At 34.9% G+C, this 115,343-nt stretch carries 106 protein-coding genes (1 of these 106 running past the window's edge); 56 read left to right on the top strand and 50 right to left on the bottom strand.

Translation table 11 applies throughout. The features are described from left to right. The 7 genes from BW936_RS16705 to BW936_RS16675 all read right to left on the bottom strand — a co-directional run. Positions 1–477, bottom strand: the start of a protein-coding gene (locus tag BW936_RS16705; RefSeq protein WP_076550448.1) for a hybrid sensor histidine kinase/response regulator. It extends 648 nt beyond the left edge of the window; the window shows 477 of its 1,125 coding nt (coding positions 1–477); the start codon lies at positions 475–477; its stop codon lies beyond the left edge, outside the window. Between the two features lie 6 nt (positions 478–483). Next, on the bottom strand, positions 484–3,816 hold the full coding sequence (locus tag BW936_RS16700) for a sensor histidine kinase (protein ID WP_076550446.1): 3,333 nt from the start codon (positions 3,814–3,816) through the stop codon (positions 484–486). Between the two features lie 359 nt (positions 3,817–4,175). Continuing rightward, positions 4,176–4,829 carry a fructose-6-phosphate aldolase gene (gene fsa, locus BW936_RS16695; protein WP_076550444.1) on the bottom strand — a complete coding sequence of 218 codons (654 nt, stop codon included), beginning with the start codon at positions 4,827–4,829 and terminating at the stop codon, positions 4,176–4,178. Positions 4,830–4,885: 56 nt separating this feature from the next. After that, the gene (locus tag BW936_RS16690) at positions 4,886–6,916 is read right to left on the bottom strand and encodes a transketolase family protein (RefSeq protein ID WP_076550443.1); all 2,031 of its coding nucleotides are present in this window, start codon (positions 6,914–6,916) and stop codon (positions 4,886–4,888) included. 474 nt (positions 6,917–7,390) lie between these two features. Next, on the bottom strand, positions 7,391–8,068 hold the full coding sequence (rpiA, locus tag BW936_RS16685; RefSeq protein ID WP_076550427.1) for a ribose-5-phosphate isomerase RpiA: 678 nt from the start codon (positions 8,066–8,068) through the stop codon (positions 7,391–7,393). A gap of 131 nt (positions 8,069–8,199) precedes the next feature. After that, entirely contained in the window at positions 8,200–9,060 is an 861-nt protein-coding gene (locus BW936_RS16680) for a universal stress protein (RefSeq protein ID WP_159439033.1), read from the bottom strand. Positions 9,061–9,139: 79 nt separating this feature from the next. Beyond that, positions 9,140–9,829: a Crp/Fnr family transcriptional regulator gene (locus BW936_RS16675; protein ID WP_076550421.1), complete on the bottom strand. Its 690-nt coding sequence runs from the start codon at positions 9,827–9,829 to the stop codon at positions 9,140–9,142. Between the two features lie 118 nt (positions 9,830–9,947). Between BW936_RS16675 and BW936_RS16670 the strand changes: the two genes are divergently transcribed. The 11 genes from BW936_RS16670 (at position 9,948) to BW936_RS16620 (ending at position 21,569) form a co-directional block, all read left to right on the top strand. Next, on the top strand, positions 9,948–12,344 hold the full coding sequence (locus BW936_RS16670) for a heavy metal translocating P-type ATPase (protein WP_076550418.1): 2,397 nt from the start codon (positions 9,948–9,950) through the stop codon (positions 12,342–12,344). A 225-nt stretch (positions 12,345–12,569) separates the two neighbouring features. Next, positions 12,570–12,830, top strand: coding sequence for a cbb3-type cytochrome oxidase assembly protein CcoS (gene ccoS / locus BW936_RS16665; RefSeq protein WP_394333595.1), 261 nt, complete (start codon positions 12,570–12,572; stop codon positions 12,828–12,830). Between the two features lie 84 nt (positions 12,831–12,914). Further along, positions 12,915–15,113, top strand: coding sequence for a cytochrome-c oxidase, cbb3-type subunit I (gene ccoN / locus BW936_RS16660; protein WP_076550416.1), 2,199 nt, complete (start codon positions 12,915–12,917; stop codon positions 15,111–15,113). 11 nt (positions 15,114–15,124) lie between these two features. Beyond that, a complete protein-coding gene (locus BW936_RS16655; RefSeq protein WP_076550414.1) occupies positions 15,125–15,316 on the top strand; it encodes a cytochrome C oxidase subunit IV in 192 nt (63 codons plus the stop codon). After that, positions 15,313–16,266 carry a cbb3-type cytochrome c oxidase N-terminal domain-containing protein gene (locus tag BW936_RS16650; protein ID WP_076550412.1) on the top strand — a complete coding sequence of 318 codons (954 nt, stop codon included), beginning with the start codon at positions 15,313–15,315 and terminating at the stop codon, positions 16,264–16,266. Before BW936_RS16655 ends, BW936_RS16650 begins: the two co-directional genes overlap by 4 nt. 49 nt (positions 16,267–16,315) lie before the next feature. Beyond that, a complete protein-coding gene (ccoG, locus tag BW936_RS16645; protein ID WP_076550410.1) occupies positions 16,316–17,734 on the top strand; it encodes a cytochrome c oxidase accessory protein CcoG in 1,419 nt (472 codons plus the stop codon). A 19-nt stretch (positions 17,735–17,753) separates the two neighbouring features. Then, positions 17,754–18,200, top strand: a complete 447-nt coding sequence (locus BW936_RS16640; protein WP_076550408.1) for a FixH family protein — start codon at positions 17,754–17,756, stop codon at positions 18,198–18,200. A 3-nt stretch (positions 18,201–18,203) separates the two neighbouring features. Next, entirely contained in the window at positions 18,204–18,908 is a 705-nt protein-coding gene (locus BW936_RS16635; RefSeq protein WP_076550406.1) for a sulfite exporter TauE/SafE family protein, read from the top strand. Between the two features lie 27 nt (positions 18,909–18,935). Beyond that, on the top strand, positions 18,936–19,427 hold the full coding sequence (locus tag BW936_RS16630; protein WP_076550403.1) for a GTP-binding protein: 492 nt from the start codon (positions 18,936–18,938) through the stop codon (positions 19,425–19,427). 62 nt (positions 19,428–19,489) lie between these two features. Further along, positions 19,490–20,944, top strand: coding sequence for a vanadium-dependent haloperoxidase (locus BW936_RS16625; RefSeq protein WP_076550401.1), 1,455 nt, complete (start codon positions 19,490–19,492; stop codon positions 20,942–20,944). 190 nt (positions 20,945–21,134) lie between these two features. Then, the gene (locus BW936_RS16620; RefSeq protein ID WP_076550399.1) at positions 21,135–21,569 is read left to right on the top strand and encodes an RrF2 family transcriptional regulator; all 435 of its coding nucleotides are present in this window, start codon (positions 21,135–21,137) and stop codon (positions 21,567–21,569) included. Between the two features lie 21 nt (positions 21,570–21,590). Here the strand turns inward: BW936_RS16620 and BW936_RS16615 are convergent, their stop codons facing one another. From BW936_RS16615 to hemN, 10 genes are all read right to left on the bottom strand, one after another. After that, entirely contained in the window at positions 21,591–22,814 is a 1,224-nt protein-coding gene (locus BW936_RS16615; RefSeq protein WP_076550397.1) for a hypothetical protein, read from the bottom strand. A 14-nt stretch (positions 22,815–22,828) separates the two neighbouring features. Beyond that, positions 22,829–23,611 carry an ABC transporter permease gene (locus tag BW936_RS16610; protein WP_076550395.1) on the bottom strand — a complete coding sequence of 261 codons (783 nt, stop codon included), beginning with the start codon at positions 23,609–23,611 and terminating at the stop codon, positions 22,829–22,831. Next, positions 23,604–24,314, bottom strand: a complete 711-nt coding sequence (locus BW936_RS16605; RefSeq protein ID WP_076550393.1) for an ABC transporter ATP-binding protein — start codon at positions 24,312–24,314, stop codon at positions 23,604–23,606. Before BW936_RS16605 ends, BW936_RS16610 begins: the two co-directional genes overlap by 8 nt. Continuing rightward, entirely contained in the window at positions 24,311–25,549 is a 1,239-nt protein-coding gene (locus tag BW936_RS16600) for a nitrous oxide reductase family maturation protein NosD (RefSeq protein WP_076550575.1), read from the bottom strand. The genes BW936_RS16605 and BW936_RS16600 overlap by 4 nt, the downstream gene beginning before the upstream one ends. 112 nt (positions 25,550–25,661) lie before the next feature. After that, positions 25,662–26,108, bottom strand: a complete 447-nt coding sequence (locus BW936_RS16595; RefSeq protein ID WP_076550391.1) for a nitrous oxide reductase accessory protein NosL — start codon at positions 26,106–26,108, stop codon at positions 25,662–25,664. Between the two features lie 20 nt (positions 26,109–26,128). After that, positions 26,129–26,749 (bottom strand): hypothetical protein, encoded by a 621-nt coding sequence (locus tag BW936_RS16590; protein WP_076550389.1) that lies wholly within the window; start codon positions 26,747–26,749, stop codon positions 26,129–26,131. A gap of 111 nt (positions 26,750–26,860) precedes the next feature. Beyond that, on the bottom strand, positions 26,861–28,822 hold the full coding sequence (nosZ, locus tag BW936_RS16585; protein ID WP_076550573.1) for a Sec-dependent nitrous-oxide reductase: 1,962 nt from the start codon (positions 28,820–28,822) through the stop codon (positions 26,861–26,863). A 54-nt stretch (positions 28,823–28,876) separates the two neighbouring features. After that, positions 28,877–29,386 (bottom strand): c-type cytochrome, encoded by a 510-nt coding sequence (locus tag BW936_RS16580; RefSeq protein WP_076550387.1) that lies wholly within the window; start codon positions 29,384–29,386, stop codon positions 28,877–28,879. A 277-nt stretch (positions 29,387–29,663) separates the two neighbouring features. Next, positions 29,664–30,485: a universal stress protein gene (locus BW936_RS16575; protein ID WP_076550385.1), complete on the bottom strand. Its 822-nt coding sequence runs from the start codon at positions 30,483–30,485 to the stop codon at positions 29,664–29,666. 54 nt (positions 30,486–30,539) lie between these two features. Then, positions 30,540–31,901, bottom strand: coding sequence for an oxygen-independent coproporphyrinogen III oxidase (gene hemN / locus BW936_RS16570; RefSeq protein WP_084182121.1), 1,362 nt, complete (start codon positions 31,899–31,901; stop codon positions 30,540–30,542). Between the two features lie 184 nt (positions 31,902–32,085). Here hemN and BW936_RS16565 point away from each other — a divergent pair, with 184 nt between their 5' ends. The 8 genes from BW936_RS16565 (at position 32,086) to BW936_RS16530 (ending at position 38,559) form a co-directional block, all read left to right on the top strand. Continuing rightward, positions 32,086–32,481 carry a DUF983 domain-containing protein gene (locus tag BW936_RS16565; RefSeq protein WP_076550381.1) on the top strand — a complete coding sequence of 132 codons (396 nt, stop codon included), beginning with the start codon at positions 32,086–32,088 and terminating at the stop codon, positions 32,479–32,481. 1 nt (position 32,482) lies between these two features. Continuing rightward, positions 32,483–33,115 (top strand): Crp/Fnr family transcriptional regulator, encoded by a 633-nt coding sequence (locus tag BW936_RS16560; RefSeq protein WP_076550378.1) that lies wholly within the window; start codon positions 32,483–32,485, stop codon positions 33,113–33,115. Positions 33,116–33,185: 70 nt separating this feature from the next. Further along, a complete protein-coding gene (locus BW936_RS16555) occupies positions 33,186–33,983 on the top strand; it encodes a sulfite exporter TauE/SafE family protein (RefSeq protein WP_076550375.1) in 798 nt (265 codons plus the stop codon). 84 nt (positions 33,984–34,067) lie between these two features. Further along, on the top strand, positions 34,068–35,483 hold the full coding sequence (locus tag BW936_RS16550) for an MBL fold metallo-hydrolase (RefSeq protein WP_076550372.1): 1,416 nt from the start codon (positions 34,068–34,070) through the stop codon (positions 35,481–35,483). Positions 35,484–35,708: 225 nt separating this feature from the next. After that, positions 35,709–37,118 carry an MBL fold metallo-hydrolase gene (locus BW936_RS16545; protein ID WP_076550369.1) on the top strand — a complete coding sequence of 470 codons (1,410 nt, stop codon included), beginning with the start codon at positions 35,709–35,711 and terminating at the stop codon, positions 37,116–37,118. An 86-nt stretch (positions 37,119–37,204) separates the two neighbouring features. After that, a complete protein-coding gene (locus BW936_RS16540; protein ID WP_076550367.1) occupies positions 37,205–37,552 on the top strand; it encodes a rhodanese-like domain-containing protein in 348 nt (115 codons plus the stop codon). A 104-nt stretch (positions 37,553–37,656) separates the two neighbouring features. Then, positions 37,657–38,286: a Tll0287-like domain-containing protein gene (locus BW936_RS16535; RefSeq protein ID WP_076550364.1), complete on the top strand. Its 630-nt coding sequence runs from the start codon at positions 37,657–37,659 to the stop codon at positions 38,284–38,286. Positions 38,287–38,289: 3 nt separating this feature from the next. Then, on the top strand, positions 38,290–38,559 hold the full coding sequence (locus BW936_RS16530) for a heavy-metal-associated domain-containing protein (RefSeq protein ID WP_076550361.1): 270 nt from the start codon (positions 38,290–38,292) through the stop codon (positions 38,557–38,559). A gap of 35 nt (positions 38,560–38,594) precedes the next feature. On the opposite strand, the gene BW936_RS16525 is transcribed toward BW936_RS16530, so the two are convergent. After that, on the bottom strand, positions 38,595–39,470 hold the full coding sequence (locus BW936_RS16525; RefSeq protein WP_076550359.1) for a sterol desaturase family protein: 876 nt from the start codon (positions 39,468–39,470) through the stop codon (positions 38,595–38,597). 229 nt (positions 39,471–39,699) lie between these two features. Between BW936_RS16525 and BW936_RS16520 the strand changes: the two genes are divergently transcribed. Together BW936_RS16520 and BW936_RS16515 are read left to right on the top strand one after the other, a co-directional pair. Beyond that, a complete protein-coding gene (locus BW936_RS16520) occupies positions 39,700–39,906 on the top strand; it encodes a YgaP family membrane protein (RefSeq protein ID WP_076550571.1) in 207 nt (68 codons plus the stop codon). Between the two features lie 127 nt (positions 39,907–40,033). Then, complete coding sequence (locus BW936_RS16515) at positions 40,034–41,344, top strand: NAD(P)/FAD-dependent oxidoreductase (protein WP_076550357.1); 1,311 nt, start codon at positions 40,034–40,036, stop codon at positions 41,342–41,344. A 409-nt stretch (positions 41,345–41,753) separates the two neighbouring features. Here the strand turns inward: BW936_RS16515 and BW936_RS16510 are convergent, their stop codons facing one another. The 5 genes from BW936_RS16510 to BW936_RS16490 form a co-directional block, all read right to left on the bottom strand. Beyond that, entirely contained in the window at positions 41,754–43,412 is a 1,659-nt protein-coding gene (locus tag BW936_RS16510) for a bifunctional metallophosphatase/5'-nucleotidase (protein WP_076550355.1), read from the bottom strand. Between the two features lie 2 nt (positions 43,413–43,414). Next, positions 43,415–43,837, bottom strand: coding sequence for a sulfur reduction protein DsrE (locus BW936_RS16505; RefSeq protein WP_076550352.1), 423 nt, complete (start codon positions 43,835–43,837; stop codon positions 43,415–43,417). An 11-nt stretch (positions 43,838–43,848) separates the two neighbouring features. Continuing rightward, positions 43,849–44,241, bottom strand: a complete 393-nt coding sequence (locus tag BW936_RS16500; protein ID WP_076550349.1) for a DoxX family protein — start codon at positions 44,239–44,241, stop codon at positions 43,849–43,851. A gap of 122 nt (positions 44,242–44,363) precedes the next feature. Then, entirely contained in the window at positions 44,364–44,726 is a 363-nt protein-coding gene (locus tag BW936_RS16495) for a hypothetical protein (RefSeq protein WP_244156253.1), read from the bottom strand. A gap of 112 nt (positions 44,727–44,838) precedes the next feature. Next, positions 44,839–45,864 carry a c-type cytochrome gene (locus tag BW936_RS16490; RefSeq protein WP_076550347.1) on the bottom strand — a complete coding sequence of 342 codons (1,026 nt, stop codon included), beginning with the start codon at positions 45,862–45,864 and terminating at the stop codon, positions 44,839–44,841. A gap of 189 nt (positions 45,865–46,053) precedes the next feature. Here BW936_RS16490 and BW936_RS16485 point away from each other — a divergent pair, with 189 nt between their 5' ends. Next, positions 46,054–46,581 carry a DsrE family protein gene (locus tag BW936_RS16485; RefSeq protein WP_076550345.1) on the top strand — a complete coding sequence of 176 codons (528 nt, stop codon included), beginning with the start codon at positions 46,054–46,056 and terminating at the stop codon, positions 46,579–46,581. A gap of 11 nt (positions 46,582–46,592) precedes the next feature. Further along, positions 46,593–47,186 carry a class I SAM-dependent methyltransferase gene (locus tag BW936_RS16480; protein WP_076550343.1) on the top strand — a complete coding sequence of 198 codons (594 nt, stop codon included), beginning with the start codon at positions 46,593–46,595 and terminating at the stop codon, positions 47,184–47,186. 38 nt (positions 47,187–47,224) lie between these two features. On the opposite strand, the gene BW936_RS16475 is transcribed toward BW936_RS16480, so the two are convergent. Both BW936_RS16475 and BW936_RS16470 read right to left on the bottom strand, forming a co-directional pair. After that, complete coding sequence (locus BW936_RS16475) at positions 47,225–49,522, bottom strand: TonB-dependent receptor (RefSeq protein WP_076550340.1); 2,298 nt, start codon at positions 49,520–49,522, stop codon at positions 47,225–47,227. Between the two features lie 81 nt (positions 49,523–49,603). After that, positions 49,604–49,981 carry a hypothetical protein gene (locus BW936_RS16470; RefSeq protein WP_143744205.1) on the bottom strand — a complete coding sequence of 126 codons (378 nt, stop codon included), beginning with the start codon at positions 49,979–49,981 and terminating at the stop codon, positions 49,604–49,606. A gap of 225 nt (positions 49,982–50,206) precedes the next feature. On the opposite strand from BW936_RS16470, the gene BW936_RS16465 reads away from it, so the two are divergent. From BW936_RS16465 to BW936_RS16405, 14 genes are all read left to right on the top strand, one after another. Beyond that, a complete protein-coding gene (locus BW936_RS16465) occupies positions 50,207–50,875 on the top strand; it encodes a peroxiredoxin (protein ID WP_394333596.1) in 669 nt (222 codons plus the stop codon). 67 nt (positions 50,876–50,942) lie between these two features. Then, positions 50,943–52,289: an MBL fold metallo-hydrolase gene (locus BW936_RS16460; protein ID WP_076550331.1), complete on the top strand. Its 1,347-nt coding sequence runs from the start codon at positions 50,943–50,945 to the stop codon at positions 52,287–52,289. Then, the gene (locus tag BW936_RS16455; RefSeq protein WP_076550328.1) at positions 52,286–52,765 is read left to right on the top strand and encodes a Dps family protein; all 480 of its coding nucleotides are present in this window, start codon (positions 52,286–52,288) and stop codon (positions 52,763–52,765) included. Before BW936_RS16460 ends, BW936_RS16455 begins: the two co-directional genes overlap by 4 nt. A gap of 270 nt (positions 52,766–53,035) precedes the next feature. Further along, positions 53,036–54,367: a cytochrome ubiquinol oxidase subunit I gene (locus BW936_RS16450; protein ID WP_076550325.1), complete on the top strand. Its 1,332-nt coding sequence runs from the start codon at positions 53,036–53,038 to the stop codon at positions 54,365–54,367. A gap of 3 nt (positions 54,368–54,370) precedes the next feature. Further along, positions 54,371–55,444 carry a cytochrome d ubiquinol oxidase subunit II gene (gene cydB, locus BW936_RS16445; protein WP_076550322.1) on the top strand — a complete coding sequence of 358 codons (1,074 nt, stop codon included), beginning with the start codon at positions 54,371–54,373 and terminating at the stop codon, positions 55,442–55,444. Positions 55,445–55,459: 15 nt separating this feature from the next. Continuing rightward, entirely contained in the window at positions 55,460–55,759 is a 300-nt protein-coding gene (locus BW936_RS16440; RefSeq protein ID WP_076550319.1) for a hypothetical protein, read from the top strand. A 403-nt stretch (positions 55,760–56,162) separates the two neighbouring features. Then, positions 56,163–57,617 carry an NAD(P)/FAD-dependent oxidoreductase gene (locus tag BW936_RS16435; protein WP_076550316.1) on the top strand — a complete coding sequence of 485 codons (1,455 nt, stop codon included), beginning with the start codon at positions 56,163–56,165 and terminating at the stop codon, positions 57,615–57,617. Positions 57,618–57,671: 54 nt separating this feature from the next. Next, a complete protein-coding gene (locus BW936_RS19755) occupies positions 57,672–57,812 on the top strand; it encodes a hypothetical protein (RefSeq protein WP_167368356.1) in 141 nt (46 codons plus the stop codon). 362 nt (positions 57,813–58,174) lie between these two features. Next, the gene (locus tag BW936_RS16430; RefSeq protein ID WP_076550567.1) at positions 58,175–59,479 is read left to right on the top strand and encodes a TolC family protein; all 1,305 of its coding nucleotides are present in this window, start codon (positions 58,175–58,177) and stop codon (positions 59,477–59,479) included. 32 nt (positions 59,480–59,511) lie between these two features. Beyond that, on the top strand, positions 59,512–60,594 hold the full coding sequence (locus tag BW936_RS16425; protein WP_076550313.1) for an efflux RND transporter periplasmic adaptor subunit: 1,083 nt from the start codon (positions 59,512–59,514) through the stop codon (positions 60,592–60,594). A 123-nt stretch (positions 60,595–60,717) separates the two neighbouring features. Continuing rightward, entirely contained in the window at positions 60,718–63,948 is a 3,231-nt protein-coding gene (locus tag BW936_RS16420) for an efflux RND transporter permease subunit (protein ID WP_076550311.1), read from the top strand. A gap of 24 nt (positions 63,949–63,972) precedes the next feature. Continuing rightward, complete coding sequence (locus BW936_RS16415; protein ID WP_076550309.1) at positions 63,973–64,158, top strand: YgaP family membrane protein; 186 nt, start codon at positions 63,973–63,975, stop codon at positions 64,156–64,158. A 99-nt stretch (positions 64,159–64,257) separates the two neighbouring features. After that, positions 64,258–64,818, top strand: coding sequence for a YeeE/YedE family protein (locus BW936_RS16410; RefSeq protein ID WP_076550307.1), 561 nt, complete (start codon positions 64,258–64,260; stop codon positions 64,816–64,818). A gap of 1 nt (position 64,819) precedes the next feature. Beyond that, complete coding sequence (locus BW936_RS16405; RefSeq protein ID WP_076550305.1) at positions 64,820–65,233, top strand: DUF6691 family protein; 414 nt, start codon at positions 64,820–64,822, stop codon at positions 65,231–65,233. Between the two features lie 7 nt (positions 65,234–65,240). Here BW936_RS16405 and BW936_RS16400 read toward each other — a convergent pair whose 3' ends face one another. From BW936_RS16400 to BW936_RS16330, 14 genes are all read right to left on the bottom strand, one after another. Further along, positions 65,241–66,995: a hypothetical protein gene (locus BW936_RS16400; protein WP_076550303.1), complete on the bottom strand. Its 1,755-nt coding sequence runs from the start codon at positions 66,993–66,995 to the stop codon at positions 65,241–65,243. Next, entirely contained in the window at positions 66,988–69,219 is a 2,232-nt protein-coding gene (locus BW936_RS16395; RefSeq protein ID WP_076550301.1) for a hypothetical protein, read from the bottom strand. The genes BW936_RS16400 and BW936_RS16395 overlap by 8 nt, the downstream gene beginning before the upstream one ends. Beyond that, positions 69,219–70,514, bottom strand: a complete 1,296-nt coding sequence (locus tag BW936_RS16390) for a BatA domain-containing protein (RefSeq protein ID WP_076550299.1) — start codon at positions 70,512–70,514, stop codon at positions 69,219–69,221. The genes BW936_RS16395 and BW936_RS16390 overlap by 1 nt, the downstream gene beginning before the upstream one ends. A 1-nt stretch (position 70,515) precedes the next feature. Beyond that, positions 70,516–71,415, bottom strand: coding sequence for a DUF58 domain-containing protein (locus BW936_RS16385; RefSeq protein ID WP_076550297.1), 900 nt, complete (start codon positions 71,413–71,415; stop codon positions 70,516–70,518). 21 nt (positions 71,416–71,436) lie between these two features. Then, entirely contained in the window at positions 71,437–72,441 is a 1,005-nt protein-coding gene (locus BW936_RS16380; protein ID WP_076550295.1) for an AAA family ATPase, read from the bottom strand. 12 nt (positions 72,442–72,453) lie between these two features. Beyond that, positions 72,454–73,074: a DUF4159 domain-containing protein gene (locus tag BW936_RS16375; RefSeq protein WP_076550565.1), complete on the bottom strand. Its 621-nt coding sequence runs from the start codon at positions 73,072–73,074 to the stop codon at positions 72,454–72,456. 94 nt (positions 73,075–73,168) lie between these two features. Next, positions 73,169–74,485 (bottom strand): TldD/PmbA family protein, encoded by a 1,317-nt coding sequence (locus tag BW936_RS16370; protein ID WP_076550292.1) that lies wholly within the window; start codon positions 74,483–74,485, stop codon positions 73,169–73,171. 24 nt (positions 74,486–74,509) lie between these two features. Then, the gene (locus BW936_RS16365; protein WP_076550289.1) at positions 74,510–76,150 is read right to left on the bottom strand and encodes a TldD/PmbA family protein; all 1,641 of its coding nucleotides are present in this window, start codon (positions 76,148–76,150) and stop codon (positions 74,510–74,512) included. Between the two features lie 933 nt (positions 76,151–77,083). Beyond that, positions 77,084–77,833 (bottom strand): LytR/AlgR family response regulator transcription factor, encoded by a 750-nt coding sequence (locus BW936_RS16355; RefSeq protein ID WP_076550285.1) that lies wholly within the window; start codon positions 77,831–77,833, stop codon positions 77,084–77,086. Between the two features lie 6 nt (positions 77,834–77,839). Beyond that, positions 77,840–80,872, bottom strand: a complete 3,033-nt coding sequence (locus BW936_RS16350) for a sensor histidine kinase (RefSeq protein WP_143744203.1) — start codon at positions 80,870–80,872, stop codon at positions 77,840–77,842. A gap of 40 nt (positions 80,873–80,912) precedes the next feature. Then, positions 80,913–81,944: a hypothetical protein gene (locus BW936_RS16345; protein WP_143744202.1), complete on the bottom strand. Its 1,032-nt coding sequence runs from the start codon at positions 81,942–81,944 to the stop codon at positions 80,913–80,915. 9 nt (positions 81,945–81,953) lie between these two features. After that, entirely contained in the window at positions 81,954–82,847 is an 894-nt protein-coding gene (locus BW936_RS16340; RefSeq protein WP_076550279.1) for an SH3 domain-containing protein, read from the bottom strand. Positions 82,848–82,868: 21 nt separating this feature from the next. Then, positions 82,869–83,429, bottom strand: coding sequence for a hypothetical protein (locus tag BW936_RS16335; RefSeq protein WP_076550276.1), 561 nt, complete (start codon positions 83,427–83,429; stop codon positions 82,869–82,871). A gap of 233 nt (positions 83,430–83,662) precedes the next feature. Beyond that, complete coding sequence (locus BW936_RS16330; protein WP_076550274.1) at positions 83,663–85,810, bottom strand: VIT and vWA domain-containing protein; 2,148 nt, start codon at positions 85,808–85,810, stop codon at positions 83,663–83,665. A gap of 197 nt (positions 85,811–86,007) precedes the next feature. Between BW936_RS16330 and BW936_RS16325 the strand changes: the two genes are divergently transcribed. Beyond that, positions 86,008–86,466: a pyridoxamine 5'-phosphate oxidase family protein gene (locus BW936_RS16325; protein ID WP_076550272.1), complete on the top strand. Its 459-nt coding sequence runs from the start codon at positions 86,008–86,010 to the stop codon at positions 86,464–86,466. 61 nt (positions 86,467–86,527) lie between these two features. Here BW936_RS16325 and BW936_RS16320 read toward each other — a convergent pair whose 3' ends face one another. Then, entirely contained in the window at positions 86,528–87,286 is a 759-nt protein-coding gene (locus BW936_RS16320; RefSeq protein WP_076550270.1) for an RNA polymerase sigma factor, read from the bottom strand. 150 nt (positions 87,287–87,436) lie between these two features. Here BW936_RS16320 and BW936_RS16315 point away from each other — a divergent pair, with 150 nt between their 5' ends. Further along, the gene (locus BW936_RS16315) at positions 87,437–89,944 is read left to right on the top strand and encodes a cation-translocating P-type ATPase (RefSeq protein ID WP_076550268.1); all 2,508 of its coding nucleotides are present in this window, start codon (positions 87,437–87,439) and stop codon (positions 89,942–89,944) included. On the opposite strand, the gene upp is transcribed toward BW936_RS16315, so the two are convergent. The 3 genes from upp to BW936_RS16300 form a co-directional block, all read right to left on the bottom strand. Then, positions 89,945–90,598, bottom strand: a complete 654-nt coding sequence (gene upp, locus BW936_RS16310; protein WP_076550265.1) for a uracil phosphoribosyltransferase — start codon at positions 90,596–90,598, stop codon at positions 89,945–89,947. Between the two features lie 106 nt (positions 90,599–90,704). Further along, positions 90,705–91,466, bottom strand: a complete 762-nt coding sequence (locus BW936_RS16305) for an SDR family NAD(P)-dependent oxidoreductase (RefSeq protein WP_076550262.1) — start codon at positions 91,464–91,466, stop codon at positions 90,705–90,707. A gap of 5 nt (positions 91,467–91,471) precedes the next feature. Then, positions 91,472–92,110, bottom strand: coding sequence for a WG repeat-containing protein (locus tag BW936_RS16300; RefSeq protein ID WP_076550260.1), 639 nt, complete (start codon positions 92,108–92,110; stop codon positions 91,472–91,474). 279 nt (positions 92,111–92,389) lie between these two features. Between BW936_RS16300 and BW936_RS16295 the strand changes: the two genes are divergently transcribed. From BW936_RS16295 to BW936_RS16285, 3 genes are read left to right on the top strand one after another with little or no spacing between them, the layout of a single operon-like run. Further along, positions 92,390–93,235 (top strand): universal stress protein, encoded by an 846-nt coding sequence (locus tag BW936_RS16295; RefSeq protein ID WP_076550257.1) that lies wholly within the window; start codon positions 92,390–92,392, stop codon positions 93,233–93,235. 16 nt (positions 93,236–93,251) lie between these two features. Then, on the top strand, positions 93,252–94,094 hold the full coding sequence (locus BW936_RS16290; protein ID WP_076550562.1) for a universal stress protein: 843 nt from the start codon (positions 93,252–93,254) through the stop codon (positions 94,092–94,094). A gap of 33 nt (positions 94,095–94,127) precedes the next feature. Beyond that, entirely contained in the window at positions 94,128–94,967 is an 840-nt protein-coding gene (locus BW936_RS16285; RefSeq protein WP_076550255.1) for a universal stress protein, read from the top strand. A gap of 27 nt (positions 94,968–94,994) precedes the next feature. On the opposite strand, the gene BW936_RS16280 is transcribed toward BW936_RS16285, so the two are convergent. Next, complete coding sequence (locus BW936_RS16280; RefSeq protein WP_076550252.1) at positions 94,995–95,294, bottom strand: thioredoxin family protein; 300 nt, start codon at positions 95,292–95,294, stop codon at positions 94,995–94,997. 111 nt (positions 95,295–95,405) lie between these two features. On the opposite strand from BW936_RS16280, the gene BW936_RS16275 reads away from it, so the two are divergent. The 8 genes from BW936_RS16275 (at position 95,406) to BW936_RS16240 (ending at position 102,368) form a co-directional block, all read left to right on the top strand. Continuing rightward, entirely contained in the window at positions 95,406–96,239 is an 834-nt protein-coding gene (locus BW936_RS16275) for a universal stress protein (protein WP_076550250.1), read from the top strand. A gap of 5 nt (positions 96,240–96,244) precedes the next feature. Next, positions 96,245–97,093: a universal stress protein gene (locus BW936_RS16270; RefSeq protein ID WP_076550247.1), complete on the top strand. Its 849-nt coding sequence runs from the start codon at positions 96,245–96,247 to the stop codon at positions 97,091–97,093. 64 nt (positions 97,094–97,157) lie between these two features. Further along, positions 97,158–97,997: a universal stress protein gene (locus BW936_RS16265; protein ID WP_076550244.1), complete on the top strand. Its 840-nt coding sequence runs from the start codon at positions 97,158–97,160 to the stop codon at positions 97,995–97,997. 23 nt (positions 97,998–98,020) lie between these two features. Further along, positions 98,021–98,431 (top strand): hypothetical protein, encoded by a 411-nt coding sequence (locus tag BW936_RS16260; RefSeq protein ID WP_076550242.1) that lies wholly within the window; start codon positions 98,021–98,023, stop codon positions 98,429–98,431. A 71-nt stretch (positions 98,432–98,502) separates the two neighbouring features. Beyond that, positions 98,503–99,402, top strand: a complete 900-nt coding sequence (locus tag BW936_RS16255; RefSeq protein ID WP_076550239.1) for a mechanosensitive ion channel family protein — start codon at positions 98,503–98,505, stop codon at positions 99,400–99,402. Between the two features lies 1 nt (position 99,403). After that, positions 99,404–100,246: an ATP cone domain-containing protein gene (locus BW936_RS16250; RefSeq protein ID WP_076550236.1), complete on the top strand. Its 843-nt coding sequence runs from the start codon at positions 99,404–99,406 to the stop codon at positions 100,244–100,246. A gap of 4 nt (positions 100,247–100,250) precedes the next feature. Then, the gene (locus BW936_RS16245) at positions 100,251–101,621 is read left to right on the top strand and encodes an MBL fold metallo-hydrolase RNA specificity domain-containing protein (RefSeq protein WP_076550234.1); all 1,371 of its coding nucleotides are present in this window, start codon (positions 100,251–100,253) and stop codon (positions 101,619–101,621) included. 108 nt (positions 101,622–101,729) lie between these two features. Then, positions 101,730–102,368 carry a hypothetical protein gene (locus BW936_RS16240; RefSeq protein WP_076550231.1) on the top strand — a complete coding sequence of 213 codons (639 nt, stop codon included), beginning with the start codon at positions 101,730–101,732 and terminating at the stop codon, positions 102,366–102,368. Positions 102,369–102,380: 12 nt separating this feature from the next. On the opposite strand, the gene cls is transcribed toward BW936_RS16240, so the two are convergent. The 6 genes from cls to BW936_RS16210 form a co-directional block, all read right to left on the bottom strand. Further along, the gene (cls, locus tag BW936_RS16235) at positions 102,381–103,790 is read right to left on the bottom strand and encodes a cardiolipin synthase (RefSeq protein WP_076550229.1); all 1,410 of its coding nucleotides are present in this window, start codon (positions 103,788–103,790) and stop codon (positions 102,381–102,383) included. 70 nt (positions 103,791–103,860) lie between these two features. Continuing rightward, positions 103,861–104,550 (bottom strand): ABC transporter ATP-binding protein, encoded by a 690-nt coding sequence (locus BW936_RS16230; RefSeq protein WP_076550226.1) that lies wholly within the window; start codon positions 104,548–104,550, stop codon positions 103,861–103,863. Positions 104,551–104,560: 10 nt separating this feature from the next. Further along, the gene (locus BW936_RS16225; RefSeq protein WP_076550224.1) at positions 104,561–105,823 is read right to left on the bottom strand and encodes an ABC transporter permease; all 1,263 of its coding nucleotides are present in this window, start codon (positions 105,821–105,823) and stop codon (positions 104,561–104,563) included. Then, positions 105,820–106,902 (bottom strand): efflux RND transporter periplasmic adaptor subunit, encoded by a 1,083-nt coding sequence (locus BW936_RS16220; RefSeq protein WP_076550221.1) that lies wholly within the window; start codon positions 106,900–106,902, stop codon positions 105,820–105,822. The genes BW936_RS16225 and BW936_RS16220 overlap by 4 nt, the downstream gene beginning before the upstream one ends. 255 nt (positions 106,903–107,157) lie before the next feature. Next, the gene (locus BW936_RS16215; RefSeq protein ID WP_076550218.1) at positions 107,158–107,451 is read right to left on the bottom strand and encodes a hypothetical protein; all 294 of its coding nucleotides are present in this window, start codon (positions 107,449–107,451) and stop codon (positions 107,158–107,160) included. 11 nt (positions 107,452–107,462) lie between these two features. Beyond that, complete coding sequence (locus tag BW936_RS16210; protein WP_076550215.1) at positions 107,463–108,338, bottom strand: universal stress protein; 876 nt, start codon at positions 108,336–108,338, stop codon at positions 107,463–107,465. Between the two features lie 230 nt (positions 108,339–108,568). On the opposite strand from BW936_RS16210, the gene BW936_RS16205 reads away from it, so the two are divergent. The 6 genes from BW936_RS16205 to BW936_RS16180 all read left to right on the top strand — a co-directional run. After that, the gene (locus BW936_RS16205; RefSeq protein WP_076550212.1) at positions 108,569–109,027 is read left to right on the top strand and encodes a hypothetical protein; all 459 of its coding nucleotides are present in this window, start codon (positions 108,569–108,571) and stop codon (positions 109,025–109,027) included. A gap of 63 nt (positions 109,028–109,090) precedes the next feature. Beyond that, positions 109,091–109,900 carry a universal stress protein gene (locus tag BW936_RS16200; RefSeq protein ID WP_076550209.1) on the top strand — a complete coding sequence of 270 codons (810 nt, stop codon included), beginning with the start codon at positions 109,091–109,093 and terminating at the stop codon, positions 109,898–109,900. 13 nt (positions 109,901–109,913) lie between these two features. Further along, complete coding sequence (locus BW936_RS16195) at positions 109,914–110,129, top strand: hypothetical protein (protein WP_076550206.1); 216 nt, start codon at positions 109,914–109,916, stop codon at positions 110,127–110,129. Positions 110,130–110,200: 71 nt separating this feature from the next. Then, on the top strand, positions 110,201–111,883 hold the full coding sequence (locus BW936_RS16190; RefSeq protein ID WP_076550203.1) for an ABC1 kinase family protein: 1,683 nt from the start codon (positions 110,201–110,203) through the stop codon (positions 111,881–111,883). Between the two features lie 11 nt (positions 111,884–111,894). After that, complete coding sequence (locus BW936_RS16185) at positions 111,895–113,163, top strand: MgtC/SapB family protein (protein WP_076550200.1); 1,269 nt, start codon at positions 111,895–111,897, stop codon at positions 113,161–113,163. Positions 113,164–113,843: 680 nt separating this feature from the next. Next, the coding region (locus BW936_RS16180; protein ID WP_143744201.1) for a thrombospondin type 3 repeat-containing protein at positions 113,844–115,343 on the top strand (1,500 nt) is incomplete at its 3' end.

Below are 115,343 nucleotides of genomic sequence, written 5' to 3'. Positions count from 1 at the left end.
AATGATGGCATAAAATTTATCTCTTGTAGCATTTAAAAGTTTAAGCTCGTTAAACTGATCCATAATTTTAGTATTCTTAACTTTTATTTCTGCATATGACGATGCTAATTTATAAGCAGAATTCAGTCTAGCAATAAGTTCAATTGGATCAATGGGTTTCCTAATATAATCAACCGCTCCAGCAGATAATGCCATGTTCAGGTTTTCTGCTGTGGTCATTACACCTGTTGCCATAATTATAGGAATGTCTTTTGTCAAATCATCTTGTTTAAGGATTTTAATGGCATCTATACCATTCATAATCGGCATTTCCCAATCACAGATAATGATATCGGGAATAAATTTTCGTGCAACCATACATCCCATTTCTCCATTAAGCGCCTGTAAAACTTTATAATCAGATGCTTTAAGCGTATTTGTTATAATATCTAAAAATCTTTGCTCATCGTCTATAACAAGAATCGTAGTTTTACCCATTGCCTTTTATTTTAGTAGTTCATTGTATTTTTCTTCATTACAAGCCCTCACTGCATTTTCAATATTCAATTTCCATTTAAAAACTGCATTGCTCTCTTTTGTTTTAATTGTATTCAGAATCATGATGATATCACTAAACTCATATACGGTAAACTTTTTTAAAGATATAATGAACGGAGCCAAGTAAGCCCTATCTGCCTCTGTAAGTTGTTTGTATGTTTCTAATTCTTTATTAGTTGTATTGTCAATTTCAATAATTTTAGCTATTGCTGCCTTTGCCTTTGGTAGTATAAACCAGAATGTAGTTCCCCTCCCAAAATTGGATTCGACCCCAATTTCTCCGCCATGTGCCTCAATAGCCAGTTTACAAAAGGTTAACCCCAAACCTGTTGATGCAACTCCCCCTGACTTTTTAACTGCTACTTGAGAGAACTTATCAAAAACAGATGCTAGTTTATCTTTTGGAATACCTTCTCCGGTATCCGTAATAGAAATTTTTATAAAGTCAGTATCCTTAACAGGATCAGCATTTATTGTAATTGAACCATTGTTTGGAGTATACTTTATGGCATTAGTAAGGAAATTTACGATTACCCGATTTATAATTTCTTTATCTGCTTGCAAATTGGCTTTTGCATTTATGTTTTGCTTAACTTCTATTGATTTTCGTTCGTATAAAGGCTGTACTTGTTTTATTGAATCATTAATAACTTCTGCTGCATGAAATTCTTCCACTTGTAGTTTCACTTGCGCATCTTCAAACTTTTGCACATCTAAAATATTGAGTACCATATTCAACATTTGATTACCAGCCTGTACAATTTCTTGTGATTTAGATAAACCAATTATAGTACTTAAAGGATTCTTTAAATCATGAACAATCATACCAGTCATGCCTTCCTTGAAATGGTCGAGTTCTATAAGTTTGTTATTCTTTGCCAATAACTCTTCCTTTTGTTGTATGATATTAGCAGTGCGTTCTTTTACAGTTTGTTTTAACAATTCATTTTGCCGTTTTAACCGTGCTGAGTTTATTCTAATAAGTAACCATACAAGACTGATCGCTATAATTCCATAAATAGAAAAAGCCCACCAAGTTCGTTGCCATGGAGGTTGTATTTTAAAGGCAAAAGCTGCCTTAACACCTGGTTTTCGATAAATATTTTTAGATTTTACTTCAAAAATATAGTTACCTTCAGGCAAGTTGGTGTATTCTTTTTGCTGCTTATTTGTCCAGGCAGACCATGTGGTATCTGAAGAACCAATAAGACGATAGGAGAATAAATTCTTTTCTGATTCTTCGTAAAAAGTAGCAGAATAATGAAAGAACAGATTATGGTTCCTGTATTTTAAAATTACCGGATCATCTGATATTAAGGTAGAATCAATTTGAGAACCCCCATAAATTAAACTATCAACAATAAATACATCTCTAATTAGTGTATTAAAAGGGATATCGTAATTTGTTTTTTGCTTGGGATGATATTCTAAAATTCCTTTATTTGTACCAAAATAGACTAAGCTATCTGAGTATGGATAAAGAGAGTAATCATTAGAAATAAGTATATCCGTAAATTTGTAAAAAGGGGTTTTAATTATTTCATATTCGCCGTTAATTAACTGCAACACTCCCTTTTCGGTAAAATCGCCTTTTTTATATTCCTCAAACCATATCTTGCCACTTGCATCTTGATTAAGATTATATATGCTTTCTGTAAGCATAGAGAAGTCTGGGTGTGGCTCAAAATAATCTCCATCAGAAATATATCGATAAATACCTTTATCCGAACCAAAAATAATTTCTCCATCATTCAAGCGATATGGCATTAGATAATCTACTGGTAAATGATATTGTTCTATGGGATAATGTTTTGAAAAAATTATGCTATCTAGAGTTTCGTTTAAACGAAGTTGATATAAATTATTGTTTGCATTTACCCAGAGATATCCATTGTTGTCTTCATCAATATTTCGTAAATTTTTATCAAAGCCTTTTATGAAATGTTTGAACACCCACTGCTCATTTTTATATTCAATTAACGCTAAGCCTTTATTCCATACATAGGTTATAATATAATTTGGATATTTATGTAATTCTTTTGCTACAGCAGAACTTATATTCTTAAGACTTTTCGATTGTAAGGCTTGATCATCATTTATAACAAATATCCCTTTAAGGCTATTTCCCAATAATAATTTTTCCTTTGCTTGAAGCATGTAAAAATTTTGTCCTCCTGTACCTTCTATTTTTTCAAAGTTATTCTCTTTATTTTGTATATACAGATTATTGGAAGTACCTGCATACAGTTTATTTTTAAATTTTTGAATAGAATATACTGAACCATCTAATCCATTTTTATCGGTATAATTTAAAAATGGTAAATTATTCATAATAAGGCTAATTCCACTTTCAAGTGACGACCATAATTGCCCGTTTAGATCTGTGAACAAAAAATAAATGCCGTTACTTTGTAACCCGTTTTGCTTATTAAACTGGTTTTGTATTTTCCCTTTTTTGTCGAAAACAAGAATACCCTTCGTATTTGTGCCAATGGCAAAATGTCCGTTGTATAACAATGTTCCGCAGTTGGCTTTATTATTTATAAGGAAATCATCTATGACTTCAAACCCTTTGGGTTTCCGGATAAGTACGGATTTTTTTGGGTTAAAAATAAAAATCCCTTTTTCATATGTGACAATTAATATATTGTCATTCTCGTAAGGCAGCATAGCTCGTACACTAACATCGCTTAAGTGTTCTTTACTCCCCGGTAAAAGACGAAGACTGTCGCCAACTAAACTAAATAAGCTTTCTGCTCTTTTTTGAATATAAATTCGATTTCCAACAACAAAAGGCCTACTAAAATTAACATCGTTTTCTATTACATCAATGCTATCATTTTGTAGTATAAATAATTTATTTGCAGCTACAAAAACAACCTTACTTCCTAAAGTAACTATGTCCCAGACTTCTTTAACATCTTGATGCGCTTTGGGAATCTTATTTCTTAATGATTTAAATTGCAGCCTACCACGACTATCCGGTTGTAAATATCCCAAATCACCGTTCAAACCAACATAAATTACACCTTTACGGTCCATAGAAATAGACCTTGGGTCATAAGGTGTTTTTATTTTCCGCCAATTGGCACCATCATATTCCAATACACCATGGTTATTTGTAAAATACATTACACCACGATGGTCTTGCACTGTTGCAAAATTTTGTGAGTGCGCTTTATACTCTTCTGGTGGAAAATTGCGAATAAAAGGAGTTTGAGCATATAAGCCTCCAGTGAACAAAAGTAGAATGAAAAAGCTTTGTATTTTTTTAATCACAATTTTAATTTTTCAAAGCCTTCTCTAAAAGTACTATTTATTAGAAAACAAACAAATCATATTATCTTTCTTTGTTACAAGTTATTACATAATTTTTTAATGATTAATTTTCATTAGTGGCATTTATAAAATATTTTAAGTTTTAATATGATCATTGATTTATACATTAAGACATTACATTAACTTTTTAGTTTAAAACCAATAGAATTGCCTTCATCAAAAATTATGTTAGGTAAGGCTTATGTTAGGTAATACCTGTATTAGTAAGTATAGCTGTCTTAAACACCTACATATATAAAACAAAAAAACCATCACTTTTCAGTGATGGTTTTCTGCGTCAATAATTTAAATCTTACGACTTAATTTCCTTTTTTATAATCCGCTAAGAACTTCTCTAAACCGCTATCAGTTAACGGGTGTTTCAATAATCCGGTAATTGAACTTAAACCACCTGTCATAACATCAGCACCAATTTTAGCACAGTCAATAATATGCATTACGTGACGTACAGAAGCTGCTAGTATTTCAGTTTGGTAACCGTAATTATCATAGATCATACGAATATCTGCAATTAATCCTAAACCGTCAGTTGAGATATCATCTAAACGACCAATGAAAGGCGATACGTATGTTGCACCTGCCTTAGCTGCCAATAATGCCTGACCAGAAGAGAATACCAATGTACAGTTTGTTCTGTATCCTTTATCAGAAAAATACTTGATCGCTTTTACACCTTCTTTGATCATAGGTACCTTAATTACGATCTGTGGGCTAATTTTAACCAACTTCTCACCTTCTTCGATCATACCTTCATAATCTGTAGAAATTACCTCGGCACTAACATCACCATCAACCAAGTCACATATTTTCTTGTAATGCGCCAAAATGTTTTCTGCACCAGTAATTCCTTCTTTTGCCATTAAAGATGGGTTTGTTGTAACACCATCTAAAATACCCATATCCTGAGCTTCTTTAATCTCGTCTAAATTTGCTGTATCTATAAAAAATTTCATCTTTATCTAATTTTAAATTTATTATCAATGTCTTTTGGGCACGCCCTAAAGATCGTTTACTTTAAAAAATCTACTACTTGTTGGTATACTTGATCACCGGTGAATCCAAATTTTTCATCAAGTACAGTTGCCGGTGCAGAGTAACCGAAATGCTCTAAACCGAATACTTTCCCGTTTGGTCCTGCTAAACCTTCCAAGTTTACAGGTAAACCTGCCGTAAGACCGAATACTGGCTTGTTTGGCGGAATCACTGCTTCTTGGTATGCTTCTGACTGTTGCCTAAATATACCTTCAGATGGTATTGAAGCGATGTTCACTTTCAACCCTTCTTTCTCTTCCAATAATTTTGTTGCAGCTACCAATGTTGCTACTTCAGAACCGTTAGCGATCAAGATTACGTCTGGATCAGCTACTTCTTGTACCAAGTAACCTCCTTTTTCCGCTCCCAATGCTTCTTCATAACGGTTACCGCTCTTAGCAGGAAGATCTTTTATCCCTTGACGAGATAAAATAAGTCCCGTAGGCGTTTTTTGGTTTTCCATTGCCATTTTCCAAGCAACATTTGTTTCTTGAGAATCTGCAGGACGCAATGCTACGAAACTTTGCTCGTGGCTGTGGTTCTTTAATTTCTCTAACAAACGTATTTGAGCTTCTTGCTCTATTGGCTGGTGTGTTGGTCCATCTTCCCCTACTCTAAAAGCATCATGTGTCCAAACAAACTTCACCGGTAATTCTTGAATACAGCTTAAACGAATAGCTGGCTTCATATAATCTGAAAATACAAAGAATGTTGCCACTACCGCCATTACTCCGCCGTGAAGGGCTATACCATTTGCCATAGTTGCCATGGTCAACTCTGCTACACCTGCTTGTAAGAATGCCCCTGAGAAATCACCTTTTTGTAAAACGCTAGTCTTCTTTAAGAAACCATCTGTTTTATCACTATTGGATAAATCTGCAGATGATACGATCATATTCTCTACATTCTGTGCCAAATACGCCAAAACGTTAGATGAAGCGGCACGTGTTGCCTGACCATCTTTCTGAGCTACAGAACTGAAATCCAATTCTGGTAATTTACCTTCTAAGAAACCATCTAGTTTTGCAGAAAGCTCAGCATTTTCTGAACGCCATGCATCGATCTCTCTTTTCTTTGCCTGTGCATCGTCTTTCTTTTTATTGATAATACCTTCGTAGTACTCTTCTACTTTTGAATAAATATCAAAAGGATTCTCAATATCAGCACCTAAATTCGCCAAGGTCTTCTCATAATCCGCACCTGTATCGCCAATTGGCTTTCCGTGTAGTTCCGTATATCCTTCGTACGAAGTACCGTCTGCAGTTACGCAACCTTTCCCCATTATCGTTTGACCGATAATCAATGTTGGCTTTTCTGTTTCTGCGTTGGCATCTGTTAAGGCCTTTCTAATTTGATCGTGATCATGACCATCAATTGTAACCACGTTCCATCCCCATGCTTCATATTTCTTAGCAGTATCTTCTGAAGTTACCTCATCTGTTTTAGATGATAATTGAACATCGTTAGAATCATAGAACATAATAAAGTTGCTTAAGCCTAAGTGACCTGCAATTCTACCCGCACCTTGAGAGATTTCTTCTTGTACACCGCCATCAGAAATAAAACCATAGATTTTATGGTTCATCCAATCTCCAAAACGTGCTTTCAAGAAGTTTGCCGCTACTGCAGCACCAACACCCATAGTATGACCTTGACCCAATGGACCAGATGTATTTTCAATTCCTCTTGCTACATCAACCTCTGGGTGACCCGGAGTTACCGATCCCCATTGTCTAAAATTAGCTACATCATCTTTTGCATAGTTTCCCAATAGGTAATACTGAGCATACATTAAAGTGGATAAGTGCCCTGCATCCATGAAAAAACGATCACGAAACGGCCACTTCATATCAGAAGGATCGTAGTTGAAAAATTCAGAATATAAAATGTGCATGTAGTCTGCGCCTCCCATTGGCCCACCTGGGTGTCCAGAATTTGCCTTTTCTACCATCGCTACAGCTAATGCCCTTATATTATCGGCTGCTAATTGATCTAGTTCCTTGTTCATTATATTATTAGATTATTTTTCAGGTTCGTGTTTATTTTAATATCTACTAAAATCTCCCCCAAAGATACTTTATATAGGGCTTTAATTAAAATATTTCGACGAACATAATTCTATAGTATTCAAGAGATAAACCCTTGATCACTTATAGAATACCATAACAGCCTTCCCGAAAGGGTTTTCGAAAAATACATGCTAAAGAAACACGCAGGTAACACCTATAACATCATGTAAATAAATTAGTTATATAATTTTCTCTGGTTTTCTTAAAACCACCTATACCTCAGCTGTATTAAATTTGAAATACACCTCATAATTATCTACTATAAATTATTAGATGCTATATATAACACTTTCCTTTATTTCTGTACCCAAAATTATAGAGAAACTATACCAAATACAGCTACCGTATCAGAATTTTCTAATAAAACAATAAAATATCCTTCCTTAATCTTTTTGTAATTTAATACCTAAACCTCACTTCTTCCTCACAATAGTCTCCTCGCCTTTACCAATAATTACTACATTGGTTGTAGTCAAAAATAATCCGGTTTCCACTATACCGGGTATAGTTTTTAATTGCTGCTCTAAATCGGTCAATTTTATATGAGTATCCCATATATCAATATCTACAATATCGTTATTCTCATCTGTCTTGTAGTTGGCATCACCGTTCATACGTTGTACGGGACTCAGCCCTAAACTATCTAATTCTTTAACAATCAACTGTGTAGCAAACGGTATGGTTTCTATAGGCAACTTGAATTTACCCAGTTTAGAAACACTTTTAGAGGAATCTGCAATTATAATATTCAAATCAGAATTATGGGCAACGATTTTTTCACGCAATAATGCTCCGCCTCCGCCTTTGATCAATTGAAAATCTTCATCAACTTCATCTGCACCATCTATGGTAACATCCAATCTCTTTGCTTCTGCCAAAGAGATTATTTTTATCCCCAGCTTAGTTGCTAATTTTTCTGTTTCATCAGAGGTTGCAACGGCTTTGATCTGTAATCCGTTTTGCACCATTTCACCTATTGCTTCTATCATAAAAAATGCTGTAGAACCTGTGCCTAGTCCTACTGTCATTCCTGATTCCACATACTTTACCGCTTCTAATGCTGCTACTTTTTTTTCGTTTACCGCGCTCACTTTATGTACTAATTAAGGTTTATCTGAGGCTAAAGATATTTAGAATTAATAGATCATATTACCCTTATTCAAAAGTAATCTTCAAAAAAAATGTGATTTATACGTTCTAAACTACGCTAAAAAGAAAAACGTTAACAATTGATGCTAATGTTATTTTCAATATGTTGTAATGATAATATAGGCACATGACAGCAAAATGTTGATCTACCCACTATATAATCATGGCATAAATTCCTCAAATAACTATTTGCATTATTAGATAGAACAAGTAATTGGCAATTAGTCTGATCAACATAGCTTTTTAAAGAATTTTCAGAATCTAATTTGTAGAAATTATGATAGATCCCTCTTAATCTCTCAGTAATAAACTCATGATTTAACTGCTGTAGTTCCGTTACTTGAGCAGCTGGCTTGTGCATACTGGCAATTTGTATTCCGCTATTAAAATACCTAGCCAAATCTATCATAGGGTTTAATTCGTCTCCCTTAAATAAATGATTATATTCTGATATTAACGAAATGGCTTGCAAATTTTCAAAACGAACCCTTGGCGGAATTACCATTATAGGACATTGGTATCCATGATTTAGTATTCTTACCGTGTTTCTTCCTAAAAATATAGTTTCATCATCAGCACCACCGCTAGTACTCATAATTATATAATCTATACGATGCTCTTCTACCACTTCTTTTACTTCATCTACCAGCATTGAAAATGTAGAAATAGCAGTATACGTATGAAGCGGATTGTTATACTCTTTTTTTATTTGGCCTAGCGTTTTCCGCAATCCTTTTTCTGAAGCAGATTGAGCGGAACAACCTTTGACCGTATCTAATACTTTGCCTGCCATTAAGCGGTTACTGTGCATTTCTGGCGTATAGGCATTTAAAAAGTGAAATATACATTCAGATTCTGCAAACAATTGCAAGGCATACTGTGTAGCATTCCACGCAGCAGATGAAAAATCGGTCGGTATTAGTATATTTTTCATAAATGAACTCTTCATTTGATGCTAAAATTAGCACGCCCAAAGAATGGAAACTATGACATTTATCAATTTCAATAATTATTTAAAAACCGTCAGCAAGTTCTTGTAAGGTATCCTCTTTTAAAACTCCTATCTTTTTGCCTTCTGTTTTTATAAATCCTTTTTTCTTAAATTCAGAAATCATACGAATTAACGACTCTGTAGCAGCACCAACAATGTTTGCATAATCATCCCTACTAAGGGTTAATGACAAAAATCCGTCCTCATCTTCTCCGTAATTTTTCCTTAAATAAATAAAAGCTTCTGCCAAACGTTGCTTCACTGTTTTCTGAGACATGTTTACAATAACATCATCTGCCTCTTTTAAATCATGGGCCATATGACGTAACACTTCTAAAGAAAAATACGGATTTGTATTCAGCGTGTTTGATATTACTTCCTTTGGTATAAAGCACACTTCCATATCATTAATGGCAGTTGCACTTAAATTGGTAAAATCTTCAGCGATGACAGAACGTTGCCCCATTATCTCCCCTTTATTGGTCAATTTTACAATTTGCTCTTTACCATTACTACTCAATTTAGACAACTTGGAAACACCATCTCTAACACAAAAAACACCATCTAACTTTTGTCCCTCTATAAATAAAGTATCTCCCTTTTTTATCTTCTTGGATATTTTAGAGTCCGACACCTTTTTTAATTCATCTTTATTTAATGCACGGAGTGAATTAAACTGTCTAATTATACAATTCTCACATCTATTTTCCATGGCAATATTTTTAAATATATTGCAAAATTAAACAAGCCTAGTTTGTTAAAAACTGACAATTATCATGTTTTAGAAAGTGTTTGATTTTCACCTTTGCCATAACTTTTAGTTAAATATTATGCAGGTAGATACATGTTTTCATTGCGGAGACCCTTGTGACAGACATCATATAACATATGATGAAAAATCGTTTTGTTGTACCGGTTGCAAAACCGTTTATGAAATATTCTCTACCAACGACCTGTCCCATTATTATGAATTACAAGAAGCCGCAGGCTCTACACCTAAGGCTATTGAAGGAAAATATGATTTTCTGGACAATGAAGAAATCATAGCTAAACTAACAGAATTTAATGATGGTCATATTCAAATTATAAACCTATACATACCCACTATTCACTGTAGTTCCTGTATCTGGATTTTAGAGAATTTAAACAAACTGAACAAGCATGTAACAAACTCTCAAGTAGATTTTCCAAAGAAAACGATTAGGGTTACTTATAAAAATGAAGATTTTAGCCTAAAAAGCCTAGTGTTGCTTTTGGCAAAAATTGGGTATGAACCTTACATCTCACTAGAAGATTTTGAAGGAAAAAAGAAAGCATCTGACCGAAGTCTGATCTATAAACTTGGCGTTGCCGGTTTTGCCTTTGGTAATGTAATGTTTCTTTCTTTTCCCGAATATTTTGACCTGGGTACTAGTGCTGACTCTGGCGGAGAATATTGGCTGAACAAATATCAAGAACTATTTAGATGGATGATGTTCGTTTTCTCCCTACCTGTTGTGTTCTATGCAGGGTGGAGTTATTTTGTGTCTGCATATAAAGGTTTACGGGCAAAACTTTTAAATATTGATGTACCCATTGCTCTTGGTATTTTGGTTTTATTTCTAAGAAGTACTTATGATATTGCTTTTAATTTGGGGAGCGGATTTTTTGATTCCCTCACCGGACTCGTATTTTTTCTATTACTGGGCAAGTTCTTTCAACAAAGAACCTACAGTTTTTTATCTTTTGAACGTGACTACAAGTCGTACTTCCCTATTGCCATAACTAGATTGACCACTAGCGGAAAAGAAGAAACCGTACCGGTACAGGAAATTGAAAAGGGAGACCGTATTTTAATCAGAAATGAAGAGATGATTCCCGTTGATGGTACTTTGGTATACGGAAACGCACAAGTAGATTATAGTTTTGTTTCTGGAGAATCTGAACCTGTAGCAAAAGAGATTGGACAGCAGGTTTTTGCCGGTGGAAAACAACTGAACGGTGTTATAGAGGTAATTGCCTTAAAATCTGTTTCTCAAAGTTACCTGACCCAGTTATGGGGCAATGCCGTTTTTAAAACAGATAAGGTAACGTCATTTCAAAACCTAACAGATAGTATTGGAAAACGCTTTACTATCACAGTGCTTTCCATTGCTTTTATTTCAACTGCTTTTTGGCTATACTATGACCCATCTAAAGCCATGAACGTTTTTACCGCTGTGTTAATTATTGCTTGTCCGTGTGCCATAGCTTTGGCCTCTCCATTTACCTTGGGAAACATGTTGCGCATTTTTGGCAAGAAGAAATTCTATATCAAAGACACCCAGACCATTGAGCGGTTGGCAAAAATAGATACCGCCATCTTTGATAAAACAGGCACAATTACTACTTCTCAAAAAAGCACCGCACACTATGAAGGTATGCCCTTATCACCAGAAGAAGAATCTATTTTAAAGAATACCATAAGAGCTTCTAACCATCCTTTAAGTAGATCTTTATATGACCTGCTTAAGGAACAGAATATCATTACTTTAGATGAATACGAAGAACATATTGGAAAAGGGTTAGAAAGCTCAAAAGACGACATAAACATGAAAATTGGCTCTGCTAACTTTGTAGGTAAAAGTAGTTCAGAAAATCTATTGGATACATCTATTTACATCAGCGCTAATAATGCGTATAAAGGAAGGTATGTTTTTCAAAATCAATATCGTGACGGGCTTTCCTCTGTATTCAAAAGTATGTCAGAATCAATTAATCTGGCCATACTATCCGGTGATAATGAAGGAGAAAAAGAACGATTGGAAGCACTGCTGCCAAAAATGACTCCCTTGTACTTTAATCAAAAACCAGAAACCAAACTAGAGTTCATAAAATCTTTACAGGATCAAGGAAAAAAAGTACTTATGGTGGGTGATGGTTTAAATGACGCCGGAGCTCTTGCTCAAAGTAATGTAGGCATTGCCATATCTGAAAACATTAATGTCTTCTCCCCTGCCTGCGATGCCATATTAGATGCTTCTAAATTTCAGCAGCTCTACGGTTACATACTGGCATCTAAAAAAGCAATCCGTATTATTAAAATGAGTTTTATTCTATCATTACTTTATAATTGCGTGGGACTGTATTTTGCAATTACAGGACAATTAGAGCCGGTAATAGCTGCTATTCTAATGCCACTGAGCTCTATAAGCATTGTTATTTTTACTACGGTAATGACCAACCTTATCGGCAGAAAATTATCATAATCAAAGAGCAGTTATCAAACTTCCATATGACATCAATTTTCTAATTAAGTTTGATTCTGCCCTACTCCATTTTTTCCGCTGTACATGAGTATTTAAAGTAATTCTAATTAGCGAAATACACATTTACAAAATTGAAGTTAATTGCTTACTTACAGCTTATTACACCCAACCTTTATAACCTAAACATAATTTTCATTTTAAAAATATTAAGAAAACTTTTAAAGTATGACAATTGTCATTTTCTTTGGTTTACATCCCTCTTATTTTTACAGAATAATTCAAGTAGGTATGAGTGTTATATATGTTTTACTAGCAATTAGTCTAGTTGTGGCAATTATCTTTTTCGTCGCTTTTATCGTATCGGTTAGGCAAGGACAGTATGATGATTCTTATACCCCCTCAGTGCGTATGCTTTTTGAAGATGAACTGGTGAAAACCAGCAAGAATGAAAAGAGTGAAATAAATAAAAAATATGTTGAACATTAGTAATAGCGTCAAGAGTCCCATCTCTATTTTCTCTTTGTTCTTCTTTTAGAAAAATAAAATCCAACTAAATAAACAAGTATAATTATGGAAGTACAGCAGTTTTATTACGATAACAAAATCGTGAAAAATTTCCTTTATGCAACCATGTTCTGGGGTATAGTGGGTATGTCCGTTGGCTTATTGTTAGCCTTCATGTTCATGTTCCCTAACATAACCGATGGTATATCATGGTTAAGTTTTGGTCGCTTACGCCCGTTGCATACCAACGCGGTAATTTTTGCATTTGTAGGTAATGCTATCTATGCGGGTGTCTACTACTCTACACAACGCCTTCTAAAGGCTCGTATGTATAGTGACTTTCTAAGTAAATTCAACTTTTGGGGCTGGCAGTTAATCATTGTGGCTGCGGCCATAACATTACCCTTGGGTTATACAAGTTCTAAAGAATATGCTGAACTTGAATGGCCAATAGACTTAGCAATTGCGGTTGTTTGGGTAGCTTTTGGTGTAAACCTTATAGGTACCATGATAAAAAGAAGACAGCGTCACCTTTATGTGGCTATCTGGTTTTATCTAGCAACGTTTGTAACTGTTGCCGTACTTCATATTTTTAATAGTCTAGAGCTACCGGTTACTGCATTTAAAAGTTACTCTGTTTACGCTGGTGTACAAGATGCATTGGTACAGTGGTGGTACGGACATAATGCAGTTGCGTTCTTCTTGACTACTCCGTTCCTAGGGCTTATGTATTACTTTGTACCTAAAGCCGCAAATAGACCAGTATATTCTTATAGACTATCTATTGTTCATTTCTGGTCATTAATATTTATATATATCTGGGCAGGTCCTCACCACTTATTATATTCCGCTTTGCCAGATTGGGCCCAGAACCTTGGGGTAGCTTTTTCAATTATGTTACTAGCACCATCTTGGGGTGGTATGATCAACGGACTTCTGACACTTCGTGGTGCTTGGGATAAAGTTCGTACCGATCCTGTTTTAAAATTTATGGTCGTTGCTATTACCGGTTATGGTATGGCAACTTTTGAAGGACCTTTACTTTCTCTTAAAAACGTAAACGCAATTGCCCACTTTAGTGACTGGATTATTGCTCACGTTCATGTTGGTGCTTTAGCATGGAACGGATTTTTGACTTTTGGTATGATCTATTGGTTGGTACCTAAAATGACCAAAAACAAATTGTTCTCTGTTGGTTTGGCAAATTTCCACTTCTGGATCGGTACTTTAGGTATTATTCTATATACACTACCTATGTATGTAGCTGGTTTTACACAAGCCTTAATGTGGAAAGAGTTTAATCCAGATGGTACGTTGGTTTACGGTAACTTCTTAGAAACCGTAAATGAAATCATGCCAATGTATTGGATGCGTGCTATAGGTGGTAGCCTTTATATTGTTGGAGCATGTGTTATGATCTATAACGTAGTACGTACCATTAAATCTGGTAGTACTATTGCAGATGAATTAGCTGAAGCCGCAGCACTAACTACCGTATCTAAACGCAGAACTGCCGGTGAAACTTTTCATACTTGGTTAGAGCGTAAGCCTATCCAGTTAACCATTTTAGCTACCGTTGCAATTTTGATCGGTGGTATAATACAGATTGTACCTACTATATTGGTAAAATCTAATATACCAACGATTACCAGTGTAAAACCATATACACCATTAGAACTAGAAGGGCGCGACCTTTACATTCGTGAGGGTTGTGTAAGTTGTCACTCTCAAATGGTTCGTCCTTTTAGAAGTGAGGTGGAGCGTTATGGTGAATATGCCAAAGCCGGTGAATTCGTATATGACCACCCATTCCTTTGGGGTAGTAAGCGTACTGGTCCAGATTTACTACGTGTTGGTGGCAAATACTCTGACAACTGGCACTTAAACCATATGTATGATCCACAAAGCACATCATCTGGTTCTATTATGCCTTCTTACTCTTGGATGATACGCGATAAACATGACCGTAGCGATATTCAAGCTAAAATGGAAGCTATGGTAACCCTAGGTGTTCCTTATACCGAAGAAGATATTGCAAATGCCAAAGCTTCAATGGATGCACAGGCAGAGAAAATTGAAAAGAACCTATACAGTGATCCCGATTTTGCAAAATCATACGAGGCAGATAAAAAATATGCCGCTGAAAATGGAGATGACTTTATAGAAATGAGGGACCGTGAAATTGTATCCTTAATTGCATACCTACAACGATTAGGTACTGATATTAAGATCAAAGAAACTGGCGAATTATTATCTGAAAACTAAAACAAAAAATCATGTTCAAATTTGTAAAAGGTTACATGGAAACTATAGATGGGGTAGCAACCTACCCCATGATATCATTACTAATCTTCTTTGTGTTTTTTACACTATTATTTTGGTGGGTAATTACAGCCTCAAAATCATACATAAAAGAAGTTAGCGAATTGCCTTTAGAAGAAGATAACCAACAAAACAACCAATTATGAAAAACAATACAGCCTGGTGGTTAAGAATAACAGTAGCCTTTTTTCTGGTCATTATTCTTATGGAAGTGTATATTGATAGTGGTGACAAACCTGCTTTCTTAACATACCCAACATTGATGTTTGGCTTTATGGCACTTATTCTATTGCTTTTAATAGCAATAGCATTTATTGTGCAAGCCATTGAAAATGTACTTTACAATACCCTAGATGAAGAAGCAAAGGTACGTTACTTAGCTACTAAAGAGAAAAAATGGGAATGGACATGGGGTAAAAACATGTACAACAAACTGTTGGGCAGTAAACCTATGGAAGCCGAAGGCGAAATTATTCTTGACCATAACTATGACGGAATTCGCGAGTTAGATAATAATTTACCGCCTTGGTGGGTATACCTATTCTATGCTTCTATCGTATTTGGTGTAGTTTATTTACTCCGTTTTCATGTTTTCAATGACTATAACCAAAAAATGGAATATGAACAAGAGGTTGCTGCTGCTCAATTAGAAATTGAAGCATACAAAAAAACAGCAAAAGGTCTTGTTGATGCCAATACGGTAGTTTTTTTAACGGACGCTTCTGATATTAGCGCCGGTAAAGGAATATTTGAAAGTAACTGCGTTGCTTGCCATATGGCAGATGGTGGTGGCGGTATAGGACCTAACCTAACAGATCAAAACTGGATTCTTGGTGGCGGTATCAAAAACGTTTTCCACACCATATCAGAAGGTGGCCGTGACGGTAAAGGTATGATTGCCTGGAAACAAAACTTAAAACCTGTAGAAATTGCACAAGTGGCTAGTTATGTTTTAACTTTTCAGGGCACTACACCGGCAAATCCAAAAGCAGCTGAAGGCGATATCTGGGTTGATCCAAATGCACCGGTACAAGAAGCTCCTGCCGACACAATACCGGCTGTAAAAATAGATTCTGCAGCGGTTACCATGAACTAAGTACAGAGATAGGTTAAAACTGTTCCAAGCGTTTAAAGAGAGAGAGACTATGTCACAAGATCAAGATAATTTTAGAGATTCCATAGGTACCATTAAGGAAGATGGTAAAAGAGCTTGGGTATTCCCCAAAAAGCCCAGTGGTAAGCTTTATGAGTATCGTAAATATGTGAGCTATGTGCTACTTATTTTCTTGATTGCATCTCCTTTCATTAAAATAAACGGCAACCAATTCTTAATGTTCAATGTCCTTGAAAGACGTTTTAACATTTTTGGATTCCCTTTTTACCCGCAAGATTTTCACCTCTTTGTAATTTCCATGATTATTGGAGTGGTTTTTATCGCGCTGTTTACAGTCGCATTTGGGCGTATTTTCTGCGGCTGGATGTGTCCGCAAACAATATTCCTAGAAATGGTTTTCCGTAGAATAGAATATTGGATTGATGGTGACCGAGGTGCCCAAATGCGACTGGACAGACAAGAATGGAATGCAGAAAAAATACGTAAACGTGTTTTAAAATGGATTATATTTTTTATTATTTCGTTTATTATAGCCAATGTATTCCTGGCCTACCTTATTGGTAGTGACCGTTTAATTCAATACGTTACTGACGGTCCATCTCAACACGTAAGTACCATGGTATCGTTATTGATTTTTACAGGTGTGTTCTATTTCGTATTCGCCTGGTTTAGAGAGCAAGTATGTATCATTGCCTGCCCTTACGGACGTATGCAAGGGGTTTTATTAGACAACAAATCTATTGTTGTAGCTTATGACCATAAACGCGGAGAAGCTGAAAACGGTAGAAAAAAATGGCGTAAAAATGAAGATCGTGAAGAACTTGGCCATGGCGATTGTATAGACTGTTTTCAATGTGTAAACGTTTGCCCTACGGGAATAGATATTAGAAACGGAACGCAATTAGAATGTGTAAACTGTACTGCTTGTATTGATGAGTGCGATACTATAATGGAAAAGGTAAATCTACCAAAAGGGTTGATCCGTTATGCCAGTGAAGATGAAATTACCAAAAAGGAAAAGTTTAAGTTTACACCACGCTTAAAAGGGTATACGGCTGTTTTGGTTATTTTAACGGGTATTTTAGTTGGTATGATGTTCTTGAGAAATGATCTAGAAGCAAATATTTTAAGGCTTCCGGGGCAGCTTTATGAACACAAAGAAGGTAATATTATCAGTAACGTATATACGTATAAATTGCTTAATAAAACAACCAAACCTGTTGAAGATGTACATTTTAAACTGATATCGCCAAAAGGTGAGATTAAATTAGTGCGCCATGAGAATTTTGATGTAGCTCCTGAAGCTTTGGCAGAAGGCACCCTGTTCATTGAGATAAACCAATCTGTCTTAAGTGGAGATAAAAACAACCTTAAAATTGGGGTGTACAGTAATGATAAGTTAATTGAGACCACTACGGCTCGCTTTTTAGCTCCACGTAGTTATAAATAGAATTTAAAACAGAAACATCATGAAGATTAATTGGGGTACCGGTATTATTATTGCCATAGCAGCATTTATTAGCTTTATCTTGTTTTTTGTCATTACAATGACTACCAGCCATAATGCTAACCATGATTTGGTTACAAAAGAGTATTACAAGGCTGAACTTGGCTATCAAAAAGAAATAGATGCCGAGAGAAATGCCACTACTGCATCTTCACAAATAGAGATTAAAAAATCTCCAGAGGGTTTACTCGTAATTTTTCCAAAGGGCTATGATGATACCAATGTAAAAGGTACAATTTCCCTATACAGACCATCCAATAAGAATTTGGATTTTAATTTACCCATTAGTTTATCCGATTCTCATTTGCTCATACCTGACAATAAATTATTGGATGGTCGTTGGGATATAAAAGTTTTCTGGGAACACGAAAACAAAGAATTTCTCCATAAAAAGAGTATTACATTTTAAATTATGTTATTATCTGCCCTCATATTAGGTCTCATGGGAAGTTTGCATTGCGTTGGTATGTGCGGTCCCATTGCCTTTATGCTTCCGGTAGATAGAACAAACAACTACAAAAAATTCGGACAGATATTTATCTATCACTTTGGGCGTTTAATGGCTTATGCGATCATAGGTCTACTGTTTGGCCTGTTAGGAAAGGGACTTTCAATATTTGGAATACAACAAAAGTTATCTATTTTTATTGGTATCATCATGATACTGATAGTTTTGATTCCGTATAACACCTTCAATAAATACAATTTATCTAAGCCAATTTACAAAGTCATATCAAAAGTTAAGAATCAGCTAGGAAAAGAATTAAAGAAAAAATCGGCCGACACCTTTTTAACCATTGGATTTTTAAACGGATTTTTACCTTGTGGTTTAGTGTATATGGCTCTTTTTGGATCTATTGCCATGGGCGATGCTCTAAGAGGTAGTTTGTACATGATACTATTTGGCATGGGTACTATACCATTAATGACGGCTGCCATTTATTTTAGCAACTTATTAAAAGGTGGTGTTCGCCAAAAAGTACAAAAAGTCATTCCCGTATTTGTAATAATCATTGGTGCTCTTTTTATACTTAGAGGACTTGGTTTGGGCATACCATACGTATCGCCGGCCCCAGTTACCCAAGTAGCATCAAGTGCTATAGAATGTCATAACTAATGACCATAACCAAATAAACCAGTTCATATGAAACCTTTACCGAACGAGATAGTGCTTCGCCCTAGGTTTCAACTGCATATACCAAAAAACAAAGAAACCGTTCTTAGAAAATTTGAAAAAACGAAAGAAAATTCGTTTTTAGTCAAGCGCTTAGATGAACATATTTTTATAAAATTCAACCATAAAAATCATCACTTTTGGTCGCCACAACTACATTTAGAAATAGATGAAGTAGATGATATTAGCTGTAAATTATATGGTGTTTTTGGTCCCAACCCTACCCTATGGACTTTCTTTATGTTTATCCATTTTGTTATTGCTACCCTTTTTATCATTATAGGGATTTGGGCATATTCAAGTGCATCATTAGGTAAAAATTATCACATTCAAATAGGAATCATGACCATGCTAATTGTCCTATGGTTTGTGCTCTATTTTGCCGGTAGAAGTGGAAAAAGAAAAGGGAGGCCACAAATGCATGAGTTACATGATTTTATGACAAATGTTCTTTCATCCTAAATTTTACAGTTTTACCCACATCGCTATATTTAATATTAAGAACTCTACAAACAACCTAACCTATGAAACGTATTCTATACTTAACATTCACCATTGCTTTTTTAAGTATGGTAAAAACTTTTGCCCAAGATTACGTACCAGAACCAAAGGGAACTGATAATATGGCCTATAAATGGGGGAAAATGGCATTAGATGCTACCGCCTCCGATACCGAAAAGTTTAAACCTAGACCTACCATTACTTCTCGTTACTTGGGGCTGATTTTTATCTCTATTTTCGATGCCTGGTCACGCTATGACGAAAAAGCAATTCCCGTTTTTTTAAAAGCTGCCGAAAGGAGACCTTTAGCTGAGCAAAAGATATCTAACAAGGAAATAGCTATTAGCTATGCCGCTTTTGGAGCTATGAAAGAATACTATTATTCCGACACCGAAATGTTTAGAGAATTTATGATAGAATTAGGGCTTGACCCAGACAATACCTCAATGGACCCTAACACTCCTGAAGGAATTGGAAACTTGGCCGCTAAGGCAACCATTGAAGCCAGAAAAAATGATGGAAGCAATCAATATGGTACAATAGCAGGATCTAAAGGAAAACCGTATTACGATTACACCAATTACAAACCTGTTAATACTGCTGATGAAAATACCGATATTAATCTTTGGCAGCCTAAATATTTCTCTGATGGTAATGGTGGCCAATACGCCCCAGGATGCCTTACTCCCTACTGGCAAAAAGTAACACCGATCACCTTGACATCGGCTGATCAGTTTAGACCGGGACCACCACCAATATATGGTTCTCAACAGTTAAAAAAAGAAGTAAAAGAAGTGGTTGACCTACAAGCTAACTTATCTGATGAGGATAAGGCGCTGGTTGAGTTTATGCGTGACGGTCCGCAATCTGTGCAACAAGCGGGACATTGGTTAAAATTTGCACAAGACGTTTCTCGACGTGATAACCATACCCTTGATCAAGATGTAAAAATGTATTTCTTAACTGAAATAACCGCTATGGATGCCTTTATAGCTTCTTGGGACTCTAAGATGTTCTATGATTATGCAAGGCCTTATGCACTAGTTCACGAATATTACAAAGACCAAACGATTAAAGCTTGGGGCGGACCTGGAGTAGGGATCGTAGAAATGAAAGGACAAGAATGGAGACCATACTCTCCAGATATTTTTCTTTGCCCACCGTTCCCTAGTTACACTTCTGGTCATAGCACTATAAGTGGTAGTTGCGCAGAAGTACTACGCTTATTTACAGGAGATGAATATTTTGGTGAATCAGTAGAATTAACACCCGGAGCTCTAACTGAAATTGATACTGCTTTCTACGGAAAACCTGTTACCATAACTTTTCCCACCTTTACGGAAGCCGCAAACATGGCCGGTATGTCTAGAGTTATGGGCGGTTACCACATCCAAGCCGATAATATTGCAGGTTTGGAGTTAGGTAGGGATGTTGCTACACAAGCTTGGAAATTTTATAATGAGCATTTAGGTAACTAAAAGAAATTTAATTTTATAAAATTAGAAAAGGAGCCCAGTTTAGGCTCCTTTTTTTTGGTTAATAATTTTATTTTATGATATTATTCATATTCTAAAAAATCTTTATTGCTGATATTTACATGATATAAACTAACTCGTATGATTTCATTCAGAAATATCGCTTATATTTTAATCTAACACACATTTGCCTATGTTTTCAAAAGCCTGCGAATACGGAATTAGAGCATCAACTTATATAGCCTTAAAATCGCTAGAAGGTACTCGTGTAAACTTTAAAGAGATTGCGGAGAAGATTGATTCACCTGCAGCCTTTACTGCCAAAGTTTTACAGCAATTAACTAGATGCAATATCATTAGCTCGGTAAAGGGCCCGTCTGGAGGTTTTGAAATTGATAATACCAAAATACCTGAAATAAAACTTAGCCAGATTGTGCATGCCATAGACGGAAACAAAGTTTATGAAGGTTGTGGTCTGGGACTTAAACAATGTAACGCTAATAAACCTTGTCCCGTTCATGATAGATTTGTTCAAGTGAGAAATGATTTGCAAAATATGTTAGAAAATACAAGCCTTTATGATCTAACCATAGGCATAGAAGAGGGACTAACTTTTTTAAGACGTTAAAAACAGTTTTTTAAAAAATCGTTAATGCTTAATTTTAAGTCTATTACTACTTAATAAAATACCTAATACAGCCACTAAAAGAACTAAACTTGCTATTGCCAAAATAACACTATATTCTGGGAATAAAGTACCCTCTTGCCATGACATTATAGCTTTATAAAAAATTAGTGCTTCTGTAAGTAAAAAGCCCAAAACATATAACCAGAGCATTTTTTTATTCAGTGATAGTAATTTAAAATTGTCCAAAAAAAGAAATAAACTTAAAGTTACTACGCCTAAAAACGTCCAATGCAAATAACCGATTGTAAAATCTAAATACACTACTGCCATATTAGCAAAATACGGTAACGAACTTAGTAATTGTAATCCCATTTTAACGGCCCAAAGAATTGCTACTATCTTTAAAATATTTTGATGTAGTGAAGAATACATCCTTCCCTTGTTCACTTTAGCTACCTTTAAGAAAACTACTAAATTATAAAATGCCCAAAGCTGTAAAACTGCCCCTAGCCCTCCAAATACATAGTATAATGCTGAAGGTTGTGTAAATAGAGTAGAAAGACAAAAAGAGAAAATAATACCCAAATTAAATTCTATAAAGATATTATTGAAACTTCTTTTGGCTAAAATATGGTGCTTCTTTTCAAAAGCATATAACAAAACAGTAATAAGAGCCATTATCATCCAACCATTGTAAAGAAAATGGAGATAAAAGTAGATTGCTAAACGATACCATATAGAGGTGGCGCCAAGCGTTTTCATTACAACTCCCAATACCCATGGACCAATACTAGAAAGCAGTAGGTAGAAAATGGCTGCTTTAGCAAATTTTAATGATGGCACATTACTATATTCTAGAGGAACATGCTTAAAAAAGAACCAAGCAAACCAATAAGAGGCAAATAGAAATAAAGTTGAAAAAATAATAGAGAATGCAGCATATCCTTGAAACGGAAAGGAGAACAACATACCCAATAAGGTAATTTGTGTAAACCAAAAGATTCTGCTATACGTTTTATGAACCTTTGCTTTACTTAAGTAAAGCTTGTACAGTAATGCAGTGAGTGCCAAGTATACCCAACCCAACAAAGCTATATGAGAATGAGTATGAACTATAAACTTATAGGTCACAGGGATATCAAACACCTTAAAAAACCTTAAAACGCAGCCCAAAAGTGCTGCTAAAACAAAATACCCAAGAGCAATCTTCGTATGTACCTTAAGATTAATTGTTTGTATCGCCATTTTATGGAACTAAGTTAAAAATCTTTTTTCCTAGATACGAATACCAAACGCCAAATTGGTAATACCGTCCAAAATATAAGCATAAAAATGGACACAAAGAGACCTTGATCCGTACCAAAGAACTTTTTAAAAACAGCACCTGTATATCCCAAAAGTGCAGAGATATCTAACTTTAAAAGTATTAAGGTTCGCGATAAATCTATTGGATTAAAGATGGTTGCACCAAGAGAAAAACTATCTAACGGATACTGTTTAAAAATAATTAAAGACATAAGAAAAAGTCCATCATAAATAACTGCCATAAATAACCATAACAATACAGCATATCCAAAACCTTTAATCTTGTTTTCATTGGAGAGTGCTATGTTAAAAGCCAACACCGTAAAAATCAATGTTAGAAAAGCACCAGTAACCAAGAGTAATGAAAAGTCAAAAATAGCATCACTTTTAAATAGTCCATAGAGCACAAAAGGAATACCAAGACCAAGTACTAAACTTAATGTTAAAGAACCCGCTACGCCCAAATATTGACCTAAAAATATAGAAGAACGTTTTACTGGTTGCGCCAATAATAACTCTGTAAATTCTTTTGAGTTGTAGAAATACATTATTCCAAAAATGGTGCTGATCAAGGGCACTAGAATAATTATAACATTCATTAAGGTAATGATTGCTTTAGAAACATCATTGTTCAAAAACAACAGAACGAAACCTAATAAAAGGTAAAATAGAAAGTACACATAGCTCCAACGGCTACGGATTAGGTCGTAAAAACTATATTTTAATATTTTAAACATGAGCTGGTTCTATTGCTATCGCCGCAATGGCGTGTTCTAAATCTGTTTGTCCTGTTTTGGTTTTCAGTTCTTCAATACTGCCTTTGAAATAGATATTTCCTTCTAACAAATAGACTATTATATCTGACACTTCGGCTACGAACTGCATAATATGAGAAGTAATCAAGACCGTTTTATTCATTTCTTTTTGTTCTCTGATAAGATTTTTAAGATGTATTAAGGATGCAGGATCAAGACCTGTTGTAGGTTCATCTAAAATTAACAGTGGACTATTAAACATAAAAGCCATGACAATGTTTACTTTCTGCTTGGTTCCTCCTGAGAGAGTTGAAAGTTTCTTATCCAAAAAAGGCTCTAGTTTAAAAAGCTGAATAAGCCTTTCCTCATCACTAGGACTTTGCCTTAAATCCTTTATCATTCGGATAAGCTCATATACTTTTAGGTTACCAGGAAAATTGGCTATTTGTGGCAAGTAATCAATTTTTTTACGGTACTTAAAATTTTTTTTAATTGGTTTTCCCATTACGGAAATATTTCCTTTATCTGGTACAACCATACCCAATACACTCTTGATCAAGGTAGTTTTACCCGATCCATTAGGTCCCAGAATAGCAAATACACCAGGTTTTTCTATGATTAGATCTAAATCTGAAAGAACAATATTCTTCCCAAATTTCTTTTGTAAATTTTCTATATGAATCATTCTACTTTTGTCATTAAGGGATTAGCATCCAGTAAATTGTCTGGTGTAAATACTGGTGATACTTTTTCTGAAAAATCGATAATATCCATAAAAAGACTTCGTAGCAAAACAATTGACTCCGGAGTTTTATTGACGATATAAGAAAACAGTTTTACAGGGCGATATGGTACATCCCCAATTCCGTTTTTATCTAAATCATAACCCGTATAATCGCTCCAATAATTTCCGTCAAAAATATTATCGTTCAACTTACCATCATATGATATATCAAAACTATTATACATGAAGTTATTACCCTTAAAAGAATTTGCATAACAGGCTCCCAGCACTTTTACAGCCCAACCGTTATTTATGAAATTATTTCCTATATAATCTATTCTGTTAGATCCTTCTATATTAATACCAATGGTATTTTCCTCAAACGTATTATCACTGATTTCTGCATCATTAATTTCTTTTAACAACACCCCAAAAGAAGCTGTACCCCAGTTTTTTCTAAAGGTATTTCCTTTCATTATAATTCCCTTTGAAAACATAACCGCTACTCCTGCTCCATTGTCTTCAAAAAGATTATTTGTATAAATATCATTATCGGAAAACATAAAGTGAAGCCCATATCTTAAATTTCCCGTACTCTTGTTATTATTTATTGTTATGTTATCCGAGAACTCAAGATAAATACCATCTCGGGCACCCTGCACTATATTACTGCTTACCTCTACGTGGTGCGAATACCAGAGTTGAATTCCATTTCCAGAGTTATACTCATCTTTTGCATCCCCAATTATCTTGTTGTGATAGACTTTACCATAATTAGATTTTTCAAGATATATACCGAAAAATAGTTTTTCAAGTACCACATTCTGAATTAGAAAGTTATCGCTTTTTACAACACGAATTGCAGCATAATCTGTAGTATAACTTGTTCCTACATTGATAATGAAAAAACCATCTACCGTTACATCGTCTGATATGATGCGGATAATTTCACCCTTCTTTTCACCATCTATTATAGGGTAATTATCACCAATTAGGGTCAGCGGTTTATCTATGATAATATTGAATTCTTTATAGGTACCCTTTTTAACCAAAAGAGTATCAAAATCTACTGCACGTTTTACACCCTCAGATATAGATTTTATTTCGCAACTCTCACAGATAGTAATAGGCTTTGCCCATAAACTTGCGGTAGTAAAAAGTAAAAAAGTAAAGTATAATAAGCCTAGGTATCGCATCATTTTATTATGAGAAATTTAAATTCTCTTTAGTAGTTTCCTTAAACTAATTTAACTATCAAAGTATTGATAACGCTGTATAAAAGAATTATAAATCCACGATTCTAAAAGTTTAAAACGCATTTTCATTTTTAAATTTTTCATTGAGTTCTGTCCAAGTATATAAATCTCCTAAATTTTCTGTCTGTGCCTTTTTAGCATCATCTTCCTTAGAAAAACCAGTTAAAAATGCTCCCATGGGACTAGGTATTTTAGTACTAATTAAATAAGTTGCTGTTGTAGCATCAACAAAATTCCCAGGATCTGTATAGTCGTTTACCCGATATAAAGCCACAGTTTCTGGTTCTACATCTCGCAGGTAATTCAACATACATTCGGTAGCATCAAAAGAATAGCTTCTTCCCTTTTTGGTCATGAACTGTGCAGCATGTTGCTTATCTACAATGGTCATACTACAAAAATGGCATCCATCAGACCCATATGCCACTGATCTTGGTTCACTATTACATGCCGTTAATACAAAAAGACAAATTACCCCTATAAATGTTAGATTTTTCATAGTATAATTAAATTTTAAAATTATTGATTTATTTGAGATTTATTACTTTTCCACCCAACCATGAAAGCAACTACTGTTAGCGACATGCCTAAAAACATTAACCAAGCGCCCATTGCCGGCATTGAACTAACATCAAAATTCAATAGCTTTTTATATCCCAAAAGTGGTGGCTTATATGTCATTGGCGTTCCGTCTTCGTTTATTACTTTAATAATAGCATGTGGATCAAGGTTAGAACCATAATCCGTTAACCACAAATTAAAATCATACATACCTAAAACACCTAAAATGGACATTAATATAAACCAACCTAAAAAATAGCGGTAATCAACTTTTTTCATGAACCCTAATATGCCTAGAAACACACCTAAAAATACCATACCGATAATGACCAAGGGAAATACATTAAACTCCCACATTTCATCTGCCTTGGGTATTGTCTTCATACCTATATAGTGGTTTAGTCCATCTATATTCTGTAAATCGAACTCAGAAACTCCCTGTATACCAGAAATATGAATATTCATACCTAATGGGTCAGGATATTGAGGAGCACCTAGCATAATATTCCAAAGTGGAAATGCAAATAATCCCAATAAACATAAAGAGCCAATAATCATTATTATACTTGCCTTTTTCATCTTATCGTATCTTAAAATAATAATTATGAAATCACTTGATATCCAAATAAAAAAGCAGATCGGTCTTGGTACGCGACCTGCTTTTGTTTGAATACTTTATTTACTTTATATCTACTCACCCAAAGACCAAGAAAGATCAATCTTAGAATTAGCAGGAGAGACTCTAATATAACCTTGCATTTCTTGGTGCAAAGCAGAGCAAAAATCTGTACAATAGAATGGCCATACACCCTCTTGTTTAGGCTCCCAAACAGATGTTTTAGTTTGCCCTGGCATTATTAGCAAACCAGAATTCTTTTGACCGATCATCATAAAACCATGAGGCACATCAAAATCTTGCTCGTGGTTGGTAATATGGAAATATACTTTATCACCAACTTTAATACCCTCTATATTATCTGGAGTAAAGTGGCTACGAATCATTGCCATATACACATGAACTTCATTACCCTCACGTACTATTCTCGCTTCTGAGACATTCTTTGTAGCAAATGGATGTTCATTTTCTGCCAGTTTATAGATTTTTTGCGATTTAGGTGCCAAAATAGATGCTGGTATAGCTGCTGCATAATGTGGCTCTCCATGTGTTGGAAAGTCATATATAAGCTCCATTTTATCTCCTGAGATGTCATATAATTGCGCAGAATGCTCTAACTCAGGACCCGTGGGCAAGTATCTATCCTTTGTAATCTTATTCAACGATATTAAATATTTACCAAAAGGCTTTCTGCTATTACCTCCAGGAATCATGCAGTGGCCTACAGAATAAAAAGTTGGTTTTCTATCGATTACCTCCCATGTGCCTAATTTCCATTTTACAACTTCTGATGAAATAAAGAACGTAGTATATGCATTACCCTCACCATCAAACTCTGTATGCAATGGACCTAAGCCACCACTTTTAACCGTTCCGCCAAGAACATCCTCAAATTTTAAAATTGGAAGACCATATGCTTCACCATCAAACTTTTCACCTTCAATTGCTGCAATCATTTTATCAAAAGAGAAAGCTGTAAGATCTGCAGAAAGCTTACCATTACCAATAATGTAATCTCCTGAAGGACTTACATCTACCCCATGTGGAGATTTTGGTGTTGGCATAAAGAATATTGCTCCAGGTACCTTTGTAGGATCAACGGTTAACACTTCTTTTTTCATGGTTGAAGTAGCACTATGCGTTTCATCACTATATACATTATGTGTATAATTTGCAGGTACCATTGTACCTCCACCGTTTTCAACGTACTCTTCTATCTTCTTCCAGTTTACCGCTGCGATAAAATCTTTATCATTTTGAGAAGCGTTAACTTCTAGCAATGAATTGGCTTCTTCTGTATTGTAAGTTGTAAAGAAAAACCATCCGTGAGATTTACCTCTACCAGGGTGCGATAAATCATAATTAAAACCGGGCATGATCAACTGGAATTTTATATCCATTCTACCAGTTTCAGGTTCTACGCTTATAAAAGACAGAGCACCTTTAAAGTTTCCTTTATAATCTTTTATAGGCATGTCTCTTTGCGGAATAGGAACAGAAAAACGTGTTCCTGCTACGACATACTCTGAATTCTCAGTAATATATGATGAGCTATGGTTACCTGCACTATTGGGAACCTCTATAATCTCGGCAGTTTCAAATGTTTTTAAATCTATACGGGCTATACGTGGTGTGTTATTACCATTTATAAAAAGCCATCTACCATCTAATTCTCCATTAGTCTGAGAAATATCTGGGTGGTGAGAATCATCCGCAGGAATAAAACCAAAAGAAGTTTCTAACATTGGCTTAGTCTCTTCTGAATACCCGTATCCATTGGTTGGAAATTGAGAAAAAACCGGGATTTCCTTAAACATACGTCCAGAAGGAAGTCCATAAACGGTTACATTACCGCTATATCCGCCAGACATAAAAGCGTAAAATTCATCGTGCTCGCCAGGTGCTACATATACTTTCTCTGCATTGTTAGAAGCTAGCGCCCCATCTGATGAAGCTTTGCCATTCTGGTTACCGCAACCTGTAAGTAACAGTATGGAGCCTAGAATTGCTGCTAGATAAAATGAATATTTTTTCATAGTACTTATATTTATGGTTATTTTTTTTAAAAAGTGTAAAGACATTTTTCATTGTTAATCCAATGTTCTAAAATACTCAAGTACATTTCGAGCCTGTTCTTCTGTCAACCCTTGGTTTGCCATTGGAGCACCATTAAATTCAGCCATAAGCTCTTTTGCTAAAGGATCTTCTTTAACCATTACCTCTGGATTAAGAATCATGTTCATAACCCACTCTGGACTGCGTCTTTTAAGAATACCTGTTGGTGCTGGACCAATAAATTTTTTATCGACTCTATGACAAGCCATACACATTTGGGAATAAACTTCTTCTCCTTTTTTTGCCATTTCCGCATCAATTTCTGGTGATAGCGTAACAGATTTAATAGGACCAACTCCTTTATTATCAAGATCTACGCGTTCAGATGCAGATACCGCATTAGTAACAGCAGGTGATTCTGTTGTCTTTTCTAAGGTTTTTGCTCTGTCTACACTAAACCCTTCTTTTTTCTTTTCTTCTTTACCGCCACATGCCACTAGCATGAGTGATAACACGACCACGATATTTCTTAAAACTATTTTCATTTTTAATCTATTTATTGGTTTATTAATAGAACAAATGTATGTGGGATAAAAAGGAAAAAATATGACTAAGGTCATATTAAAGACATTTTTATCCTTTAATGTGATTTTAATTGAATTATTGGTTCTTGTTATCTAAAAAACTCCCCATAATCAGATAAATGGAATTATATATTTTTCAAAATTCAAAAAATAAATTGGAGAGTATTTAAATCCATAAAACAAATAAACCCAAGGCAATTACCTTGGGTTTATTTCTATTTATAAATTTGATTGTTACCTATATCTTGAATGTTATAACCGGAATTCTTGAATGGTTTACAACATCTTCCCCAATACTGCCATTAAACAAATGAGATATACCCTTACGCCCGTGAGTAGGTATTGCAATGGCATCGGCCAATATAGTTTTACCATAATTAAGAATACCTTGCACTACGCTATAATCATTATAAATTTCTACCTGCTGTGCTGAATTTGCCTTAGTCAAAAATTTATTTATTTTTTGATAGGCATCTCTATTACTTAAAAATTCATCGTTCGGTGTGTTTATAAATACAACTTCCATACTAGCATCTATCATTTCTGCAAACTCCTTTGCTTTTTGAAAGGCAGATAGATTATCATCATTAAAATCACACGCAAAGACAAAACGATCTAAACTTAAATTAGTTATCTCGCCTTTGATGACCAAGACAGGTACTGTTGCGTTACGCACCACTTTTTCTGCATTAGAACCAATAAGTATTTCTTCTAGACCGCTAGCGCCATTAGACCCCATTACTATTAAATCTGCATCATGCTCTTTAGCTATAGTGTCTAATTCACTGAATACTTTGTAATGCTTTATGACCGGAGTTACAGAAATCCCTTCTAAATAAGGTTTTTCTAAAAATTCTTTTAAATTCTTTTCTGCCAATTTCACTAGAAAAACGGTCTGCTCAATATACATACCGTCCGGTGATGATAGTATTGCCTGATTTAGTTCTAGCATATGAACAACCAATAACTCAACATCATGCTTTATAGCCAAATCGGCAGCTGCTTTTAGTGCTTGCTCTGACTGTTTTGAAAAATCTGTAAGTACGATTATTTTTTTCATGATAATTTTATTTAAACAGTTATTAAGATTAGGTGTCTTATTTTTTAGAAAAAGTTAAACGGTCATGGAAAACAACCTTGTCTCAGGCTTTTTCTTTTGTAATGGTAAGTCAAAAGCCATACATACATTTCTAACAAACGGTCTACCCTTTTCTGTTATTTGAAGACTACCCTTCGTAATTACGACCAAACCATCTGCCTCTATTTCTTTTAACCTTTCTAAAATATTATCCATTTGTGGTAGATGTAATTTAAATTCGCTCCAAGAGGTTTTAAACTGGCACATTAAATTTAAGATATGTCTTCTTATAATTTGATCTTCTTCTGTTAAAATATGACCTCGATAAAGTGGAATAATATCGTTCGCTACCAAATTTTGATACTCTTCAACATTTTTTACATTCTGTGCAAAACCATACCAACTATCACTTATACTAGATGCGCCTAACCCAACCATTAAATGGGTATTAGAACTAGTATAGCCCATAAAATTTCTATGTAGTGATTTATTTTCCATGGCTTTAAACAAACTGTCCGATTCCAATGCAAAGTGATCCATCCCAATTTCATGATAGCCAAATTTCAATAACAATTCTTTACCTACCTCATATTGTCTTCTCTTATCATCTCCCGCAGGTAAATCTGTATCACTATATCCTCGCTGACCATTACCGGCCAACCACGGTACATGTGCATAGCTATAAAATGCAATTCTGTCAGGCTTTAATTCCTTTGTTTTTTCAATCGTATTGATAACATGCTCTAATTTCTGATGCGGAAGTCCAAATATAATATCATGGCTTACAGATTCATAACCTATTTCTCTAGACCAATCTGTTACATTTTTCACGTTTATAAAAGGTTGAACTCTATGAATTGCCTTTTGTACGGTTTCATTATAATCCTGAACTCCAAAACTTACTCTTCTAAAACCAACGTCATATAAAGCTTGTAAGTGTTCTTTGGTAGTATTGTTAGGGTGCCCCTCAAAACTAAACTCCGCACCATCTGCTTTATTTGCATGTCTTAAAATACCGTCAATTAGGTATTTTAAGTTCTCTGGGGTAAAGAATGTTGGTGTACCACCACCTAGGTGCAACTCTTTAATAATTGGCTTTTCATCGAACATTACGCTATATAACTGCCATTCCTTTAAAACAGATTTTATATAAGGCAATTCCACATCGTGCCGTTTTGTAATACGTTTATGGCATCCGCAGAACGTACACATACTTTCACAGAAAGGTAAATGTATGTAAAGACTTATACCGGTTACAGAATTACTAGCGTGAAAACTTTTTTTGACCGTCTCTTCCCATTTCTTACCTGAAAAGGTATTTATATCCCAGAAAGGAACGGTAGGGTAGCTAGTATATCTAGGTCCTGGTACATTGTATTTTTGAACAAGCGAACACATATAAATTTTGTTTGAGACAAACATACACGTCATTGCCAGTAAAAAATATGATTTATATCAGTTGAAGCCAGATTGAAAAAAGATAACTTTCTCGTAAAACTAAAGAGTCATAAACCCGCTTATGTAACTTATGTTACCAAATTCAAAAGTTTGATCCAATAATTTTGATACAAAATCTAAATACATGTTACCACAAGGTTCCAAATTATATAGTATTCTTTTTTTAAAGTGTCCACGTTGTCATAAAGGTGAGTTTTTTACGGCAAATCCTTATAAATTAAGTAATTTCAACAAGGTTAAGGAACGTTGCCCAAAGTGCCATTTAAAATATAGCATTGAACCCAGTTTTTATACTGGATCTATGTATGTTTCCTACGGCGTAGGTATTGCCGTAGCTGTAGCGGCATACGTATTAACTTTGTTATTTGGCTTAGCGCTTTCTATTGGTACTTTGTTTATAATAATAGTTACAGCACTAGTGGTAACAATGCCATGGATCGCAGCCGTATCCAAATCTATTTGGGCAAATATATTTTTTAACTTTGATAAGGAAATAGCACAGAAAATTAATTCAAAATAACATGATCCAAGACCTTACGACCGAATACGGAAAAATCTTTGAAGAAGAACTTATCAATGAAATTGTGCAAGTAGGTACCTTTAAAGAAGTTCCTGAAGGATATAAACTTATGGAAATAGGTGATTACGTTAGGGGTATGCCTTTATTGATTTCTGGTGTTATTAAGATTTTAAGGGAAGATGAAGATGGCGATGAATTACTGTTGTACTATTTGGAAAAAGGAGATACCTGTTCTATGACCATGGCCTGTTGTATGGGCGATAATAAAAGTGAAATTAGAGCTATTGCAGAAACTGATGCAAAATTGATTATGGTGCCCATTCAAAAAATGGAAGAATGGACTGCCAAATATAAATCCTGGAGAAACTTTGTATTTAATAGCTACCACGTTAGGTTAAACGAACTGTTAAGCACCTTAGATAATATTGCTTTCCAAAAAATGGATGAACGTCTAATTGGCTACCTAAAAGAAAAGGCCAGGGTTACAAAAGACGATATTATTCATAGCACCCATCAAGAAATTGCATATGACCTTCACAGCTCTAGGGTAGTGATTTCTAGACTATTAAAAAAACTGGAAGAAATGAAAAAAATAAAACTTCACCGAAATTATTTAGAAATTCTGGATTTATAATACTTCTGTAACCATTGTTACTGCACAGGTTTATACCCCACTTTACATTTGTAATATATAAATATATTACATGGAAATCTTGCATATTTTTGGTTACATCAGTGCCCTAATTATAGGTATATCCTTAGGTCTCATTGGCGGCGGCGGCTCCATTCTTGCCGTACCCGTTTTAGCTTATCTTTTTTCTATCAATGAAAAAGCCGCTACGGCCTATTCCCTTTTTATAGTTGGCGCCAGTGCCTTGGTAGGTGGCTGGAAACAACACTTAAAAGGTTATGTAGATTGGCGTACCGCAATCGTTTTTGGTATTCCTGCAATACTAGGTGTAACGTTGGTAAGATATTATGTTGTACCGGCAATGCCGGATGTTTTATTCGAAATAGATAATTTTCAATTTACACGTAGAATGGCCATGTTTGGGCTTTTTGCCATTTTAATGATTCCTGCGGCATACGCTATGCTAAAAAAAGAAAAGGATACTGCAAATACCGGAGTAGTGGTATATAACTACCCCTTAATTTTATTGGAAGGATTATTGGTTGGTAGTATTACGGGACTAATTGGTGCAGGAGGCGGATTCTTAATTATCCCCGCATTGGTCATTTTAGCAAATGTTGAAATGAAAGTTGCCGTAGGTACTTCTTTAATAATAATTGCCATAAAATCCTTAATGGGCTTTTTCTTGGGTGATGCTATGACCATGCTGATCGATTGGAAGTTTTTAGCCATTTTTACCAGCCTATCTTTTGTAGGTATTTTTATGGGTAGCTACCTCAGCAACTTCATAGATGGTAAAAAACTAAAAAAAGGTTTCGGGTATTTTATACTCGTAATGGCCGCCTTTATTTTTTATATGGAATTCTTTTAAGAAATTTCCCTTATGTGACTAATGTCACTGTACAGCCGCTTCACAAAAGGTAATTTTATAGTATTAACTAAAACTTACAGCAACATGAAAGTAGAACAAATTTATACCGGATGTTTGGCTCACGCAGCCTATTATATAGAGAGTAACGGAGTAGCCGCAGTATTTGACCCCTTACGCGAGGTACAACCTTATATAGACCGTGCCCATAAAGACAATGCTAAAATAAAATATGTTTTTGAAACGCATTTTCATGCAGATTTTGTGAGCGGGCATTTAGACTTACAGAAAAAGGTAGGATCAGAAATTGTATTTGGTCCGGGTGCAAAACCTGCATATGAAGCTACGACGGCTAAAGACAATCAGATATTTGAAGTAGGTGATTATAAGGTAAAAGTAATTCACACACCAGGACATACTATGGAGAGTACCACCTATCTGTTAATTGATGAACACGGAAAAGAACATGGTATTATTACCGGTGATACTTTGTTCATTGGTGATGTGGGCAGACCTGATCTTGCCCAACATGTGGTTGCGGATCTAACCGAAGAAAAACTAGCTGGTTATTTATACGATTCGCTTCGAAACCGAATTATGCCCTTAAACGATGATTTGATCGTATATCCAAATCATGGTGCAGGCTCTGCTTGCGGTAAAATGATGAGTAAAGAAACTACCGATACTTTAGGACATCAAAAGAAAGTGAATTATGCGTTACGGGCAGATATGACCAAAGAAGAATTTATTAAAGAACTATTGACAGGATTGACCACTCCCCCAGGTTATTTCCCTAAAAATGTTCTAATGAATATTAAGGGTTATGAACCTTTAGATAAAATTATGGATAGGGCCACTACCCCATTTTCACCAGAAGCTTTTGAAACTGTTGCCAATGAAACAGGTGCCTTGGTCTTAGATACAAGAAATGCCGAAGATTTCGCAAAAGGTTTTATTCCCAACAGTATTAATATAGGTCTAGAAGGTAGTTTTGCCCAATGGGTAGGTGAAATGATACCCGATATTCAACAAGAAATTTTACTGGTCACCTATAAGGATAAACAAGAAGAAGCCATTACCCGATTGGCAAGGGTTGGCTATGACAAAACCGTAGGTTTCTTGGATGGCGGGTTTGATACTTGGAAAAATTCAGGGAAAGATTTTGAGGTAAGCAAAAGAATTCATGCCGATGAATTAGAAACTGAATATAAAACCGATAAACCTTTAATCATTGATGTTAGAAAAAAGAGCGAATTTGATTCTGAACATGTGGTTGGGGCCATCAACGTTCCATTGAATGAAATCAACCAGCATCTATCTCAGTTTCCAAAAGACAAACCTTTTGTTTTACATTGTGCGGGCGGTTATAGAAGTATGATAGCCGCATCTATCTTAAAACAAAGAGGTTGGAAAGATTTTACCGATGTTAAAAGAGGTTTTGAAGCTATTTCAAAAACAACGGTACCAAAATCAGAATATGTTTGCCCATCAACGCTGTTATAAACAATAAATTACCTTGGGACCAGCCTGCGAAGCTTTGGTTTTAAAATTTCATTTAGATTTCAACACGGGCAATCGAGTATATTAATTTCCATTACCGAGTAGTTCAGGTTCAATAAAGGCCTTGCGTTCAACAAGGCTTTTTATGTATAAAAAGGGAGTGTAACCAAAGTTACTGTGCAATAGCATATGTACATGTAATTTTGTACCAATATTAAACATTAAATTATGAAAGTAGAACAAATATATACTGGTTGTCTTGCACAAGGGGCTTATTACATTGAAAGTAATGGAGAAGTTGCCATAATTGACCCCCTACGCGAAGTACAGCCCTATATAAAGAAGGCTGCTGCAGATAATGCGAAGATCAAGTATATTTTTGAGACGCATTTTCATGCCGATTTTGTAAGCGGCCATGTAACCTTAGCCAAGGAAACGGGTGCCCAAATTATATACGGCCCTAAAGCTAATCCATCTTTTGATGCCATTATTGCTACTGATAACCAAGAGTTTAAAATAGGCAACGTTACTATTACAGCCTTGCACACTCCTGGTCATACTATGGAAAGTACTACATATCTTTTAAAAGATAGTAAAGGAAAAGACTATGCTATTTTCAGTGGAGACACTTTGTTCTTAGGTGATGTTGGCAGACCTGATCTTGCTCAAAAAATGGGCGTATTGACAGAGCGGGACCTTGCAGGATTCTTATTTGATAGTCTTCGTGAAAAAATTATGCCTTTGGCAGATGACGTCATCGTTTATCCTGCTCATGGTGCCGGTTCTGCTTGTGGAAAGAATATGATGAAAGAAACGGTAGATACTTTGGGCAACCAAAAGAAAATGAATTATGCCTTACGTGCAGATATGACGAAAGACGAATTTATTGACGAAGTAATTGACGGATTACTACCGCCACCACAATATTTCCCTTTAAATGTAAAACTAAATAAAGAGGGTTATGAAGATATTAAAGAGGTATTAGAACGTGGTACTAGGGCACTTTTGCCGAATGCTTTTGAAGCTGCCGCTAATGAAACCGGTGCTATAGTTCTAGATGTTCGTCATCAAGATGATTTTGCCAAAGGCCATATTCCTCGTTCCATTTTTATTGGATTGGATGGTAGTTTTGCTCCATGGGTAGGTGCTTTAATTGCAGATGTACAACAACCTTTACTTTTAGTAGCTCCCGTTGGTATGGAAGAAGAAACCGTAACTAGACTTTCTAGAGTAGGTTTTGACGGTACTTTAGGATACCTAAAAGGCGGATTCGATGCTTGGAAAAAAGCGGCCATGGAGTATGACACCGTCAGTCAGGTTGATGCAGACGGACTTAAAAAAGCAATTGAAACTGAAAATGCTCCTGTTTTTGATGTGAGAAAAGAATCTGAATTTTTATCTGAACATATTATAGATGCAACGAATACTCCGCTAGACTTCTTAAACGATCATCTAGCTGAATTTCCTAGTAATAAACTTTTCTACGTGCATTGCGCGGGCGGATACAGAAGCATGATTGCTTCTTCTATTTTAAAAAGTAGAGGAATACATAATCTAATAGATGTAAAAGGCGGATTTAAAGCAATTAAAGAAGCTGGTGTTTCCGTTTCTGAATTTGTTTGCCCTACTACCTTATAATTTTTTTATTGGTTGGTTACTGAAAGAAACGGTCAAATATCAAGACTGTTTCGATCTTTTATTAAATTTTAATTAAACTAAAAACTATGTCATTTTTAAGCGCACTCTTTGGTAAAAAAGCTCAAGAAGCTACAGGTACTATCACCGTACTGAACAAGAAGGAATATGCAACGCAAATTGTAACTAACAACATTGAACCTTTTGATGTTAGAACACCATCTGAATACAATAGCGGTCACATTAAAAAAGCAATAAACGTTGATATTTTCAATGCTGGAAATTTCAATAGTTATTTTGAAAAATTAGATAGAGAGAAACCAGTTTATGTCTACTGTAGATCTGGAGCAAGAAGCCAAAAGGCTGCTCACAAATTATTAAAAATGGGCTTTGCACAAGTATATGATTTAAAAGGGGGATATAATTCTTGGAATTAAACCAAGTACATACTTCGTATTTATTAATCAACTGATTATAAGTAGATTACAATAAAACAACATGGATCTTAAAAACCTTTTAATTAACTATTAATCTTATACTCATGAAAAAGATATTTTTATTACTAGCGGTTGTTTTGGTGCTAAGCTGTAAAGATTCGCCAAAAGTAAAAGATGGAAATAAAGTAGAGACCACAAATACTATAGAAACTAGCAAAATTGCTACTATTAATGATAGTGTTCTTCTCGAAAAAGGAAAATCATATGCCCAGAGTACCCAAAAAGTTTTAGGCAAAAACCTAATGGCCAGTTTACAAAAAAGCGGTGCTGTAGGTGCTGTAGAATTTTGTAATGAAAAGGCGTACCCACTTACAGATAGCATGGCTGTTGAGCACAATGCAAAAATTAGAAGGGTAAGTGACAAACCTAGAAATACCAACAACCAGGCAAACAAAGAAGAGCTTGAGTATATTGAATTTTTTAAATCAAAAATTAATAACAACGAGTCTTACCAACCTATATTAATGAATGAAAACGGAACTACTAAATTCTATACCCCTATTATTACCAATACCATGTGCTTAAATTGTCATGGAGTCCCAGAGACGAATATAGATCCAAAAGTTACCCTTCTATTGAATGACAAATACCCGTATGATCAGGCTACTGGTTATAAAGAGAATGAAGTTAGAGGTATATGGAGTATAACTTTTAACCAGGAACAAAATAAATAAGATATGACATCAATAATTCCTATTCAAAATTTAAAATGTGGTGGCTGTGCCAAAACAATTATATCAAAACTAGAAGAAATTTCCAATGTTACCAATGTATCGGTAAATGTTGAAACATCTTCGGTTTCTTTTAATGCTATAAACCAAGAAGATATTACTACAGTAAAAACCAAATTAAAATCTATTGGCTATCCTAGTATTGATGAAGATAATTCCGTTTTTTCAAAAGCGAAGTCTTTTGTAAGCTGCGCCACGGGTAAACTATCTGACTAAATTATAATGAAACTTTAAGAAGAAGTGATTAACCGTTACTTCTTCTTTGTTTTAAAACCATGCGATAACTGCCCTAAAAACCCTTGTGGTAAATCCTCATCTCCTGGATAACCTAATCTTACATCACCACTTTCTTCTGGTATGTAATTGGTTTTAAAAATATAATCCCACAAGCTTAAGCTAATACCAAAATTAACACCATAGGTACCTGGTGGTAAGTCATACGCGTGATGGTATAAATGCATTACAGGGTTGTTTAAAATATATTTTAATGGTCCCCAAGTAATCTTTATGTTAGAATGATTAAAATGTCCTATGGCAATTGCTGCAAAATGTACTATGTAAGCTTGTTCTGGCTCAAACCCGCCTAGTATCATTACACCAAAAGTTTTTAAAGGTTTATAAAGAATGTTCTCCATCCAGTGGTAACGTAAATGAGCTGCAAAACCCATTTCTTTTACACTATGATGCACTTGATGAAACTTCCATAGAAAAGCATATTTGTGCAATAACGTGTGGGTAAACCATTGTACAAAATCCAACACCACAAAAAATAACAATAGTTGACCCCACATTGGCCCGCTAGAGGTATCTATAATGGCTAAACTATCAGCCTTTACACCTATATCTTCAAAAAACACTTGCAACAATTTATATATGCCACTTATGGCTATGGCAAATAGAAAGAAGTTGAAAAACATATAGAAGCCATCTAACCAAAAATCTTTTCTAAAAACACCCTGCTGTTTTCTCCAGGGGAAAAAGATTTCAAGTGCCCAAACAATAAGTGATATTAAAATGAGTCCCCAGAAATAGTTAAGATACCAGGGTACATCGAAAATGATGGATTTCCATGTCCAACTTAATGTTCCCGTTATCGCTTTAAAAAATGCTTCTACATATGCTTCCATTCCTCTATTGCTTTTTGCAAAAATACTGTAATAATAATAATGGTCTCGTTGTAACCAAAGTTACTTTAGAAACCATGTTTCACCATTAATTTTAAGCTGACCAATGTCATATGCCACGTACTTAGATTATAGTACTTTGGTAAAGGCTAAGATTTATCAACTAGATCTTCTGTTTAATATGTCTACTAAAGATTGCCAACATTACAGAAACCTATTAAAAACAAGTGTTATGAAAAAAAATATGGGAACTACAGATAAATTCATAAGATATATTATTGCAGCGGTGCTTCTAATTGCATTTTTTACAGGTGCCGTAACCGGTGCTTTAGGTTATATTGTATTAGCCGTTGCCGGTATTTTTATATTGACTTCTTTCGTAAGTTTTTGCCCATTGTACACTTTAATAGGTGCAAATACTTGTAAAATAAAAAAGTAAGGTTACCGCTAGAATACTACTACTCAATCCGTAGGTATCTTGTTGATATTTTTATGTAACATTAGTTACGTATTATATATTTTATATCCGTTATATTTATAGTATTGATATAAACAATAATAACAAAATGAGTTCACATCATCAGGTATTGATTATTGGAGGTGGTACGGCAGGTATTATGGTGGCTGCGCAGCTAATCTCTCAAAAAAAAGCAAAAGATGTCGCAATTATTGAACCGGCAGATACACATTATTACCAACCGGCATGGACTTTAGTAGGTGCCGGTACGTATGATTTTGAAAAAACGGCTAGGCCTATGTCATCGGTTATGCCCAAAAATGCTACTTGGATAAAAGATAAAGCTACTGGTTTTGACCCCGATAATAATATTGTACACACTGCATCTAAAGGAGATATTACCTACGATTATTTAGTAGTTGCACCAGGTCTTGCATATGATTTTAGCTTAGTACCCGGCTTAGGTGAAGCTATAGATAAAGGAGTGGTTTGTAGTAATTATACAGACCCTAATCATACTTGGAACGTTATTAAAAACTTTAAAGGTGGTACCGCCTTGTTCACCCAACCCACAACACCTATTAAATGTGGTGGAGCTCCACAAAAAATAATGTATTTGGCAGAGAACCACTTTAGAAAAAGTGGGGTTAGAAAGAAAACCGATGTCATTTTTGCTACGGGTGGAACTGTCATTTTCGGAGTAAAGAAAATTGCCAAGACCTTAATGGAGGTTGTAGATAGAAAGGATATCAACCTAAGATTTCACCATAAATTGGTTGCGGTAGATGGTGATAAAAAAATTGCTTGGTATGAAATGGGGCAAGAAATTACTGCTGGTGGTTGTGTTGTAATTTCAAGCAATAAAATGGATGAATTAAAGTTAGATGAGAAATTTCAATACAATTATAAAGATGTGAAAGTAACGGTAGATGGTAATCGCTATGGTATTCATTATGATATGATGCATACCGCACCGCCTTCTGTTGCTCCTAAATTTGTAAAAGAATCTACCCTAGTAAATGCCGCCGGGTGGTTAGATGTAGATCATAAAACCATGCAGCATAATACATACGCTAATATTTTTAGTCTTGGTGATGTAGCTGCATTACCAACAGCAAAAACAGGAGCTGCCATACGTAAACAAGTGCCTATTGTAGTTGACAATCTAGATTTATTAATAAAAACCCATAAAATAGGAACCAAAGCATATAATGGCTACTCATCTTGTCCACTGGTTACCGATTACGGTAAAATGGTATTGGCAGAATTTGATTATGATAACAACTTTACGCCAGACCCTAAGTTGAAGAGAATGCTAATTAACGACTCTTCTAAAGAACATTGGAGGTTATGGATGCTTAAAAAATACGGACTCCCCTACTTGTACTGGAATAAAATGATGAAAGGATCAAATGTATAAATTAAGAGGAGCTATCTTAGGATAGCTCCTCTTTTTTAGGTGTCAATTTTTCATTTTCAGCCTCATTAAACTAATTGCCAATTATACCCCTATTGTTCAAAATTATGACTACTATGGATAAGCCGGCAAGGTAAAATTTAACAAAAACTGTTGTCAAAATCCAATTCTTACTTCAGAAAAATATTGTTTTCACCTTCTTTAATCCATTATTTATTTGATAACTATAGGTTTATAGTGCTGTAAATCAAAAATTTGAATCAATTCTTTCAAATACAAAGGACTTTCATTCAATTATTTTTCAAATATCTGTACACAGTTGCAATTTCTAGAAGAAATGAGTTTCTAGTCAACATAAAAAAACTTACACCTTCTATTGCTATCTATCATTTAAAACAATTAATATCCTATTCTAATGAAATTTATAATCGGTTTGTGGAACGGTTGAAAAAGAATACTCGCCAAGGTAGTCGCAATATGCTCTACCTTCCAAAGTTGGAGATACCGGTGAATTCTTCTTTAAATAGTCCTCTACTGCTTCGTGAATGGTATAGTCTTTAACTTCAACATCCTTAACATTTGCCATTCTACATAAATTATCTATTGGGTCACCTGGCCGTACACAAGCAGAAATAGTGTAATATTCATCATCTTGCATGGGTTCTCCTTTTACCGTTATAGTATTTATTCGTTTACCTTTTTCATTCTGACTATTAAAATTGACCTTCATACCAGAAAACCGAACAAGCCAACCGCCAAAACGTTCCGTTGGGTTTTGAGAAAAAGCATTATGCATTTCTTTTTCTAACCAATCTTTAATTTGTTTACCAGTCGCTTTTCCTGTTTTTATTGGTTCGTTAACTGGCAATAAATTCCATAAATTAGCTCTTGTGATAGGAGCTGGTTTTTCGTCTTGTGGTACAATTGGATTTCCAAATCTAAAGCCATTTGAAATAGAGATATCTGCTCCCGTTTTCCATCGGGCAGCATCAGTAATCATATTATCCATAGGATTTTCAACAGTTAAATATCTATAAATTGGTGTGTTTGTATAGCCAACAATGGTTTCTAGATTTTCTTTAAACGGCTCCTTTTTGGTATCTACAAGTGCTTGAATGGTTTTGTCTGCAGGATATATTTCTGGATCTACATCTATTAGGTTATACTTGTCCGCAACCAATTTACCGTCTACAAAATGAAGGGTTAGCTTTCCCACAAAAGAACCAAAAGCACCTGGTTCAGTTATTTTTGCGTATTTGCCTTCAATCATTTCGCGAACGCGTTCATGCGTATCATTACCTAAAACGTAGTCTACATTTTCTGCTATTGGGTTATTAGCCAATTCTAATTGTTTAAATATTCCAATATGCGTCACCAAAAAAAGGACATCAATATTTTCTTTGGCCTTAATGTCATCCACCATTTTTTTTAAATTACCATCAAGACCGCTAAAACCAATACCTTTGCTAAATATTGGGTTTTGTCTCACAGGAACATCTGGATCATTAATACCGATAAAACCTAAACGAATACCGTCTATTTCTTTAACGGCATAGGCAGGGAATAATGGTTGTTCATCGTCTTCATTAAACATGTTTTGTACAATGACATCGGTTTTATAACCTCGCATGATTTCCTTCATCACATCTTTGCCATAGACAACTTCCCAATTGCCCGGTATAATAACATCATATCCCATATTTTTAACAACATCTTGCATGACTTTACCTTCTGATAGTGCTGCATAACCACTACCTTGTATTAAATCTCCACCATCTACAATTATGGTTTTATTTGGGTTTGCTTTACGTTCTTGATCAAAAAGTGTTTTTATATTAGCAAGACCTCCCCGGTTTTTAAAGACAATTTTTTCATCTTCCCAAAATAATTCCGGGTGTATATCCATCTGCCCATGAATATCGGCAGTTTGTAAAACTGTAATGCTTAAAGTGTCATTTTTGGTCGTATTATTATCAAATAGATTCTTTTTTCCTGATTTACAGGCTACACTAAATAGTATAACACCTAAAAAGATACTAGCTTTTAAGATGCTGATTTTATAGTTTTTCATAATTATAGACTTACGCTTTTATATCCTTTATTCTGAAGTTGAAAATTATGCAGAATACCGTTTTCTACAATCCTGATTTCTCTTGGAATTTTTGTTCTATCCACTTTAAATTTATCAAGTGAAAATCCGCACGCAAGCAATTGTACTTTAAATTTTTGTGCTTGTTCAATAAAGTTGCCCATTTTTTCAGTATCTGTTATTTCGCCTATAAGTGGCCCACAAATAATTACCTGAAAATCGCCAAATTTATCACCCTCCTCGGCCTTGAGTGCTTGGGCCGTTAAGATTATGGGCTGTAACTGAGGTACTTTCTTGGTTAAGACCACATAATTATTCTTATTACGATCTAGGTCTTGAGCTTTTGTATTTGTTGTATTGAATAGCATTATCATTACTAACAATGAACTAAATATGTATGTTTTCATTTTAATTTATTTTAAAAGTTTTCGGTATCATTTTGTATAAAAAATAGGAGTCCCCCTATAATTGCTATATTTTTAAATAATGGTCCAAGTGTGCTTATTTGCCCTACTTGAATTGTTAGTGTTATGGGTATTAAAACCGCCAATAATACCATAGCGGCCCACTTTGTTTTGTATCCAATTAAGAATAAAAAACCTGCCGTAATCATAACCATGCCAGAGAGCACCACTAACCAGTGAGGATCGCCAAAAAAATAGGCAATACTCCCAAAGTTGGCCATCTCTATACGTTTTACCGTTTTATCTATTTTTAGTAAATGGCTAATTCCTGCTATCAGGAAAATACCACTTACTAAAACACGTAATAGCTGTATGGAACGGCGACTTATTAAAATTTTCGTCGTCATTAATAATATGTTTAAAAAACTTGATTTTGCGATGGTCCTGAAAGATAGCTCCTACCATGATTATTAGGTATTAGAAACAATGAATGGCCACCGACTTAAATTAATCTAAATGCAATAAAGACTTAAACCAAACGAGGTGGTGGAAAAGCTATATCCAAATAGCGATAATCTAGACGTGAAGAAAAATGTTCATTGATAACCCTAAACGGTTTTGTATTATTAGTACTCCAAGTAAACAACTCTAGACTAAACTGAGAGTTACAAAATTCATTTATTTCTAAAACTTTATCAGCCAATAAAACTCCTGCCGAAATATATGTTGAATCCTTGGTTGGTCTTAACGTGTTCTTCTTTTTACAATTCGGTTTTACCAAAGCTATTACGTTTTCACCCAATATAATGTTCAAAGCATTTGCTTCTATAGCAATAAGTTTTGCTAAAAAGATAAAGCTAAGTAATAACGCTATGTTTGTATTAGTTTTCAATGCAGTGACGAAATTAAGGTAAAGCACCATCACCGTGTGTAACATTTGTTACTTAAACGTGTTAAAGTTAATACAAATATTTTCTGATAAAGAATTGATGTTACCTGCAATACTATTTTGTCTTTAAAATACCATATTGCTTTTTGTACAAATCCATTATGGGTTTAAAAGGACCGTATTTGTGCTGTTCAGGAGAAAAATCATCAACCCAAGGTCCGTACGGTGTAGATACTGGTTTTAGCTTTTTATCTGGGTAATCATTCTCTGTATTTAATTTATGAGGTCTGGTAAAACTGTTGATATAGCCAGCTACATGATAGGCTTCCTCATCGGTCAGTTTAGGGTTTTCCCAGGTTGCTTGTAAATAGGGCATGTTACTTTTTATAAATTCAGCAGCTGTAATTACACGGTGCATACCAGCGCCATCATTAAAGCTATCTTTTCCCCATAATGGCGGATAGGTATAGCTGCTATTATCTACAGGGCTTAAAACCCCTGCTCCATCATTACCATGGCAACTAATACACTCCCTAGTATACACTTCCTTACCTTTAGCTAAGTCTACCTTTTCATCTGGAATCTTAATTTTTGGATAGCCTTTGAACTCCGCTTTCCTGCTCTCAGGTACTCCTTCACTCAACCAATTCATATAGGCAACAATAGCCACAAGTTTGTCTGAATCTGGCGGAAGCATTCTACCGTTCATACTACGTTCCATACAACCATTAATTCGGTCTTCAATAGTACCCACTTTATTGCCTCTTCCGCCAAATTGTGGAAAACGTTCTAAAATTCCTACCCATGAACCTGAACCTGCCTGTGCCCCTTTTTGTAAATGACAATTGGAACATGCCAAGTTGTTACCGCTATACCTGTCTTCAGCTTTTTCTGCCCCAGGACCCATAAACTTTGAAGTCTTAGCAATTAAGTAATATCCTTCTTTAACTTCTAAAGGCATATTTTCTATTTCAGAAATAGCATCTTTAGGTTGCCAAACCTTCTCCTCAACTACTTCTTCAGTTTCAGTTAAAATGTCTTTACTTTTATTGGGCTCATGTTTAAAAAGATATAAAAATATCAAGCCAACTAAAACGAAAACTATCATGAATAGTTTTAACACATTTCGTAAATCATCCATAGAACATCATCTTAAGCTAAAGTAAATAACCATTTTGTAATAATATCTTCATTTTTACTGTAACCTAGGTTACACTTGCATTAATTACCTAAACTTATTTTTATTAAATTAAAAAAAAACGGACATTAGTAACTCTTTAACGCAATAATTTTTAAATAGCCTGACTATTATTTTAAATATAACGAGCACATGAAAAAATTACTTCTACTTTTAATTATACTTATGACATTACAATTAACTTCTGCACAAGAATGGACGACCCCTGTAATAGATGGTTACGGAAAAATTAAAGATTTCAAAAATTTGGCTACAATGCCAGATTCTTCTAAAGAATACAATATCGTTTTTGACCTAAAAGATGATCGTGAAATGGAAGGTTCAAATATTGGTTATTTTAAAATAGCACGGCTAATAAATATGTTAGGTGCTAATGGTATAACCGCTGACAAAGTTAATATTGTTGCCGCTATTCATGGTGGTGCCACATTTACGGCATTAAACGACGAAAAATATAGGGCTAAATATGAAAAACCAAACCCTAATACAGAAGTAATTAAACTTCTAAAAGAATATGGTGTGGAGTTTTATGTTTGTGCCCAAGCTACAGCTGCCAGAGGTATTGGCGCTGAAGATTTAAACCAACATACAGAGCTGGGTCTTTCTGCAATGATGGTACTTGCCAATTACCAAATGGACGGATATATTTTTATGCCATAAATAATTACCACATGAAAGATTTTTGGAACCAGCGTTATGACGAAGAAAGTTATGCTTACGGAAACGCACCAAATGTATTCTTTAAACAACAATTAGATAAATTAAAAGTAGGTTCTATTTTACTGCCTGCTGAAGGCGAAGGTAGAAATGCCGTCTATGCACTATCTAAAGGTTGGGAAGTTTTAGCTTTCGACTTTAGTGAATCTGCAATGGTTAAAGCTAAAAAACTAGCAGCTACTTATAATTTGAACTTGAATTATCAAGTAATTGATGCTCTTAAATTTAATACTACTAAAAAGTTTGATGTAATCGCCTTCTGTTACGTACATTTTCCTGCAGCTATTAGAAAGAAAGCAAACCAACATCTATTAAAATCATTAAAACCGAACGGACATATCATTTTTGAGGCGTTCTCTAAAAATCAACTTGGAAAACCTTCTGGCGGACCAAAAAATATAGACATGCTCTATAATATTGATGATGTGAAAGATGAGTTTAATGGAATAAATTTTGAAATTTTAGAAGAAAAGGAAATAGTTTTGAATGAAGGACTTTACCATAATGGTGATGCTTCGGTAATTCGTTTTACCGGTACTAAAGCATAAAAAGGGACCATATTTGGTCCCTTTTTTATATTCATCTATTAAAATTCATATTGAACAAAAACCGATAGGTTTCTTCCAGGGTCATTAATGGGTTCTGTTCCAAAATCTGCCTGATTATTAAATGCGAAATTGAGGTGATTACTATATGTTTTATTAAAAACATTTAATGCCGCAACGCCTAAGGTTAGGTTTTTCATTGGTATTACACCCAAACGTAAATCCATTATTTCATAACCTGGTGTAACCTGTTCACCAAAAGAAAACGCAATATTATCTTGCTCTGTAGTCAGTCTATATTCTGCATTTACCCAAAACTTTTCTTTTTCATAGCCCAATTTAAATCTTGTAACTAAAGGTGGTACCAAAGGTAATGACTCATTTAAGTCATTATTCTTAGCATATACATAAGCAAGTTTCGTTGTAAAATTGAAATGATTACAAAAGTCTACACCTGCCATAATTTCAAAACCTGTCTTATATGCATCATCTAAATTTCTAAAAACCTTTGCATTAGATGGCTGGTTCATTGGCATGAATTTTCTTGTTTGCGTTTCGTCTATTATAGCCACTATATAATTTTCGTATAACGAGTAATAGAAAGAAGTACTATAACTGAACCTATCTGAAGTATTTTCTGAAATAGGCATCTTCCCTTTAAAACCTACCTCAAGCTGATTATTTACTTCAGCCTCTAAATTAGGATTACCAACATATTCATACGCGTCTTGACCTACGCTAAAATGATTGATAAAACGTTCAATCATATTTGCAGATCTAACACCACGACCATACGCCACTTCCATAATAAATTGTGGAGAATCCACATATTTTATTGAAGCTGTACCACTAAAATTATGCTCAGTTCTTTTATCTAGGTCAGTGTATAAAGCAGCAAAGTCAGCTTCTGGATCGTTAGCATCAGAAGTAACATTATCATAACGCACACCTGCTGTTAGCATGGTTTTTTCTGTTATGGGGTATTTACTTTCTGCAAAAAAACCAATATCATTTATATATGAATCTTGCCATACCTTATCTTCAAATGTTAAGGGTGTATCTAAAGTTCCCATAGCATTTCTTTTCACTAATCGTGTTCTATTGCCATCTCGTGCAATATGCAAAACATCAACACCCGTAAATAGCGCAAGATTGTCTGTCGGTTTTAATTTTAATTCTACTTTACCACCTGCCGTGGTAGCATCAATAGCAGAAATCGCAGATGTCATCATAAAAGTTGGTCTATTGTAATTAGTCATTACATGATCTACATAGCTATAATAAATTTTAGAATCTATACTTTCAATAAGACCTAGCAGACTACCTAATTTATAATCTAAAGAGAGAATACTACTGTTGTCCTCTTCAGTATCCATGGGTAAACCGGCATGCAAAACATCGCGCCCAAAAGACTGTCGCCAATGCGCTTGTAGTCTTTGATTTTCAGTAAAATTGACACCCGCTTTAATTCCGTAATCAAAGCTTCTAAAAGAAGACGGAATTTCTGTACCGTTACCATCTTTATAATTACCAAAATCTCGAAAACCTATATTACCTGCTATATCATATTGCTCAGTTGCCTGTTGTAACCTTGCCATGGAGACCATAGAATTACCGTTACTTTCATAACCCCCGCTTGCACTACCATGCAGCCCATAATCTTCTACAGTCGGTTTTTGAGTTACCATGTTAACGATACCACCAAAAGTAGCACCATATCTAACAGAGTATGGTCCTTTTATTATTTCAATTTTTTCAATTTCTTCTGGTATTACATGGGTAGTTATGGGATCCATACGATTGGGACAAGCATTCATAGCTTTTGTACCACCATCAAACTGCACATTTAACTGTTCATATTGCGTTGCTCTAAAACTAGGATCAATTGCATAATTACCTCTTTTAATCAACGAAAAACCATTAACATCATTAAAAAGATCGGCTACATTTCTAGGCTGAACTATTCTCTTGACATAATCATTGGTCTCTAAAGTAAGTACCGGATCAATTTTCATATTTCCTGTCACTAAAACTCCGTTAATAGCAATAGGCGCTTCTTGTAAGGTGATTACTATTGGGGAATTAATGTTAATTACCTGACATTCTACGGTCTTATAGCCAACATAAGATATGGTCAAGATTACATTCTCTTCTACATTTTTCAGAACAAAATCGCCATCAAAATTGGTATATGTTGCTAATCCGTTATTAGCTAGAATATGAGCACCATCAAGCGGTTGCTGGTCCATTTCAGAGATAATTTTTCCTGATAAATTTTGTGCGTAAAGTAAGGGTGTCGATAATAATACCGCTAGTACCCAAAGATATTTTAGGTTCATTGTTTAAATTTTTAATTAATTGAAATACTATCCAACTTCCTATTAAATAGGCGTTAGATACAATAGATTGAAGTAAAAACCTTAAACTTCTGGCGGATGTTTGATACGCTCAAAGAAATGAAAATCGTAAAGCACACGATACTTTACATTATGCAACACTTTTCTAGATAGTTGTACACACTCGTATGTAGTCAACGATCCAATAAAAAATACTGTTTCGTTTTTAAGCAAGTCTAAATTAATTGGTGTTTTTTCGTCATCAGCCTTCTGAGATAACATTTGAGATAAAGCACATTTACCATCACATTTTAATTCTGGTCGTTCTTTATTCTCGCAGAAACGCTCTACGAAATCATTTGTAAACACAGCATAATAGCTCATAACGCTGGCAGTCTTAAAACTACTTGCCAAAGAAATGAAAGTGAACATTATTGCTATCGTAAAGCTTGACAACTTCATGCTGCAAAATTAAATGACCATGTTGGTTTAAAATGTGACATTAGTCACATAACTAACATAATCTTAGTAACACTACATTTTATTTATCAAAGCTATTCTAAAAGGTTATACCTGCTTGTATTTGTAAAAAAATGTTAAAAAATAATGTGTGTAACCAAGGTTACATTACAAACGCTATTCATAACTTAATTTTATCATAAATTAAAAAAATTATAAATAATACTTATTATTAATAACGAAAATAATATACAGGAACAAGTGATTTCTATGCCTAGAATTGGTGACATGGCTCCAGATTTTGAAGCAGTTACTACTAAGGGAAAAATTAAAATGTCTGATTTTGCAAAAGACAAATGGATTGTCATGTTTTCGCATCCTGCTGATTTTACACCTGTATGTACCACAGAAATGAGCGGCTTTGCAACTCGTAAAAGTGAATTTGATGAACTTAATACTGAACTTTTAGGTTTAAGTATAGACAGTGTTCACGCACACTTAGGTTGGGTACAGAATGTAAGAGAAAATACGGGAGTGTATTTCGACTTCCCGATTATTGCTGATCTAGACATGAAGGTTTCAAAAGCTTACGGCATGTTACAACCTAACGAAAGTGAAACAGCTGCAGTAAGAGCTGTATTTTTTATCGATCCTAAGAAAAAAATAAGATTGGTAATGTATTACCCACTAAACGTAGGTAGAAATATGGATGAAATACTTCGTGCATTAGATGCTTTACAAACTTCTGACAAACATAAAGTTGCCATGCCCTTAGATTGGAAAAGAGGTTATAAGGTTATTGTATCCCCTCCAAAAACTTTAGATGAGCTTAACGCTAGATTGGAGGATGATACTTTAGAGAAAGTCGATTGGTACCTTGCCAAAAAATCTATATAATTATATAGAAATCGGTTTTGAACAGTTTTCAAAACCGATTCTTTTTTAATCGTTAAAAACTGTTCTTATGATAATTAAACAATTTGAAGATAAACCGTTGGCTCATTATTCATACGCAATTTTAAGTGGCAATGAAATGGCTTTAGTAGATCCATCTAGAGATCCAGAACCATATTATAAATTTGCCGAGGAAAACAATGCTAAAATTGTTGCCGTTTTCGAGACGCATCCTCATGCTGATTTCGTTAGTGGCCATTTACAAATACATAAAGAGACTGATGCTGTAATTTATGTGAGTGAGTTGGTAGGTGCTGATTATCCGCATAAAACATTTGATGATGGCGCTACTCTTAAAATGAATGATGTAACCTTTACGGCAATTAATACTCCTGGGCATTCACCAGACGGTATTACCATTGTTGCAAAAGGTAACGACGATAAACAAGCAATGTTTACCGGAGATACTTTATTTATTGGAGATGTTGGTAGACCAGACTTAAGGGAAAAAGCGGGGAACATGAAAGCTAAACGCGAGCAATTGGCAAAAGACATGTACCACACTATGCAAAACAAATTCAATCATCTTTCAGATGACACCTTAGTTTACCCTGCCCATGGTGCAGGTTCTTTATGTGGTAAGAATATGAGTAGCGATTCTTCTAGTACTTTGAGGAATGAACGCATGGGAAATTGGGCTTTTAAAACATTAACTGAAGAAGATTTTGTTGACCATATTTTAAAAGACCAGCCTTTTATTCCATCTTACTTTGGGCATGATGTAGCTATCAATAAAACAGGTGCTCCAAATAATATAGACGCTATTTCTCAAATTCCTTTACAAATAGGAGCTTTCAAAATTGAAAAGAATATTTTGGTCATAGATACCAGAGATAAGGCAGAATTCAAGAAAAATCATTTACCAAATTCCATTAATATCATGGCTAGAAATATTGATGATAAAATTGAAACTTGGCTAGGGTCTATTGTTGAACCTTCAGAACCGTTCTATATTGTCGTGGCAAGCATAAATGACAAGCAAGCATTACTTGAACGAATAGCCAAAATAGGTTATGAAAGTCAAGTAAAAGCTGTTTTAACATTACACAAGGTTTATGAAAAAGAAGATGAATTTGATTTTACCGATTTTGATAAAAACAAAGAAAATTATACCATTGTAGACATTAGGAACAAAAGTGAATTCAATGACGGTCATTTTTTTGATAGCGCAATTAATATACCTTTAAATGAATTACGTAATGCTATCGACAAAATTCCGACGAACAAACCAATTGTAATACATTGTGCTGGCGGCTATAGAAGTGCTGCAGGATCAAGCATTGTATCAAAACAAATTCATAATACCGAGGTATACGACCTAAGCGAAAAAATAAACAATTACAAAACCAAATTATGACAAATTCAAATTTATCAAATATCGGTCTAGATAAAAAAGAATCTAACGATATCGCAAATCATTTAAATGATTTACTATCTAATTATCAAATGTTCTATATGAATCTAAGAGGTTTTCATTGGAATATTAAAGGAAAGAAGTTTTTTGAACTTCACCTTAAATTCGAGGAGTTATATAATGATGCTTTGATCAAGGTCGATGAAATAGCGGAGCGTGTGCTAACACTAAGCAATACTCCTATTCACACTTTCACAAAGTATACTGATCATTCTGAAATTAAAGCCAGCGAAAATGTTGTAGATGGCGACAAGGCTGTAGACAATATTTTAGAGAGCCTAAGTATCTTATTGAAAAAGGAAAGAGCTACCCTTAAAATTGCTGCTGAGGCAGAAGATGAAGGTACCGTTTCTTTAATGAGCGATTATATTACACAACAGGAAAAATTAGTTTGGATGCTGTCTGCATATAAAGACTAAGTCAAACGCTGATATCTCTAAATCCCTAGAATTTGCTCATACATTTTCTAGGGATTTTTCTTTGCCCCAAATTTTGTAAATTGAGAATTCTGCCCATAAATACATAGTATTAAATAAGAATTTAAATACATTATTCTATAAGCTCTTCAATTTAGGTTTAAATACTTATTTAATTTTGATTTTTCTTCAAATATGTAACATTGGTTACCTTTAAAAATCAGGTGTTGTTTACTTTTGTTATCATACTAGATATTATAAAATATATAGACTATGGAAGACATGATTTTTTATGATAGATTGCAATTTGCCTTTACTATCACATTCCATTATATATTTCCTCAGTTAACCATGGGCCTATCTTTATTGATAGTCTATTTTAAATGGAAATACCTTAGAAATAAGATTGAAAAATATAATGATTCGGCTAAATTTTTCATGAAAATTTTTGCCATCAACTTTACCATGGGTGTCGTAACCGGCATACCCATGGAATTTCAATTTGGTACTAACTGGGCAAAATTCTCTGAACTTACAGGTGGTATTATCGGTCAGACCTTGGCTATGGAAGGTATGTTTTCTTTCTTTCTAGAGTCTTCCTTTTTAGCGCTCTTTATTTTTGGTGAAAAGTTAATGGGGCAAAAACTCCACCTATTAACAGGTTTTCTAGTATTCTTAGGGTCTTGGGCAAGTGGTTGGTTCATATTAGCGACCAATGCTTGGATGCAACACCCCGTTGGATATGAAATATTAGAAAACGGTAAATTCGTTTTAGAAAACTTCTCTGCACTATTTACCAACCCGTGGCTCTTACCTGCTTTTTTACATAATCAATTAGCATCCGTTGTTACTTCTTCTTTTGTTGTAGCTAGTATCGGTGCTTTTTATGTTCTAAGAAATAAGCAAGTTGAACATGGTAAACTGTTTTTGAAAACCGGAGTGATATTTGGTTTAGTGTCTAGTATTTTGGTTGCTTTTCCTACGGGAGATTGGAATGCCAAAAATGTGGCTAAATATCAACCTGCAGCTTTTGCCGCCATGGAGGGTATTTTTGAAACTGAAGAGGCCGGTGCCGAAATTGTGCTTATTGGACAACCTAATATGGTTGAAAAGAAACTAGATAATAAAATTGCTGTACCGAATATATTAAGCTTTTTGACTTATCAAGAATGGGATAGGCAAATAGTAGGAATGGATAAATTTAAAGAAGAAGAATTACCCGATAACATTCCTGCCTTGTACTATTCTTACCATATAATGGTTGGTTTAGGCACCGTTTTTATGGCTATAATGGCATTGGCTGCTTTTTTATTATGGCGTAATAAACTTTACACATCAAAAGCTATACTTTGGTCTATTATGTTTTTGGTTCCATTCCCATACATAGCTAATCTTACTGGCTGGTATACGGCAGAACTAGGTAGACAACCCTATTTGGTTTATGGCTTATTAAGAACAACCGAAGGGGTTTCTCCTACAGTTTCATCAGGTAACACCTTATTTACTTTACTTGGTTTTGTAGCCTTGTATATGTTATTAGGACTTTTGTTTTTAGTCTTAGTGGGTAAAACAATTAATCAAGGTCCTAAGCACCAAACACATTAAATTATGGAAACATTTTGGTTCATAGCAATTGCTATAGTTTTAACGGTATTTTTCATTTTAGATGGGTATGATTTTGGCACAGGAATCATTCATTTATTTTTTGCAAAAACGGAAAAGGACAAAGAAGTCATTGCAAAATCTGCGGGTTTGTTCTGGGATTCTAATGAGGTTTGGTTAGTTGCCGCTGGAGGTCTACTATTTATGGCTTTCCCTACTTTTTATGCTTCTGTATTTAGTGGCTTTTACCTACCATTAATAATTGTTTTATGGCTCATTATTTTTAGAGCTATAGGTTTGGAATTTAGAGGTCAATTTCATTTTCAAATGTGGAAAGATATTTGGGATAAATCTTTTGGAATTTCCAGTTTACTACTCGCCTTATTTTTTGGAATTGCTTTAGGTAATGTAGTTAGAGGTGTTAACCTAGGAGGAGTTGAAGATGGAGTGTCGGTATACGAAGGACATTATTTTTTCTTGCCTTTATGGAACAGTAGCTTTAGCCCTTTATCAGATCATCCAGGAATAATAGATTGGTTTACGATCATTATCGGTTTAATTTCTGTAGTCACCTTAGCTATTCATGGTGCAAATTGGATAATTCTTAAAACCAATTCTTCCATAAACGGTAAGCTTAAAAATATCATCTTTAAACTTAATATTGCGCTTGCAGCACTAACCATTTTTTCTTTAGTAGTGTGGCAAATAGTTAACCCTAATTCGTTAGATAATTTTAAGGAAAAACCCTATTTAATATTTTTTCCACTTATTTATCTTAACGGGCTCATTGGCTTATTCTTCATCAAAAAATTAAGGAAAGACATACATGGTTTTGCTCTCTCTACATTACTGATATTAGGCGGAATTACATCGTCATTAGCATCTTTGTTTCCTGTAATTTTACCTTCAGTAAATTCAGTGAACGAGCCTTTAACCATTTATAATACAGCGTCAGCTAATTATGGTTTATCTGTAGCTTTAACTTGGGGTTTTATTGGGTTCACTTTATTAATTATCTATTTCATTGTGCAAAAAAGGTTAATGGGAGGAAAAATAGACCATATGGATTATGGGCATTAGATTAAAGAAAAAATTATGACAGGTACATTAATTTCATTAATCAGTATTCTTATAGGGATTATTGCCGCAAATGCTACAGGCATTCTCATTCAGAAATACTCGTATGGTGTTATTGGCAATACAATTGTTGGGGTTTTTGGAAGTATCCTTTTCATTAAGACTTTTGGTAGGTTAGGTTTTAATCCGTGGTCAATAATGAACAATGGAGATTTTGATGGGTTCCGTCTAATAACCAATTTAGTAGTATCTGCTATAGGAGGAGCATCAGGTCTTGTTTTAGCTAAAATGGTTTATAATAAGTTAAATAAATCATAAACGAAAAATCCTAATTATCTTTCTTATTATTCATTTTATATATCAGCCAAACAAAACCTACTACAAAATGAAGCAGTATTATACCCGCAACTATATAGATTATGGTATTAGAACTATCCCTCATAATTTATACATTTAAATTTCTTGGGCAAAACTAAAAATTCATCCCAAAATAAAATATGATATTGATCAACTTACCTTGATTTATTTACTTTAAAGATGTCAATATTAATCCAACCCCAAAAAAAAACATAAAAGACACAATATCAAACAATTAAATAATTGTTTGTTTTAGCCCAATAGCACTACCACATTATATATTATTAAACTTTTTATGTAACAAAAGTTACTGTAAGACTTACTTTAAAAAGAGACCTTAGCTTGTAATTTAAAGCTTAAAGTCATGTCAAAAATAGTCATACTAGGTGCAGGAATCTCTGGCCATGTTGCAGCAGCTCATTTACGTCGAAAATTATCGAAAGAACATGAAGTATTAGTCGTTTCGCCAAATAGTAATTATCAATGGATTCCGTCTAATATTTGGGTTGGTATCGGTCGTATGAAGTCTGACCAAATTCTATTTCCCTTGCCTCCATTATACAAGAAAAAAAATATAAATTTTAAACAAGCGCTTGTGACTACATTTCACCCAGAAGGTGATGCAGAAACTGAAAGTGCGTTCGTAAAGATTAAATACGTTAATGGTCAACAAAAAGGAAATACCGAAAATGTCACCTATGACTACCTCATAAATGCTACTGGACCAAAACTAGCCTTTGATATGACTGAGGGTCTAAATCCTGGCACTAATAAAGCCTACTCTGTATGTACTTATAGTCATGCAGAACACGCATGGCATGCTTTAGATGATTTGATTCAGCAAATGAAACAGGGTAAGAAAGCTAAAATTTTAATTGGTACCGGACACGCAAAATCTACTTGCCAAGGCGCAGCTTTTGAATATATTTTAAATGTAGAGCAAGAACTTAGAAGACATAATGTACGTGACCAAGCTGAAGTTATTTGGATTGCCAATGAATATCAGTTAGGCGATTTTGGTATGGATGGTGTGCTACTTAGTTATGGAGACAACATCATGAAATCTAGCGAAATGGTTGAAATGATTTTTGAAGACCGTGGTATTAAATGGATTCTTGGCGCCGGAGTAAACAAAATTGAAGATGGCATAGCTCATTATGAAACACTAGATGGCGAGTATAAATCTGAAACATATGACTTTGCCATGTTAATACCTGCATTTTCTGGTCATGGTTTTAAAGCCTTTGATAAGAATAACGAAGATATTACCGAAAAACTTTTTAAAGGGTTTATGCTTGTTGACGCAGATTACACACCAAAACCCTATGAAGAATGGAGCGTACAAGATTGGCCGGAAACCTATCAAAATCCTTCATACAACAATATTTTTGCCCCTGGTATAGCTTTTGCGCCTCCACATGCTATATCAAAACCTCGAGTAAGCAAAAATGGTACTTCTATTTCTCCTGCCCCACCCCGTACGGGTATGCCTTCTGGTATTACCGCAAAATTGGTCGCAGATAATATTATCGATATTATTAACGGAAAAAAAGATTTACATCATAAAGGGTCTTTAGGCAACATGGGTGCTGCATGTATTGCTTCTGCAGGTTATGGCATGACAAAAGGTAGTGGCGTGAGTATTACCACCTACCCCATTGTACCTGATTACAACAAATACCCCAATACTCAAGGTCGTAAATTAGGTAAAACCTTTGGAGAAATAGGTTTAGCTGGTCACTGGTTAAAATTTGCGCTGCATTATGCTTTTATATACAAAGCAAAAATGAAGCCCTTCTGGTGGCTAATTCCGGAATAATTTCAAGTTCCACATCTTTAAAACGTGAAAGAATAACATTTAAAATCTACAAAAATGACACAAAGAATATCGAAATCTAAGCGCTTTTTTATGATGAATCCTATCATCCAATTTTTCAAATTCATCTGGTTGAGTATCAAAATAATGTTGGTTGTTGCCGGTGGTCATGGCGGTACTAGAAAAGCAAATAGTTAACGCATAAGAAAACACTTCTCTTTACCGCTTTAGGCATAGTCATCTGTGCTATAGCTGGTTACCTATACTATCTCCAAAATTGGCTGCATAAGTGATACTTGAGCTATAACATCAAAACCCCTAAATAGCACATTGTACGGTAGCTTAATGAGTAGTTCACTTGCAAATACATTTGTAAAATTTCCAGAAGAGTAAACTGAATTTACAATTATTTTTCAGTTAGTAGTAAAAGGTGCTCTTTATAAAGAGTGCCTTTTCATTTTTAAATAATTGTTTTTTTGAGAAAGAAATTTCCTTCGGTAACATTAGTTACTGTGCAGGCTGTTTTACTACTCTAATTTTGTCTCAAATAAATGAATACCATGAAATATAAATTAGGATGGATATTGTTGTTCGTCTTTTATTCTGGCTTGGCACAAGAAGTAAAATCTATTTCAAAAGATGAAGTGCTTACTAGGGTAAAAGAAAGTAATAACACACTGAAAATGGCTGAACAAGATGTGTTAGTTGCCAAGGGTGATTTCAATCAGACCAATGCTATTTTATTGCCTAACATTAGTGTATCGCATACTGGTATTGCTACCACTAACCCATTAATGGCATTTGGTTCTAAACTTAATCAAGAAATTTTGACTGCTGCAGACTTTAATCCTGATGTATTAAATGACCCACGTCAAATAGAAGATTATGCAACTCGAGTAGAAGTACAACAACCATTGATAAACTTCGATGGCATCTACCAGCGTAAAGCGGCAAAGGCAAAACTGACCGCTACAGAACTACAATCTGGTCGTACAGAAGATTACTTAGCCCTTGAGGTAGAAAAGGCTTATATGCAATTACAACTTGCTTATAAAACCGTTACGGTTTTAGAGAAAGCTAAAGAAACCGCCTTAGAAAATAAGCGCATTGCCGACAATAGTTACAAGCAAGGTTATCTACAAAAATCTGATGTTCTTTCTGTAGAAGTAAGAGTTACCGAAATCGATAACCAATTGCAATACGCAAAAAGTAACATTCTAAATGCGAGCAACTATTTATCTGTATTAATGAATGCTGATGAAAATGAGATTTTACAGCCTTCAGATTCACTGGCAATTACTAGTTATTCTAGTACAACGACCGTTAACTTATCTGAAAACAGAAAGGATATTTTAGCCATGAATTCTGCTACCGAAGCATACAGACAAATGCATAAGGCAGACCAAATGGCTTTCTTACCTCGTTTAAATGCTTTTGGCACTTACGAGTTACATGACGATGATATTTTTCAAGGTCAAGCCCAAGGTTACCTATTTGGTGCAGAATTAAAATGGAACCTTTTTGAAGGTAGTAAGCGTTTTGGTAAATCTCAAAAGAGCAAGGCGGAGTACGATAAATCCAAATTACAATTAGAGCAGTATAAATCTGAAAGCCAATTAGAACTTAATAAAGCAAAAAGAGGTTTTGAAGATGCTCAAAATAAACTAAAGCTAACAAAACTGGCACTAGAACAATCTGAAGAATCATTACGTATACGTACTAATAGATTTAAGCAAGGTTTAGAAAAAACTACTGACCTATTACTATCTGAAACACAATATTCTCAAAAGCAATTAGAATATTACGCTACAATTTTTCAACACAATTACGCTTTGGCGTATGTACAGTTTTTAACAAAAGAATAAGATCCTACAATCACTTAATACCATTCATAAAGATGAAAAATAAAAAATATATAATCACAGCTATTTTAAGTGCTACAATCTTATTCTCTAGTTGTGGTAACGATGATAAAAAAGCGTTAGTCAATAATTCACTTGCAATAGCCGTTCAATCCAAAACTGTTTCTGAAGATAGTAGTAGTCCGTTTTTAACGGTTAGCGGTAAAATTGAAGCTACCAAGAGTGCAAATATCAGTACTAGAATGATGGGCTACGTAGACAAAATCTATGTAGGTGTTGGTGATAACGTAAATAAAGGTCAATTATTAATGAGTGTTAATAATGCAGATGTTTCTGCGCAATTAGCGCAGGTAAATGCTGGTATTACCGAAGCTGAAGCTGCCTATACCAATGCAGAAAAAGACTTTAATCGTTTTACTACATTATTTCAAGAGAATAGTGCTTCGCAGAAAGAGCTAGATGATATTACCGCCAATTACAATATGGCAAAAGCAAGAGTAGAATCTGCCAAGCAAATGAAAAACAGTGTCAATGCCCAAATGGGCTATGCGAATATTCGCGCTCCGTTTACCGGTGTTGTTACCAACAAATTTATTAACGCTGGCGATATGGCCAACCCGGGCATGCCTTTGCTAGAAGTAGAAGCTCCTGGCACCTACCAAGTACTTGCCATGGTACCTGAATCTGAAATTCTTGCCGTTAAAAATGATACCGAAGTTAGCGTACAAATCAAAGCATTGAATAAAAGTATAAAAGGAAAAGTTACCGAAGTAAGTACTTCTTCTAAGAACACAGGTGGTCAATACTTGGTAAAGGTCATTTTAGATAAAACCGATGTACAAATACTTTCTGGTATGTACGCTACCGTACAGTTTCCTATTGCAAGAAAAACTACAAGTTCTGCCGTTATGATTCCAGTAGAAGCTATAGTTAAAAAAGGGCAACTTTCTGGTATATATACCGTAAGCCAAAGTAATACTGCATTACTGCGATGGTTACGACTGGGCAGAACCTTTGGTGATCAAGTGGAAGTATTATCTGGACTATCGGCAGACGAGCAATATATAGTTTCTGCTGAGGGGAAATTATTCAACGGCGCCAAAATCTCAAATCAATAAACGAGTCTGGGTTAGGGATTGTAGCGGTTACCCCACAGGCATTTTTTATGCCGAGGAGTAAAAGCGAAAAGCCCGACTACCTGTCTTTTTCAGGGGGGAACACACAAATAAAATAAAGAAATAATGAAGGAAGGTTTAGCTGGTAAAATTGCCAAATTATTTATAGGCAGCAAGTTAACGGTACTTTTAATGATCGTATTCATGGTCATTGGGGTGTACAGTTCGTTTTTGATCCCGAGGGAAGAAGAACCACAAATTGACGTGCCCATGGCCGACATTTTTGTAGGCTACCCTGGTGCGAGTCCTGAAGAAGTAGAATCGCGTATTATTAAACCTTTAGAGAAATTAATTTCTAACATCAAAGGTGTTGAATATGTGTATTCTACATCGATGAAAGAACAAGGTATGGTCATCGTTCAGTTTTATGTAGGCGAAGATATTGAGCGTTCTTTCGTGAAACTGTACAACGAAATTAATAAGCATATGGATATTATGCCGCAAGGCGTAACCTTTCCGTTGGTAAAAACCCGTGCTATTGATGATGTACCTATGCTTGGATTAACCCTTTGGAGTGAAAACTATGATGGGTATCAGTTAAGCCAAATGGCACAGGAACTGGAAAGTGAAATCAAAAAAGTAAATGATGTTGCTATTACGCATAAAATAGGAAATCAAGACCGCCAATTACGCGTGGTTTTAGATAAAGATAAATTAGCTGCCAGCGGATTAGATTTTCTATCTGTTTCTGAAATGATAAAGGCGAACAATGCCCAATTGAGTTCTGGTAGTTTTGATAAAAATGATACGGAGTTCTTAGTAAGTACCGGCAATTTTTTGGCTTCGGTTACAGATGTTGAAAACCTTGTGGTTGGAGTTCAACAAAATCAACCTATTTATTTAAAACAGATTGCCAGTATTATCGACGGACCAGAAATTCCTCAAAGTTATGTTTCTTTAGGTTTTGGTCAGGCAAGCGATAAGATAACCGATTACAAATCTGAATACCCTGCCGTTACTATATCGGTAGCAAAAAGAAAAGGTGCAGATGCAATGAAAATAGCCGACATCGTTATTGATAAAGTTGAACACTTACGTACTACGTTAATTCCTGATGATGTTCATGTAGAAATTACCAGAAATTATGGTGAAACCGCATCTCATAAAGTGTCTGAACTTTTACTACACCTAATTGGCTCTATTATAGCGGTAACCTTAGTTGTGATGCTGGCTATGGGCTGGCGTGGTGGTTTGGTGGTATTCTTATCCGTACCAATCACATTTGCTCTAACATTGCTTAGCTATTATATGCTAGATTATACCCTAAACAGAATTACTTTGTTTGCCCTAGTTTTTGTGACGGGTATTGTGGTAGATGATTCCATTATTATAGCCGAGAATATGCACCGGCATTTTAAAATGAAACGCCTTCCCTTTAAACAGGCGGCTCTCTATGCCATTAACGAAGTTGGTAACCCAACTATCTTGGCAACCTTTACGGTAATTGCCTCTGTATTACCAATGGCATTCGTATCTGGACTTATGGGACCATATATGGCACCTATGCCTATTGGAGCTTCTATTGCCATGACATTATCACTTTTTGTAGCATTGACCATTACTCCGTATTTGGGCTATATTTTCTTGAGAGAAAAAGATAAAAAAGGTGAAGTTGAAAAGAAAGAAAAGCCTTTAGAAGATACCTTTATCTACAAAATTTATAATAAATATGAACGCCCACTTATTGAAAGTAAAAGCAAACGTTGGTTATTTTTAGGATTGACTTTTCTACTGCTATTGGGATCAATGGTATTGTTCTTTACAAAATCTGTAGCTGTTAAAATGTTGCCTTTTGATAACAAAAATGAGTTTCAAGTGGTCATTGATCTGCCCGAGGGTACTACCCTTGAACGTACAGGTGTAGTTGCTCAAGAAATTGCTCAATATCTATCTACTAGACCAGAGGTTGTAAATTACCAGAACTATGTAGGTACCTCTGCCCCTATTACCTTTAACGGTTTGGTACGTCATTATGATTTACGTGGAGGTAGTAATATGGCAGATATTCAGGTAAACCTTGTCGATAAAGATGAACGTTCTGCTCAAAGTCATGATATTGCGAGTTTACTAAGACCAGATATCCAAAAGATAGCAGCGAAATACAACGCAAATGTGAAGCTTGTTGAAGTTCCGCCAGGACCTCCTGTACTATCCACTATTGTTGCCGAGGTTTATGGACCAGATTACGAGGAACAGATTAAAATTGCAAATAGTGTACAAGATATCTTGAAAAACACTGATGATGTTGTTGATATCGATTGGCTAGTAGAAGCTGACCAAACGGAGTATAAGTTTGAAATCAATAAAGAGAAAGCAATGCTTTATGGCGTGGCACCACAACAAATTGCCTATACCATGAATATGGCTTTATCAAATAGAGCAATCACAAATTTATATGATGAGAATGCAATAGACCAAGTTGGTTTGGTGCTCGCTTTAGATGAAAAAGAAAAATCGACTATTACAGATATTTCACAACTGAAAATTACCTCTAAACAGGGTAACATGGTGCCGATTGCCGATTTAGTAGATATTAAAGAAACCATAAGCGCAAAGAGTATTTACCGCAAAAATCAAAAACGTGTGGTATATGTAATGGCAGATATGGCCGGAGAATTGGAGAGTCCCGCATACGCGATATTAGGTATGGAAGAAAAGCTTAAAAAAATTGCTTTACCTAAGGGATATCAAGTTACCGAAATGTACTTAGGGCAACCTGAGTTTGAAGATGACTTTACCGTTAAATGGGATGGGGAATGGCAAATTACGCTAGAAGTTTTTCGTGATTTAGGTATTGCCTTCCTAGGTGCTATTATATTGATTTATATTTTGATCGTAGGATGGTTTCAAAACTTTAAAGCACCGATAGTAATGATGGTTGCCATACCATTATCATTAATTGGTATCATTTTAGGTCACTGGATCATGGGAGCGTTTTTTACTGCAACCTCTTTCATTGGTATGATTGCACTTGCAGGTATTATGGTTCGGAATTCAGTACTGCTAATAGATTTCATAAATCTTAGATTAGAAGAAGGCGTACCAATTAAACAAGCTGCTATTGAAGCTGGTGCGGTACGTACCACCCCTATTCTACTAACAGCCGGTACCGTTGTCATTGGCGCCTTCGTTATTTTATTTGATCCTATTTTTCAAGGTTTAGCTATCTCTTTAATGGGGGGTACTATTGTATCTACTGTGTTTACATTATTGGTGGTACCATTGGTGTATTATATGATTGAGAAGAAAAATTATCCAGAGGTTAATGTGAACGAAACTAACAATAACACTCTTTAAATAATAATTTTAAATAAAATTAACATGTTAAACACATATTTCAGAGTTATAGTAGGTACAATGGTTTTACTAAGCGTTGTAATGGCAATTTATGTACATATAAATTGGCTATGGTTTACTGTATTTATAGGGGTTAACCTTATTCAGTCTGCCTTTACCAAATGGTGCTTATTAGAATCTATTCTTCTAAAATTAGGTGTAAAAAAATAATAGATTCCCCGTTAATTAAAATCTTATGTAACCAAAGTTACATAAGATTCATTTTCTTTGCCTTTTCTTTAAAGGTTTTGAAAATAAATTAACGATAGCATGAATTTGATTTACGATCCCTGGCCATGGTTTATTGCCGGTCCTTTAATTGCCCTTACCATGTTTGTACTGCTTTATGTAGGCAAACAATTTGGAATGTCTTCTAACCTTAGAACCATTTGTTCTATTGGTGGTGCGGCAAAATACTCCGATTTCTTTAAATTTGATTGGAGAGCCCAACGCTGGAATTTAGTTGTAGTTGTTGGCGCTGTTATTGGTGGCTTTATTGCTTCTCAATTTATGTCTGACAATACCGTAAAAATAAATCCTGAAGTTGCACAACAACTCTCCACGGATTACGGAATTGAAAGTGCTGGTGAAGCTTATTTACCACCAGAACTTTTTGCTGCTGAACATCTTTCTAATCCTTTTGTTTTGGCTGTCTTAATTTTAGGCGGATTCATGGTTGGTTTTGGCGCTCGTTATGCCGGTGGTTGTACCAGTGGACATGCCATATCCGGACTAAGTAATTTGCAGTTGCCTTCTTTAATTGCCGTTATCGGTTTCTTTATTGGCGGCTTAGTTATGATTCACCTTATATTCCCTTTAATTTTTAGCTAATATGAAGTATTTAAGTTATTTGACCATAGGTATATTTTTCGGTATTATCATGTACAAATCTGAAGCTGCTTCTTGGTTTCGTATTTATGAAATGTTCCAATTTGGGTCTTTCCATATGTATGGTATTATTGGATCTGCTCTTGTTTTAGGAGTAATTGGCATACAAATCATCAAAAAATATAAGATTAAAGCTATTGGTAGTTCAGAAATGAATTTACATCCAAAGAAAAAGGGCATTACAAGTTATCTAATTGGTGGTATTATTTTTGGGCTAGGTTGGGCTTTAGCCGGTGCTTGCCCAGGACCAATGTACGTACTTGCCGGTGCTGGTTATTTTTCCATCTTAGTCGTTATTGCAAGTGCTGTTTTAGGTACTTTCGTTTACGGTGTCATAAAAGATAAACTACCCCATTGAAACTGATTTAGCTTTGGGTGGATAATTTTGGAGACAACCACAACCATCCAACGCCCAATAGAAATAGTATATAAAATAATAGTAGAGAGATAGGGCGGTTTACCATAACTGTCCTATTTTCCTTTATTTCCGTACCAAATTGCTTTGCATTGGCAGCCCTGTTTTTTGATGCGCTTAAAGATTCCCAATCCTTATCTTTATACACGTAATAGGAAAATTGCAAAGTACTGTCAGCTTCTATTTTTAACCAATTCCACCCTTTCTTCTTCGGATAAGTAGTGCCTGAATATTTAAAGGGCACTGTTGAATTTTGAAGCAATGGTACACGATTTCCTTCTGTATTCTTGACGGATAGTTCTTCTAGGCCTGTGCGTAACGCAAAATTAAAAGGTGCTCCTATTTTAGGGAATTCCGTTTGTGATTGCCACTCCACCGCTATTGCTTTTTGCTTTACAATCTTATCTAAAATTTGGGTCCATATTTTTGTATATGCCTGTTCTTCTCCTTTTAGCAACAACTGGTAACTATTTAACAATGTTGTAGTGGCAACTCTACCCAAGCCCAATTGTTTGTAATAAGATAAATTACCAGGTTCATTGGCATTGATAGAATTTACCGCAAATGCAGCATTAAACCTGAATGGGTATTTTTCTACGGTAATATTAGTATTCGGTAATTGAATTTCATTGCTACCATCTCTTTTAAAATTAAAATATGAAGTGTTTGCACCGAGATTAAATAACAAATCGCTGGGCTGAATAAACAACCCTAATCCGTTTTCACGTATGCTATTTTCAAAACGATTCTTTATAGATTTCCTAAAATTAAAATAGGTTTCCGTATCTACAAGAACGACATCAAATTGATTTAAAGATTCTTCCGTAAATTGATAAACGGGTGATGCCTTGGTATTAAAATATTCAAACTTGTACTTGCCTTTGGTAAGCTGACTGCGTACGGTTACCTCATAACCGGCATCGGCTAAAAAATTCTTTAGATATTTCGTTTCAAACGTGGGGAAGTTGTTTACAATCAAGATGCTTACCGGTTCTTTTTCTCGAATTGTAATTGGCAGCGGATTAGATGCTAACAAATTACCTGCACTATCTTTTTCGGCTAATTGATAGACAAAATTACCACTCGCCTTAGGCACTGTTTTCAGTGAAAAATCATGATCTAAACTTTCTTCAAAAGATATAGAATCCAAACCATTACCACGTGAATCTTGTAATAACAACTGAGTACTTAACTTTGGTTTTGAGTACATTCCCTTAACCCGTAATTCATCGCCTAAAACAAGTTGATCAGTAAAATTCAACTGCGTAATTCCTGACGGAATTTCATTAGGTACATAGCTTGTAGGAATGCTATCAAAGGCATAGAAATCAAACTGCTCTACTCCATTACCGATTATAATCACGCTTGTAAGCGAATCCAAAGCCTTACGAACTGATTTCTTAGAATTGTATTCCACAGGCTGAATACCCTTGAAAATCGCTTCTAAACTATCTTTCTGATTATCACTAAAGCCCTCAGTTAAGAGAAGTCCTTGTTTGTTCTGCATTTTCACCTCCTGTGTTGGTTCCAAAACAATGAAGACTAAAGCAAGAACCGTTAGGAATGCCACAATAGTATTTAATACCAATCTGCCCCTATTTCGTGTTTTCCATTCTTTAAAAACGAAAGCTACAAATACCAGCAGACCACCTAATAAAATGGGTATCAATAATTCTTGCTGTAAAAATGAGAAACCATCAATCATACACTTCCAACTGTTTTAGAAATAGTGAATTGATTTCATCTGTATATGCCTTTTCAGCTCCTGGTATTTGTGGTGTTTTTGGTAATGCCAACAACAATCCTTTCTGCACAAACCTATAGTTTGCGTTTGTTCTACCGGTGTTGTTCTCCATACTTTTTAGCCCTTGCAATACCTGTAAATACTTCCCAGGGTTGTCTATTGCTAATTGTACCAACTCATTCCCTGCAGTGGTAAAAAGAGTATTATCCGACTCATGGTAATCACTTTCGCTATGCACCAATTGTTCTAAACGACTAACCGACTTTTCAATGGCTTTAAAAGGTCGTTCTGCCATAATAGTCTCATTTTTACTGTAATTTTTAATATCCTTTATTTTACCGGTAAGTCGGCGCTCTTCCTTAATCGGTGGCGGGTCAAAACCTATTCTGTGTACATAAATACGGGCACTGTTCTTTATTTCTTGAATATATTTTAAGGCATCATATTGAAAAGGCAATGACTTTTCGGGTTCGTTTAATCGTAGGTGTAATTCGGCATCCCACATAATATTTAATGCCTTTCGCAATTTTGTTTTCAACGATTCTTCAAATAAAGTAGATTCCTCAGGATCATCATGATTGTGAAGATAGTCGTGCAATAGGTCTTCGGGTTCTTTGGTATCACCCTCATGCTCATGTTGTTCTACCAGATTATGCTCATTATCACCGTCGTGGTCGTGCATGAATTCTTTTATTGGACTTTCTTGATCTTCAGCATGATCATGGTCTTCACCTTCTTCAAGACTTTCGATCCCGCTGGGTGCTTCTTCCATCTCAGATTCATCGCCCATAAACTGGCCGTACTTTAAACGCAATGCTTTTTGGTCAAATCCCAATTCATTACTTCTCGACTTAAATTCGGTATTCGTAATGTTCGGTTTGTCTTTTATTAGTTTCTTGGTATCTATAATCAATTGTCGCTGACTTCTAAAATAATCTGGCATTTGGTCCACACCCAAAGTTCCTTCTACGCCAAGTTGCTCGTTAATAGTATCTTTTATAACTGCAAAATACGTTTCGCTACGCGCTACATTTCGTTTTGGTTGTTTTTCATCAAAGGCTTCGATATAGAAATAAAGCTCATCGCCTACTTCCATTTTCAGGGCATTTAAATCTAACGTTTTGGTTGCTCGTATAGATTTGGCTCCTTTTGAGATGGTTTCCTTAAAATTTAACTTCTCTTCCCTAAATTTTACAGATTCTCCAGTACCCTTACTCACTGTGGCAATAATGTAGCCTTCATCAATTCCAAAATCATCGGTTATTGCACTTTGTAGTTCAACAATCTTTTTATCTGAAAAGTCAAAATACATGTATTGCTCCAGATCAAGTATCTCTATTTCTGGCGGATTATCAGGTATCGCTTCCAACGAAAATAAGTCTGATGTAAATTCAGTTCCTTCTTCATTTTTAAATTTGAAACTATAAAATCCCGATGATGTTAAAGGCAACTGAATTTGATAATCAGCCCCAACTTGTTGCAAAGGTTTTAATTCGCCCATCAAATCTAAAACGGGTTCAATAACCGTGTTATTAAATTGAAGTTTCCATAAAATGTTAGCGCCTGTAACTGCTTTAATATTTGGATCTGTAGTAGTTTTACTTCCCAATCTTGTATATGACGGATAAGCAACCCTGATTTCCTGTTTCTCAATTGCCGGAATACTGCTTTCAGCTTGTACACTATCCGTTGCCACGAACTGAATTTGCTCTGAATCCTTCGGATTGTCCAATACCTCATCAACGCCACTAAACACATTTAACTTATGAAATATAAAACCAAGAGCAATACAGCCTAGCATCACTAAAAAAGCTTGTTTTAAAGCGTTTGGCGGAGTTATTCTACTTAAACTTGTAGTCAATTCTTCCGCTACTTTATAGCGTTGTAGCTTAGCTAAATTAGACAAGGAATCTTCTGGTTGTAATAACAATCCCGTACTGAAAGATGCTTCTGAAACATGGGCATCTATAAATGAACTTATGGTATATAAATTATGCTGCCATGGTTTTTTTAGCAATATAGAAACTACTAATCCTACCATGAAAGCTACTAAGCCAACTAGGAGATTTTTAGTTACAAAATAGCATAGTACGGCAATGCCCAAAGCGTACAAAAAAGCCTCAGCATATGACAACAACTGCCATCGCTTTTGAAACTTCACCAAATGTAGTTTGCCCGTTTCCATTATTGTTTGCGTTTATATGCCACGAAACGTTCTACCAATAACAATATTAGGAGCATTAACCATAAATACGGATTCACATTCCAGCTCGCCAATTGCTTTTCTTTCTTGTCATTGGCAACATACATGGTTTCCAGTTCAGATGTTGTTACCGAACGATGATCCACCTCAGCCAACAATTCTTCTACCTCCTGATTTACATTAAGAACTTCTAACAACTTCTCTGTTAACCGTTCATACACTGCGTTTTCCGGGTTGATACGTTTGGTCAAATAATAGGTATTATCATCTTCCCCTGCAATTATGATAGATTGCGCCTTAGTATCTTCTTTCCAAACTAGTAGCTTCTGAGTCGTTTCTGGATGTGGTTTAGCGCTTAACCAAATGATGACATCTGCTTCCTTGTCTTCATCTATTTCGGTGTCCAACTGAGAGGCTACTTTGATTTCCTTATCTAAATACATAGAAAGTGCCTTTAAGGATGCTTCCAAATACGTTTTATCAACCCCTAAACTATCGGAATAAAAAAGAGATACTTCGATAGTGTTTTGATTGACAACAGGTACTTTTTGGGCCGGATTGAATCTTGAAATCACCAGACTATCGCCACCGGAAGAAAGTGCATATTCTTCTCCTAAGGTGATCGTTTTACTAGTAATCTTTGTTGCATCAGGAGTACTCCAAGCTGTATACAATTGAAATCCGTCATCCTTTTTATAGGCGAGTAATGGATGATTTTTTGATAAGGCGGAGTCGATAACAATCCAGTTAATTTTTTTCTTGGTTTCTGGTCTTGCTCCTTTTAATCCGCTTGCAAATCCCGTTGTAAAGACTACAATACTATCAGTGTTTAAACCATCCATTTCAGATGCCAATGCCCAATAATCCTGAACAGCACTAGTCTTTGCTATTTGTTCATCCTCATTTCTTACAGGTAGATCCTTCTTTAATAGTCTTATTTCTTGACTTTCGTTCAAAGCATTGAATCGGGACATGAAATTTTCATTCCTTACCAATTCAGGTTCCATAATATAAGTAAGCTCACTATTCTTAACCTTTGTTTGCCATTGTGGTTTTGCCAATAACAAAACTAGTAACGAAATAATCCCCATGCGCAATACTAACAACCACCATTCATTCAATTGAATGCTGCTAGATTGTTTCGATTTTGATTCTGATAACAACTGTACACTACCAATCTTTATGGTCTTTGCCTCCTGTTTACTCCATAAATGGATGGCTATAGGAACTAGAAGTCCCAATAAAGCCCATAAATATGAAGGTTGCGCGAATGACATATTACCCGAGTCTTTTACGTTGTTTTAAAAATAATTGCAATGCTTCTCCCAAAGGTGCATCCATACGAAAGACATGGTGATCAATACCGTTCGATAGCAATGTATCTTTCACCCTTTTCAATCTAGCTTCAAGAGCAGCTAAATATTCTGTTTTTGCTTTTTCGGTATCTACTTTTACACGTGCTCCTGTTTCCAAATCTTCAAAAGTAATATTAGAACCGTAATTGAAATCCATTTCTGCCGCTCCCATAACTTGCAATACCACAACTTCGTTTCTGGCAGATTTTAATCCTTTTATAAACTTTGAAATCTCCTCGCTAGTCTCATACATATCGGTCAAAAAGAAAACCAATTCTTTACCGCCTCTATTCGGTATGCGTTTATTTGAAATATGGGTTTCTGGCCATTTACCCGAATTAGAAAGATTGATGAGTTCTAGCAATAATCTGTTGTAATGCTTTTTATCTGCCTTGGGGTAAATACTGATCACATCATTTTCATTTAAGGCAAAAAGCCCCACAGCATCACCTTGTTTGTGTGCCATATATGCCAAGGTTGCCACCAGCACCCTTACAAAATCTACTTTTGAAAGTTCCGCTTCTTTATGCAACATAGATGCACTGGCATCTACGATGAACTTAATGGTCACCTGACTTTCAATTTCCGATTGTTTAATGTAATACCTACCGGAACGTGCCAACATTTTCCAATCTAGCAATCGTAAATCATCACCGGGTTGATATCCTCTGTACTGACTAAACTCCATTCCAGGACCTACACTGGCACTTCTATTTAAACCTGACGTGAAACCCTCTACCACAATGCGCGATATCAAGGAGAGTCCCTCAACCGTATTGATGACTTCTGGTTTTAATAAATCGTGATAGTCCTGTTTTGCCATATACTCGATAATGGAGCGTATTTACTTGCCTTTTATTTGGATAGTATTCAATAAATGTGATGCTACTTTATCTGAAGTGATGCCTTCTGCTTCTGCCCTGAAATTCACCAACACTCGATGGCGAAGTACTGGCAACGCTACACTTTTAATATCATTTAACGTAACCGCTAAACGACCTTCTAACAAGGCATTAGCCTTTGCCGTTAAGATCATTGCTTGACCTGCGCGCGGACCAGCACCCCAATCTACCCAGTCTTTTACATAAGCATTGGTGGTAGTTTCTGGTCGTGTCGCACGAATGATATCGCTCACAAAACTGATCAGTGCATCGCTTATAGAAACTTCGCGTACCAACTGTTGTAACCGTACGATATCATCACCAGAAATTACCTTGTTCAGTTTCTTTTTAAAAGTACTCGTAGTTGCTTTTAAAATGGCTTCTTCATCTTTCTGAGTAGGATATCCAATTTTAATGTACAATAAGAATCTGTCTTGCTGTGCTTCCGGTAAAACGAACGTTCCTGATTGTTCTATTGGGTTTTGAGTTGCTAGAATGAAGAATGGCTTATCTAAAGGATATGTTTTGTCGCCATAGGTAACCTCAAACTCTTGCATAGCTTCCAACAATGCCGCCTGAGTTTTTGGCGGTGTTCGATTAATTTCATCCGCCAGGATAATATTAGAAAAAATAGGTCCTTTATTGAACTTAAAGAACTTTTTACCTGTGGTATGGTCTTCTTCGAGAACCTCGGTCCCAATGATATCCGAAGGCATTAAATCTGGCGTAAATTGGATACGCTTAAATTTTAAATCGATCGCATTTGCCAAGGTTCTGATCATTAAGGTTTTTGCTAAACCGGGTACGCCTTCTAACAAAGCATGACCACCGGCTAAAAACGTAATCAGCAATTGAGATACGGTTTCTTCTTGCCCAATAATTACTTTTCCAATTTCTTGCTTTAGGGCACTCAATTTACCGGAAAGCATTTCTACCTCATCTGCAATACGTTGTAATTCTTTATCCATTCAAAAATGTGTTTATGAGGTTAGGGCGTACATGACAATGTTGACCCCAAACCGTGTATTGTCTATTTTGTACCAACGTTTGTTTCTAAAATCGTAATCCCACTCGCAACCGTAGTCTTTGTTGCTATACAGTACTGCAATTCTACCGTTTACTATAATGGCTTTTAGATACTCGTGGACCAAATCATCTCCCCAACCATTCAATTCTTGCGATGTGGTGGGCGGACCGTCTTCAAAGTCAAAGAATATGGTATAGATTTCGTGGTCGTTGGGTATTTTTTTTAATGCGGACGGACCAAATATTTCTTCCATTTGCCGCTCGAAAGATTTGGCAAACAAGCCGTCTATGTCATGATTGCAATCATCGGCAAAAACAAAGCCGCCATTTCGTACATACTTTTCAAAATTTTCTTGTTCTTTTTTGGTAAACTCTACCAACTTATGACCTGAGATATAGCAAAACGGACTCTTAAAAATATCATCGCTTGCCAAGGTGATTATCTTCTCTCGTGTATCTACTTTCAAAGTGGTGTACTCCACCAATGAATTCAACAGATTGGACGGCATGCGCTGATCCACATCCCAATCGCCGGACTCATACTGTAATCTCGTAAAGAAAAATTCGTTGCTCAAGGGCAATTAATTTGTGTTTTTATTCATTCTGAAAAAAGAAAACTGGTTGTTGTGATACAACACAAACAACCAGCTTACCTCATCAAAATATCAATTATACGGCATCTGAAAGACTCGTAAACGTAAAGTCACGCACTTTCATATAAGGTATTAGATTACCATTGATACGCACTTGCTTACCAAGGGTTTCCAAATTGTTTAACATGATGATCGGACTCTCATTAAACCTGAAGTTTTTTACAGGATATTTAATTTTTCCGTTCTCAATGTAAAACGTTCCATCCCTTGTTAATCCCGTATATAACAAGGTCTGTGGATCAACGCTACGTATGTACCATAAACGTGTTACCAGAATTCCCTTTTTTGTACTCTTTATCAATTCTTCCAAACTTGCATCGCCACCGGTCATAATCGCATTCGACGGAAAAGGAACCGGGTCAACACCTTTCTCTTTCGCCCAGAAACGATCATAGGCCAAGTTTTTAACGACTCCGTTTTCAATCCAGCTTGTCTTTTTTATGGGTTGCCCTTCGCCGTTCCAAGTTGATGTTGGCACTTCAGGGTTCAATGGATCTGAATAAATATTAACGCGTTCGTCAACTATTTTCTCCCCAATTTTATTTTTACCATCTGCAGCGGACATAAAACTTCTACCTTCATCTGCAGAACGTGCATCTAAAGAACGAAACATATTACGTAACAAATCTGCCGAAGCAGCTGGTTCTAAGATCACCGTATATTTACCTGGCTCAATTGCTTTTGCCTCTTTAGAAAGCACTGCTTTGTCGATTGCGGTCTTTGCCGCTTCATCAGCATCAAACTTATCTACATCATTAAAATCCCTTTTTACCCAACCAGAACCGGTACCGTCATTGGTACGCATGGTAACCGTGAAATCAACATCTGTAGATTGATTGTAAGCAAATAATCCTTTTGAATTGATCATGGCACTAAAACCAGCGGAATCATTTAAAAAACCTGCTGCCGTAACATCTTTTGCATCTGCAGGAACAATACTGCTGCTGGCGACTTCTGCTCTGTATTCCGGAGTTACATTTGCTGTTGATTCGCTGTACGTTACTGCTTCATCATACATCTGCGGACCTAAAGGTTCCATAAACTCTGGATTCTCAGGAGAAAGTTGTGCCAACTCTTCTGCCCTTCTCACCACCTTTTCCAACGATGCATCATCGAACTCATCGATAGTTGCCGTTCCAGATTTTTTACCAAAACTAGACTGTACCGCCAAACTTTGGTTAGAACTATACCCAGATGTAGATACCGTATTTCGTGCATATCTTATATTGCCACTGTTATTACCGCTTAAATTTATTTCGCAGGTATCGGCTTTGGAAAAACTCAATGCTTTCTCCAATATTTTTCTTGCTTCTTCTTTTGTATAAATTGCCATTGTTGTCTTTTTTACGTGAAACAATTAAATGTTTCTACCAGTGTTAATTACGTTTACATCATTGAACCTGGCAGTAGAACTACCATGAGATACAGCGCTCACCTGGGAAGGCTGCCCTTTACCATCGAAAAATGTACCAAACAAACGGTAATCATCCTTATCGCAAATTTTAACACATGAATTCCAAAACTCTTGGGTATTGGATTGGTATGCTACGTCTTCTAACATGCCTACAATTTCACCATTTTTAATTTCGTAAAAAACAGTACCTCCAAACTGGAAATTGTAACGTTGCTGATCAATAGAATACGATCCACGACCCGCTATGTAAATACCTTTTTCCACATCTTTAATCATTTCAGAAATAGAATACTTTTCCTTGCCCGGCTCTAAGGAAACGTTAGGCATACGTTGAAACTGCACATCGTTCCAACTTTGTGCGTAGCAACAACCGTGAGATTCCTCTTCACCGATCATATGTGCTTGGTCACGTATGGCTTGGAAATTTGTCAATACTCCGTTCCGCACCAAATCCCACTTCTTGGCTTTCACACCTTCATCATCAAATCCAACAGCCCCTAAAGAACCAACTTGCGTTTTGTCTGCAACTAGGTTTACAATATCACTACCGTATTTAAAATTGCCCGATTTTAATTTATCCAGAGAGGCAAAACTTGTACCGGCGTAATTGGCTTCATAACCCAATACACGGTCCAATTCTAATGGGTGCCCCACAGATTCATGAATGGTTAACCCAAGGTGATTAGGTTCTAATACCAAATCGTACTTACCGGCGTCTACCGATTTTGCGGTTAGTTTCTCTCTTGCCTGTTTTGCTGCAATAGTGGCATCTTCTACCATATCATAGCTATTTCTATATAAACGCAATCCTGCAGGACCTTCTAATTTCTCGGATTCTAAACCGTCTAAATATTCATAGCCCATACCTACGGGAGCACTCATGTTCTCTCTGGTCTTGAAAGTACCCGCAGCCTTATCTACAGCCGTTACCCTTAGGGTTGGCCACAAGCGGTGGATATCTTGATTAATGTAAGAACCATCAGTAGATGCAAAGTACTTTTGCTCGTTCACCATGAATAAGGCGGAGTTCACAAAGTTTGCTCCGTTATCCAAAGCGGCCGCATTGGCACTTAATAAAAGATCTACCTTTTCTGAAACAGGTACCTCTTTAAAATCTTTCTTGATCGGTGTTTTCCAAGAAACCTCTCCGTATGCATTTACGGGAGCTAGCTTTACCGGTTCTTTTTGAATTTTAGAATTTGCCTTGGCGATTGCAACCGCTTGCTCCGTTGCTTTTTTAATGCCGTCTGCAGTAACACTATTGGTAGAGGCAAAACCCCAAGTACCGTTAGCAATTACACGAATACCAATACCGAAAGATTCTGTATTTACCACGTTCTGAACTTTGTCTTCCCTTGTAAAAACATACTGATTTAAATACCTGCCAATTCTTGCATCTGCGTACGTGGCGCCTAATGACTTAGCGGTATTTAAAGCTACATCTGCCATGTTTTTTTTCACCAAGGCATCCATACCCGGTTCTAGTAGTGCCTCTGTGGGGATGTCGTTACCTAGCAATAATGATGGCATCATCAATGCTCCGGCACCCAACCCGGCATACTGTACAAAATCTCTTCTTTTCATGTGTTCGTTTTATAGTGTTTCAATATTGTAAGCAAATTCTTTAAGAAAAACTACTATTTCTAAGTTTGCCATATGAAATAAGGACAACTCGCGAATATCCCTTTTAATGGTTAGTTTGAAATATGTAACTGAATTCGTGCTCTCTAAAAATAGTTAGGCTTTTGAAACTATTATGTTAACCTTAACATAAATTATAACATTCCATACCGCTTTTGAGAAAAATATAAAATAGGGGTAGTGATTTTTTGTTTTATGGAAGGGTGAATTGAAAAATTGTTTAGAGTTTTTTTCAAAAACATAATTTAAGTATTATTACGAAATGTTCTTTTCCAAAGCAGTAGCAGATATATCGATCCGGTTATTATCACAAAAACTAATACTTTAAATAGTATTCCAATTAATATCTGTAATGGTTTTAATCCTAAGCTCCAGTCACTCGGCAAATAATCTCGATGTAATGAAGTTGCAATAACCACCATTCTTTCAAAAGATACCAAAAACATTAGGCTAAGGAACAATCTATAAAAAATATTTTTTGCTATTTTTTTATACCATAATAACTGACTTAACAATAACCAGAATAATGGCTGCAGCCAAACTCCATACGAGTACTTACCAGTTAATCTTTGAACAAAAGCTATTTTGTCCATCTCGTTTTCTATCCCTATGTAAGAAACAAAAAGTCTAATAATCCATAACATCCCAAAAACTATACCTGAAAAAATGACCAAATTAATTGCGGTTCTATCGAAGTCATTCAAGAATTCTTTATACTTCGAAAAGTTTCGAACCTAAAAGAATACTATAGTGTAAAACCCGAATACAATGATTATATCAACTCTTAGTATCTCGGAAATTAAATGAAGTGTTTCTGTCAATGCTGAAAGTTAGTTTAAATGTTTATAAGTTTTAAAGTAATCATAATCAATTCCCCTACCGATGCATCTTATCCAAAATCTCAATAATCTCAGTTTTCTTTCGCACAGATACTGGTACGTTTTCCCCATTCTTCAACATTAAATAACCGCCATCGGATTTGATATAGGCACTAATACATTGTAAGTTGACCAAGTGACTTTGGTGTACACGAATAAAATCGTGACTACTTAATAAATCGGCAAAGTATTTTAGGGTCTTTGTTACAAATATCTTGCGTTTATCTTGAAGGTGAAATATAGTGTTGTTACTATCAGATTCGCACCTAATAATGTCATCTAAGCTGACAATGATAATTTGGTCCAAGGTATGTAACGATATCTTATTAGGCTTTTTCTCCGGAGCGGCAATGGTTTCTTTTAAAATCTGCAAACGCTCTTTATTAGGCTGCAACTGCTCTTTTGCCCTAGCTATTGCCATACTTAAATCTTCGTTGGCATAGGGTTTTAGAACATAATCTATGGCTGCGAATTTGAATGCACGTATCGCAAATTCATCACTTGCGGTTACGAATATGATTTTCGATTTTAAATCGGGGAAAATTTCTAAAATATCAAAGCCTGTACCGTCACCTAACATAATATCCAAGAATAGAATATCGGGCTGATTTTTACGTAGCACTTTTGCTGCTTCCACTACACTCTGTGCCGTTGCGATAATTTCTATATCTGGGTGTTGCGTCTCAATATCCCGCTTTAAAAGAGTTAAGGCGTCAATCATATCTTCTACTATTATCGCTGTATGCATAGGTCTTTAATAATCTGTTAGTAATGGTATTTTAAAGCTAATTTTGGTGCCGCCAATGCTACCGTCCTCATTCTTAATCTCACTAATTTGCAAGGTATTTTTACCGGCAATGGATTCTAATCGCTCTTTGGTAACGGTCAACGCCATAGATTGATGGTCGGTTTTTGGCTTTTCGTTCTGCGATCTAAAAATACCCATTCCGTTGTCAATAATACTGCACTGTAAATGGCTTTTTGTGGTGGTGAAGGCTATTTCCAATTCTCCCGCTCTTTCCCCTTTTAAAATTCCGTGGCGAATGGCATTTTCAACGAAAGGCTGAATCAACATTGGCGGAATCAATATCTCTTCGGCATCGGGATCGGTGTTTACATTAAAAGAACATTCAAATGGTTTCTGAGCCATTAATTGTTCTACTTCCACATAATGTCGTAATGCCTTTATTTCTTGGTCTAAACTTATGTGTTCTTTTCTAGAGTTCTGCAAGGTTTCGCGTAGCAAAATGGCAAAACTGTTAATAGTGGCATCCATCTTTTCTGGCTTGTTGCCTGCCATGGCTTTTACCCCGTTCAATACATTGAATATAAAATGCGGATTCATCTGTAATTGCAATGCTTTCTGCTCTAAAGTAAGCAGGTAATTCTTTGTTTTTAACTGCTCTTGTGCCGCTTTGCTTTTTGCTTTTATCTTACGTATATAAAACAAGCCTATTCCCAATAATATTAATACTGCCAATGCCAAAACCGACCATTGAAACCAGTCTTTTTGGTAAAGCGGACTATCAATAAAAAAACTAAATGTAATCGGCTCACTTTCTTGCCATCTGTAATTTCTAGATTGTGCTGAAAAGGTATGGGCTCCGTAAGCCAGTCCCGCAAAATTTTGTTTGTTCTCCTTTACCCACGGACTCCAATCGCTATCGTCTAATTTGGTTCTATAGGCTATGGCATTGGGATGATCAATATCTACCGTTCTAAAGGAAAAACCTATCTGCGTTTGATCCGGAGTTAATTGTAGTACTTTTTTACTGTTTGTCCAGTCTTTTAAAACCAGCGAATCAATATTTTTATAACGCTCCTCTATTCCCGTAAAATAAACTGATGGTGGTACAGCTGTTTTCTTTTTTTTACTGGGCATATGTTTAGTTAAGCCATAAATGGCCCCAAACCACAAATTGCCTTCTTCATCCTTATCAACGGCATTTAAGCAAGTCTCTAAACCTAAAAATCCGTCATTTCTTCCAAAGTGATATACATCTACTATTTGGTTGGTGCTATTTAATTCAATTTTATCCACACCCCGTTCAGAACCTGCCCATAGAAAACCTTGGTTATCAAAAATGAGCTGATAAATATTATTTGAAGAAATGTTTTTAGCACCTTTTAATTGTTGAAAATTCTCAGGATTTGTACTATTCGCATACCAAATACCTTTGCCAGAAGTACCTAAATAAATGGTATCATCATGGAACAAAATGGTACCGATCGCGGTTTGTTGTTCCAAACCTGTTTCAATATTGGTGACCTTATCATTTTCTATATAACCCAAATGTCCATTTTGTGTGGAGTACCACAGTTTAGCATCTGGAGCCTTTACCATGCCTTTAATCGACATATCCTTAATACCGTTTTGCTTTGTAAAGGTCTTTCTGACGACCAAACTATCTCTATCTGAATAGTAATTGAATTTAACGATTCCATGGCCATACGTAGCTGCCCAAGTAAAATCTTCTTCAGCAATTATGGTACGCACCCAATCTGATGGAAAACCCTTGCTTTCATCAATAATATGATTGGTGGTTCTTTCTACGGAAACGGTATCTATTTGTATTAAAAAGGTTTCGCTTGACGAGAATACCAAACTATCTACCGTTTTAGTTTCTCGAAATAAAAGCCCTCTATTATCTGATCCTGCCCAAATATTGCCTTTAGAATCACTGGTTATTGTCTTTATTTTTTTATCAAAAAAAGAATTGTCATTAGGTAATGGATGAATACCTAGGGAGTCAATTTTTGTTAGTCCGGCCTCTGAGCTAGATAGCCATAAACCATCTGCTGCATTATGTACCGCATAAATTCTATTTCCCCTTAATCCTGAGCGTTGATCATAATGCCTAAAATCATTTTGAAAATATTTATAAAGTCCGCCAACAGATGTTGCTATCCACAGGTTTCCATTATCATCATCAATTATTTTTCGAATATGTGGGGTAACTAAACCGGTAGATTTATTTAACCTCTTCACCTCATCGAATTTAGTAGTTTCCACAACCGTAATACCATCATTATCAGTTGCTATCCATAATTCATCTGTATTATGAATAGACATAGCATTTATACGATAAGGTTCTGGCATTAAAAACCGATTAGCTAAACTATCAACATCCATTACAAATACACCATCATCAAAAGTTGCTGCAATAATCTTGTTATTATGATAAACAACCGACTTAAAATTATTTTCTTCAATCTTGATGATGTCAGTGGCAGTATGGTTTAATTCACTCAATTTCCATAAGCCTTCATTCGTAGCTAACCAATAATGATTACCATCAAAAATAATAGCATTTATTTCACTTTTATCTATTTCTTCATGTATAGAAACCTTCTTGACCGTAGTGTTTTTAGAATAGTTATAAACGCCTTTTTTAGTAGCAAGAAACAAACCCTTTTTTGAGGAGTACATGTGTAGAATTTGAGGCGTATTGTAATTTACAAAATTGTTCTTTATTTTGATTGACAGTCCTTTCATAGTACCTACAAAAAGAGAATCATTTCTGGTATACAAGGCATCTATATAATTAGAAAGTAGGCCATTGCTTTCATTCCAAACTTCAAATGTTTCCCCATCAAAATTTGCCAACCCTCCCCCTTGTGTTCCTAACCATAAGTACCCTATTTCATCTTGTAAAATATCATGTACTTCTGATTGTGGTAAACCGTCTGCAATATTGTAGGATCTAAATTGATTGTTCTGTGCAGCTAGGTGCATTGTCCCAAAAAAAGATAATAGAAATAGACCGTATCTAATGAGTAAATTCAATAATAAATATATTTTTTGTGCTTGTGAAACGTTGATTTAGTTATAATATTTGATATAAAGTACGATCTTTTACCCTAACATTTTGATATTCGCTGGCATCATTAGGCTGCAAAATAGGTGCCAATACGCAGAGTACGGTCGTTTTTCCTTTTATTATCAATTTATTTTCTTTGATAGTACTTCTCCATCTAAACTTTTCTATTGGGATGTTCAACTTAAATAATACCTCAGCCATTTCCGGGGATTCTGAAATCCAATCCATAATTGCTTCTTTGTCCTCTAAAGTAGGGATATCATTAACCTTATCAAAAGTAAATTCCCAATCTACCGGAATATTGAATTTGAAACTATAGGCTTTACCAAAAGAAGATTCTCTTCTAGTTTTTAGTGCCGTAAACCAGTCAATATCTACCGTTGGATATGCCTGTTTGAACTCTTTGGCAAGATGCGCGGGACCCAAAGATTCTGCTGTTGGGTAATAACCATAATAGGGATTTGCTAAATAGTGATCTGCATATTTACCTCCGAATACATTAAAATAGGGCGATGCTACAATTTCTTTGGCATCAAAAATACTTCTTAATTCTTGTAACAATTCTTTATTTTCTCCTAGTCCGCAGGAATGAAAAATGATTTTAGAACTACTCGTTATGTTTTCACATATCTTTTCTATACTATGTTCTTGCGCCGCGTTTTGTAAGGCTGATACGGTGATGCGTTCTCCGGTTTTTGTTGTCTTTAATGACATGCCCAACCAGGCATTACTATGACTTACAATATGAATTTCATTATATCTAATTTGGTTCTCCCCTGCACTATTTAAATAATTTATAATCTCATTGAGGGCAAATAGACTGTCTACAATGGGCATTCCTTGATTTTTAAAATACTGCCTTGCATTACTATAATAGGTATTATCACTTTCATCAAAACCAGCAATAAAAACAATAGATTCTTTTACTACTTCTTTTTGAGTAGGTGAAGCAAGTGCCGCTCCCAACTGCTGCGGAAACGGCTTCTTACTACCTAGCATTAACACATAAACCAATATCATAATTAAATACTTATTCATAGCTATTTTTTAAAAGTCTATACTTACAACAGCACCATCTTTAATCTCACGAGATTCCTCTTTTTTAATCAACTTTGATCCGTTCCATAGGTATGGAGTGGTAATGAATTCTACATTATTCTGTGCCAGCGCATCATCTAATGTTTTAATATTCTTTGTAATAGTCGTTTTTAATAAAATAGTACTCTTGATACCTTGCATATCTGACGGAAAAACAAAAGTTTCTGTCTTTAAATAATTTGCATCTGCATAATCTATTAAGTCCGCTACTTTTTTGAATCTACCATTGTTCCAAAATATATAACTCTTTCCTACTTGATAACCTGTTTCCATATCGGCTAAATCTACTGTAATAACATCTTCTACATTGAACAAGCCAAGGCTACCATGGTTTTCTATATATACAGGAATGGCAGAAAGACTATCTAAAACTATTTTATCTAATTGTTGTCCGTTTTTAAAGGCACGTAACTGGTATTTTGTTCTGGTAACACCCACTTCATTTTTGGCACTGCTTTCATAACCGTACACAAACTTCACTTGGTTGTCCGCTATACTCCCAAAGGATTTCTGAGCTATCATACCGCCCCAAACCCATCCGGTTTCGTTACCTGTAGTAACCCGGTACCAGTGACTACTGATCCCATTTATTTCTTTTGCATACAAACTCTTCTCCCACAATACCATTTTAGTACCGATATTAAGTAATGTAACTTTTTTACTGCGTACCGATGGCTTTTCGCGAAGAAATACTTTGTGTGCCAATAGATACTCATATGTTAGTTCTTCAGCAGGAATTTCATTGTCCATTACTTCAAATTCTACTTGATCCACGCTTTGGGCGAAGATGTTTACAAATGCGAATAAGCATAGGAATAAGGCACTTTTCTTTAAATTTTTCATGTTTCTATATTTTAAGGGTTATTAATAATTAATTGCTATTATAGGATCTTCAGAATCAAAATCATCATCGTTCCAAGCAATGCTTCGTAAAATTTTAATGTCTTTGACCGTATATGTTTCTGTGTAGTGCAATACGGCTCTTAAAATGGTTCCTTCTTTGCCAAAAGATTGATTAGGAAATATATAGTGTATGTCTGAAATAGGTTCATAGGCATACTCGTTTTTAATACTTGGCAAGGCGATGAAATCATTATTGGTTACCAAATAATAGAACTCTTCTGTGCTAGCACAACAGGCATTGTATTCTAGTGTAATCTTTACTACTTCTGTAATGCCTTCCAACGACGGCTCTTTTAGAACCGAAATCCTCATTTCATCTAACAAACCGAAATTTGCGATGGATAATGTTGCAAAAGGATGTTCTGGATTGTTGGTTACTACGACATCTACCGCCCAGGTATCTTCCTCTTCTTGACCAATACTTCTTTGATTGGTAACATCGTACTTATTGGTTAATTGAAACTCTTGTGCATTGGTTACAAAAACACAGCATATTAGGGTTAAAAGGATGATTTTTTTCATGATAATATTTTTAGTTAATTTCTTTCTACACTTCTAAATTACAGTAGAGACAGGGCTTTTAGGGCAGTGTTCTAGTATTCGTAGCTCTTCATCTAGTATTCGTTGAACAGTGCATATTTATTAAGTTTATAGCTCTTCCCTCATAAGTAATACAAAAGAAAAACCTGCAAGATTATAGAAATCTTACAGGTCTTCTTCTCCGTAAGGAGAACCAACTAACCAAAACTAACTACCTACTTTTTTATCGTTAACGACATTTCTTTTTTAACGGATTTTAAACCGATTTTCTCAAATTCCAATAGCATGCTTTCATCAACAGTCCAGCGACCGTTTTCTAGTTTTTCTATGCCAATCACTTTACCATCTGCATTGAATTTTATGCGTAAGCTTTCATACTTTTTTAAGTAATTTGTTACCAGTTTACTATACATCACTTTGAACTCTATCGTCAACTGTCTTTTTACATTCTTGTCAAGTTCTTTTTCAAAATCTATGGTAAAAGAGCGCTTAAATTTGCTAGTTTCATTCACGGCTGCTTCTGCACCTACGGCAGAATTATTTACATTATTTGGCATTGGTAACGGCTGTTTAACTTTTGTCAGCGTTCCATCTTCATTTACTATGGCTTCATCTACCGCAACAAAAGAGGTGTAGTTGGTCAACAAATTGTATTTAAGTCCTAATGCAACAACCTCATCTTTTACATCCTCATTGAACAAACTGTTATAATCATCTAACTCCGCTATTCTCTTTCTTGCCCACAAGTAACGTAATGCTTTGTTCTGCTTACTTAAATGCCCGTCAGATACATTATAGACTTCTCTAAATCGCTTCTTGCCTTGGTAACCGGTTACGATAATTTTGCCTTCTGCCTTGCCTTTATATTTTCCATGAATAACCACCGGTCTAGCGGCAAATACATCTGGTATACTCTTTTGGGCAAGGTCATACATATCAAAACCTTTTGCTTCTACTTTTACTCTCGTTAATATTGGCGTAGCAATATATTTTGCGAAATCTTTAGCTACTTCTGCAGCTTCTTCTGAGGTAGTTGCTATGAAAGATTCACTATTGGAAACCTTTGCCATACCTTCTATTAAATACCTATTGATGCTAGAACCTATGCCGAATGTGAATACATTGGCTTTATCTAGATTTGAGCTAATCAGCTCGAACGCTTCTTTTTCAACACTTACATAGCCGTCAGTAATAATGACCATAGAACGCGCACTGCCCATATCTTTTCTTGGTAATTTATATGCCTCGTGTAATGCACTTAGCAACTGAGTACCACCACCTCCTTGTCCATCGGATAAAAACCGAACGGCGGCCTCAATATTCTGCTCGGTCGTTTCTACTGGTGTGGAACTAAACATAGTTGAACTAGAAGCGAATAACTGTACATTGAAGGTATCGCTCATTCGTAAATTACACAATAGATTTCGCATTAATTGTCTAGAAACTTCTAATGGATAGCCGTTCATAGAACCCGATACATCTACAATAAAAAGATACTCACGTGCCGGTATATCATCTAATTCCACAGTTTTACTTGGCTCCATTTGATAGGTAAAGAAATTCTCATCTTCTCCTTCATACATCAATAATCCCGTTTGTATTTTATTTCCTCGCAAGTTGTAATTTAGTATGAAATCTCTGTTCGACGGATTCTCATTCTCTTCTGACAAAAAGACTTCTGCGGTTTTTGCATTAGGATGATTCACCGTTACTTTATGACTGCTGCTATTAATATTCTGAATGATCATGCCCGCATTTAAGGTTACCGACATATTAAACTCAAAACTATCGGCTATACCCTTCGCCGAATACGGCATATTGAAACTATCCTCGTTTGTAGCGCTTTCTCCCGTAAACCTAGGACCTACAACACCTGGTGCTATAAATTGATATTCCCCATTTACAGGTACCAATATTTCTGTGTAATAGATAGCTATGGCAATATCATCGCCAGGCATAATATTACCCACGTTCATTTTAAAAACATTGGGTCTATCTTGGTCTAACTTCGCTGCACGCTTGCCTTCGCTCAAAGCGGTTTCATAAACTTCTTGAGCTTCTTGCTTTTCAAAAATTTTAGCGTTTACAATTCTATTGCCAATAGTCATTTGCATTTTATGAACCGCTGCTTGCGTAGAAAGTGGAAACACATATTTGGCTTCTATAGCCCCCGCACCCCTATTTTGATATACTTGAGTAATTTGAACATGGGCAACAGTGCCAGATATATTTACAGTAGTTTCTGATGACTTTAAAGGAATATTAGCATCTTCTGTTGACACTAATAAATATGGGCTATCATTATCTTGAGAAAAGCCTGTGAAGATGGTACAACACAGTAAAAAGGTGAAAAGTAGTTTCATAATTGTAGTTTTAGATTGTTATTTTTATTTAAAGTCAAATCTAACCGTGAACTACGGGTAAAACCGGCGCCTTTTAGTATTCGGTGTGTATAAACTAGAATTCGTTGCCAACTATCGTTTTTCTACTACTGACGAATATCATGTATCACCAATTCAATGATTTATATTTTTATCGCATCAACAAACAACAATAGGTCATGAGAAGAACTTTAAATGAACAAGAATGCAAAACCTTATTAGAACAAAACTACATTGGTAGACTAGCCTATATTTCTGGTGGATATCCACATATTGTACCTATTACGTATTTCTACGATTCAGAAACCAACACCATAACTAGCTATGCTTCTGAAGGGCACAAGATTCAAGAAATGAGGAAAAATACGGCAGTTAGCCTAGCAGTAGACGAGATAAGCTCTATTTCTAATTGGAAATCTGTTTTAATACAAGGTACTTTTGAAGAACTTTCTCGTATTGATGCAAAACATATATTGCATGAATTTTCTGAAGGAGTTAAAAAAGTAATCGCGGAAAATAATAATGAACACCCAAAGTATATAAGTGAGTTCTCTGCGAAAATTGATACCGAAGAGGTGTCAGTAGTTTTCCGTATACATATTAATCAATTGGTTGGTAAGTTAAGGGACAATAATTAAACCATTTTTAATTACACTAAATAAAAAATGCCCTCAATTAGTTGTAAGGGCATTTTTGTTTTTAATTGCTATCTATAAGAAATCTTTTTTCAAAACTGTTCTTAAGCAGTTGCCTTGCCGAAGCTAATAATTCTTCTACCTGAGCCAATGTGGTTTTACGTATATCGGCTATTTCTTGGGTTGTTAAGCCTTCGTTAGAAAAGAGTTCAAATACCGTTCTCATTGGTATATTCATCTTATCCAAAACCAATTGTATGTGTTTATATATTCTTTCCTTATCTAGAGATGCATCAAGCTTATCTGCCAATTTCTTTTCTTCATCTGTGATAAAAACATGGTCCAATGTATAATCGCTTTTATCTAAAGAACTATCGTCCAACTCTTCTAAAAGTAGGAAATCTCCATCGCCGTCTTGGGTATAGTTTTCTTCCATAGCGTCCCACTCCGGTTTAGAATAATTATCAATATTATCAAAGAAAACATAATCAAACTCCTCTTCTACCAAACTATCTTCCAATAGTTCATCTACTTTTTTAAAGAGAAAAACATGCAGTTCATTTTCACTTTTAATTTTATCAATGTTATCATAAACTTCAATGAACAACTGATCTGTAAAATCACTAGGGTTGAACATACCTTTGTTTAATGTACCATTTGCAACGGCACTATTTAGCCTTTTAGATACATACCGATAAATTTTGGGTAAAACACGTAGTAATTCTTTATTAAAAGATTCTCTATTCTCTTTACGCTTATAAGACACCAATTTAGAATATGTTTCCTTCATTATTATTTTTACATCATGCATAGCGGTTTCCATAACAGGTTACTTTTAAGATTATTACACTATAAAATTGCAAACTTACGGGCATAATTCATATGATAAATGTCAGTAGGCTAGATAAACTTTTAAAATACCTTAGCACCTAATAAACAACCAACTACATAAGTATAAAACTCTTTTAAAAGTATGATCAACCCTGCTGATTTTGGAATTGAAGGACTAACCAAAGAGCAGGTTGCCAACTCTCGTGCAGCACATGGAACAAATACTTTTAATTATAAGAAAGATAACAGCTTTTTAGATGCCTTAAAAAGCATTGCCAAAGAGCCCATGGTTATTTTACTGTTAATTGCCTCTTCTATATATTTTATAACCGGTAATTATGGCGATGGTGTTTTTTTAGCTTCTGCTATTGTTCTTGTTGGATCCATATCCTTATATCAAGATTCGCGTAGTAGAAAGGCTTTGGAGAATCTCGAAAACCTTACCCACCCTAAAAGCAAAGTCATACGTTCTGGTGCCGTTTTAGAAGTTGATAGCCAAGATATTGTTATTGGTGATTATTTAATGGTTGAAGAAGGCACTACCATTTCTGCGGATGGTACCATTGTACATTCTAACGATTTCTCTGTTAACGAATCTATCTTAACCGGTGAATCTCTTTCAGTTTATAAAGATGCCACTAGTCCAGAACCATTAATTTTCACAGGAAGCACCGTTGCTAGCGGATTGGCAATTGCACGGATTACGGCTATTGGAAACTTGACCAAACTTGGTAAAATAGGTAAAAGCCTTGAGGACATTACCGAAGAGAAAACACCTTTGGAACTTAAGATTTTCAATTTCGTAAAACTGATGTCGATTTGGGGAGGCATTATATTTCTATTGGTCTGGGGTATCAATTACATGCGTTCTGGCTTTATACTAGATAGTTTGTTAAAAGCACTAACCTTGGCCATGAGTATTTTACCGGAAGAAATACCCGTAGCTTTTACCACTTTTATGGCTTTGGGTGCATGGCGATTAATGAAAATGGGCATTGTGGTCAAGCAAATGAAAACTGTTGAAACACTGGGCAGTGCCACCGTAATCTGTACAGACAAAACCGGTACCATTACACAGAACAAAATGGTACTTGCCAAACTGTTTACACTAAATACCGGAAAAATTGTAAATATTAAAGATATACTGGGCAGTAAGGAGAAAGCGTTGATGACAACTGCCATGTGGGCAAGTGAACCCATACCTTTTGATCCCATGGAAATAGCCATACACAATTGGTACGGTAAATTGACCGATAATGACGAGCGCCCAAATTATAAAATGGTACATGAATATCCTTTAGGTGGTAAGCCACCTATGATGACCCATGTCTTTCAAAATACAGATGGCAAACAAATCATTGCCGCTAAGGGAGCTCCAGAAGCTATGATAGCCGTATCTAACCTGACTATGTCTGAAATTGAAATCATTCAAAATATACTTAGAGAATTAGGTAAAGACGGGTATAGAATGCTTGGGGTTGGCAGGGCAATATTTGAAGGAGAAAAATACCCGAAAAAGCAACAAGATTTTAAATTTGATTTTAAGGGAATTATCGCTTTCTACGATCCACCAAAAGATAACATTGCACAAGTATTAAAAGACTTTGACAGTGCTGGTATACAAGTGAAACTGGTAACCGGTGACAATGCAAATACGGCTATGGCAATTGCCAAACAAATTAATTTTAAAGGATATGAAAAATGTATTTCTGGTGATGAGTTAATGCTGCTTACAGATTTAGAACTACAAGAAAAAGTAAAACATATCAACGTATTCTCAAGAATGTTCCCCGATGCGAAACTGAGAATTGTAAATGCGTTAAAGAAGAATAACGAGGTCGTTGCCATGACGGGCGATGGTGTAAATGACGGCCCAGCTTTAAAGGCATCGCACATTGGTATAGCCATGGGCAAAAAAGGTACTGAAATTGCCAAACAAGCCGCTTCTCTTATTTTGGTTGACGATGACCTATCTAGAATGGTAGTTGCGGTGGCAATGGGCAGAAAAATATATACCAATTTAAAAAAAGCAATTCAGTATATCATTTCTATACATATACCCATCATTCTCACCGTATTTATTCCACTAGCGTTACGGTGGATTTATCCGAATATATTCTCGCCATCGCATGTTATCATCTTAGAATTGATCATGGGGCCTACCTGCTCTATCATTTTTGAAAACGAACCTATGGAAAAAAACTTGATGATTAAAAAACCGAGACCTTTTTCCTCTACCTTTTTTAATTACAAAGAACTCACTACAAGTGTTGTCCAAGGTTTCGCTATTACTTTTGGTGCTTTGGTAGCTTATCAATATTCTGTGTCTACCGGGGTTTCTGAAAATACAACCCGTACCATGGTATTTATGGTACTCATTGTAGCCAATATCTTTTTAACGCTAGTGAATCGATCTTTCTATTATTCCATATGCACCACCTTAAAATACAAGAATAATCTAGTTCCGTTGATCATAGGTCTTACCATCATACTTTCATTAGCATTATTGTATGTACCCGTATTAACCCGTTTCTTTGAATTTGAACCCTTATCAATAGCTCAATTAGGAACAACGATCCTCATTGGGGCTATTTCAGTACTGTGGTATGAAATTGTAAAAGGAATTAAGCGTTCTAAGAAAATTCTATAATTACAACTTTTGACCATAAGCTAAATTACCTGCATCTCCTATACCTGGCATAATGTATCCCCGGGCGTTCAGTTCTGGATCAATTGTAGCGATCCATAAATGAGTGTTTGCCGGAAAAATATCTTTTATATAATCTATACCTGCTATAGCCCCTATCACTGATACAATATGAATTTGTTTTGGTGTTCCATAGTCTTTTAACCCCATTAAAACATTTTCTAAAGTTCTGCCCGTAGCCAACATAGGGTCTGTTAGCACCAATATTTTACCTTCTAATGACGGTGTAGCAAAATAGTCTACCACTACTTCAAAATCATCTTCGTTGTTTTCATGTTTTCTATACGCAGATATAAAGGCATTTTCAGCCGCATCAAAATAATTTAAAAGTCCTTGGTGCAATGGTAAACCTGCTCTTAAAATAGAACATATAACCACTTGATCTTTACTCAAATGCATAGATTTACTACCAAGCGGCGTTTCTACATTTTTAGAGCTATATGATAGTTCTTTACTGAACTCATAACCTAGCACCTCTCCTATGCGCTCAATATTTCTACGAAATCGCATTGAGTCTTTTTGAATTTTTGAGTCGCGTATTTCTGAAATAAATTGATTGAGAACTGAGTTTTGGTCTTCTAAATTATGAATAGTCATGAATGTTCGTTTATTTTATAAGGTATTGTTTTCAAAAATAAAACTTGACAGCATAAATGTGGTCATTTATGCAATCAAGTTTACAAAAAAATAGTTTCATTGAAATCTAAGCATGTAGCATACCCCCATCAATTATATGGGTACAACCTGTAATGTATTTACTTTCATCTGAAGCTAAGAACAAGGCAAGCTCCCCTACTTCTTTTGAGGTTGCATAACGATTTAACGGTACTGTAGCCGTAAAACCATCTTTAACAATATCTGGACTATGAGGAGACATATTACTTTCTATTCTACGCATCATATCATTATCTACCGGACCCGGGTGTAAAGTATTCACACGAATGTTACGTTCAGCATTCTCCGCTGCCGCAACCCGCATTATACCTACTACAGCATGCTTAGTAGCAACATAAGCCCCTAAATCCGGAAATCCTTTTAAACCGGCTACAGATGACGTAATAATAACACTGCCGCCTGCTTCCATTTTAGGAATAATATATTGGCAACCCAACCAAACTCCTTTAAGGTTTACGGCAATTACCTTATCGAACACATCTTCGGGGTATTCTGCAATGGGACTTGCAATGCCTTCTATACCTGCGTTGGCAAAGAATACATCTATCTTACCAAATATTGCCATAGTATGGTTCAAGAATTTAATAGTATCCTCTTTCTTAGATACATCAGCCTTAAAAAAGGAAACATTTTCATTATTTAGACCAGTAATAGCTTCATCTATGGCTTGTTGATTATTATCTACTAAAACTACCTTTGCTCCCTGTGCCAAGAACAGGTTTGCCGATGCCATACCTATACCGCCAGTACCTCCTGTAATTACAGCTACTTTATCTTTTAATCTGTTCATAGTTACTAGTTTTTAACACTTAGCTTATCAATACTCCAGCCTTGACCTAACTTATGGGTAGCCACTAAATTCTTAGTTAACATTTTGGCTCCAATTTCCGGCATTTTATATCTTTTCCTCGTCATTTGTATATGGTCTCTTTTTTCAAAAAAATCAGTGATCTCACCAGTAGTGCTCACGCCTACATCAAAAAATTTGTATTCGTATATCTTTAGTTTAAATTCATTTTCACCTTTAAAGCTCTTGTCGAATAACACTGCAGTGGTAAACCCGTCCTCAAAAGGAAATATATTTAAAAACTGAGGTTCAATAACCACCTTTCCAGATGTGTCTATGAACCCAAATACCGGTACACCATCTTCAACAGTGCTTTGTATTAAACATAATCCTTCATTGAACATTGGGTATTTTATACCTAAAACATCTGTTCTAGATTGATCTACTTGTGTACTTGTGTAAACATCACCTCTAAAATCTATGACCAGTTCTCCTTGTTGGTTAATAAAGCCCCATTGGTTGCCCTTACGTACTGCCGCCAGACCTTCACTAAAAGGTGCAATCTCATCTAAATTATCTAAAATTTGTGCAGAAATAGGCATACTCACCATAAGTGCCAATACCCATAAGATTAATATTCTTTTCATAATTTCTATATTTTAATATGTTTCAATAAATGTAATTTGTTGAACTATAAATTACTATGACCAATATCAGTCTTCACTAATCTTATCTATTTATAAATAATTTGATCCATTAAATGCTTATCACATTTTGGTAGCTAACTCATAAGTTAAATTACTTATCTATTCTTTTTATCGATCCCTAAACATACATACTTTAGTTGATTGCAAGTTGCGCATGATATTTATCATAGGATATTCTTATACACTCCTATACTTTTAAAACATCATTAAAAGATAGCTATGAAAAATATTCTCATACCCACAGACTTCTCCAACAATGCCGATCACGCCATTTCATATGCGCTTAATGTCTTTAAATGCGAGCGTACTAACTTTTATTTTATTCATGCCTATGCAGATGATGTTTACGGACCCTATCATAATGTAGATGCAGAAACTTTTGATAAACAGAAGAAAATGATTGCTGATGCTGCTGAGAATAAATTAAATGAGCTTGTAACGGAAACCCAAACAAAAACTCACAACCCTTTACATAAATATGAAGCCGTATGTGCTTTTGAATCTCTGGTAGATGCCATTAATAATTTTGCCGATTCAAAAAATATAGACCTCATTATAATGGGTACCAAAGGTAAAACTGCTAGTTCAAAAATCACATTTGGCAGCAACACCTTACAGGTTTTTAAATATGTAAAATGTCCGGTTTTGGCTGTTCCTGACCAATATAGTTATAGTCAGCCTAAGAAAATACTATTTCCTAGTAACTATATGTTGCCCTATAAACGACGTGAGTTGAAATTACTGGACATTATGGCCGGAGAATTTAAAGCAGAAGTGCACAGCTTATATATATCAGATTTTGAAGACTTAAGTCTCCGTCAATTAGATAATAAAAAGTTCTTAAAAGAGTCCTTGCCACATGCCAGGTTATCATTTGTCACTATAGGTGTTGGCAATAGAGCAAAGGCAATAACAACATATATTAAAGAAAACGATATGGATTTGCTGGTTATGGTAAATTCTAGACATTCCTTTTTAGAAGATATGCTCTACCAATCTACCATAGATGAAATTGGTCTTTCTTCTACCATTCCGTTTTTGGTTATGCAAAATCTTCCCCGTTAAATAAAATGATATGGCTATGAAAAAGATATTGATTACTACAGATTTTTCGGATAATGCTTGGAACGCAATTTTCACGGCATTAAAAATATATGCAGAAGTAGATTGTCATTTTTACTTACTACATGCTTATGAACCAACACCATTAAATTTAATGGGCTCTAAAAGCCAACAACGACTGGGTGTTATTTATGATTCCTTGTCAAAATACTCGGTCCAAGAGCTTGATGAAGTGCTTTCATATTTAAAAATAAACCATAAAAATCCAAAACATCAATTTACAACATTGTCCAAACCGGGTAATTTAGAAGATTCGGCAGCATCGTTTCTAAATACTAATGATGTCGATTTAATGATAATGGGTACACAAGGTGCTACGGGTGCCAAAGAGGTTTTCTTGGGCAGTAATACCGTAAAAGTATTAAACCTGATAAAAAATACACCAATTTTAGTGGTGCCCACCGGGTATAACTTTCAAAGTTTAAAGTCTGTGCTTTTTGCTACGGATTTTTCTGCTACATTCAGAAAAAACTTGTTTAACCCTATAATTGAACTTGCCAAACTTTGGAACACCAATATAGAAGTAGTTCACGTTGCCATTGAGTTTAATCTAAACGAATATCAAGAAGCGCATAAAGAAGTTTTAAAAGAACGGTTATCTGAATTTGACCTAAAATTTACGAACATACCATTTGAAGTAAATATCTCTAAGAGTATTGATATGTATACTGAAGATAAAGATGCTAGTTTCTTAAGTATTCTAAGGCACCAGCACACTTTCTGGGAGAAAGTAATTGGTGAGGCCGTGGTTAAAAAAATAGCATTTCATTCGCAAATTCCTGTTTTATTCTTACCACGATAACAATTCTACTTTTCTAATAATCAAACTATTACAATGAAAAATATATTAATACCTACAGACTTTTCAGATAATGCGTGGAATGCATTATTATATGGTATTTCTTTCTTTGAAAAAACGCACTGTACCTTTCATATTGTTCATATTAATGCAATTAATACTAATGTAAGTGGTGAAGCCGCAATGTACATAGCACCAGATATTTTAGAAGACACCCTATTAGCAGAAAGTAAAGAACAACTTAAGACGCTCAGCAAAAAAATAGAGCATCTTCCATTAAATGTTAAACATGAATTTCATTTTAAAGCTATCTATGGTTTTTTAACGGATCAACTTAAGGATTTCGTTAAAAAAAAGAATATTGAACTTATAATAATGGGCACAAAAGGAGCTTCTGGTTTAAAATCCGTTTCTATAGGTAGTAATACCGGTAATGTTATTACTAAAGTGCCATGCACACTGTTGGCCGTACCTGAAAATGCTACTTATGAAAAGGTTGAGGAAATTGGGTTTCCTTCTGATTTAAATTTAGCCTATGATGTAACCATATTAAATACGATTAAAGATATAATCCTATTAAAAAAATCTGCTTTACGCCTATTATATATTTCTAGTAAGGGAGAAAAACTCTCTCAGAATCAAGGTAAAATAAAAAATCTATTACTAGATTTTTTTAAAGAAACTAAATGTACTTTTCATGAGGTTACCGGTAAAAACATTGATGAATCTGTTCAATGCTTTACAGAAAGCAGAAATTTAGATATGCTTATTATGGTCGCTAAAAATCTTAATTTCTTGGAACGTATTCTATTTAGACCTACTGTTGAAAAAATCAGTTATCATACTAAGGTGCCGTTTTTAGTGATACATGAGTAGTATTACTAATACTAGCTTTAATAAAGCTTAAATATGCTCTTTTAGGGTCATTTTTATATCTTCAATCGGTATTACACCGGTATGACGCCAAAGTGGTGTTCCATTCTGAAAGAGTATTAAGGTTGGGACGCCCTTTATTTTATATCTTTTTACAATTCCTTTTTTTATTTCTACATCTATTTCAATGTAATTTAATATTTCTGGGTATTCTCCAATAACTTGTTCTACTACTGGCCTCATTAGTTTACATGGCACACACCATGGGGCATAAAAATACACCAGTGTAGGCGTATCTGAACCTATACTTTTTCTAAACTTCTTTTTCATCGGTCTGTATTTACTACTTAATAATAGCTATTAATAAACTTTATGGTGATGACGAATATCATACAATTTCTAATTTTCTGTGGTTAATTTTAATCTATCAAAATTTAGAATATGACACGTATTTTACTTCCTACCGATTTTTCAGAAAATTCTTTAACGGCTATACACTATGCACTTACGCTGTACAAAGAATTAAAATGTACTTTTTATCTTTTAAACAGTTATATGCCGCCAGTGTACCATACAGAGTACTTAATGGGTAGTCCTGCTCAAATAGGTCTTGGCGATATTGTGCAGCAAAACTCTCAAGATAATCTAGAAAACCTTAAAGAAAAGTTACAAAAAGAATTTGAAAACCCCTTACATACGTTTATTACACATTCTGCACTAAACGTTCTTTCTAGCGAGGTTACCAGAACTGTTGAAGCGGAGAATATAGATATTGTTGTTATGGGAACCCAGGGTGCCACTGGTGCAAAACAAATACTATTGGGCAGCAATACTGTTCATGTGATTAAAAATGCCAAATGTCCGGTTCTTGTAATACCATCGGGCTTTGAATATGAAGTACCAGAACAAATACTTTTTCCTAATGATTTTGAAGTATGGCTAAATAAAGAAAGTTTGTCCCAACTACTTAAAATTACCAACTCGCACGTGTCGCAGGTAAATGTAATGCATGTGTATACGGGAAATAAGCTAACTCCAGTTCAAGAAAAAAATAAAAACCAACTGGCCAAGGTACTATCTGAAAGCGGATTTTTTCATGAAGTCCCTAGTAACGAGGTTATCGCCGCAATTAATGAATTTCAGATAAAACAAAAGATTAATTTATTGGTAATGGTACAAAACAAACATACCTTTTTGGAACGCTTGTTTATTGAGCCTGTAATAAAGAAAATTGGCTTTCATGTAACGGTTCCCTTCTTAGTAATTCCTCAATAAAAATTATGAAAATTAAACATATACTTGTTGCCACAGATTTTTCTAATGAGGCATATAATGCTCTTTATTATGCCACACAGATTTTTGCCACTACACCTTGTACAATTCATATAGTTCACGCCTATAATGATATTGTCATTAGTGCTAAAAACACCATATTACCTGGTCATAAAGAAATGGAGAAACTACAAGCTTCTTCCACGGAGAACTTAACTAAAACTGTACACAAGATTGTTTTGGATACCGGAAACGAACTGCACAAATTCAATACCATTTCAAGTAAAGGCACTCTTTCTTCAGTAATTTCAAAAACTATAGATAGTCATGATATAGACCTTATCGTTCTAGGGAACAAGGGCAAAACCGGCGCTAAAGAACTATTTATGGGCAGTAATACCATTAAAATTGCAAATACGATTACCAAATGCCCTATTCTGGCCATACCTAAAGAGATTACATTTAATCCTATTGAGGAAATAGCTTTTGTGACAGACTATAAAAAAGGATGTACCAAAGCTACTTTATCCATGCTATTGAATATCGCTGCAATCACAGCTGCCTCTATAGCCGTTTTGCATATCAATGAAGAGGAAATAAAGAACCCGAAACAGGTATCTAACCAAAAATTATTAGACAAGTGTTTGCTTAATACCCCACATAGTTATGATGAAATCTGGAATTATGCAGATAAGGCGAATGTCATTCAAGACTTTATAGCCGAAAGAAAAATTAATATGCTGGCAATGTCATATCACAGACGAAAATTCTTTGAACGTTTTCTACATGAACCTGTTATTATGGATCTAAGTATTTATGCTACAATACCGTTTCTGATTTTACCAGTGAACGACTGATATAAATCATAGTATATCAACTCATTAGAGTATATATTTATTGAACAATCTAAATCATTTTATAATGAACAAGCGTATTCTTATACCTATAGATTTTTCTAAAAATGCTTTAAATGCCATTAGATATACAATTGATTTGTATGCCAAACTAAATTGTGATTTCTATTTTTTAAATGTTTTCAGTTTTGAAAAGTATACCACTAACAATTTAAATATACCAGAGGAAGGTAGCGCTGCTTTTGAACAGGCAAAACAAGATTCTGAAAAGAACTTTGTAAAACTAATAGAAGCTGTAACACTACATTCCGATAACCTAAAGCATAATTATTACACCCATTCTACATCTAGTTTTCTATCCGTAGCCATAAAGAAAATTATAGCTGAAAAAGATATTGATCTGGTTGCCATGGGCACCAAAGGCGCTACCGGATCAAAAGGTGCTCTATTTGGTAGTAATACTGTAATGGCTATGGAAAAAATAAGAGAATGCCCTGTGCTGGCAATACCTGAGCATGTTTCTTTCCTGTCACCAAAAGAAATTGTTTTTCCAACAGACTATAAAGATACCTATAAGAGATCAGTGTTTCTATACTTAATAGAATTGTCTAAAATGCATAATGCAGAGATTGCCATTCTACATTTGGAAAAGGAAAAAGAGTTGACCCAATCTCAATTGACCAATAAACAATTGCTTTCATCAATTTTAAGAGAAACACCGCATCACTTTCATACGCTAACCGAAAAGAATTTGGGCAAGGGAATACAGAACTTTGTTGAAAGTAGAGAAAGCGATATGGTGTCTTTCATTAACCGCAAACATTTCTTTTTTAGTAATGTTTTCTCTAGACCATTGATTAAAGAAATAGGTTATGACAGTAATGTACCTATTCTAGCACTACATTAAATACAAATCTAAAAACTAAAATTATGAACAAAATTGGCATTTGGATGGATAGTAAACAAGCATTTATTGTACGTCTTACAAAAGATACGGAAACTGTAGAAACCATACATTCTAATATTGAATTTTACAATAAAACCGGTACTGGTGGCAGTCGTGTAAAATCAGGGGCTACACAAGATGTTATTCATGACAGAAAATATCTTGAAAAAGAAAAATATCAATTTAAACACTATTTTAATTCTATTGTTGAAGCAGTAACTAATAGTCATGAATTAATGATTTTTGGTCCGGCAGACATTAATGAAAAGTTTAAAAAAGAGCTAGAAAAGTATCACAAATCAACATTTGATAAACTAAAAGCTGTAGAAAAAACAGATAGCATGACAATAAATCAAAAGAAGGCCTATGTTAGAGATTTTTTCAAAAAGCAATAGTTGCTTCTTCAGTATTTAAAATTAAACCGTCATAGATTTCTTTTCGTTGGCGGTTTTTTTAAGAAATTCATATGGATATATTTTCAAGTTTATTAGAGAACTCTAGACTAATTGGGACAATTAAATTAGTTGCCTGGATATTGTTCATTGTTTTTATTATCAGCTTTATAAGAAAAGCTCTTAAAAAAAGAATTGAAGATATTTCTATACGATATAAAGCCCAAAAAGGGGTTGAGATTGTTGGTTACGTGCTCATCGTTTTTTTAGTCCTAATGGCATTTACAGTAGATAGTGTAAAAGATTACACCATAATCATTGGCTTATTTACCGCTGGTATCACCTTTACATTGCAAGAATTGATATTAAGCATCGCGGGTTCTTTCTATATCTTTTTTGTTAGAGTATATAAACCTGGTGATCGAATAGAAATAAATAATATAAAAGGCGATGTTATTGATATTGATAGTATTTACACCACAATTATGGAAATGGGAGAATGGGTTAGCAGCGACAACTATTCGGGTAGAATTGTAAAAATTAGTAATGCTTTTGTTTTTAAAGGTCCTATAAAAAATTACTCGATTGATTTTCCTTTCGTTTGGGATGAACTCAACATTTTAATTACCTACGGATCAGATACCAAACTTGCTAAACAAATAATGCTACAAACGGCTACCGAGTTTCTGTCTGATTATACGGAAAAATCCAAAGTTAAATGGCAACAAATGGTAGCTCATTATTATATAGAAGATGCTACTATAGAACCTACCATAGCCATGAACCTAACCGATAATTGGATTCAATTAAATCTAAGATATATAACAGATTACAAAAGAAGAAGAAATACCAAACACACGCTATTTCAACATATAGAACAAGCTATCTCTAAAACAGATGGTAAAATTACATTGGCATCTACTACCTTACAATTACTAGAAGTACCATCACTTAATGTTAATATAAAAAAATAATATGAACAGAAAAGAATCTATTGACATCATTAAATCTTCAGGGAAAAAAATGAAGTTTTCATTAGATAAACTGCGTAATTCTCTTAAGCATAGTGGTGCAAACCATGAACTGGTAGAAGAAATTGTAAGCAAAGTCAATGATGAGCTTTTTGAAGGCATTACCTCTAATGAAATCTATAATAGAGCGTATTCGTTGCTAAAAAAGAACAAATCTGTATTCGCTTCTAAATACAAACTCAAGAAAGCTATCTATGAATTGGGACCAACCGGTTTTCCCTTTGAACGTTTTATAGCCGCTATATTACAATATTCAGGTTATGAAGTTGACGTAGATATCATATTAAATGGAGCCTGTGTTACCCATGAAATTGATGTAATTGCAGAAAAAAATGGTACGGCAACTCTTATAGAATGTAAATTTCATAATGAGGAAGGCCGTAATTGCAACGTTAAAATCCCCCTTTATATACACTCTAGGTATAATGATGTAAAAGCATATTGGGTCACAAATACCAATAACAAACCATTACAAAAAGGTTGGGTAGTTACCAACACCAGATTCACTGAAGATGCCTTAACCTACGGTAAATGTGCAGACCTCTATCTTTTAAGTTGGGATTTTCCAAAAGACGATGGACTAAAAGACAGAATTGATAGGCTTGGGCTCTACCCTATTACAGTTTCTAGCTTGTTATCTAAAAGAGAAAAACAATTTCTATTAAGTAGAAATGTGGTACTGTGCAGACAACTTATAAAAGACAAATTTTACTTGGATCACCTTGGTATTTCTACCGAACGAAAATCAAAAATTTTAGACGAAATCTCAGAACTTTGTAAAATTTAATAACATGAAAAATGTACGTGTAAAATTTTTAGGTGCTTCTGGTACGGTTACAGGTTCTAAATTTTATCTAGAAACTCCTGAACTGAACATCATGATAGATTGTGGCATGTTTCAAGGCCTTAAAGAGTTACGTAAAAAAAATTGGGAGCCCTTATCTATAGACGCCGGTAAAATAGATGTGGTATTGCTAACACATGGTCACTTGGACCACACCGGCTATTTACCTAGGTTGGTAAAAGAAGGTTTTAACGGAGACATCATAGGTACTTCCCCTACTTTAGCCGTTGCACGTGTTATTTTGCTTGATAGTGCCAAAATACAAGAGGAGCAAGCAAAAAAGGCAAATGAAGAAGGTTTTTCCAAACACCCTAAAGCACTTCCTTTTTATAATATTATAGAAGCTGAAAAAACCATTACATTATTCTCAGGAAGAAAAAGAGATGAATGGAATCAGCTTTCAGAGAACATTAGATTTAAATACAGATATAACGGGCATATCATTGGTTCTACTTTTATTGAATTGGAGATATTTGGAAAAATATTCGTTTTCTCTGGCGATGTTGGCAGGTTGAACGATGAACTTTTAATGCCACCGGAAAGACCTGAATGGGCAGATTATCTTTTTTTAGAAAGTACCTATGGCAACAAACTACATCCTAAAGAAAACATTACTACAATTTTAAGCGATTTGGTTCAAAAAACCATTAATGACAGAGCCACATTGATCATACCTTCTTTTGCCGTTGAAAGATTACAATTGCTCATGTTCTTGTTTTGGGATTTGTATAAAAAGAACAAAATACCTAACATACCTATTTTTATAGATAGCCCAATGGGTAGCAATGTTCTAGATGTATTTGGGCAATTTACAGATTGGCATAAGCTTGACCAACATGATTTTAAAGCTATGTGCAATCACTTTACCATTACATCATCTTATGCGGATACTTGGAAAACTATTGACGACCCAAGACCTAAAATTGTAATTGCAGGTAGCGGCATGGTTACGGGCGGCCGCGTTCTCACCTATTTAAAACAGTTGATAGATGAACCTAAAACAAAAGTTCTATTAGTTGGTTACCAAGCAGAAGGTACACGAGGTAGGCAATTGTTAGCGGGTACACATGAACTTAAGCTGTTCGGTAAATACTACCCTGTAAAAGCTAGTATTCATTTTATAGAAAGCCTTTCCGCGCATGCAGACCAAGCAGAACTTCTTCATTTTATCAATGGTATTAAAAATATACCTGAAAATGTCTTTCTAATTCATGGTGAACCAGGGGCATTAGATGCTTTTAAAGTAAAAATAAGAGATACCAAAGGGTGGAACTGCCATATACCGAAGTTAGAAGAAACCATAGATTTGCTTCTATAGACTGTATCTTCACCTTTCTCTACATCTAGACGAACTGATAATGGTCATATCTACTGCTTTTTCAAAATAGTATCTTCGAAAAATATTAGTAATAAATATAACTGCTTTATGAAAAAGTTAATTGTAATATTATCATTGATGCTTACGGGGTGTTCTTCTATTAGTTTAGTAGAAAACTGGAAAAACCCAGATATCGTCATATTCAATGCCAACAAAGTTTTGATCGTTGGTATGGCGCAAAATGATGATACACGAGATGACTTTGAAACCAAATTACAAAAAGAATTTACTAGTAGAGATGTAGAAGCATGGCGAAGTATCGATATTTTCGACCTGTCGCTGACCGATTCCCGTAAGACAGAAAAAGAACTAGACGATGTGGAACAAAGCCTTTTAGATAAAGATTTTGACGCTATTTTACTTACAAAAATTATAGGGTCTGAAAGTCGCGAGAAATTTGTAAAATCTATTACTAGATGGGATGACCACCAGTCTAGATTCAATGATGATTATTTAGAACACCAAGGTATTTATTATGATGACAACTACTACGACCAATATACTATTTACCATGCAGAAACTACCTTATATTGCATTTGTGAAGGTAAAGAAAGAGCTATGATTTGGAGAGGAATTATCGAAATCAATGAGCCTGACAATATAGATAAGGCTATTAAAGATTACGTTAAAATGATTATTGTTGCCATGGAAGATCAAGATTTGGTATTTACCTCGCAAATCGAGTAAATATTGGTCTTCTTAAAATAACGGACTTAATACTCTACCAACACCTTCTTTTAGCTTTTTGCCCCAAGACCTTTTAATATAGTCATTATAGCACAACTCATTGCTTATTTTACAGTCATTTAAAAAGTCTTCTTTTAAGAGCTTTGCCATTTTTTTATGATACATAATAGCATTGACCTCGTAATTCTGTTCAAAACTACGGTCATCTAAATTTGCCGTACCAATAGAGGATACAGCGTCATCGCTCACCATTATCTTACTGTGTAAAAATCCGTCTGGGAAAAGATATATTTTTATACCCGCTTTCAGGAACAACTCAAAATAAGATCGTACCGACCAACTTACCACCTGGTTATCTATCTTTTCAGATACCAACAACCTTACATCCACGCCACTTAAAGCGGCCGTTTGTAATGCCCTTACCAATGCCTGACCTGGTATAATATATGGGTTGGTAATATAAATATAGTTTTTGGCCATATTTATCATGGAGAAATAGGTTTGTTCCAACACCGGAAAATCATCATCTGGACCACCGGCAACAATTTGCACCAATTCATTTGCTACAGGCACTTGAAAAGCATTCTGTGGTAATGGTATAGGCTTTAACAACTTTGTGCTTACCAAGTACCAATCTGTCATAAAAACTTGATCTAGCTGTGTGGCGGCTTCACCCACAAGTCTTAAATGCATATCATGCCATTTACCCAACCCTATTTGACCTTTTAAATATTTATCAGAAACATTAATGCCTCCGGTAAAAGCAATCTTACCATCTACCACAATAATTTTACGGTGGTTTCTAAAATTCAAAGAATAAAAATACCTACCAAATTTAAAAGGCATAAAAGAGTATACTTCTACTCCTATTTGTAAAAGTTTTTTTAGGTATTTCTTACTTAACGAAAAACTGCCAATACCATCATATATCATTCTAACAGCTACCCCATGGGCTATTTTTTCCTGAAATAACCCCAGTAACCTATCCGCTAAATCTCCTTCTTCAAATATATAATACTGTATATGAATTCTTGTGGTAGCTGCTTCCAATGCACTAAATATGGTTTCAAAAGTTGTTCTGCCATCTTTTAAAATTTTTAACTCATTGCCTGTAGTGGGCGGAAAATGGGAATTCTTATAACTTAGGGTCATTAATTTGCCATATCTGCCGTCAAATTCATTTATCTGATCGGTATTTGGTTTTGGCATTCTACGGAACAAATCTTTTTGGTGCTCAATAAGTTTATATCTCCTTCTATTTCTACCCAATAGCAAATAAAGAAAAATACCACCCACAGGCAGCGCAAAAATAGCTAAGAGCCATGCCAGACTTTTTGTAGGCTTTGCTCCATATAATAGAATAGACAATACTATTGACAATGCTACTATTACGTAAATACCAATAAAAATTGAAGTCCACATAAAGTTCGTATTCTTAATATCACACTACATTCTTTTACTATCTTTTAATAAAGGATGCATCTGTGAATTTTTACAAGTTACTGGATTTACCCACAATACGGCCATCTTCCATCTGAATGATGTAATCTGTTCGTTTGGCAAAGTCCTCATCATGGGTAACTACTAGTAACGAAAGCCCCTCTTCTTCCTTTAATTGTTTGAAGATATTGAAAACATTGTCAGAATTGTAACTATCTAAATTACCGGTAGGTTCATCACCCATAAGTATTGACGGATTGTTAATTAATGCCCTAGCAATGGCTACTCGTTGTTTTTCTCCGCCAGAAATTCTTGATGCCTTCTGCTTTGCCAAACTTTCTATGCCTAACATTCTTAATTTCATCATAGCATCGTGCTCAATTTCTTGATGACTTTTACGAGCTAGTTTTTTTGCCGGTAACATTACATTTTCAATCACGCTAAATTCTGATAACAAATAATGAAACTGAAATACAAAACCTATATTTTCATTTCTGATCAGCGATAATTCTGATGCGGACAAACCCGTTACTAACTTATTGTTCAATAATAATTCGCCAGTATACTCGGTATCCATAGTTGATAAAATATAGAGCAATGTAGATTTTCCAGAACCGGATTTTCCCATAATAGAAGCAAATTCCCCATTAAATATTTTAAAGGAAATATCTTTTAAAACATGAAAATCTTTAGGTTTATGAAAGTGCTTATTTATATCTTTTGCTTCTAATACAATGTCCATTCATTATTTTTTAAGTACCTCTTATAATTTTTACCGGATCAATATGCTTGGCTTTATTAGATGGCAGCCACCCCGCTATAAATGTAGAAATGAGTGCAAATACAATTCCTATAACATAGAATTTAGAGCTGAAATGAACCGGATAAGTGGTCATTGTTGGTAAAGCTTCTGTTTTAAAAGGAACACCGTCAATGATAACAGATAATACGAAACCTAAAATCAACCCCAAAACACCACCTACAACACCTATGATCATTGCCTGGCTCATAAAAATATACTGCACATCTTTTCCTGAAAATCCGGTGGCTTTTAAAATGGCAATATCCTTCATCTTTTCATATATAAGCATGTTTAGAATATTATATATGCCAAAACCTGCTACTATTAAGAGCGTAATAGATACTGCATAGGTAATTAGGTTTCGTATGTTGGTACCGGTCTCAAACTGGGCATTTGCTTCATTAATATCTGTCGCGGTAACATCAAACTGTTTTTCAAAACCCTTTGCCAACATTGGTGCCTTTTCAATATTGTTCAATTTTATATTAATGTCGGTGATATAGTTTTGCGCCTCTCCTTGAATTCGCTGTACCGTTTTTAAGTTACCATAGCTTTGAGAATTATCTATATCTGCCACTCCACTTTGATAAATACCTACTATCTTCAGTGGAAACACCGCACCTCTGGTTGTACTTATCTGTACTCTATCTCCAATTTTTAATGACATTTTACTGGCTAGACCAGAACCGAGCAAAATTCCGTTTTCCATATTGTTCAAAGCTTCTGGCGATCCTTCTATGATGTAATCTCGCATATTAGAAAGCCTGGTTTCTTCCATAATGTCTACACCTACCAAATTACCTGATAATTCTATGGATCCTGATAAGTAAAAGATTTGTGCACGTACTTGTGCCGTAGCTCCTTTTACCTGATCCATCTGTTTTAAATGATTTAATATTGGCAGTGCGTTGTGTATCTTTTTTTGTCCGCTTTTTGGTTTAATGGAGCTGATCATCTGTACTGAATTGTTAAATTCTTCATACAAGGAAACCGGCTGATCTACTGTAGGCTCTATTTCATTGTACAAATGAATATGTGGAGTTTGGTTCAAAACCAAGTCATCTAACATATCGTTTAGACCGGTCATAAAGCTAACCATGGTAATGTAAGCACCAATACCAAAAGTAACCCCCAACGCTGCGGTGGCGGTAGATTTCATCTTGGTTAAAAGATGTGTTTTGGCGATATTTAATATAACCGGCCAATTCATTATTCTACAGGCTTTAAAATCAAATCATTTTCGGTAATACCAGAAATAATTTCAACCCTTTCCAAGTTTTCGGCGCCTACTTCTACCGTAACCGTACCGTCTTCCGTTATTACTTTATGACCGTCCACTAAATATGCTCTAGGTATGGTAACCACATCTGCTTTCTTAGATATTACAATATTACCTTCACCGGCAAGACCAGGATATAATACTTTTGGAGGACTGTCAAACAACGCCTCTACTTTGAACGTTTGTGAAGATTCGTCTTTTTGTGGATATATTTTGCTTACGGTAGCCTTAAAAACTTCCATGGGGTATGCGTCTAAGGTAACCAATGCTATCTGACCTAATTTAATTTTAATGATATCTACCTCATCAATCAACATTTCTATTTTAAAATTAGTAGCACTGCCAATTGCACCTAACGGTTCTAAGGTATTGATCAGCTCACCAGGCTCTTTGTACAATGCATAAACCTTACCGTTGATCTTGCTATTAATAGTATAATCTTCTGCAATAATCTTTGAGGATGAATAACTGTTTTTTGCTTGCTGTAAAGCTGTTTCTAAATCATTTTTTGTTCTTTCATAACTAGACTTTTGCTGGTTTAATTGATTTTTTGAAAGTTCATACGCTAATTTTTGATTATCATATTCTGCCTTAGAGCCTATGTTCTGATCCCAAAGTCGCTTCTGTCTAGTAAAATTGATGGAGTCATTTTTAAATTTTAACTCCGCTGCATAAATATCATCTTTTATACTTTTTAAAATAGCGGCATTTCCCTGAATATTTTCTTTGGATTGTTGAAGGGTCAAATAGGCATTTTCTGAATTCAATTTAGGAGTGCGGTTATTCACCTGTAAGATGGCATCGCCCTTTGTTACCAGCTCTCCTTCTTCCACCAAATTACCTTCTAAAATACCTGCTACAACTGCATAAACTTTATATATACTATCTGGTTGAATGATAGCAGATGCATAAACAGATGAAACAAGTTCAGACTTTTGCGGAAATACCTTTTCTTGTTTATCTCCACAAGAAAGAAAAACAAGAAATACTAAACTAATTAAGAGATATCGCATGAATTACAGATTATTATAATTCAAAATAACAGCAAATCTTAAAGATATTATATGAGTAAAATCATGCTTATTAAAATCAACTCATAAAACTCGATTATCTTTTACTTATGCAATCTATTGAGATTTAGTTAAACACGTTTTGAGCATAAAAAACCGAGATTTTCTTCTAGGTTCTTTCTATATTATTTTAAAACTTTTCCAAATTATGCTTTCTAACTTTTTTACAGTTTAAAAACACACTACTGAAAGTTTCAACTAAATTTTCAATAAGAAATCTGGGCATAAAATGGGAAGAAAAACGAATACAAACAAAAAGAACAACACTCCCCATAAAACTCCCATAAGTAAAGGATAAATTATAATATCTCCTTTAACCTTTGGTTTTAAAGAATGGGCTAATAAACCGTGAATACCCATACTAAATAAGGTGAAAATTATTGCCGAAACTGTAATTAGATATACTTTTGAATGTGTGTCTCTAATTGAGAACAGGTAATAACCTAATGCTAATGCAACTACTATTATTATACTATATATTCTTCTGGCCATGATTACTTTTTTTAAAGTGCTTGTTTAAAGTAAAATAATTGATGATTTGATCCCCTAAAACTTAAAAGAGGTACCCTACCATACGATTCCATCTTTTTCACTAAATCTTTATGAAATATGTTTTTTAGAATACCCTTATGGGCTCTTTCTAACATCACAACTAAGTCTGCATTTGTATCACCTAAATAAACTCTAAGGCTTTCAAAAACATCTTCTGTAAACAATAATTTAAATTCAATTAATTCATAAGTAACTTTTTCGCCAAGCATCTCTTTGAACCATTCTAGCTGCATATCTCCTTTGTATTCATCTTTTGTAGAAATATGAACCACATTTATAGTCGCCATTAATGGTTGTGCCATTTCTACCAACTTACGAATGGCATATACATCTTCTTCTTCAAAGTCTGTTGCATAGACTATATTCTTAATTGGCATATAGGAAGCATCTGAAGGAATACTCAACACTGGGCAAGGAGCTTTTTCTATTAAATGTTTGGTATTACTTCCCATTATCATTTCCCTAATAGCGCTTCCTCCTTTAATACCTAATACAATTAAGTATGCATGCCATTCTACAGCCACTGCCATTATACCATGTACCACGGATTTATCTTCAAAAGCTTCCAATATAATAGTAGGGTCTTGCCAAGATTTACCCAAATGTTCATCGCAGAATTCCTCAAGTTTAAACCTGTGTGATTTATGGGCAGTTTCGTCCAGATGTGGAAAAGGTTCATCGAGATTATCTGTACCCAAAATAGTAGGATAATCAAATACATGACTAATTACCAAACGGGTTTTCATCTGTTTAGCCATATGATAAGCATATTTCAATGCTGCTATAGAATTTTCAGAATAATCGGTACAGTACAGTATAGTCTTCACGGAATCAATGTTTAATTATTTTATCTAAAGTACTGACTACCAAACTAAAAAGACATGACAAACATCATGTCCGCCATTTTTTTTTAAATCACTAAAGAACATACCTTGCTAATAGATGAATTTCCTTAAAAAATTACAAACTGTAGGCCTCTTTATAGTATTCATGACTTTGGTCATAATTTTTAAATGCTTCTGCCTATAACTTTATACTTTCATTAAAACATAAAGAAATGAGCACTTTTAGAAATAGACCTAAAGACAACTATATTCATGAAGCCGACTGGAAATCTCTTTATGTATTGACCGAGCATTGGAAATCAGATATGGCTTTTTACAATGAAGACCTGAAGTTCTTACATCACTTAATAGATAAGTACTTTATGTGGATATCTAAGAAAGACAATATTGATATGGTTCGTGAAATTGAAGTTAGTCTTATTGATACCGATAAGAAGTGCGATACATTGGTAAAACAAATTGATACTCATTTGCATCATTTAGCTGAATTAATAGATAACCCGTTTTCATATGATTCTCATACTTTTAGAACAGAACATGAGCAACTTGAAGATGACCTTACTCTTTTTGTAAAACAATTTAGAACAAACCGAAAAGAAGTCTTTGCCATTACAGAACACGTTATTGATGGTGAAGAAATGGTGAGACGACTAGGTATGACCAGCGCTTAATTTAAACTATGTATTTACTAGATTAAGAATAGTAGACTATTTATAACCTTAAGCTTATCCACAATGAAAAAAGTTATTATCCCAACAGATTTCTCTTTAAACGCTCAAAAAGCTATTGCGTATGCTCTTGACCTTTTTAAAAACGAAACGTGTACCTTTTACATTCTTCATGGCTATCATAATGCTCCTTCTTCTTCTATGTCTAAATCTGCTACTCAAAAATCTTTAGATATTTTAATTAAAAGTTTAGAACTGCAAACTGAAGATCAAGACTTCTATTTTGAAGGAATTTTAAAAACAGAATCGGTTTTAAATTTAACGAACCAGACTCAAAATATCATCAATGCAGATTTTGTTATTATTGGTACAAGAGGGGCTTCTAGCCTTACTCAGCTGTTTATTGGCAGCAACGCTTTAGGTCTTATTGAACACTTAGAAAATTCAGCTTTGATAATTGTACCTCCAGAATATGAGAACGCTAATTCAAAAGAAATTGTATTTGCGACCGACTACAAGCATACGTTTACAAATACGGAGTTAAACCCACTTATACAGCTAGTTAAATTAACTAGTTCTACCCTTAACATCGCTCATGTAAAAACAGAAGAATCTTTGAACGAGGAACAGCACTTAAACAAAGAACTATTAAGAAATATATTAAAAGCAACCAAGCACCATTTTTTTGAAATTGAACTTCAGGACAATATTGCCAATACGCTATATCTAATTGAAAAAGAATACAAAAGTTTAGGTACCATGGTCATATTAAAAACTAAACATGGTTTTTTTAAACAACTTTTTAGGGAAAATATCATTAAAAGTCTAAGTGAAAAGACAAAAATTCCTTTACTAGTTTTACCGCTAACTAAATAATTAAAATACTACTATGAAACAATTACACAAAATCTTAAATGAGATTACAGCTTTAACTACAAACATAGAAACTAACTATCCAGAACTATATCGTTCGTTAGACGAAAATCCAATGACCTTACCTATGAGTGAACATCCACATATGGACAAGGAGGTAATGCAAGAATACCTAGAAAGCTTAAAACAATTGCTAGATCATTATTTAGACGAGCATAAAAATTCTATATGAACATTAAAACCGTACTAACCATCATATTATCACCGCTTACAAAATCTATTTTCTAAAAAGAGTAATCTTACATGGCCATACTAAGAATTCCAACGCAAAAAGAAATAAAGCGGTACGCTACTTTATTCAATATACTTGTTAAGTATGGTTTTGAAGATGTGTTATCTCAAAGTCCTATTTTGAAACTAATTCCTAAAAAGTATCTGGAAAACCATCCAGATACTAAGAAAAATTTATCCTTTTCTAAATACGAACGTATTAGAATGGTACTTGAAGAATTAGGCCCTACCTATATAAAACTGGGACAAATATTTAGTACACGAGAAGACATGCTACCGCTTGAGCTTATAGCGGAATTGGAGAAACTGCAGGACCATGTGCCAAAACTCAAAGACTTTGATGTTTTAGCTACAGTTGAAGAAGAGTTAGGAATTGAAAAATTTGGCTATTTTGCCACCATTCAATTAGAGCCCTTAGCTGCAGCATCTTTAGCACAGGTACACCAAGCACAACTTGTAAACGGCGAAGATGTTATCCTAAAAATTCAAAGACCTCATATTACAGCAGTTATTGAAGCTGATTTAATGGTCATGAAACAGGTAGCCGATAGTCTTGAGAAATATAGCACGCACGCGCAAGCTTATCAACCTATTCGCATTATAGCATCTTTTGAGCGGAGTATAAAAGAAGAACTTCAGTTTGCAAGAGAAATAGGCAATACCGAACGTTTTGCTAAAAATTTCGCAGGCAATGAGTTTATTCATGTGCCAGAAATTTATAAGGAACTCTCTACAGATAAGATTATTTGTATGGAACTTATAGAGGGTATTAAAGTTTCTAATATTGAAGCATTGACAGCAGCCAACATAAACCCCAAAGCTGTTGCAAAAATTGGTGTAGACCTTTATATTGAACAGATTTTAGATCATGGATTTTTTCATGCAGACCCACATCCAGGTAATATATTTATAATTTCTGAAACCGAAAAAATATGCTTTTTGGATTTCGGAATGATGGGGACTGTTCTACCCAATGAAAAGGAATCTATAAACGACCTACTACTCCATTTCCTTAATAAAGACGTTAAAAAAATAATTACTTTACTTGAAAAGATTGCTATAAGCACCAACATACCTGATTATAAAAAACTAGAGCAAGACCTCTATCAATTACTTGAAGGGGTAAGCAATACCGCTATACAAAACATTAAACTTGGCGATACCTTATCTCAGTTTAAAGTTGTTTTATATGAAAATCAAATTATAATACCCCACTACCTATACATGATGATAAGAGGTATCATTCTTATTGAAGGTGTTGGACTGAAATTAGATCCTGAATTTAATATCACTGAAAATCTAGAGCCCTACACCGCAAAAATTTTGCGAAAGAAATTTAGCTTAAAGTACTTATTTAAAAAGAACCTGAACCGTATTAAAGATGTTAATGCCCTAGTTGATACTTTGCCAGATGATATTAATACCATCCTAAAAAAAATAAAGGAAGGTAAGTTAGAAATTGTACATGAACACAAGGGTCTTAAAGAGTTTCAATCAGCAACGAGTAAGGCTGTAAACCGTTTGGTGTTTGCCGTAATCATTGCTGCGCTTTCTATAGGTTCATCTTTACTGGTAATGGCAAAAATGCCTCCTTTAATTAACGGTATTCCGGTGTTAGGAGCCATAGGTTTTGTTCTATCTGCCCTGTTGGGGTTCTACATTGTAATCTCAATTTTTAGAAACAATCAGCTTTAGAAAAAGAATACATGGGTGAATTTGAAAAAATATTTAACGTCTTAGATCCTTATATTTTAGGAGTACTCATTAGTTTGGGCATTGGTCTGATCTTAGGACTGGAAAGAGAATATAATAACTTAAAAGAAGACAAAGGGTTTGCCGGCATACGCGCTTTCCCCATTGTAGCTATTTTAGGCTTTACACTGGGCAGCCTCACTGAAATCTACTCTAACTGGCTACCTATTATTGGTTTAGGCGCTTTTATTTTCTTTTTAGGATTCAATCATTTATACAAAGAAACCGTAGAATACGAGCGTAGCTTTACTACGAACATTGCATTGATTTCCACTGTGGTTTTAGGCTTAATGGTTTCTGCGGAATATTATAGAAATGCAGTTGCTACGGCAGTTATCATTGTAACCTTACTTTCTCTTAAAACCCGTTTTCATACTGTTATAAGAAATATTACTTCTGACGAGCTTTTTGCGCTAATAAAATTTTCTATCATCGCTTTGTTGATTTTACCGTTTTTACCCAATAAGAATTACGGACCTAATGACTTGATAAATCCGTTTGAGATCGGGTCTATCATTGTCATTGTATCCTTTTTAAACTTCATTGGTTATTTCTTAGTGAAATTTGTAGGCTCCAAAAAGGGAATTCTATTAACCGCTATTCTTGGCGGTCTCATTTCTAGTACTGCAGTAACTTGGAGCTATGCTTCTCGCAGTATAGAATCTCCTGAACTTTCTAGAAAATATGCTGCGGGTATTATCATTGCTTCGGCTATCATGTTTCCAAGACTCGCATTATTGACCTTTATCTTCAATGCCGCACTTTTTAAGTATGTAGCCATACCATTTGCCTTATTTTCAATAACATGCCTTGTAGTTTCCCTACTTCTAATTAAAGAGGATACCAATAAGCCCGATACAAATATTAAGCTAGGTAATCCTATGAATTTACTTAATGCCATTGGGTTCGGTGTAATTTATGTGGTCATACTTTTTGCCGTTTTTTACAGTAATCAGTTTTTTGGAGAAAGCGGATTGTACTACTCCGCGCTAATTGCCGGTTTAGCAGATACTGATGCCATCACTATAAGCCTAGCCAATTTTGCTTCGGATGCTGAAAAAATAAAGCTGGCTTCATCCGTTATAGTCACCGCCGTCATTAGTAATATGCTTGTAAAATTGGGAATTTCCGTATTTAAAGGATCTAAAATAACCGGCAAACTAGTTGGGTATACGTTTTCCGGTATTATAATAATTGGTGGTCTTTACGCCTTTCTCAATTAAATAAACACCTAATATCTAAGTGAAAATATATTTTTTTCCTGCTTAGAATAATTTACAATATTCAAATCTTTAAATTAAACTAATGTTATAAAAGGATTTTTCAAAATCAATAACCATAAAAGATAACTATCTCGTTAGGTATTTTTATCAATAAATGTGCTTTCAATGTATCCCATCAATACTCCTATACATTAACCATATTTGGTAAGCTAATTAATCATTGAATGCTTTTAATCATTAGGTTGAAACAATAAATAAGTACGATAGAATTAATGAGCACAAGGCAATATATAAATATTTGCCTAAAAGGGAATAGATTCATTTTGTAGGAAAATACAGATATTAAATCTTAACGGATTTACAACAAAATTATAGAGAATAGCAACAAAAGTTCTAAAAATTACACTCTTACCCATACATTTATTAAAAAAATAACACCTCAATTCAATTAACATAATTTTATCTAACAATATGTGACTCTATTTTAAACATGGTGTCATATATTTAGAGTATTTAAAAACATTAGCTGGTTTATTTCTTATATAATATAGGACTCAATGCTTAAAAAAAATGTTTTTATATGCTAATCTTTTAAGAAGATAGCTTATTGAATTAAAAAAACTCATCTAATGTTAAAATTTACTTTTATTTTTCTTTTTAAACATCATTTAAAAAACATAGTGTCAATTATATTTTTACTTTTTTTTATTTCTGAAGTAAAATCACAAGACCCATGTACAGATGGAGCAACAGCAGGTATAGTAACCGCAAACGACCCAGATGCAGATGGTATTAATAATATTTGTGATAAAGATGATGATAATGATGGGGTTTTAGATATAGAAGAAGGTAGTTGTACTAGTAGTTTATTTTCAGAAATGACATTTGTTAATGATCAAACATTTACAGGTGTACTACCTAGTGGAACTACCTACACCGCAGTATTAAGCGGAACCAATAATAGATTTAATGGTGTAGATGGCAATAATGATCAATGTGTATTCTCCACAAGTAATTATACAGGAGCAGAAACCAATACAGATCATGCTAGAACCAATATTAGAGCAAATGAGCCTTCTGGTACATTAACTATTACGTTTAGTAAATCAGTGAGCGACTTAAATTTCCATTTGGGTGGTACAGATTATTCTACTTGGAATTTTGCACCAACTCCTGGAATTTCATTAATCCGATTATCAGGAAATGCAGATTTTTCGGTAGTTGGCACATTGGTTTCAGATGGAAATAATGCTAATGGCGTAACTGCTCCAGATTGTAATTTGGCCAATCAGATAGGTAGCGCTTATGGAACTGTACAAGTACAAGGAACTTATACAACAATCGTAATCAATGTGTCAAATATAACAGGTAATAATGATGGACAACGGTTACAAATAGCTGAATCTGTTTGTTTAACTGATACAGATAATGATGGTACTCCAGATTATTTAGACAGGGATAGTGATGGTGATGGTTGTCTAGATGTTTTTGAATCTGGGGGAGTAGATGTAGCGCCTGCGGATGGGATATTAGATGGGACAGGTTTTAATAGTGATGGATTAGTAACAGGTGGTACGGGAGGTTATAATGGTGTAACAGGTAACGAAGCCGAAGCTATTAAAGTAACAATTAGTACACCGCCAAGCAACCAGACTTTCAATGATGGTGATTCTACAACATTTAGTGTTATAGCAACAGGAGATCAAGCTACAAGTTATTCTGCTGGTAACCCCGTATACGGTAGTACGGGAAATGCAGATTCAGGTCTTAATTACCAATGGTATAATGGCAACCCAGATATGGGTGGAACAATTATTCCAGGTGAAACAGGTTCAAGTTATAGCTTCAATGCCGCTTTAGCAGATGATGGAAATCAATATTGTGTATTAATTACTCATGATGATAATGTGTGTATCAGGGAGATTAGTTGTGCAACACTAACCTTAAATCCATTAGATTCAGACAATGACGGTATTTCCGATGGACAGGAAGCCATAGATGGTACAGATCCTAACGACGATTGTGATTCCGTGGGCGGTACCCCGCTAGGAACTTCAGATTGTGATAATGACGGTCTTACCAATGACGAGGAAACCACGGGCGTGGACGACCTTGCCACCACGGCCGATCCGAACGGGGAGATTACGGACCCCAACGACCCAGATTCCGATGATGACGGT

Source organism: Maribacter ulvicola (assembly GCF_900155985.1).
Lineage (GTDB): Bacteria > Bacteroidota > Bacteroidia > Flavobacteriales > Flavobacteriaceae > Maribacter > Maribacter ulvicola.
This window is presented reverse-complemented; position numbering and strand designations above follow the sequence as displayed.

Coding starts and splice junctions, on each gene's coding strand:
- fsa (WP_076550444.1), bottom strand. CDS start 4,829: ATGAAATTTTTTATAGATACAGCAAATTTAGACGAGATTAAAGAAGCT.
- BW936_RS16690 (WP_076550443.1), bottom strand. CDS start 6,916: ATGAACAAGGAACTAGATCAATTAGCAGCCGATAATATAAGGGCATTA.
- BW936_RS16680 (WP_159439033.1), bottom strand. CDS start 9,060: ATGAAAAATATACTAATACCGACCGATTTTTCATCTGCTGCGTGGAAT.
- BW936_RS16675 (WP_076550421.1), bottom strand. CDS start 9,829: ATGGAAAATAGATGTGAGAATTGTATAATTAGACAGTTTAATTCACTC.
- BW936_RS16670 (WP_076550418.1), top strand. CDS start 9,948: ATGCAGGTAGATACATGTTTTCATTGCGGAGACCCTTGTGACAGACAT.
- ccoS (WP_394333595.1), top strand. CDS start 12,570: ATGACAATTGTCATTTTCTTTGGTTTACATCCCTCTTATTTTTACAGA.
- ccoN (WP_076550416.1), top strand. CDS start 12,915: ATGGAAGTACAGCAGTTTTATTACGATAACAAAATCGTGAAAAATTTC.
- BW936_RS16655 (WP_076550414.1), top strand. CDS start 15,125: ATGTTCAAATTTGTAAAAGGTTACATGGAAACTATAGATGGGGTAGCA.
- BW936_RS16650 (WP_076550412.1), top strand. CDS start 15,313: ATGAAAAACAATACAGCCTGGTGGTTAAGAATAACAGTAGCCTTTTTT.
- ccoG (WP_076550410.1), top strand. CDS start 16,316: ATGTCACAAGATCAAGATAATTTTAGAGATTCCATAGGTACCATTAAG.
- BW936_RS16640 (WP_076550408.1), top strand. CDS start 17,754: ATGAAGATTAATTGGGGTACCGGTATTATTATTGCCATAGCAGCATTT.
- BW936_RS16635 (WP_076550406.1), top strand. CDS start 18,204: ATGTTATTATCTGCCCTCATATTAGGTCTCATGGGAAGTTTGCATTGC.
- BW936_RS16630 (WP_076550403.1), top strand. CDS start 18,936: ATGAAACCTTTACCGAACGAGATAGTGCTTCGCCCTAGGTTTCAACTG.
- BW936_RS16625 (WP_076550401.1), top strand. CDS start 19,490: ATGAAACGTATTCTATACTTAACATTCACCATTGCTTTTTTAAGTATG.
- BW936_RS16620 (WP_076550399.1), top strand. CDS start 21,135: ATGTTTTCAAAAGCCTGCGAATACGGAATTAGAGCATCAACTTATATA.
- BW936_RS16615 (WP_076550397.1), bottom strand. CDS start 22,814: ATGGCGATACAAACAATTAATCTTAAGGTACATACGAAGATTGCTCTT.
- BW936_RS16610 (WP_076550395.1), bottom strand. CDS start 23,611: ATGTTTAAAATATTAAAATATAGTTTTTACGACCTAATCCGTAGCCGT.
- BW936_RS16605 (WP_076550393.1), bottom strand. CDS start 24,314: ATGATTCATATAGAAAATTTACAAAAGAAATTTGGGAAGAATATTGTT.
- BW936_RS16600 (WP_076550575.1), bottom strand. CDS start 25,549: ATGCGATACCTAGGCTTATTATACTTTACTTTTTTACTTTTTACTACC.
- BW936_RS16595 (WP_076550391.1), bottom strand. CDS start 26,108: ATGAAAAATCTAACATTTATAGGGGTAATTTGTCTTTTTGTATTAACG.
- BW936_RS16590 (WP_076550389.1), bottom strand. CDS start 26,749: ATGAAAAAGGCAAGTATAATAATGATTATTGGCTCTTTATGTTTATTG.
- nosZ (WP_076550573.1), bottom strand. CDS start 28,822: ATGAAAAAATATTCATTTTATCTAGCAGCAATTCTAGGCTCCATACTG.
- BW936_RS16580 (WP_076550387.1), bottom strand. CDS start 29,386: ATGAAAATAGTTTTAAGAAATATCGTGGTCGTGTTATCACTCATGCTA.
- BW936_RS16575 (WP_076550385.1), bottom strand. CDS start 30,485: ATGAAAAAAATAATCGTACTTACAGATTTTTCAAAACAGTCAGAGCAA.
- hemN (WP_084182121.1), bottom strand. CDS start 31,901: ATGTGTTCGCTTGTTCAAAAATACAATGTACCAGGACCTAGATATACT.
- BW936_RS16565 (WP_076550381.1), top strand. CDS start 32,086: ATGTTACCACAAGGTTCCAAATTATATAGTATTCTTTTTTTAAAGTGT.
- BW936_RS16560 (WP_076550378.1), top strand. CDS start 32,483: ATGATCCAAGACCTTACGACCGAATACGGAAAAATCTTTGAAGAAGAA.
- BW936_RS16555 (WP_076550375.1), top strand. CDS start 33,186: ATGGAAATCTTGCATATTTTTGGTTACATCAGTGCCCTAATTATAGGT.
- BW936_RS16550 (WP_076550372.1), top strand. CDS start 34,068: ATGAAAGTAGAACAAATTTATACCGGATGTTTGGCTCACGCAGCCTAT.
- BW936_RS16545 (WP_076550369.1), top strand. CDS start 35,709: ATGAAAGTAGAACAAATATATACTGGTTGTCTTGCACAAGGGGCTTAT.
- BW936_RS16540 (WP_076550367.1), top strand. CDS start 37,205: ATGTCATTTTTAAGCGCACTCTTTGGTAAAAAAGCTCAAGAAGCTACA.
- BW936_RS16535 (WP_076550364.1), top strand. CDS start 37,657: ATGAAAAAGATATTTTTATTACTAGCGGTTGTTTTGGTGCTAAGCTGT.
- BW936_RS16530 (WP_076550361.1), top strand. CDS start 38,290: ATGACATCAATAATTCCTATTCAAAATTTAAAATGTGGTGGCTGTGCC.
- BW936_RS16525 (WP_076550359.1), bottom strand. CDS start 39,470: ATGGAAGCATATGTAGAAGCATTTTTTAAAGCGATAACGGGAACATTA.
- BW936_RS16520 (WP_076550571.1), top strand. CDS start 39,700: ATGAAAAAAAATATGGGAACTACAGATAAATTCATAAGATATATTATT.
- BW936_RS16515 (WP_076550357.1), top strand. CDS start 40,034: ATGAGTTCACATCATCAGGTATTGATTATTGGAGGTGGTACGGCAGGT.
- BW936_RS16510 (WP_076550355.1), bottom strand. CDS start 43,412: ATGAAAAACTATAAAATCAGCATCTTAAAAGCTAGTATCTTTTTAGGT.
- BW936_RS16505 (WP_076550352.1), bottom strand. CDS start 43,837: ATGAAAACATACATATTTAGTTCATTGTTAGTAATGATAATGCTATTC.
- BW936_RS16500 (WP_076550349.1), bottom strand. CDS start 44,241: ATGACGACGAAAATTTTAATAAGTCGCCGTTCCATACAGCTATTACGT.
- BW936_RS16490 (WP_076550347.1), bottom strand. CDS start 45,864: ATGGATGATTTACGAAATGTGTTAAAACTATTCATGATAGTTTTCGTT.
- BW936_RS16485 (WP_076550345.1), top strand. CDS start 46,054: ATGAAAAAATTACTTCTACTTTTAATTATACTTATGACATTACAATTA.
- BW936_RS16480 (WP_076550343.1), top strand. CDS start 46,593: ATGAAAGATTTTTGGAACCAGCGTTATGACGAAGAAAGTTATGCTTAC.
- BW936_RS16475 (WP_076550340.1), bottom strand. CDS start 49,522: ATGAACCTAAAATATCTTTGGGTACTAGCGGTATTATTATCGACACCC.
- BW936_RS16470 (WP_143744205.1), bottom strand. CDS start 49,981: ATGAAGTTGTCAAGCTTTACGATAGCAATAATGTTCACTTTCATTTCT.
- BW936_RS16460 (WP_076550331.1), top strand. CDS start 50,943: ATGATAATTAAACAATTTGAAGATAAACCGTTGGCTCATTATTCATAC.
- BW936_RS16455 (WP_076550328.1), top strand. CDS start 52,286: ATGACAAATTCAAATTTATCAAATATCGGTCTAGATAAAAAAGAATCT.
- BW936_RS16450 (WP_076550325.1), top strand. CDS start 53,036: ATGGAAGACATGATTTTTTATGATAGATTGCAATTTGCCTTTACTATC.
- cydB (WP_076550322.1), top strand. CDS start 54,371: ATGGAAACATTTTGGTTCATAGCAATTGCTATAGTTTTAACGGTATTT.
- BW936_RS16440 (WP_076550319.1), top strand. CDS start 55,460: ATGACAGGTACATTAATTTCATTAATCAGTATTCTTATAGGGATTATT.
- BW936_RS16435 (WP_076550316.1), top strand. CDS start 56,163: ATGTCAAAAATAGTCATACTAGGTGCAGGAATCTCTGGCCATGTTGCA.
- BW936_RS19755 (WP_167368356.1), top strand. CDS start 57,672: ATGACACAAAGAATATCGAAATCTAAGCGCTTTTTTATGATGAATCCT.
- BW936_RS16430 (WP_076550567.1), top strand. CDS start 58,175: ATGAAATATAAATTAGGATGGATATTGTTGTTCGTCTTTTATTCTGGC.
- BW936_RS16425 (WP_076550313.1), top strand. CDS start 59,512: ATGAAAAATAAAAAATATATAATCACAGCTATTTTAAGTGCTACAATC.
- BW936_RS16420 (WP_076550311.1), top strand. CDS start 60,718: ATGAAGGAAGGTTTAGCTGGTAAAATTGCCAAATTATTTATAGGCAGC.
- BW936_RS16415 (WP_076550309.1), top strand. CDS start 63,973: ATGTTAAACACATATTTCAGAGTTATAGTAGGTACAATGGTTTTACTA.
- BW936_RS16410 (WP_076550307.1), top strand. CDS start 64,258: ATGAATTTGATTTACGATCCCTGGCCATGGTTTATTGCCGGTCCTTTA.
- BW936_RS16405 (WP_076550305.1), top strand. CDS start 64,820: ATGAAGTATTTAAGTTATTTGACCATAGGTATATTTTTCGGTATTATC.
- BW936_RS16400 (WP_076550303.1), bottom strand. CDS start 66,995: ATGATTGATGGTTTCTCATTTTTACAGCAAGAATTATTGATACCCATT.
- BW936_RS16395 (WP_076550301.1), bottom strand. CDS start 69,219: ATGGAAACGGGCAAACTACATTTGGTGAAGTTTCAAAAGCGATGGCAG.
- BW936_RS16390 (WP_076550299.1), bottom strand. CDS start 70,514: ATGTCATTCGCGCAACCTTCATATTTATGGGCTTTATTGGGACTTCTA.
- BW936_RS16385 (WP_076550297.1), bottom strand. CDS start 71,415: ATGGCAAAACAGGACTATCACGATTTATTAAAACCAGAAGTCATCAAT.
- BW936_RS16380 (WP_076550295.1), bottom strand. CDS start 72,441: ATGGATAAAGAATTACAACGTATTGCAGATGAGGTAGAAATGCTTTCC.
- BW936_RS16370 (WP_076550292.1), bottom strand. CDS start 74,485: ATGGCAATTTATACAAAAGAAGAAGCAAGAAAAATATTGGAGAAAGCA.
- BW936_RS16365 (WP_076550289.1), bottom strand. CDS start 76,150: ATGAAAAGAAGAGATTTTGTACAGTATGCCGGGTTGGGTGCCGGAGCA.
- BW936_RS16355 (WP_076550285.1), bottom strand. CDS start 77,833: ATGCATACAGCGATAATAGTAGAAGATATGATTGACGCCTTAACTCTT.
- BW936_RS16345 (WP_143744202.1), bottom strand. CDS start 81,944: ATGAATAAGTATTTAATTATGATATTGGTTTATGTGTTAATGCTAGGT.
- BW936_RS16340 (WP_076550279.1), bottom strand. CDS start 82,847: ATGAAAAATTTAAAGAAAAGTGCCTTATTCCTATGCTTATTCGCATTT.
- BW936_RS16335 (WP_076550276.1), bottom strand. CDS start 83,429: ATGAAAAAAATCATCCTTTTAACCCTAATATGCTGTGTTTTTGTAACC.
- BW936_RS16330 (WP_076550274.1), bottom strand. CDS start 85,810: ATGAAACTACTTTTCACCTTTTTACTGTGTTGTACCATCTTCACAGGC.
- BW936_RS16325 (WP_076550272.1), top strand. CDS start 86,008: ATGAGAAGAACTTTAAATGAACAAGAATGCAAAACCTTATTAGAACAA.
- BW936_RS16320 (WP_076550270.1), bottom strand. CDS start 87,286: ATGGAAACCGCTATGCATGATGTAAAAATAATAATGAAGGAAACATAT.
- BW936_RS16315 (WP_076550268.1), top strand. CDS start 87,437: ATGATCAACCCTGCTGATTTTGGAATTGAAGGACTAACCAAAGAGCAG.
- upp (WP_076550265.1), bottom strand. CDS start 90,598: ATGACTATTCATAATTTAGAAGACCAAAACTCAGTTCTCAATCAATTT.
- BW936_RS16305 (WP_076550262.1), bottom strand. CDS start 91,466: ATGAACAGATTAAAAGATAAAGTAGCTGTAATTACAGGAGGTACTGGC.
- BW936_RS16300 (WP_076550260.1), bottom strand. CDS start 92,110: ATGAAAAGAATATTAATCTTATGGGTATTGGCACTTATGGTGAGTATG.
- BW936_RS16295 (WP_076550257.1), top strand. CDS start 92,390: ATGAAAAATATTCTCATACCCACAGACTTCTCCAACAATGCCGATCAC.
- BW936_RS16290 (WP_076550562.1), top strand. CDS start 93,252: ATGAAAAAGATATTGATTACTACAGATTTTTCGGATAATGCTTGGAAC.
- BW936_RS16285 (WP_076550255.1), top strand. CDS start 94,128: ATGAAAAATATATTAATACCTACAGACTTTTCAGATAATGCGTGGAAT.
- BW936_RS16280 (WP_076550252.1), bottom strand. CDS start 95,294: ATGAAAAAGAAGTTTAGAAAAAGTATAGGTTCAGATACGCCTACACTG.
- BW936_RS16275 (WP_076550250.1), top strand. CDS start 95,406: ATGACACGTATTTTACTTCCTACCGATTTTTCAGAAAATTCTTTAACG.
- BW936_RS16270 (WP_076550247.1), top strand. CDS start 96,245: ATGAAAATTAAACATATACTTGTTGCCACAGATTTTTCTAATGAGGCA.
- BW936_RS16265 (WP_076550244.1), top strand. CDS start 97,158: ATGAACAAGCGTATTCTTATACCTATAGATTTTTCTAAAAATGCTTTA.
- BW936_RS16260 (WP_076550242.1), top strand. CDS start 98,021: ATGAACAAAATTGGCATTTGGATGGATAGTAAACAAGCATTTATTGTA.
- BW936_RS16255 (WP_076550239.1), top strand. CDS start 98,503: ATGGATATATTTTCAAGTTTATTAGAGAACTCTAGACTAATTGGGACA.
- BW936_RS16250 (WP_076550236.1), top strand. CDS start 99,404: ATGAACAGAAAAGAATCTATTGACATCATTAAATCTTCAGGGAAAAAA.
- BW936_RS16245 (WP_076550234.1), top strand. CDS start 100,251: ATGAAAAATGTACGTGTAAAATTTTTAGGTGCTTCTGGTACGGTTACA.
- BW936_RS16240 (WP_076550231.1), top strand. CDS start 101,730: ATGAAAAAGTTAATTGTAATATTATCATTGATGCTTACGGGGTGTTCT.
- cls (WP_076550229.1), bottom strand. CDS start 103,790: ATGTGGACTTCAATTTTTATTGGTATTTACGTAATAGTAGCATTGTCA.
- BW936_RS16230 (WP_076550226.1), bottom strand. CDS start 104,550: ATGGACATTGTATTAGAAGCAAAAGATATAAATAAGCACTTTCATAAA.
- BW936_RS16220 (WP_076550221.1), bottom strand. CDS start 106,902: ATGCGATATCTCTTAATTAGTTTAGTATTTCTTGTTTTTCTTTCTTGT.
- BW936_RS16215 (WP_076550218.1), bottom strand. CDS start 107,451: ATGGCCAGAAGAATATATAGTATAATAATAGTAGTTGCATTAGCATTA.
- BW936_RS16205 (WP_076550212.1), top strand. CDS start 108,569: ATGAGCACTTTTAGAAATAGACCTAAAGACAACTATATTCATGAAGCC.
- BW936_RS16200 (WP_076550209.1), top strand. CDS start 109,091: ATGAAAAAAGTTATTATCCCAACAGATTTCTCTTTAAACGCTCAAAAA.
- BW936_RS16195 (WP_076550206.1), top strand. CDS start 109,914: ATGAAACAATTACACAAAATCTTAAATGAGATTACAGCTTTAACTACA.
- BW936_RS16190 (WP_076550203.1), top strand. CDS start 110,201: ATGGCCATACTAAGAATTCCAACGCAAAAAGAAATAAAGCGGTACGCT.
- BW936_RS16185 (WP_076550200.1), top strand. CDS start 111,895: ATGGGTGAATTTGAAAAAATATTTAACGTCTTAGATCCTTATATTTTA.